Genomic DNA, 108,828 nt, shown 5'->3' with positions numbered 1-108,828 from the left:
CACCCACTCCGGTTCGACCGGCGACGTCATAGAACCGCTCCGGGTCGCCTTCGACCACGGCGCCACCACCGTCGCGATCACCGGCCGCCCGGACGGCCCCGTCACCCAGTACGCCGACCACGTCCTCACCACCTCCACCGCCCGCGAGAGCGAACTGCGCCCCGCGGCCATGTCGTCCCGCACCAGCCAACTCCTGGTCGTGGACTGCCTGTTCACCTGCGTCACCCAGCGGACGTACGAGACGGCCGCCCCGGCCCTCGCCGCCTCCTACGAGGCCCTGGCCCACCGGCACTCGCCCCGCACCCGCTGAAACGCGACCCGCACCGCCCGCACCCGTAAAGCCCCGGCGCCGACGACGCCGCCGTACCGAAAGAGCCGCACGTGTCCGCTTCCGCTTCCACGTACTCCGAACTCCGCGCCCAGCTCGCCACCCTCACCACCGAGGCCTTCCGCCCCGAGCTCGCCGAGATCGACCAGCTCCCGACCCTGGAGATCGCCCGCACCATGAACGGCGAGGACCAGACCGTCCCCGCCGCCGTGGCCCGGCAGCTCCCCGCCATCGCCGCCGCCATCGACGCCACCGCCGAGCGGATGGCCCGCGGCGGCCGTCTGATCTACCTGGGCGCGGGGACCGCCGGGCGCCTCGGCGTCCTCGACGCCAGCGAGTGCCCGCCCACCTTCAACACCGACCCCTCCGAGGTCGTCGGGTTCATCGCGGGCGGCCCCTCCGCCATGGTCAAGGCCGTCGAGGGCGCCGAGGACTCCGAGGAGCTGGCCGTCGAGGACCTCACCGCGCTCGGCCTCACCCCGGACGACACCGTCGTCGGCATCTCCGCCTCCGGCCGCACCCCGTACGCCGTCGGCGCCGTCGAGCACGCCCGCGCCCTCGGCGCGCTCACCGTCGGCCTGTCCTGCAACGCCGACAGCGCGCTCGCCGCCGCCGCCGAGCACGGCATCGAGGTCGTCACCGGCCCCGAACTGCTCACCGGCTCCACCCGGCTCAAGGCCGGCACCGCCCAGAAGCTCGTCCTCAACATGATCTCGACGATCACGATGATCCGGCTCGGCAAGACGTACGGGAACCTGATGGTCGACGTCCGCGCCTCCAACGAGAAGCTCCAGGCCCGCTCGCGGCGGATCGTCGCGCTGGCCACCGGCGCGCCCGACGAGCGGATCGAGTCCGCGCTCGCCGCCGCCGACGGCGAGGTGAAGAACGCGATCCTCATGATCCTCGCGGACGTCGACGCCCCCACCGCCGCCAAGCTCCTCACGGACTCCCGGGGCCACCTGCGCGGCGCGCTGCACGCCCGGTAGACCCCCGCACGGCCCCCTCCCCCACACAGCAAGGCACCACCGCACCATGAGCACAGACGACAAGAACCGCGCCGTCGCCGCCGCGATCCTCCCCCTCGTCGGCGGCGCCGGGAACGTCACCTCCGTCGCCCACTGCATGACCCGCCTCCGCCTCGGCCTGCGGGACCGCTCGCTCGTCCGGGACGAGGAGCTCAGGGCCCTGCCGGCCGTGATGGGCGTCGTCGAGGACGACACGTACCAGATCGTCCTCGGGCCGGGCACGGTCGCCCGCGTGACGCCGGAGTTCGAGACCCTGGTGGCCGAGGCGCCGACCGCCGGGTCCCCGGCGGACCCCGCGCCCTCCGCCGACGACCTCGCGGCGCAGGGCGCGGCGATCAGGGCGGCCCGGAAGGCGAGGAACCAGACCCCGTTCAAGCTGTTCCTCCGCCGGATCGCGAACGTCTTCGTCCCGCTGATCCCCGCCCTCATCGGCTGCGGCATCATCGCCGGCCTCAACGGCCTCCTGGTCAACCTCGGGTGGCTCCCCGCCGTCACCCCCGCCCTCGCCGCCATGGCCAGCGGCTTCATGGCCCTCATCGCGGTCTTCGTCGGCTTCAACACGGCGAAGGAGTTCGGCGGCACGCCGATCCTCGGCGGCGCGGTCGCGGCGATCATCGTCTTCCCCGGCGTCGCCAGGATCGACGCCTTCGGCCAGACCCTCTCCCCCGGCCAGGGCGGTGTGCTCGGCGCGCTGGGCGCCGCGGTCCTCGCGGTGTACGTGGAGAAGTGGTGCCGCCGGTGGGTGCCGGAGTCCCTGGACGTACTGGTCACCCCGACGCTCACGGTCCTGGTCTCCGGCCTGGTCACGATCTTCGGCCTGATGTTCGTCGCGGGCGAGGTCTCCACCGCGATCGGCGACTTCGCCGACTGGCTCCTCGCGCACGCCGGCGCGGGCGCGGGCCTCGTCCTGGGCGGCCTCTTCCTGCCGCTGGTGATGCTGGGCCTGCACCAGGCGCTCATCCCGATCCACACCACGCTCATCGAGCAGCAGGGCTACACGGTCCTGCTGCCCATCCTCGCGATGGCGGGCGCGGGCCAGGTCGGCGCGGCGATGGCGGTCTACCTCAAGCTCCCCCGCAACGGCTCCATCCGCCGCACCATCAAGTCCGCCCTCCCGGCCGGCTTCCTGGGCGTCGGCGAGCCCCTGATCTACGGCGTCTCGCTCCCCCTGGGCCGCCCCTTCGTCACCGCCTGCGTGGGCGGCGCGTTCGGCGGGGGCTTCGTCGGCCTCTTCAGCATGCTGGGCGACAAGGTCGGCTCGACCGCGATCGGCCCGTCGGGCTGGGCCCTCTTCCCGCTCCTCGACGGCAACCACGGCCTGGGCCGGACGATCGCGATCTACGCGGGCGGCCTCCTCGTCGGCTACCTGGCCGGCTTCACGGCGACGTACTTCTGGGGCTTCAGCGACCGGCTCCTGGAGGAGTTCGACGTGGAGACGGAGACGGTTGTGGCCGCTTCAACGGCCCCGTCGAAGCCGTCCGGCCCGGACCCGGAACCGGCCAAGGTCTGACACCCGGTAAGGAAACCCCCGTACGGAAGGACCGGGCCGCTCCCTAGACTCCGCGCCCATGACCACCACGCAGCGCATCGCCGCCGACCTCGCCCCCACCGGAGTCCTTCGCGCCTCCGTCAACCTCGGGAACCCGGTGCTCGCCCAGGGCACCCCCGAGAACCCCTCCGGGATCACCGTCGACCTCGCCCGGGAGATCGGGGCGCGGCTCGGGGTCGGGGTCGAGCCGCTCTGCTTCGACGCGGCGCGGAAGTCGTTCGGGGCGATGGCGGACGGACGGGCCGACCTCTGCTTCCTCGCCGTGGACCCGGCGCGCGAGGCGGAGGTCGCGTTCACCGCCCCGTACGTCGTCATCGAGGGCGTGTACGCCGTGCCGCGCGGCTCCGCGCTCACCACCGTGGAGGAGGTCGACGCCCCCGGCGTCCGCGTCGGGGTCAAGAAGGGGTCCGCCTACGACCTGTTCCTGTCCCGCACCCTCGCGCACGCGACCGTCGTGCGCGGGGACGAGGGCGTCGACGTCTTCCGCGCCGAGGGCCTGGAGGCGGGCGCGGGCATCCGGCAGCCCCTGACCGCGTACGTACGGGAGAACCCCGGCGTCCGGCTGATCGAGGGCCGCTTCATGGAGATCCGCCAGGCGGTCGGCACGACGCCCTCCCGCGCCCCGGAGACCCTCGCCTTCCTGCGCGACACGGTCGAGGAGCTGAAGGCGAACGGCTTCGTCACGGACGCGCTGCGCCGCGCGGGCCAGGACACCGGCCTGCTGGCCCCTCAGAGCGCGTGACGCCGGCGGCGGTGGAAAACACTCCCGGGCGGAGCCCGGAAAGGCCCCTTCCCGGGGCCCGGGGCAAGCCTCCGGCGCCGATGCCGTGGCCCGCGCCCCTGGGGGGCCGCGGCGTACGGGACGACCCGCGCAGCAGCCGTACGAGGCTCCCGCCCGAACCCCCAACACCCCTTCTCATCTGGGGGTTTGACGTCCCGTTCCCTAGAATGGAGGGACTTCGGAGGGGAGCCGCATGGACACCGCCAACCGCCACATCCGCACGATCGACGACGTCATGGCCCTGCTCGACGACCTGTTCCCGCCCGCCGCCGACCGCTGGTCGGACGGGGGCTCCGGGTGGTGGGACGGCTTCTACGCCGACCGGGACAGGCCCGTGCCGTTCTTCGTCGCGAAGCCGGACGAGAGCCTGGTGTCGTACGCCGGGCGGGGACTGCTCCCGGGCGGCGGGGGCCGGGTCCTCGACCTCGGCTGCGGACCCGGGCGGAACGCCCTGTACCTCGCCTCGCTCGGGTACGAGGTGGACGCCGTCGACCTGTCCCCCACCGCGATCCGGTGGGCGCGGGAACGGGCCCGGGAGGCGGGCGCGGACGGCGTCCGGTTCGTGTGCGGCGACGCCTTCGCACCGGGCGTCCTGGACGGGCCGTACGACCTGGTCCACGACTCCGGCTGCTTCCACCACCTGCCCCCGCACCGCCGTATCGGCCACCTCGCGCTCCTCGACCGGGTCCTCGCACCCGGCGGCCTCTTCTCCCTGACCGCGTTCGCCGCCGGGGAGGGCGGCATGGGATCCGAACTGCCGGACGCCGACTTCTACCGACGCGGTCGGCTCGACGGCGGCCTCGCCTACACCGACGACTCCCTGCGCGCGGTCTTCGCGGACCTGGCGGAGGTCGAGCTGCGGCGCATGCGCGACGAGCCCGCCGACTCGGCGTCCTTCGGCGAGTCCTTCCTGTGGGCGGGGCTCTTCCGGAAGGCGTGAGTGCTCTGCGGAGGGCGTGAACGGGCGCGCAACAACGCCCGAGGGCGGCACCCCCGGTGGGGGTGCCGCCCTCGTTCGCGTTCAGCGATGAACCGCCGATCCCGGGATCCGGAGATCCCCGAGGATCAGAAGTCCATGTCACCGCCCGGCATGCCGCCGCCGGCCGGCGCGGCGGCCTTCTCCGGCTTGTCGGCGATGACGGCCTCGGTGGTGAGGAACAGCGCGGCGATCGACGCGGCGTTCTGCAGCGCGGAGCGCGTCACCTTCGCCGGGTCGATGATGCCCTCGGCGATGAGGTCGACGTACTCGTTGGTCGCGGCGTTCAGGCCGTGGCCGACGGGCAGGTTGCGGACCTTCTCCGCCACGACGCCGCCCTCGAGGCCGGCGTTGACGGCGATCTGCTTCAGCGGGGCCTCCAGGGCCAGCTTCACGATCGCGGCACCGGTGGCCTCGTCGCCGGAGAGGTCGGCCTCCAACTTCTCGAAGACGGTCGACGCCTGGAGCAGGGCCACGCCACCGCCGGCGACGATGCCCTCCTCGACGGCCGCCTTCGCGTTGCGGACGGCGTCCTCGATGCGGTGCTTGCGCTCCTTGAGCTCGACCTCGGTCGCGGCACCGGCCTTGATGACGGCCACGCCGCCGGCCAGCTTCGCGAGGCGCTCCTGGAGCTTCTCGCGGTCGTAGTCCGAGTCGCTGTTCTCGATCTCGGCGCGGATCTGGTTCACGCGACCGGCGACCTGCTCGCTGTCACCGGCACCGTCGACGATGGTGGTCTCGTCCTTGGTGATGACGACCTTGCGGGCGCGGCCCAGCAGGTCGAGGCCCGCGTTCTCCAGCTTGAGGCCGACCTCCTCGGAGATGACCGTGCCGCCGGTGAGGATGGCGATGTCGTTCAGCATGGCCTTGCGGCGGTCGCCGAAGCCCGGGGCCTTGACCGCGACGGACTTGAAGGTGCCGCGGATCTTGTTGACGACCAGGGTCGACAGGGCCTCGCCCTCGACGTCCTCGGCGATGATCAGCAGCGGCTTGCCCGACTGCATGACCTTCTCCAGGAGCGGGAGGAGGTCCTTCACGGAGGAGATCTTGGAGTTGACGATCAGGAGGTAGGGGTCGTCGAGCGACGCCTCCATGCGCTCCATGTCGGTGGCGAAGTACGCCGAGATGTAGCCCTTGTCGAAGCGCATGCCCTCGGTGAGCTCCAGCTCCAGACCGAAGGTCTGGGACTCCTCGACGGTGATGACGCCTTCCTTGCCGACCTTGTCCATCGCCTCGGCGATGAGCTCGCCGATCTGGGTGTCGGCGGCGGAGATGGAGGCCGTGGAGGCGATCTGCTCCTTGGTCTCGACGTCCTTCGCCTGCTCGAGCAGGGCGCCGGAGACGGCCTCGACGGCCTTCTCGATGCCGCGCTTGAGGGCCATCGGGTTGGCACCGGCGGCGACGTTGCGGAGGCCCTCGCGGACGAGCGCCTGGGCGAGGACGGTGGCGGTGGTCGTGCCGTCGCCGGCGACGTCGTCCGTCTTCTTGGCGACTTCCTTGACCAGCTCGGCGCCGATCTTCTCGTACGGGTCCTCGAGCTCGATCTCCTTGGCGATGGAGACACCATCGTTGGTGATCGTGGGGGCGCCCCACTTCTTCTCGAGGACGACGTTGCGGCCCTTGGGGCCGAGGGTGACCTTGACGGCGTCAGCGAGCTGGTTCATGCCGCGCTCGAGACCGCGCCGGGCCTCCTCGTCGAACGCGATGATCTTGGCCATGTGAAGTGGTCCTCCCGGACATGGGGTGGATAACGCTCCAGGACCGCGCCGACGCCCGCGACGGACGGCCTCCGCAGCTCCGCGTGGTTCCTTGCCCCACCCGGCCGGCGGCCTCGTCTGCCCGATCCTCGTAGCACTCTCACCTTCAGAGTGCTAACGCCAATGATTAGCACTCGCCCTATGAGAGTGCAAGCCGTTCCGAAGGAACGTCGACGAGGGGTGGCGGTCGGGCGACGGGAGGGCGCAAGCGACTCTCGGGTTTCGGGAGGGGCCGGGGAGGGGTCGGGGAGGGGTCGGGGTGCCCCGGAGAACGCGCGAGGGGCCCGCTTCCCCTGGGGGATGCGGGCCCCTCGACGGCGTTGCGTCGGTGGCCGATCGCGCCGCGCTCAGACGGCGAGCTTGACCATGTCCGCCTGCGGACCCTTCTGGCCCTGCGAGATCTCGAACTCGACTCGCTGTCCCTCTTCGAGGCTGCGGTAGCCATCCATCTGGATCGCGCTGTAGTGGACGAAAACATCCGCACCACCGTCGACCGCGATGAAGCCGTAGCCCTTCTCCGCGTTGAACCACTTGACGGTGCCCTGAGCCATGCCTAACTCCCCTATTACTGGCCCTTGCGCGGGGCCGCACTTCACGAACCCCGGGTCAGACCCTGCGCCGGAACGCGTCGACCGCCGCTGAATGTATCTGTCCAACTGCCCTCTGCAACAGGCCAATCGGGCGAGAATTCTGGGCAGCGCGGAAAGGAGAACTGGGGAGATTCCCCTGAATCGCGGGGCAAGTCGGGCCCGGCAAAGCGCGCAGAAGGTGCACAACGCGCACACAGTTTGACTGCTTCTTGTCAGGTCGAGGCGCGTTTTCATATGCGCCCGGCATGAGCAGCGGAGGGGGCTTCCCCAACTCTACCGCGCTCAACCATGCAGAATTGCCCCTTCCGCTTATGGACGCGGAAGGGGCAATTCAAGAAAGACGGGACAACGGGTACCGCTCGGGAAACGCGGCTCAGCAGCCGCCGGCGACCGCCGGGATGATCGAGACGCCCGAGCCGGCCGGGGTGGCCGTCTCCAGGCCCTGCTCGAAGCGCACGTCGTCGTCGTTCACGTAGACGTTGACGAAGCGGCGCAGCTTGCCCTGGTCGTCCAGGACGCGGGCGGCGATGCCCGTGTGGTTCTTCTCCAGGTCCGCGATGACCTCGGCGAGGGTCGTGCCCTCGGCCCGGACCTCGGACTGCCCGCCGGTGTAGGTGCGGAGGATGGTGGGGATGCGGACGTTCACGGCCATGGCTTCTTAACCTTTCGGGGGACCGGAGGAGTTCAGTGGGCCAGGCCGGCGTTGCGGAACGCGTCCAGGCTCGGGCGGATGGTGACGGTCTCCCGAGAGGTGTCGGCCACCGCGTCCAGGGTCTTGAGCCCGTCGCCGGTGTTGATGACGACGGTGGTGAGCTCCGGGTCGATCAGGCCGTTCTCCACGAGCTTGCGCGCGACGCCGACGGTCACGCCGCCCGCGGTCTCGGCGAAGATGCCCTCGGTCCGCGCGAGCAGCTTGATCGCGTCGACGACCTGCTCGTCGTTCACGTCCTCCACGGCGCCGCCGGTGCGGCGGGCGATGTCGAGGACGTACGGGCCGTCGGCCGGGTTGCCGATCGCGAGCGACTTGGCGATCGTGTTCGGCTTCTGGGGCCGCACGACGTCGTGGCCCTCCTTGAAGGCCACCGACACCGGGGAGCAGCCCTCGGCCTGGGCGCCGAAGATCTTGTACGGCTTGTCCTCGACGAGGCCCAGCTTGATGAGCTCCTGGATGCCCTTGTCGATCTTGGTGAGCTGGGAGCCGGAGGCGATCGGGATGACGATCTGGTCGGGGACGACCCAGCCGAGCTGCTCGCAGATCTCGTACGCGAGCGTCTTGGAGCCCTCGCCGTAGTACGGGCGCAGGTTGACGTTCACGAAGCCCCAGCCCTCGCCGAGCGGGTCGCCGATGAGCTCGGAGCAGAAGCGGTTGACGTCGTCGTAGTTGCCCTCGATGGCGACGAGGTCACCGCCGTAGACGCCGGCCATGACGACCTTGCCCTCTTCCAGGTCGTGCGGGATGAACACGCAGGAGCGGAAGCCGGCGCGGGCGGCGGCGGCGCCGACGGCGCCGGCCAGGTTGCCCGTGGAGGAGCAGGAGAGGGTGGTGAAGCCGAAGGCGCGGGCGGCCTCGATGGCCTGGGCGACGACCCGGTCCTTGAAGGAGTGGGTCGGGTTCCCGGAGTCGTCCTTGACGAAGAGCCTGCCGGGGGCGACGCCGATCTCGCGGGCCAGGTTGTCGGCCTTGACGAGCGGGGTCCAGCCGGGGTTCAGGTTCGGCTTCTCGGCGACGTCGGCCGGGACGGGCAGGAGGGGGGCGTAGCGCCAGATGCTGGCGGGGCCGGCCTCGATGCGCTTCCGCAGCTCCTCGGGGTCGCCGACCGGCAGGTCGTACGCGACTTCGAGCGGTCCGAAACAGAGCTCGCAGGCGAAGATCGGGCCGAGGGCGAAGACTTCACCGCATTCGCGACAGGAGAGCCCGGACGCGGAACCGAGGTCGACGGTGGTGGCGGGTGCGACGGTCTGTACAGCCATGGAGGGGAGGCCCTTTCTCCTCATCTTTCTCGATGGCGAATTTTTCGCCATGAGACGGATTTGGCACCTTCCCTAGCCGGGGGCCTCGGTGGATCACGAGACGAACCGACTGGAGGGTTGCCGGGGCTTCAACGGGCCGTTTCCCTCTGCCCCTCTGGATGAGCGGTATTCGATTGTGGGAGCGCCGGGACTTTCGTTCCCGTGCTCCGACGCGGTCGCCACCCCGACGTGCGCGGGGTCGCTGCGTTGTTCAAGACTGTAACCGAAGGCCCGGGCGCTTGGACGGCCCGTCCGAACCGCGAGATGGAGATCACGTGCTGGAAGAGGTGGAGCGCTGGCTGTCCCGGCGGTCCTGGTCCGTGGCGGACCGGCCGCTGGAGCGGATCCTCGCCGCCAAGCGCTCGACGACGGTCAGCGTGGTGCTGCCGGCGCTGAACGAGGAGGCGACCGTCGGGGACATCGTGGGCGTGATCCGCCGCGAGCTGATGTCGGAGGCGGTGCCGCTCGTGGACGAGCTGGTGGTGCTCGACTCGGGTTCCACGGACCGCACGGCGGAGGTCGCGGCGGCGGCCGGGGCGCGGGTGGTCGCGCGGGACGACGTGCTCCCCCGGATACCGGCCGTGCCCGGCAAGGGCGAGGTCCTGTGGCGGTCACTGATGGTGACGGGCGGGGACGTCGTGTGCTTCGTGGACGCGGACCTGCGGGACTTCTCGGCGGACTTCGTGACGGGGATCGTGGGCCCGCTCCTGACCGACCCCGAGGTGCACCTCGTGAAGGCGATGTACGACCGCCCGCTGGGCGACGCCCCCGGTCAGGGCGGCCGGGTGACGGAGCTGATGGCGCGCCCGGTGCTCAACCTGCACTGGCCGCAGCTGGCCGGCTTCGTGCAGCCGCTCGGCGGCGAGTACGCGGCCCGCCGCTCGCTCCTGGAGCGGCTGCCCTTCCCGGTCGGTTACGGAGTGGAGCTGGGGCTCCTCGTGGACGCGCTGCACACGGTGGGCCTGGACGGGCTCGCGCAGGTGGACGTGGGGGTCCGCAAGCACCGGCACCAGGACGGGCACGCGCTCGGCCGGATGGCGGCGACGATCTACCGGACGGCGCAGGTCCGGCTGTCGCGGGGGCACCTGGTGCGGCCGTGGCTGACCCAGTTCGAGCGGGGGGAGGCGGGCTTCGAGCCGCGGACGTACCCGGTGGACACGGAGGAGCGGCCGCCGATGACGGAGATCGCGGAGTACGCGCGCCGCCGCGTGGCGTAACGCGCCCTTATGACCCGTTTTACTTACATTCATCTTCCATGGGTTCCATGGACTTCAGGCGGGGTGCGGGCAGGGTACTGACGGCGGCGGGCGTGGCGGCGGCCTCGCTCCTGGCGACGGCGCCGGGCGCGGCTCCCGCACCACCGACGTCCGTGTCCCCGGCGTCCGTCTCCGCGTCCCCGGCGTCCGTCTCCGTGTCCCCGGCGTCCGTCTCCGCGTCCCCGGCGCCGGGCGCGCACGGCGGCCGGCCCGTCACCCCGGCACGGGCGCGGGGCGGCGAGGAGCGGCTCTGGCTGCTCGGCGGCCTGGTGACAGCGCTGGCGGCGACGGGCCTGGTGGCGAGGGCGGCCCTGCGCGACCGCACCGACCCCTGAGGTCCCGCGAAGCCCCTCCCGGGCTCCCGCTGACGCTCCGTGGCCGAGATCCCCCCGTCTTGTATACGTACGTTTGAGCGTTTACGGGACGGGCTAGGTTCGCCACATGGCTACTGTGCTCGTCGCATCCAACCGCGGTCCCGTCTCGTACGTGCTCGGCGAGGACGGCTCGCTCGACACCCGCAGGGGCGGCGGCGGTCTGGTCTCCGGCCTGAGCGCCGTCTCCTCGCAGGACAGCGTGTGGGTGTGCGCGGCCCTCGGCGAGGGCGACCGGGAGGCGGTCCGGCGCGGGGTCGCGGAGCCCGGCGTGCGCATGCTGGACATCGATCCGGACGTGTACGCGGACGCGTACAACGGCATCGCGAACTCGGTGCTGTGGTTCCTCCACCACCACCTGTACGACGTCCCGCGCGAGCCCGTGTACGACGCGGAGTTCCGGCGCCGGTGGGAGTCCTACCGGGCCTACAACCGCGCCTTCGCGGAGGCGCTGGCCGGGGCGGCGGACGAGGGGGCGGCGGTCCTGGTGCAGGACTACCACCTGGCCCTGGTCCCCGGACAGCTCCGCGAGCTGCGCCCGGACCTGCGGATCGCGCACTTCACCCACACCCCGTGGGCGTCCCCGGAGTACCTGCGGATGCTGCCGGACGACATCCGCGAGGAGCTGCTGTGGGGCATGCTCGGCGCGGACGAGCTGGGCTTCCACACGACGGCCTGGGCCGAGGCCTTCTCGGCCGGCGCGGACGTGCAGGGCACCGGGACGCGCGTCGCGGTGCACCCGCTCGGCGTCGACGCCGAGGAGCTGCGGGCCCTCGCGTACCGGCCGGCGGTGGACGAGCGGCTCGCGGAGCTGCGGGCGGAGGTGGGCGACCGGAAGGCCATCGTCCGCGTGGACCGCACCGAGCTGTCGAAGAACATCCTGCGCGGCCTGCTGGCCTACCGCGAGCTCCTGACCGCCCACCCGGAGTGGCGCGGCCGGGTGGTCCACCTGGCGTCGGCGTACCCCTCGCGCCAGGACCTGGAGGTCTACCGCTCGTACACGGCGGCGGTCGCGGACCTGGCGGAGGAGATCAACGCCGAGTTCGGCACGGAGGACTGGACGCCGGTCCTGGTCTCGGTGAAGGACGACTTCACCCGCTCCCTGGCGGCCTACCGCCTCGCGGACGTGGCCCTGGTGAACCCGGTCCGCGACGGCATGAACCTCGTGGCCAAGGAGATACCGGTGGTCTCGGAGGAGGGCTGCGCCCTCGTCCTCTCCCGGGAGGCGGGCGCGTACGAGGAACTGGGCGAGGACGCCCTCACGGTGAACCCCTTCGACGTCTCGCAGACCGCCGAGGCCCTCCACGCGGCCCTCACGATGGCCCCCTCCGAACGCGCCGACCGCACCAAGCGCCTGGCGACCGCGTCCACGGCCCTGCCTCCGCAGCGCTGGTTCCTGAACCAGCTGGAGGCGCTGAGGGGACCCGCGTAGGGCTTCGTACGCAGGCCGGAGCATCGCCGTTCCGAAGAACACGCCCTCACACGAATGTAGTTGATAAACCAACCAATCCGACATTCGCATGCATTCCACAATGAGTCGATGTACGCTACCCGTCAGTAACTGACGGGTGCCCGTCAGGGGGAAACCGGGTCCGCACGCCCAGGGCGTCGCGGACCTCATCGACCGAGGAACAGATGCACCACAAATTCATATCCAGGCTCGTCGTGCTGGCGACGGCCCTCTGCGTCCTGCTGACCACAGGCGCGGGGAACGGCGGCAGCGCTCACGCCGCCGAGCAGAAGCAGCAGCTCAGCCTCATCGAGATCGCTGAACGCGCCTCGAAGTACGCGAAATGCGACCACCTCCGACTCCTGGAGAAGGCGGCGTGCCTGCGGGAGTTCGCGGGCAAGGCCGTCAAGGCCGGCGCCGGTACGGCCCTGTTCTTCTACGCCACGCAGAACGCGATGAAGGACCAGGGAGCGCGCTTCGGTTCCCTCAACAAAGAGCTGAAAGCGCTGAAGGACCTCAAGCTCGCCGAGCTGCGCGACCCGGCGAAGGGGGAGGACGCCAAGCACCAGGAAGAGGAACTGACCCATGCGGTCAGGGCCTTCCGGGCCGCCGAACCCCATCTGGAGCAGCTCGGTTCCGACATCGCCAGGGCCGACCGGCTGATGGGAGCACAGTCCGACTCCCTCCTCGTCCTGAGCATCCTGACCGTCGCCCTGAGCGACCGCTACCCCGAACCGGGGCCCATGCCCCCGGTCACCGAGCCCGTCAAACCGCTCTTCGACTGGGACAAGGACCTCAAGGAACTCGACGCGGCGTTCGATCGGATGAACGCGGGCTTCGCCCAGATGGACCGCGGCCTGAAAGAGATGAACGAGGGTGTCGACCTCCTCAACAAGGGCCTGAAGCAGGCGAACGCGGGCATCGCCAAGGCCAACCGCGGCATGGAGGAGATGAACAAGGGCATCGCCCAGGCCAACCGCGGTATGACCCAGACCAACAAGGCCGTCCCCGGCATCAAGAAGGGAGCGGAGAAGCTCCGCGAAGTTTCCTCCATCGACTTCGACTTCTCCCACGTCGGCGACACCTGGGGATCCGGTTCGAGCGGCCTGGACGACGCCGAGCAGCAGCGCCGCATGGGCCTGATCCTGGACCTCATCCCGGGCATCGGCGACGGCAAGGGCATCGTCGAGGCCCTGACCGGCAAGGACATGGCCACCGGCGAGGAACTCGGCGCCGCCGATCGCGCGCTCGGCGCACTGGTCGTCCTGCGCTGGCTCAAGGTGGGCGGCAAGGTCCTGAAGGCCGAGGACGTCCGCGACGCCCGCAAGGGCGAAGAGATCGTGGCCTGTCTGGTCGACAGCAGTTTCCTTCCCGGCACGCCGGTGCTCCTGGCCGACGGTACGCACGTGCCGATCGAAGAGGTCGAGGAGGGGGACCTCGTCCTCGCGAGCGATCCCGACTCCGGCCGGACCGGGCCGGCACCGGTCACCGATCTGATCAGCACCGAGGGCGAGAAGCACCTCGTCCGGATCACCGTGGACGCCGAGGACGCCGAGGACGCCGAGGACGACCGAAGCGTCACGGCGACGGAGAACCACCCGTTCCGAACCGAACACCCCGATCAGTGGACCGACGCGGCGGATCTCCGGCCGGGCATGTGGCTGCGGACCGACACCGGCGCCCCTGCCCGGATCACGGACGTCACGGCGTTCACCGCCCGGGATCAGAAGGTCCACAATCTCACCGTCGCCGACCTGCACACCTACCACGTACTCGTCGGCGGCAGCGCGGTCCTGGTCCACAACGCCAAGAAGACGAAGTGCGAGCTGGTCGTCGACCACGTCGGCCAGGTGGACCAGGACTGGGTGACCAAGGGGGCCCACGTCAACATGAAGGACGGCATGGAGGTGGCGCTTCGCCCGGACGGAAAGGGCGGCATCACGGGCGAGGCCATCCGCCTGAAGAAGGGCACCGCCACGCAGAAGCAAGTGGACGCGGTCGTTGCGGCCCTGAAGAGCGACCCGAAGCTGCGAGCGGACATGATCAGGGTGACGAAGGGGGCCAAGGAGGTGTTCGAGTCCAGCGCCAGGGCCATGAAGGAAGGCCGCAATCCGCAGTGGCGCTTCAGCAACGACCGGACGAAGGAACTACAGGCCCTGATCGACGCCATGGAGAAGATGTAGATGTCCGACCTCGATTTCTACGCCCACGTCGTCACCCGTGGCGACGTTCTGGGCGCCGGCATCTCCGCCCCGCCCGCCGCGTGGGAGGTGGCGTTGGGATCCGACTACCTCGACGACGTCTCGCAGGGACTCATGCGCCGGGACTACGGGCTGGTGGAGCTCTCGTTCGAGGAGCACGACGGTGTCTGGTCGTGCTTCGGCATCAGCGTGCAGGTACACCGCCTGAGGACGGGCGACGCCTCCATGGTGCCGCCGCCGCTCCTGAACGCGTACGGGCACTTCGCCTCCCGGGTGGACGCCGACGAGCTGAGCGCCGCCATCACCCGTCTGGGCCACTCGATCGAGCCCGACGACGACACGACGACGACCGATGTCCGCCGGTACCGGGTGAGGGAGACGGGAGCGAGGATCTTCGTCGTCGCCGACCCTGATCCCTATGGATACGGAGAGGACGATCCGGACATGCCCGGCCCTCGGGCCGGCGACGTCCGGGCCGTGGTCCTGTCCCCGTCCTGGTGGCCGAAGGAGAGCTGAACCGGACCGCACCCCGGCCCCCACCGAAGGCGCGGCGGGCACCCCCACGGGTGGCCGCCGCGTCCTCGCGCGAAGCACGAATTCCCAGGGCGTCGTCGAGGCGGACGTCCGCCTCGGTGAGGGTGTACTCGACGCGGGGCGGAACCTCGTCGTAGGAGAAGCGGTCCACGAGGAGGGCCAGGTCCTGCTCCCCACCGCCAGTAGGTCTCCACGAGGTCGGACCGGAACGGACCGAGGCCGCAGACCTCGTCCTCGATCCACAGGAGGGGGTCAGTGGTCACGGCGGTCTCCGATCACGAGGACGGGTGCGTAGGAGCGGGTCGAGCCGGGTTCGCCCACGAGGGCGCCGTCCACAGTCTGGACCCAGGCGTGCAGCCGGACGGGGTCCGGCGCCGCGTAGACGCGGCGGCTCGTACCGCGGTCGTCACCCGGCCCATCGCGGTCGCCCCGGGGCCTGCGCTTCTGATCGCGAAGACGGCTGCCAGGGCTGCGGCGGCCGACACGGTCCACGGACCTCCATCACGCCCTCCCTTCCCCGTGGACGTCCCGGACCCGAGTGGAGTCGCGGTGGTGCGCATGCAGAGCGGGTCTACGAGTCCTGGGGATACGAGGTGATCGGCACGAGCCGCCCGTCCCCGGAGTCTCCGGTGCTCACCGCGATGATCCGGTCGATCGTGTCCGCCGCCTGACGGGGCCGGAACCCACGCGTCGCCGTCCTCTCGCCTCCGCGCGGGCGGAGGCGCTTCCACCCCCGACCCGTCCGGTCGGCGGAAACCCCTGGTGGCCCCCGCGCGCGACCGGTACCGTCCGCCTGATCATCCGCATCGTTCAGGGACAGGTCCCATGCGCACAGGCCCTCCGCACGTTTCCGCCGTTCTCGGTCTGGTGGTCGCTCTCGCGCTGGGTGCCGCCGGCTGCGCGGCGGAGCCGTCCGCGCCGGCTTCCCCGGCGGGGACGGCCACGACGGCGTCCCCGGCTCCGGAGGAGACCGTACGGAGGCTGACCCCCGAGCAGTTGGTCGCGGCCGCGCTGCCCGACGGGGTGGTCCCCGGCTCGTACGCCAATCCCGTCTCCGTCCTGGAGCGCGGGGACGACGGCCCCGAGGTCGAGCCCCCGTCCGAGCCCGCCTGCGTCCCCTTCCTCGACGCCCTCGGCGCCCGGAGCGCCCCCAGCGCGGCCGGGCAGACGTTCAACTGGAAGGGCGACGTCTACGGCGGCGAGACCGTGCTCGCCTCGTACGAGGGGACCGGCGCGCAGGAGGCGTTCGCGGCCGTGCGCGAGGGCCTGAAGACCTGCCGGTACTACGAGCAGCGGGGCCGGGCCGGGCTCTACAAGGGCACGGTCGCCCTCGGCGCCGCCCCCGGGGTCGGGGAAGAGTCCGCGCGGTTCGAGATCACCGCCCCCTCCGAGGCGGGCCCGCACGTGACCGAGTACACCGTGGTCCGGGTGGGGAACACCGTGGCGACCTTCAGCAAGCTGTCGGTCGCCGGCCACACCGTACGGTCGTTCCCGGGCGGGCTGATCGCGAAGCAGGCCGAACGGCTCCGGCAGGCGCAGAACTGACCCCGGAGGGGCCGCCCGCTCAGTCCCCCCGCACCGCCTCCGCCAGCGCCGTCAGGAAGTCCACCACGCCCGTCGGGCCCGGGACCGCCAGGTCGCCGCGGTCGGAGAGTTCCGGGACCTCGACGGAGCCGCTGCAGACCAGGAGGCCGGGGGTGCCGTCGGAGCGGAGCTTCTCGACGGCGGCGAAGGCGGGCAGGTCGCCCAGGTCGTCGCCCGCGTAGAGCACGGCGCCGGCGCCCGTCTCCCGTACGTACGCGGTGAGCGCCACGCCCTTGTCCATGCCCGGGGGCCGCAGCTCCAGGACCATCCGGCCGGGCTCCAGGACGAGCCCGTGTTCGGCGGCCAGGTCGGCGAGGGGGCCCCTGAGCGCCTCGAAGGCGCCTTCCGGGTCGGTGGCCCTGCGGGTGTGGACCGCGACCGCGCGGCCCTTCTCCTCGATCCAGACGCCCGGCCAGGCCCCGGCCCGGTGCAGGAGGCCGGGCAGCTCGGCGCGGACGGCGGCCACGCCCGGGGGGACCGGGGCGGCCTGCACGGTGCCGGTGACGGCGTCCCAGCGCTCGGCGCCGTAGTGACCGAGGACGACCAGGTGCTCCAGGCCGGGGACGCCGGCGAAGCCGCCGTAACGGACGGCGACCCCGGCGGGCCGGCCGGTCACGACGGCGACGGAGGCGACCCGGGGGGCGAGGGCCGCGAGGGCGGCCACCGCGCCGGGGTGGGCGCGGGCCGATTCGGGGTCGGGCACGATGTCGGCGAGCGTGCCGTCGAAGTCGAGGGCGACGACGGTCTCCTCCGGCCGCGCGAGGATCGCGGCCAGACCGTCACGGCCGGCGGACGTGGTCGGGTGCGGAAGGCTGTTGACCATGCTTCCGACCCTACCCAGGCGGGGCCTCCCCTACCGCCTGCGCTGGCGCTCCTCGCGGACCCGGCGCAGCCGGTTGACGGTGACCGGGTCGTGGGCCAGGGCCCGCGGGTCGTCGAGGAGCGCGTTGAGGAGCTGGTAGTACCGGGTCGGCGAGAGGCCGAGCCGCTCGCGGACGGCCCGCTCCTTGGCCCCGGGACCGGGCCAGGACCGGCGCTCGACGGCGAGGAGGGCCCGCTCCTGCTCGGTGAGACCGGCAGGGCCTCCGCTGCCCCCCTCGTGCGTCGCTTCCCGGTCCTCGCTCATAGGACCAACCTATTACTCGGCGGCCTCCGCCGCCGTCGCCACTCGGCCGATCGAGCCCAGGACCTCGGCGGGGCGGCCGTCCGGGGTGACGGCCTTGCCGATGTTCTGCTTGATGTTCTCGCTGACCTTGGCCCACGAGGTCTTGCCGACCGGCGGGAGCTGCGCGTCGGGGAGGACCTTGAGGAAGACCTGCAGGTTGGCGTGCTCGGGGTCGGTCTCCATGCGGGTGGAGGCGCTGACGGTGACCGGCAGCAGGTCGTTGTCCCCGGCGAACTTCAGGACGTTCTCGTCGGAGAAGGCGAAGTTGAGGAAGTCGCCGATCTCCTTGCGGTGGCCGTTCTGCTTGAAGCCCATGATCCAGTCGGCGACGCCCATGGCGGCCCTGGACGGGCCGTCGACGCCGGGGAGGGGGACCTGCCCGACCTCGACGCCCTTCTTCTCGGCCTCCTTGAGGAGCGAGGGGTGGCCGTTGAGCATGCCGACCTCGCCGTTGGCGAAGGCGGCGAAGGCGGCCTTGCGGTTGAGCTTGCCGGGGGCGACGGGGCCGGTGAGGTCCTTGCCGACGAGGTTCTTGCGCAGCCAGTCGAAGGTGCGCACGTTGGCCTCGGAGTCGACCGCGTAGTGGTCGGTGGCGTCGGTCCAGCCGCCCTCGCCCGCGAGCAGCCACATCATGGCCTCGGCCTGGGCCTCCTCGGGGCCCAGCGGCAGCGCGAAGGGGGTGCGGACGCCCTGCTTCTTGAGCTTCCCGGCGGCCGCGGCCAGCTCGTCCCAGGTGGTGGGCGGCTCGGCGCCGGCCTTCTCGAACAGGTCCTTGTTGTAGAAGAGGGAGCGCGTGGAGGCGACGAAGGGCAGGCCGTACTGGGTCCGCTTGTGCTCGCCGGCGGTGGCGAGCGGGGCGAGGAAGTTGGCCTGCACGGGTATGGAGAGCAGCTCGTCGGCGGCGTAGAGCTGGTCGGCGGCGGCGTAGTCGGCGTAGGCGCCGATCTGCGCGATGTCGGGGGCCTCGCCGGCCTCGACCATCTCGGCGACCTTGCGGTCGACGTCGTCCCAGGACTCGACCTGGACCTGGACCTTGATCCCGGGGTGCTTCGCCTCGAAGGCGGCGGCGAGATCGGTCCAGTACTTCTTGGAGGAGTCACCGCCGGTCAGGTCGTACTCGGCGGCGACCAGCTTCAGGGTCACGTCGCCGGAGTCGCCGCCCAGGGAGCCGCAGCCGGAGACCGTGGCGGTCAGTCCGAGGGCCGCGGCGGCCGCGGCCAGTCCAAGAAATCGTCGCCGCTCCACGGCTTCATCCACCCTTTGCTCTTCGTTGAGCTGCACTGAGCTGCACGTTTGCTCTCTGCAGGGCCGCAAGTCTGCCTCGCGTCCGGGTATGAGGTCTACACCACTCGGGTATCACTTCCGCAACACCCTTTCCGAAATGCCGCGGATCGGACGCGGTGCGGACGTGACGCGGAGGCGGTGCGGACGCGCGGCGCGCCCGGGGACCGAGGGCGAGGGGCCGGGAATCGAATTTGTATCCGTACGCAACAATCCTCAGCAGTGGACTAGACCTTTTGCCCCGTGGCGGCCAGACTATGCCCCGTGAGACACGTCATCGCCCTGGATGTGGGCGGCACCGGCATGAAGGCCGCCCTCGTCGGGGCGGACGGCACCCTGCTGCACGAGGCCCGCCGCGCCACCGGGCGCGACCGGGGCCCCGAGGCCGTGGTCGAGACGATCCTCGGCTTCGCGGAGGACCTCCGCCTCCTCGGCCAGGAGCGGTACGGAGAGCCCGCCGCGGCCGCCGGAGTCGCCGTCCCCGGAATCGTCGACGCCGAGAACGGCATCGCCGTCTACGCCGCCAACCTCGGCTGGCGCGACGTTCCCATGCGCGAACTCCTCAGCCGCCGCCTCGACGGCATCCCCGTCGCCCTCGGCCACGACGTGCGCACCGGCGGCCTCGCCGAGGGCCGCATCGGCGCGGGCAACGGCGCCGACCGCTTCCTCTTCGTGCCCCTCGGCACCGGCATCGCCGGCGCCATCGGCATCGGCGACCGCATCGAGGCCGGCGCCCACGGCTACGCCGGCGAGATCGGCCACATCGTCGTCCGCCCCGGCGGCACCGCCTGCGGCTGCGGCCAGCGCGGCTGCCTGGAGCGGTACGCCTCCGCCTCCGCCGTCTCCCTCGCCTGGGCCGAGGCCGGCGGCGACCCGGAGGCCGACGCCGCCGACTGCGCCAAGGCCGTCGAGTCCGGCGACCCCACGGCCGTACGGATCTGGCAGGACGCCGTCGACGCCCTCGCGGACGGCCTGGTCACCGCGCTCACCCTCCTGGACCCCCGCACGCTCATCATCGGTGGCGGTCTCGCCGAGGCCGGGGAAACCTTGTTCACACCACTTCGGGCCGCGGTGGAGGAGCGAGTCACGTTCCAGAAGCTGCCCGCCATCGTCCCGGCGGCCCTCGGGGACACCGCCGGTTGCCTGGGCGCGGGCCTCCTCGCCTGGGACCTGCTCGCCGCCCAGCGCCCCACCGACTCGGAGGTTTCCGCCTGATGGCCGATCACAAGGTTCTCGCCGGCGCACACGTCGTGCTGCCCACCGGAATCGTCGAGAACGGACGCGTGATCGTCGACGGCGGCCGCATCGTGGGAGGGGGCACCTCCCTGCCCGAGCGCGGCCGAGGGCTCGGGGGAGCCCCGGAGGGCGCCGAGCACATCGACCTGACCGGCCACTGGCTCGTCCCCGGCTTCGTCGACACGCACAACCACGGCGGCGGCGGCGCGTCCTTCACCTCCGGCACCGCCGAGGAGGTCCTCAAGGGCGTCCACACCCACCGCCTGCACGGCACCACCACCACCGCCGCCTCGCTCGTCACCGGCGACATGGACTTCCTCACCGGGCGGGCCGGGCTCCTCTCCGAGCTGGCCGAGCAGGGCGAGATCGCCGGCATCCACTTCGAGGGCCCGTTCATCTCCCCCTGCCGCAAGGGCGCCCACGACGAGACGCTCCTGCGCTACCCGGACCCGGCCGAGGTCCGCAAGCTGGTCGACGCCGCGCGCGGCCGGGCCACGATGGTCACCCTCGCCACCGAGCTGCCCGGCGGCCTCGACTCCGTACGCCTCCTCGCCGACCACGGCGTGATCGCCGCCATCGGCCACACCGACGCCACGTACGAGCAGACCGTCGCCGCCATCGACGCGGGCGCCACCGTCGCCACCCACCTCTACAACGCGATGCCCGCCCTCGGCCACCGCGCGCCCGGCCCGATCGCGGCCCTCCTGGAGGACGAGCGGATCACCGTCGAGCTCATCAACGACGGCACCCACCTGCACCCCGCCGCCCTGGAGCTGGCCTTCCGCCACGCCGGGGCCGAGCGCGTCGCCCTCATCACCGACGCCATGGACGCCGCCGGCTTCGGCGACGGCCGCTACATGCTCGGCACCCTGGAGGTCGAGGTGAAGGACAGCGTCGCCCGGCTCGTCGAGGGCGGCTCCATCGCCGGCTCCACCCTCACCCTGGACCGCGCCTTCAAGCGCTCCGTCACCGTCGACGGCCTGCCCGTCGAATCGGTCGTCCAGGCCGTCTCCGCCAACCCGGCCCGCCTCCTGGGCGTGTACGACCGCGTCGGCTCCCTGGAGCCGGGCAAGGACGCCGACCTCGTCGTCCTCGACGCCGACTTCACCCTGCGGGGCGTCATGCGCAAGGGCGCCTGGGTCGTCGAACCGGCGGTCGCCGCGGCCGTCTGATCAGGGGTCATGCGCAAGGGCGGCGGGCCGGGGTCTGGGCCTGCCGCCTTTCCTTTGGCATGATCAGGGGCCGTCGGAACGTACGTTCCAGCGGTCTTCACAGGGAGTACGGGGGTGGGCAGGTGATCGTGACGGTCACCCTCAACACGGCGCTGGACCTGACGTACCGGGTCCCCGCCCTCACCCCGCACGCCTCCCACCGGGTCACGCAGGTGATCGAGCGGCCCGGCGGCAAGGGGCTCAACGTGGCCCGGGTCCTGGCCGCCCTCGGGTACGAGACGGTCGCCACCGGCTTCGCGGGCGGCGCCACCGGGGCCGTCCTGCGGGACCTGCTCGCGGCGACCCCGGTCCGGGACGAGCTGGTCGAGACGGCCGGGGCCACCCGGCGCACCGTCGCGGTCGTCGACGCCGCCAGCGGCGACACCACCCAGCTCAACGAGCCGGGCCCGACCGTCACGCCCGCCGAGTGGGAGGCCTTCCGCGCCCGCTTCACGGCGCTCCTCGACGGCGCCGGGGCCGTCGCCCTCTGCGGCAGCCTCCCGCCGGGCATCCACGTCGGCGCGTACGCGGAACTCGTCCGGCTGGCCCGCGCCGCCGCCGTGCCCGTCCTGCTCGACACCAGCGGCGAGCCGCTGCGGCGGGGCATCGCCGCCCGCCCCGACCTGGTCAAGCCCAACGCGGACGAGCTCGCCCAGCTCACCGGCGCCCGCGAACCCCGCCGGGCCACCCTCGACGCGCGCCGCCGGGGCGCCCACGCGGTGGTCTCCTCCCTCGGCCCCGAGGGCCTGCTCGCCGCCACCCCCGAGGGCCTCTGGCACGCGACCCCACCGGCCCCCGTCAAGGGCAACCCCACCGGCGCGGGCGACTCGGCCGTCGCCGGCCTGCTCTCCGGCCTGGTCGACGGGGCCCCCTGGCCGGACCGCCTCACCCGCGCGGTCGCCCTCTCGGCGGCGACGGTCCTCTCCCCGGTGGCGGGGGAGTTCGACGCGGGGGCGTACGAGGAGCTGCTGGGGCGGGTGAGGGTCACGGAGGACTCGGCCGCTCCGTGACCCGCCCGCGCCGGGGCCGCTTCTCCGGAACTACTTCTCCGGGGCTACTTCTCCGGGGTGACTTCCAGCCAGTCGAGCAGCACGTTGCACTGGTTGCCCTGCTCGCAGGAGATCTTGATCTCGTTCTCGCCCTTCTGGAGGGTGACCGGCGCCCAGGTGGTCTGCCAGTTCTTCTCCAGGTTCGGGTCCGAGGAGTGGACGAAGTTCTTCAGGCCGATCGGCAGGGAGTTCGGCTTGCCGTTGACCGTCAGGGTGGCGTTGGCGTCGACGGCCGGGATGGCGTAGCGCACGGTGAGGCGGTACGCGCCCGCCGTCGGCATGTTCGCCTTCCAGGTCACCGAGGCGCCGACCTGGTTGAAGCCCGCGACGTAGGTGCCGCCCACGCCCTCGGCGCCCTGGACGGTCTTCTCCGTGGTGGCCGAGCCGCCCAGCTTCAGCGTCGCCGCGTCCTGCTTCGGCAGTTCGACCGGGGTCTTGTCGCCGCTCGGCTCGCCGCTCGGGGTCTCCGACGGCTGGGAGGACGCCGTCGGCGTGGGCGTGGTGCCGCCGGCCTTGTCGTCCTTGGTGTCGTCGTTCATGTTGGTGATCACCGCCGCCGCGATGCCGAGCACCACGACCGCGACGACCGCGACCGCGCCGATCAGCAGGCCCTTGGTGTTGGGGCCCCGGCCGGAGCCGCCGCGCTGCGGGGCCGGCGGCGGGGTCTGGCGGGGCGGCTGGCCGCCGTAGGTCTCGGGCGCGGCGTACTGCGCGTGCGGCTGTCCGTACGGCGCCTGCTGCTGCGGCGGCACGTACGGCTGCGCGTGCTGCTGGCCGCCGTACTGGCGGCGGTCGCCGACCGTTCTGACCTGGTTGTACGAGGTCCGGGGCACGCCCGGCTGGGCGGGGCCGGGGCCCGGGTAGCCGTAGCCGCCGCCGTGCGGGGCCTGCGCGCCCGCCGCCTGTCCGTCCTCGTACAGGTAGCCGAACGGATCGTCGTCCTCGGGCTTGTTCGAGCCGTCGTTACCGGCAGCCATCCGGGTCATCCTCTCCATGCTCGCCAGCCGTCGCCGACCGGCCGAGCCTACCCCGAACGGGCCATTCCCCGACTCGGACCCTTGACCCGGTGAGAGGGGACCCACACGTCAGCCGGCCCGGCGCTGGACCTTGGCGCGGGAGCGTTTCTCCACGTACATGCGCTGGTCGGCGGAGTTCAGGACCTCCTCCACGGACATCCCGCACTCGGCCCAGCCGATGCCGAAACTGGCCCCGACGCGGACCGCCCGGCCGTCCACCCGGATGGGCGGGATGATCGCGTTGCGGAGGCGCACGGCCAGGTCGGCGGCGTCGGCCGCGCCGAGGCCGTCGGCGAGGACGACGAACTCGTCGCCGCCGAGCCGGGCGACGGTGTCCCCGTCCCGCACGCCGGTGGTGAGCCGCCGGGCCACCTCGATGAGGACGGCGTCGCCGGTGTGGTGCCCGAAGCGGTCGTTGATCGACTTGAAGCCGTCGAGGTCGCAGAAGAGGACCGCGAGCCCCTTGGTGCCGTCGTCGGTCTCGCCGCCCGGGGGCGCCACCATGTGGACGTGGTGGTCGTACGGCCCCGCGCCGTCCGCCGGCTCGAAGCCGAAGCCGTGCTCGTGTTCGTGCTCGTACGGCTCGTAGCCGGCGCCGGGCGGCCCGTACCCGTATCCGTCGCCGTACGCGCCCGGGGCGTCCGCCGGGCGCTCGCAGAGGCGCGCGGAGAGCCGGGAGCGCAGCTCGGCGCTGTTGGGCAGGCCGGTGAGGGCGTCGTGCGAGGCGCGGTGGGCGAGCTGGAGCTCGTGGCGCTTGCGCTCCTCGATGTCCTCGACGTGGGTGAGGAGGAAGCGGGGGCCGTCGGCGGTGTCGGCGACCACCGAGTTCCGCAGGGAGACCCAGACGTAGGTGCCGTCGCGGCGGGCGAGCCGCAGCTCGGCCCGGCCGCCCTCGGCGGAGGTCCGCAGCAGGGTGCCGATGTCCTCGGGGTGGACGAGGTCGGCGAAGGAGTAGCGGCGCATCACGGAGGCGGGGCGGCCGAGGAGCCGGCACAGGGCGTCGTTGGTGCGCAGGAGCCGGCCGTGCTGGTCGCCGCCCATCTCGGCGATGGCCATGCCGGAGGGGGCGTACTCGAAGGCCTGCCGGAAGGACTCCTCGCTGGCGCGCAGGGCCTGCTGCTCCCGTTCGAGCCGGACCAGGGCCCGCTGCATGTTGGAGCGGAGGCGGGCGTTGCTGATGGCGATGGCCGACTGCGAGGCGTACATCTGGAGCGCCTCCTGGCCCCAGGGGCCGGGGTGCCGGCCGTTGCGCGGGCGGTCGACGGATATGACGCCGAGGAGCTCGCGACCGGAGCCGGAGGCGTACATCGGGGCGTAGAGCCGGTCGTGCGGGTGCCACTCGTCCTCGAAGCGGGGCGCCGGGCCGTCGGTGTGCCACTGGGGGACGTCGTCCTCCATGAGCACCCAGCCCTCGGTGTGCGGTATGAACCGCAGGTCGCCCCAGGCCCGTCCCATGGAGAGGCGGCGCTCCCAGGAGGCGCGGGAGCCGACGCGGCCGGTGATCAGGGCCTCGGCGGCGGAGCTTCCGGCGAAGGCGGCGACGACGAGGTCACCGTCGGGGCGCACGAGGTTGACGCAGGCGAGCTCGTAGTTGAGACCGGCGACCACGCCGTCCGCGACGGTCTGCAGGGTGTCCGCCAGGCTGCGGGCGGTGTTGAGGTCCGTCACGACCTGATGCAGCTGCCGCAGGGTCGAGAGACGGACGTAGGGCTCCGACTCGGTCTCCATCGCTCGCTCTCCCCGAGACCTCGACAGCAACTCCAGGGTTCTGAATCGGCTTCCTGTTGCACGTTCGCGTGTGACTGTGGACTGTGCTTGCCACTGAATCACAGTGAGCTGCGCACCCGGTACACAGGGTCAGCAAATACTGGCCGCTGTGACTCAAGTCACAGCAGGTCATGGCGGGTCGGCCGGGCTTCCGGACGGGTCCTAGGACCGGCGGGGGTGGAGGGCTGGTCCCCGCGCCCGATGCGGCCGCCGGGGAGCCGTCCTAGCGTCGGGAGGGTGCTGCAGAAGACCGCCTCCCCGCCCCCCGTGACCGACCTGGCGATCCCCCATGCTGAGGGGGTGAGCAACGAAGAGTTCCGGGCGGCGATGTCCCGCCTCGCGTCGGGCGTGGTCCTGGTGACCGCGCACGACCCCGACGACGGCCCGCGCGGCGAGGACGTCGGCATGACGGCCACCGCCTTCATGTCGGTCTCCCTCGACCCGCCCCTGGTCCTGATCAGCCTCCGCAACGGCTCCCGCATGGACGACCTGCTCGCCGAGGTCCCCGTCTGGGCGGTCTCGGTCCTCTCCGAGAACCAGCGGCACGTCGCCGGTCGCTTCTCGATGAAGAACCGCGTCAGCGACCGGCTCCTCTTCGCCGACGTGCCGTACACGCGGGGCGGGGCGAGCGGCGCCCCGCTCATGGGCGGCGCGCTCTCGGTCCTGGAGTGCCGCACCGAGAACCGCGTCGTGGCCGGCGACCACACGCTCGTGGTGGGCCGGGTCCTGACGGCGGGCGTGTCCCCGGCGGACGGCAGCGGGCCCCTGACGTACTTCCAGGGGAAGTACCGGCAGCTGGGCTGACGGCCGGACACGGCCCGTCGGCGGCCGGTCAGCCCCAGTCGCGGGACTGACGGGTGCGCTTGGTCTCCGAGCGCTGCTTCTTCTCCCGCAGCCGCCGCTCGTTGATGCCGCGCGGGATCTTCGTCGGCCGGCGGGGCTTCGGCGGCGGGGCCGTCGCCTCGGCGAGGAGCGCGGCCAGGCGGACCGCCGCCGTCTCCCGGTTGCGCCACTGCGAGCGGTGCTCCGAGGCCCGTACGGTCACGACGCCGTCGACCAGGCGGGAGGCGAGGCGCTCCAGGGCGCGGGCCTTCCACACCTCGGGGAGCGCGTCGGTGGCCGCGAGGTCGAAGCGGAGCTCGACCCGCGAGTCGCTGGTGTTGACGTGCTGCCCGCCCGGGCCCGACGAACGCGAGAAACGCCACTGGAGCTCGGCCTCGGGGAGCGAGACGGAGCCGCGGATGGGATACGGACCGGACATGCCCCCCATGTTCCCCGCACCGGGCCGTCGGAGTCATCCTCATTTCCGTCCGGACCGGAACGGGAACCGCCGGGGGGCCGCGCGCGTTTCTCCAGGCGACGACACCACGATGAAAGGGACTTTCCATGGCTGTGAGCCTGTCCAAGGGCGGCAACGTCTCCCTGACCAAGGAGGCCCCGGGCCTCGCCGCCGTCACCGTGGGCCTCGGCTGGGACGTCCGCACCACCACCGGCACCGACTTCGACCTGGACGCCTCCGCGATCGGCGTGGACGCCGCCGGGAAGGTCGCCTCCGACGCCCACTTCGTCTTCTTCAACAACAAATCGACGCCGGACCAGACCATCGTCCACACCGGTGACAACCGCACCGGCGAGGGCGGCGGCGACGACGAGCAGATCAACGTCAACCTCGCGGCCCTCCCGCCGAACGTCGACAAGATCGTCTTCCCGGTCTCCATCTACGACGCGGTCTCCCGCTCGCAGAACTTCGGCCAGGTCCGCAACGCGTACATCCGCATCGTGAACCAGGCCGGCGGCGCCGAGCTCGCCCGCTACGACCTCTCCGAGGACGCCGCCACCGAGACCGCCATGGTCTTCGGCGAGCTGTACCGCAACGGCGCCGAGTGGAAGTTCCGCGCCGTCGGCCAGGGCTACGCCTCGGGCCTGGAGGGCATCGCCCGCGACTTCGGCGTCAACCTCTGACGCAGGGCGTCGGCCTCTGACGCAGGGCGTCGACCTCTGACGGACACGGCGGATCGCTGATCCCGAGAGCCCCGGCGGGACCCCCGCCGGGGCTCTGCCGTTGCCGCGTGATCGTCGAAGCCCCCGCCCCCGAGGTCCTGGAGGACGGCGTCGCCGGGACTGCGCGCGGGCGCCCGTGCGTGGTGCCGAGCAGGGAGCCGGCAGGAGGTCAGGGCGTGTCCGGCTTCTCGTCGCCGTACAGCCAGACGTCCCACAGGTCGTCGAGGTCCTCCTCCGCGACCTCCTCCGCGTAGGCGGTGAAGTCGGCGGTGGTGGCGTTGGCGTGCCGGCGTTCCTCGGGCCAGCCGCGCAGGATCTCGTCGAAGGTCCCGTCCCCGACCGTCTCGCGCAGCTTGTGCAGGACCATCGCGCCCCGCTGGTAGACGGGCGGGTCGAAGAGGTTCCCGGCGGCGGGCGGGGCGGCCGGCGGGAAGGCCCAGTTGGCCTTCTCCCGGAAGGCCCGCTCGAAGGCGGTGCGGGCGGGGACGTCCCCGTACTCCTCCTCGTACAGCCACTCCGCGTACGTCGCGAAGCCCTCGTTCAGCCACAGGTCCCGCCAGGTGGCGGGGGTCACCGAGTTGCCGAACCACTGGTGGGCCAGCTCGTGGACGAGGGTCGTCCGGTCGAAGGAGGAGGCCGGGAAGACGGGCCGGGTCTGGGTCTCCAGGGCGTAGCCGAGGGTCCCGTCCTCCGTGACGACGGCCCCGGCGGCCGAGAAGGGGTACGGGCCGAAGCGCCGCACCTGCCGGGCGAGGACCGCCGGGACCTCGGCCCGCAGCGCCGCGCTCTCCGCGGCGACCTCCGGCTCGGCGGCGGTCAGCACGGGCACGGTGCCGAGGGCGGTCGCCGTCCCCGTCTCGTACCGCCCGATCGCGACCGTCGCGAGGTAGCTCGCCATCGGTTCGGACGTGTGCCACACGGTGGTGACGCGTCCGTCCTCCTCCGTCCGGCGCTCGGTCCCGACGCCGTTGGCGAAGGCGTCGGTCCCGGCGGGGACGGTGAGGGCGATGTCGTACGCGGCCTTGTCGGAGGGGTGGTGGTTGCCCGGGAACCAGGTCGTGGAGCCGGCCGGTTCGCCGACCGCGACGACCCCGCCGCCGTCGTCGTCGCGCAGCCAGCCCTCCTCGGAGCCGTCCGCGTCCACGAGCGGCTCGGGCACGCCCGCGTACGTGACGGTGGCGCGGAACTCCGCGCCCTTCCGGATCTCCTCGCGCGGGCGGAGCGTCAGCTCGTCCCCGGCCCGGTTGTACGCGGCGGGGACGCCGTCCACGCTCGCGCCGCCGACCGTGAGCCCCGACAGGTCGAGGTTGAAGGCGCTGAGGTCCTGGGTGGCGCGGGCGGTGATCTCGGCGGTGCCGTCGAGCCGCCCGGTGTCCGGGTCGTACGCGAGGGTGAGGGCGTAGTGCCCCACGTCGTAGCCGCCGTTCCCGAGCTTCGGGAAGTACGGGTCGCGGAGCCCGGCGGCCCCCGGGGTGCCCCGGACCCCGCCGTCGGCGCCGGTGCAGCCGCCCGCGAGCACCACGAGGGCGACGAGGGCGGCGGCTCCGGTCCGGGTCCGGGTCCGGGTCCGGTGAAGGTGTGTCACGGATCGATCGTAAGCAGGTGGGAGGGGTGGTACGGAAAAGGTGGTGGCGCCCGGCGGGGTCCGGGCGCCACGGCCGATCGGGGGGCCGGTCCGGTCCTACCGGCCGAGGGAGGCGACGCCCGCCTGGGCGAACTTCTCGTCGAGGTCGCCGGAGGGGGCGCCGGCGACGCCGATGCCCGCGACGGGGGCGGCCTTGGCGGTGACGGGGGCGCCGCCGGCGAGGAAGAGGGTGTTCGGGATGTCCTTGAGGGTGGGGGCGCTGGTCAGGCGCTTGGCCAGCTCGGAGGTCGGGGCGTTCCAGGAGACGGCGGTGTACGCCTTCTTCACGGCCGACTCGTAGGACTGCGGGCCGGCGCCGTCGCCGCGCAGGGTGACGATCGTGGTGCCGTTGCGGTCGACGACGGCGACCGAGACGCGCTGGTTCTCCTTCTCGGCGGCCTTCAGGGCGGCCTGCGCGGCCTTCGTCGCGGCCTCGACCGTCAGGTGCGTCGACTGCTGGAGGTTGCCGTGGGAGGCGTCGGCGCGGACGGCGGCGGCGGGGGCGGCGGCCGGGGAGGAGGCGTTCGCGGAGACCACGCCGAAGGTGCCGGCGGCGATGACGGCGGCGGCGGTGGCACCGAAGAGGATCTTCTTCATGGGGAACTCCGTGGGATGAGTGGTCCGTGGGGTGAGGGGGCGAGGGGCGCGGTGCCGTGGGCCGGGCGGTCCGTCCGTCTCGCTCCGTCATCCATCCTGTAGCCGCTCCCGGGGCCTCCCGGTCCACGGTCCGGCTGTCCTCCGGGCGCGGACCGGTGGACGGCCGGGTCAGCCGATCGGCTGATGCCGGACCGGTCCCGCCGGGCCAGGATGAAGGGGTATGCGCAGGTCGGAACAGCGAGCGGACCAGAAGGACCACGACATGGAGCAGGACGTGGAGCACGACCCGGACGCCCGTTGGCTGGCGCGGACCATGCACACCGCGTTCTTCCTGCTGCTCGGCGCCTCGCTCGCCCGCTTCCTGCTGCGGCACGACTGGGAGGCCCGCAGTCCCTGGATCGTGGCCCTCACCGGCGCGCTCGCCTCCCTCTACCTCCTCGGCCCCGTCATCGGAACCCGCGCCACCCCGCGCCGGATCGCCTGGCTGGGCACGGTCGTCGCCGTCTGGGTGCTCCTCGTCGTCCTGGCGCCCAGCTTCGCCTGGTGCGCGGTGCCGCTCTTCTACACGGGCCTGCGCACCCTCCCGCCGCGCGCCGCGCTCGGCCTGGTCGCCCTGCTCACCGCCTTCGTGGTCTTCGCACAGGTCCGGCTCGCGCACGGCGGCTGGGACCCGAACCTGATCGTCGCCCCGCCGGCCGTCGCCGCCCTGGCCACCGGGGTGTTCGTGTACGCGGACCGGCAGGCGGCGCGCCAGCGGGCCCTGATCGACGACCTGATCCGCACCCGCCGCGAGCTGGCCGCGATCGAGCGCCGCGAGGGGACGCTCGCCGAGCGGCAGCGGCTCTCCATGGAGATCCACGACACCCTGGCGCAGGGCTTGTCCAGCCAGCGGATGCTGCTCCAGGCGGCGGACCGCACCTGGGACGGCGACCCGGAGACGGCCCGCCGGCACGTCCGTACCGCCGCGTCCATCGCCGAGCGCAACCTCGCGGAGGCCCGCCGCTTCGTCCACGACCTCGCGCCGGCCGACCTGGCGGAGGGCGGCGGCCTGGAGGAGGCCCTGCGGGGGCTCGCCGCCCGGGAGTCGGCGGCGTTCCGGGTCGACGGGGCGGCGGTGGCGCTGCCCGACCGGGCGCAGTCGGCGCTGCTGCGGATCGCGCAGGGCGCCCTGGCGAACATCCGCGAGCACGCGGGCGCGACCTCGGCGGCCGTGACGCTGACGTACCTCGACGACCAGGTGGTCCTGGACGTCGCCGACGACGGGCGCGGCTTCGACCCGGCGGACCGGCCGGGCGGGGTGCGCGGCCACGGGCTGCCCGCGATGCGGGTGCGGGCCGAGCAGCTCGGCGGCACCCTGACCGTCGAGTCCGTCCCGGGCGAGGGCACGGTGCTCTCCGCCGCGATCCCGCTGGACCCGGAGCCGTGACGCCCCTGCCGCTCTCCTCTGCCCGCCGCTCCCCCTGTCCACCGCTCTCCCCGGCCCGCCGCTCCCCTCTGCCCGCCGCTCCCCCTATCCACCGCTCTCCCCGGCCCGCCGCTCTCCCTGGAGTCGTGATGTCCTCCGTACGGATCCTGCTCTGCGACGACCACGCGGTGGTCCGCGCCGGGCTGCTCGCCCTCCTCGGCAGCACCCCCGACATCGACGTCGTGGGCGAGGCGGGCAGCGGCGAGGAGGCCGTCGCCATGGCGGCGAAGCTGAAGCCGGACGTCGTCCTCATGGACCTCCAGCTCGGGTCCGGCATCGACGGCGTGGAGGCGACCCGCCGGATCGCGCCCACCGGCGTCCACGTCCTCGTCCTCACCACGTACGACACGGACGCCGACATCACGCGGGCGATCGAGGCGGGCGCCACCGGCTACCTCCTGAAGGCCGAGCGGCCGGAGGAGCTGTTCGCGGCCATCCACGCGGCCGCGCAGGGCCGCACGGCCCTCTCGCCGCCGGTCGCCAGCCGGGTCATGGACCGGATGCGGGGCGCGGCGGCCCCGAGCCTCACCGACCGGGAGCGGGACATCCTCGGGCAGCTCGGGCGCGGCCTCGGCAACCGGGAGATCGCGCGGGCCCTGTTCATCAGCGAGGCGACGGTGAAGACCCACCTGGGCCGGATCTACGCCAAGCTCGGCGTGGACACGCGGGCGGGCGCGGTGGCGGTGGCGAAGGAGCGCAGGCTGCTGCCGTGACGGCTCCCCCGCCCGTACCCCTCCGGACGGCGTTCGCCTCCGCACCCCGCCCTCCACTGCTACCGTGCGTTACTTCCCGACCGCATGGTGTCATGAACCAGTCCCAGTGGAGCGCACGTGAAGCTCGCGATCGTCGGCGGCGGTCCCGCCGGCCTCTACCTCTCGGTCCTGCTGAAGCGGCGGGACCCGTCGCACGACGTCACGGTGTACGAGCGGAACCCGGAGGGCTCCACGTACGGCTGGGGCGTCACGTACTGGGCCGGGCTCCTCGGCAAGCTGCGCGCGGGCGACCCGGAGTCCGCGCGGGCCGTCGCCGACGCCTCCGTGACCTGGACCGACGGGGTCGCGATCGTCCGCGACGAGCGGACCGTCCACCGGGGCGACGCGGGCTTCGGCATCGGGCGCCGGCGGATGCTGGCGCTGCTCGCGGACCGCGCCCGCGACCTGGGCGTGCGGATCGAGTTCGAGCACGGCGTGAGCGGCCCGGACGCGCCCGAACTGGCCGACGCGGACCTGGTCGTCGCCGCCGACGGGGTGAACAGCGCGCTGCGCGAGGCGTACGCGGACCACTTCGGCAGCGAGGTCACCAGTGGCCGCAACCGGTACGTCTGGCTCGGCACGACCAAGGTCTTCGACTCGTTCAGCTTCGCCTTCAAGGAGACCGAGCACGGCTGGATCTGGTGCTACGCCTACGGCTTCAGCGGCGAGCGCTCCACCTGCGTCGTCGAGTGCTCCCCGGAGACCTGGACCGGCCTGGGCCTGGACGCGCTCGGCGAGGCCGACAGCCTGAACCTCCTGGAGAAGCTCTTCCACGACCTGCTCGACGGGCACGAGCTGATCGGCCGGGACCGGGCCGGGGAGCCCGCCCAGTGGCTCACCTTCCGCACCCTCACCAACCGCGTCTGGCACCGGGGCAACCTGGTCCTCCTCGGGGACGCCGCCCACACCACGCACTACTCGATCGGCGCGGGCACCACCCTGGCCCTGGAGGACGCGCTCGCCCTCGCGGACGCCCTGGACGCCCCCGGCCGGGACCTCGACACGGCCCTGACCCTGTACGGGAAGCGGCGCCGCGCCGAACTCGTCTCCGCCCAGAGCGCCGCCCGCTACAGCGCCCGCTGGTACGAGAACCTGCCCCGCTACATGAGCCTGGAGCCGGCCCGCATGTTCGCCCTGCTCGGCCAGCGCCACTCGCCCCTGCTGCCCCACGTCCCGCCCCAGCTGTACTACCGCCTCGACCGCGCCGCCGGCTCCCTGGAACCCCTCCGCCGCCTCAAGCGCTGGCTGGGGCCCCGGGTGGCGAGGGCGGTGCACGGACGGGGACGCTGAGCCCCTCGTACGGACCGGGCCCGGGGCCGCTGGGCCCCTCGTACGGGCCGGGCCCGGAGCCGCTGGGCCCCTCGTACGGGCCGGGCCCGGGGCCGCGAGGTCCGGGACCGTGACACCATCGACCCCGTGCTCGACATCGGCTACTCCCTCTCGCGTCGCTTCCCCGACCCCCCGCAGACCGACTACCGCCGCGCGGACGTCCACGCGCTGCGGCACGACCTGTTCTGCGGGGACGTGTACCTCGCGGACACCGAGTCCGACCGGGAGGTGTCCACGGCCTGGGGGTGGGTGCCGGTGCTCGACTTCGCGTGGGCGCTCTGCGACATCGTCGAGCGACTCGACCGGGACCCGCGCGGGAGCCGGGCCGCGCAGCCGCAGTACGCGGAGCTCGACTTCACCGAGTCCACGGACCGGATGCTGTTCGAGCGCCGCTTCGGCTGGGTGGACGTCGAGGCCGACTGGATGCCGGGCGACGAGCCGCCGGTGACCTTCAGCCACGCCGAACTGCGCCGCGAGGCCCGCGACTTCCTGCACGACCTGATCGCGGACCTCACCGACATGCACGAGGGCCTCGCCGACAACCCGGCCGTCTGGTCCCTCCAGGCCCGCTTCCCCCGCCTGCCGGACAGGTCCTAGCCCTCCACCCGCACCCCCAGCTGCGCCGCGAGCACCGGCGCCAGGTCGAAGAGCTGGGACGTCGAGATCACGGCCCCCGCCAGGGACTCCACCCCGCGCGCGATCTCCAGCCGCTGGACCCCCCTCAGGTCCACGTCCCGCAGCCGCGCCCCCGCGAAGTCCGCCCCGGTCAGGGCGCAGTCCACGAACTCGACCCGTTCGAGGACCGCGCCCCCGAAGTCCGGCTCGCTCAGCACGCACCCCTCGAAGACGACGTCCTTCAGCTTCGCGGACCGCAGGTTCAGGTAGTCGATCTTGCCGCCCCGGACCACGACCCGCTCCAGGACGGCGCCGTGCAGCTGCGTCCCGCCGAGCCGCGCCTCCACGACCTCCACGTCCCGCAGCTGCGCCCCCGCCAGGTCCGTCCCCACGCCCCGCACCCCGCTCAGGACCGAGTCCAGGAACCGCGCGTTCGTCAGCCGCGCCCCGTCGAGGCCGCACTCCCGCAGCGCGCAGTCCAGGAACCGGGCCCCCTCCCCCGACTGCCCGGCCAGGTCGAGCCCGGACAGCTCCAGGCCGTCGTAGTCCCCGTCCGCCTCCAGACCGCCCCCGTACGGCTCCAGGGGCGGCAGCCGCACCTCCGGCCGCCGGGCCCCCGGCACCTTCCTCTTCCGTGTCGTCGCCCTCGCACCGTGGTTCGCCATCCCCCCATGGTGAGGTACGACACTGACAACGCCCCCGTGTCCGTGTCACGAACGCGCCCGTCCGCCCCGTCCCCCCTACAGGACCCGGGAACGAGCCCGAGAACGAGCTTGAGAACGAGCTTGAGAACGAGGGAGAGCGCCATGCGGAAGCTCACGATCGTCGGCGGCGGCTTCGCCGGACTGACCGCGGCCGTCACCGCCGCCGAGGCCGGCACCGCCGTGACCCTGTACGAGGCCCACCGGGACCTCGGCGGCCGGGCGCGGACCGCCGAGGGCCCGTACCGCACGAACGACGGCCCGCACGCGCTCTACAGCGGCGGCCCGCACTGGACCTGGCTGAAGCAGCGCGGGCTCCTCGGGCCGCTCGCGCCGCTGCCGCCCGCCGAGGGCCTCCGCTTCCGCTTCCACCGCGGCGGCGCCCTCCGCCGCGTCCCGCCGCCCGGCCTGCTCCGCCAGTCCCTCCGTACCGCCCGGGACGCCCCCGTCGACGCCGACTTCCGCACCTGGGCCACCGGGCTCGCGGGTGCGCGGACCGCCCGCGTCGCCGCCGCGTACAGCGGGGTCGCGCTCTTCCACCACGACCCCGGCGCGCTCTCCGCCCGCTTCGTGCAGGAACGGCTGCACCGGGCCGCCGCCCTGCCGCCCGAGGCGCACTACGTCCGGGGCGGCTGGGGCGCGCTGATCGGGCGGATGGCGGACCGGGCCCGGGAGCTGGGCGTACGGATCGAGACCTCGTCCCGGGTCGACGCGCTGCCGGCCGGCGGGGGCCCGGTGATCGTCGCCACCGCCCTGCCCGCCGCCGCCCGGCTCCTCGACGACCCCTCGCTGACCTGGGAGAGCGGCCGCACGGTCCTGGTCGACCTGGCGCTGCGGACCCGGAAGGGGGACCCGTTCGTCGTCTCCGACCTGGACGCGCCCGGCTGGATCGAGCGGTTCACCGCGCAGGACCCCTCGCTCGCCCCCGCCGGGCAGCAGCTCCTCCAGGCCCAGCTCCCCGTCGGGCCCGACGGGACCAAGGCGGACGGGGTCGCCCACGCGGAACGGCTCCTCGACCTCGGCTTCCCCGGCTGGCGCGAGCGGACGGCGTGGCGGCGCGCGTCGCTCTCCCGGGGGCGTACGGGAGCGGTGGACCGCCCCGGCACCACCTGGCGCGACCGGCCGGCCGTCGACCGGGGCGACGGGGTGTACCTGGTGGGCGACCAGGTCGCGGCGCCGGGCGTCCTGTCGGAGGTGTCGTTCACGAGCGCGGTCGAGGCGGTGTCGCTGGCGCTGCGCGCGGAGCGGCTCGCGTACGGGACGCGCTGAAACCGTACGGGACGCACTGAACCCGTACGGGACGCACTGATCCCCTACGGAACGCGCTGATCCCCTACGGGACTTGACCTCAAGTTCGCTTGAGGTCGGAGGCTTTCCCCGTGGCCGCCCGGACCACGCTCCGTACGACGACAGGGGAACCGTCATGCACGCCGTCCGCCTCCACGCCTTCGGCCCCGCCGAGAACCTCACCTACGAGGAGGTGCCCGACCCCGTCCCGGGTCCCGGGCAGGTCCGCGTCCGGGTCGCGGCGGCCGGGGTGCACCTCCTCGACACCGCGCTCCGGGAGGGCGCCCCCGGCCCCTTCCCGGCCCCCACCGAGCTGCCCACGATCCCGGGCCGCGAGGTCGCCGGCACGGTCGACGCGCTCGGGGAGGGCACCGACCCGTCCTGGCTCGGCCGGCGGGTCGTCGCCCACCTCGGCATGGCCCCCGGGGGGTACGCGGAGCTCGCCGTCACCGACGCCGCCCGGCTCCACGCCCTGCCCGACCACCTCGGCGAGGCGGAGGCCGTCGCCATGATCGGCACCGGCCGCACGACCCTGGGCATCCTCCGGTTCACGGAGCTCGGCCCCGACTCGGTCGCGATCGTCCCCGCGGCGGCGGGCGGCATCGGCACCCTGCTCGTCCAGTACGCCAAGAACGCCGGCGCCACCGTCGTCGGCCTCGCGGGCGGGCCCGCGAAGACCGCCCTGGTCCGGGAGAACGGCGCCGACCTGGCCGTCGACTACCTGGAGCCGGACTGGCCGGAGGAGGTCCGCGCGTATCTGGACGGGCCCCTGGGCGGGCGTGCGGCCACGGTCGTCTTCGACTCGGTCGGCGGCGACACCGGCCGCGCCGCCGTGGACCTCCTCGGCAAGGGCGGGCAGCACGTGGTCTTCGGCTGGTCCGGGGCCGGCCTCCACGACGGCGAACCGCTCACCTTCAGCCCCGAGGAGCTGGCCGAGCGGGGCATCACCTCGGAGTCGGTCCTCGGCCCGGTGATGATCCGGAAGGCGGGCGGCGACGTCCGCCACCTCGAACTCGCCGCCCTCGCCGCCGCGTCCGCCGGCACCCTCCGCCCGGCGGTCCACCGCTTCCCCCTCGCGGAGGCGGCGGAGGCCCACCGCGCCCTGGAGAACCGGGGCACGACGGGCAAGGTGGTCCTGATCCCCTCCTGATCCCCTCCCGATCACCGTTCCGGATCCTGACGGCCGGTCACCATTCCGGATCCTGGCGACCGGTCACCGTTCCGGATCCTGACGGCCGGTCACGGTTCCGGATCCTGACGACCGTTCCGGAGCGGGGCAGGTGAACAGCCGGGCTCTTCCGACGGAATCACCGCGGCGCACAACCTTCCGACGTGATCAGGAGTCTGCGCGAGCGCGTAGACCACGGCGTGCGCCGGGTCAGCCCGAGAGGAACCCGTCTTGATACCTGTTCAGCCTGTCCGGCGCCGGCTCGTCGCGGCCGTCGCCACCGTTCTGGCCGTGACCGCCGGCGCGGGCCTCGCGGCGACCCCCGCGGTCGCCGCGCCCCCCGTCGCGCCCGTCACCGTCGCTCCCGCTGCCGCCGCCACTGCCGCCACCGCGAGGACGACCGCCGACGGCGTCGTCCCCATCCCGCGTGCCGACCGGGTCCTCAGCGCCGGACCGAGCGGCTTCCTGTCGGTGGAGCGCCGGTGGGACCACACCTACTACCGCTGGACCAGCACCGTCGACGGCCGCACCACCGGCCTTCCCGAGTGGTACAGCGGATACCGCGGCGGCGCCTCCGACGCCGTCGTCGCCAAGGAGGACGGCACCTCCCACTACCTGATCTACGACACGTCCTCGCCGGACAGCGAGCCCGTGGTCGTCGACCAGCCCGACTCCCGGCTCTTCTGGGCGGGCGTGGTCGGCAGGACGCTCGTCTTCTCCTCCTGGGACTTCGAGAACAAGCTGGGCGCGCTCCGCCTGATCGGCGAGGGCAGCGGGGCGGACCGCGACCGGCAGGTGACCGGCCTCCCGCGGAACGCCAGGATCCAGACCGTCGAAGCCCTGACGGCCGGATCCGCGCTCGTGCGCTACCTCACGGCCGACGCCGGCACCGGCGCCGAGCGCTCCCACCTCGCCGTCGTGGACGTCGCCACCGCCTCCGTCGTCGAGGAGCGGGAGGTCGGCGTCTCCGCCTACGACACCGACGCGGCCCTCTCCGGGGACCGCCTGGTCTGGGTCGACGCCCCCACGAGCACGCACGCCACGCTCATGTACGCCGCGCGCGACGCCTCGGGAAGCGCCCCGGCCGAGGAGGCGGCCGACCTGGGCGCCTCCGTCCGCCCGCACATCGGCGTGCTGGGCGACTGGGCCACGTACGCCGCTCCGGGCGGCGGCGCCGCGACCGAGGCGTCCGAGCGCTTCGCCCTCCGCGCCGTCAACCTCGTCGACAAGTCCGTGGTCACGCTGCTGGACCACGCCTCGTCCACCGTCCCCGCCGCCGACGGCGCGCTCCTGGTGCGCGGCGGCACGGTCGCCCACGGCGAGGGGATCTACCGCGTCGCCCTCGGGGCGGACGGCAGGCCGGCCGCCACGCTCGTCGCGAGCACCGGCGAACCGACCGCGCTCACCCTGTACACCGCGGCCACGCCCCCGGTCTTCGACCTCGACAAGAACAACGGTCAGACCCTGCTCCGCTGGGTGCTCTCCCGCACCAACGCGCAGGGCTCCGTGACGGTCCGCCACACCGGTACGGGCCGCAGCGTGCGGCACGACTTCACCCGGGCCGCCGACTACGAGAACAAGGGGGCCGTCGACTTCCGCTGGGACGGGCTGCTCGCCAACGCCGCGGGCGTGAAGGAGGCCGCGCCCAGCGGCGACTACACCTGGGAGTTCACCGCCTCGCCGCTCAACGGCATCGGACCGGACGTCGAGCGGACCGGCTCCTTCACGGTCACCCGTACGTCCGGCCCGCACGACTACACGGACAACGGCACGCCGGACCTGCTCTCCCGTGACGCTTCGGGCGTGCTGTGGCGCGACGACTCGGTCAAGGTGCCGTCCGCGCCGCAGCCGTACTCGACGGGCCGGGTCAAGGTCGGCGGCGGCTGGCAGATCTACGACCGGCTCGAAGCCGCCGGCGACCTCGCCGGGCGTCCGGGCGGCGACCTCGTCGCCCGTGACGCGTCCGGAGTGCTCTGGCTGTACCAGGGCAACGGGAACGGCACCTTTGCCGCCCGTACGAGGATCGGCGGCGGCTGGCAGGTCTACCAGCACCTCACCGGCGGCAGCGACCTCGACGGCGACGGCAGGTCCGACCTGCTCGCCGTGGACGCCTCGGGCGGCGCGTACTTCTACAAGGGCACGGGCGTCGCGAGCGCGCCGTTCGCGGCCCGCAAGAGCGTCGACCGGGGCTGGGAGGTCTACAACCAGGTCACCGCCACCGGCGACATCGCCGGCACCGCCGCCGGAGACCTCGTCGCCCGCGACACGGCCGGCGTTCTGTGGCTGTACGAGGGCAAGGGCGACGGCACCTTCGCCGCCCGCACGAGGATCGGCGGCGGCTGGGGTGCCTTCACCCACCTCGTCGGCCTCGGCGACGCCGACCGCGACGGCCGCCCCGACCTCTACGCGGTCGGCTCCGCGGGGGCGAAGTTCTACGCGGGCACCGGCGACGCGGCGGCCCCGTTCAAGCCCGCCGCCCCGGGCAACCTGCTCGGGGACGCGGCACCCGTCAACACGGTCTTCTGACGCGACGGAGCTCCCGCACCCCCGGTGCGGGAGCCGGGACCCGGAGGTCTCAGACCGCCCCGACCACGTCCCAGGAGTGCGCCTTGAACTCCTTCAGGAAGTCGGGGTGGTCCTCCCACATCCGGGCGACGGACCGCAGCACGTCCCAGTTGTGTTCGAGGGCCTGGTCCACGACCTGCCGCAGCTCGGGGGCCGTCGCGCGCTTCTCCACGAGGCCCGTGACGGCCGACGCGGCCTGCACGGTGTAGCGGGCGGCCCGCAGCGCGCGGGAGGTGTCGTCCATGCCGAAGCCGTGGTCGCTGCCGTTCGCGGGGTCGAAGAGCGGGGTCAGGCGGGCCTCGACGAAGTCGGTGATCCGCCGGAACCGCTGCTCGATGTCGTTGCCGTCGTTGCCGTCGTTGCCGTTGCCGCTGCCGCTGTCCATGGTGTTGTCCATGGCCCTTTCCTACACTCCCGCCGCACCGCCGAGTTCCGCCAGGGCCCCGTCCGTCAGCCGGTGGACCGTCCACTCGTCCTGCGGGCGGGCGCCCAGGGACGCGTAGAAGGCGATCGAGGGCTCGTTCCAGTTCAGGACGGACCACTCCAGGCGCTCGTAGCCGCGCTCGACGCAGATCCGGGCGAGCTCGCGCAGCAGGGCCTTGCCGTGGCCGCCGCCGCGCGCCTCCGGACGGACGTACAGGTCCTCCAGGTAGATGCCGTGGACCCCGCGCCAGGTCGAGAAGTTGAGGAACCAGAGCGCGAAGCCGACCGGCTCGCCGGCCGCGTCCTCCGCGATGTGCGCGAAGGCGGCGGGCCGCTCGCCGAAGAGGGCCTCGTGCAGCTGTTCGGGGGTGGCGCGGACCTCGTCGAGGGCCTTCTCGTACGCGGCGAGGTCGCGGATCATGGCGTGGACGACGGGGACGTCGGCGGGGGTGGCGGTACGGATCATGGGATCAGGGTGCCCCGTGCGGGGGCCCCGTGACCAGCGGGATCCACGTCCTGGAACGGGCCCTCAGCTCCGCCGCTCCCGCAGGATCCGCGCGACCGCGACCTGCTCGGCGTCGAGGGAGGGTTCGCCGTCCTCGACGTCCCACAGCCCGTTCTGCAGGACCCGGCCCAGCGTCCACGCCACCGCGCGCCGCCGGTCCCCGACGACCTCGGCGAGCAGGTCGAACCGCCACAGGACCTCGTCCGGATCCGGGTCGAAGCGGTCCACGAGCGCCGGCAGGAGGTCGAAGCCGGGGTCGCCCGCGAGCGGCTTGGGGTCGATCGCCAGCCAGGGCTCGCGCCCGGCGGCCAGGACGTTCCCGAAGTGCAGGTCCCAGTGGAGCAGCCGGTCGCCCGGCTCGCCCGCCACCTCCCGCACCGCCGCCGCGCAGTCCCGCAGGACCGCCGCGTCCTCCGGGCCCAGCCGGGCGGCGGCCCCGGGGACCTCCGCGAGCATCCCGGCCGCGATGCCGCCGAGCGTCCGCAGGCCGGGCGGCGCGGGGACGGCCGTGAGCCGGGCGAGGAGTCCTGCGGTGATCCGCACCGCCTCCCGCGCGTCCGCGAGGGAGGACAGCGGCCGGGCCTCGTCGAGCCGCTCCAAGAGCATGGTCCCGGTGGCGGGGTCGTGGTCGAGGAGCCGTACGGATCCCGCCCCGCCCCAGGCGCGAAGGCCGACCGGCTCGCCCGCGCTCTCCTCGTCGAGGAGCTGCATCTTCAGCGCGGCGGGCGCCCCGTCCGCGCGCCGCTCCACCGGCAGGACCAGCGAGGCCACCCCGTACATCGAGGGCCCGGTGACCCGCAGCCCCCATCGGCCGAGGAACTCCTCGGCCTTCCGGGGCAGTCCGGCGACGAACGCCCGCCCCGCCTCACCGTTGTACTTCGCCTGCGACCGCGCGAGTTCCTCCGGTACCCGAATCATGCCGACGAGCCTAGACACGGTGCCGGGCGCGGAACGGATTCCCCCACCACCACACCCGTATCCACAGGCCAGGGGTGCCGGGTAACGTCCCGCCCACGCATTCCGAATCCAGGGGTAGACATGAGCACGGTCAACGGCGGCATCTCGTTCTGGTACGCGCAGGAGGGCGCCCCCGCCCCCCGCGAACCGCTCCCCGGCGACACGAGCGCCGACGTCTGCGTCGTGGGCGGCGGCTACACCGGCCTGTGGACGGCCTACTACCTGAAGAAGGCCGTGCCCTTCCTCAACATCACCGTCCTGGAGGCGAAGTTCTGCGGGTACGGCGCCTCCGGGCGCAACGGCGGCTGGCTCTACAACGGCATCGCCGGCCGCGACCGCTACGCCGGGCTCCACGGCCACGAGGCGGCCGTCCGCCTCCAGCAGGCCATGAACGCCACCGTCGCCGAGGTCGTCGACGTCTGCGAGCGGGAGAAGATCGACGCCGACGTGCACCGCGGCGGCGTCCTCGAAGTCGCCCTCTCCCCCGCCCAGTTGACCCGCCTCAAGGAGTTCCACGCGGCGGAGCTCGCCTTCGGCGAGACCGACCGCGTGCTGTACGGCGCCCGCGAGACCGCCGCGCGCGTCCGCGTCACCGGCGCCGTCGGCTCCTCCTGGACCCCGCACGGCGCCCGCCTGCACCCGGTGAAGCTGGTGAAGGGCCTCGCGGCGGCGGTCGAGGCGCTGGGGGTCACGATCCACGAGTCGACCCCGGTGACGGAGATCAGGCCGAAGCACGCGGTGACCCCGTACGGCACGGTCCGCGCCCCGTACGTCCTGCGCTGCACCGAGGGCTTCACCGCCTCCCTGGCCGGTCAGCGCCGCTCCTGGCTGCCCATGAACTCCTCGATGATCGCCACCGAACCGCTCACCGACGCGCAGTGGGAGTCCGTCGGCTGGGAGGGCCGCGAGACCCTGGGCGACATGGCGCACGCGTACATGTACGCCCAGCGCACCGCCGACGGCCGGATCGCGCTCGGCGGCCGGGGCGTCCCGTACCGCTTCGGCTCGAAGACCGACAACGACGGGCGCACCCAGCCGCAGACGATCGAGGCCCTGCGCGAGATCCTGGTCCGCTTCTTCCCGCAGCTCGCGGGGGTACGGGTGGACCACGCCTGGTCCGGCGTCCTCGGCGTCCCGCGCGACTGGTGCGCGACGGTCACCCTCGACCGCTCCACGGGCCTGGGCTGGGCGGGCGGCTACGTCGGCTCGGGCGTCGCCACCGCCAACCTCGCCGCCCGCACCCTGCGCGACCTGATCCAACAGGACTCCGGCCAGTCCGGCCCGACCGACCTGACGGCCCTGCCCTGGGTCGACCACAAGGTCCGCAAGTGGGAACCGGAGCCGCTGCGCTGGCTGGGCGTGCAGACCATGTACGCGGCGTTCCGGGGCGCGGACCGCCGCGAGGCGCGGGGGCATTCGGCGCGGACGGACAGGGTGGCGGTCCTGGCGAACAGGTTGAGCGGGAGGTAGCCGGGCGGGGACGTGAAGGGCGCGTCCCCGAAAGGCGGGCCCTTCGAGGACGCGACCTCACCGCACCTGGATGCCGAAGTCCCCGACCAGCTCGCCGAGCCCGCCCGCGTACCCCTTCCCCCCGATCACGAAGTCCCAGTCGCCGCCGGCCCGCCGCCGGAACGACCCGAGGACGAGGGCGGTCTCGCCGGCCCGCCCGTCGGACACGTCGAGCCGGTCGAGCTCGCTGCCGGAGCCGTCCCGGAGCCGTATCCCGGCCTCCGTGAACCCGTGGAGGTCGGCGTCCGGGTTGACCTCGGGGTCGACGGCCGCGACGAGGACGAGCCGGTCGGCCCGGGCGGGAAGGGCGTCGAAGCCGACGCGGACGGCGGCGCGGTCGCCGGGGGCGGCGGCCACCATGGCGACGGAACCGTCGGGCGTGGCGGGGTTGTTGTAGAAGACGAACCACTCGTCCCCGAGCACCCGCCCGCCTTCGCAGACGAGCGCGCAGACGTCGAGGGCGACGGAGCCCCGCCACACCATCCCGAGCAGGTTGAAGTCGTCGGAGGGAGGGGCGTCGGAAGCGGGAGCGGGAGCCGCCTCGGGGGCGCCCAACCGCCCCCGCAACCCGTGTTGGTGGAGCAGTTCGACGAGCTCGGTGCCGGAGATCAGCGTCAGCGGCTTGCCGTTGGCGAAGGTGTAGGACCCGGGTCCGAACTTCGACGTGGTGACGAGGACGCCCTTGTTGGCGCCGGCGCCCTGCACGGTCCCGAAGAGGTCGCGGACGGCGGAGGGCGGGACGGTGTTCCGGTACCGCTTCACCTGGACGACGATCGAGCCGCCGCTGATGGGGTCGGGGTCGAGGGCCTCGACGTCGACCCCGCCGTCGTTGGAGCGGCGGGTGGTGACGGCCTGGAGCCCGCGGGCCCGGAAGAGCTCGGCGACGAGCCCCTCGAAGGCGATGGGGTCCATGGAGAGGAGATCGGGCTCTTCTCCGTCCCCCTGCACGACGACGTCGCCCCCGACCTGGTCGGGCGTCCGCAGGGGCGCGACGGCGACCCGCTCCTCGGGCTTCGCGGAGAGGCGTCCGCCGAGGGCGCCGGTCAGGCAGTCGACGGCGGCGACGAGTTCCAGGTTGAGCCGGTCGAAGTCCTGCCGCCCCACGACGACGGAGGCCACGCACACCCGGGAGGCGAGCCCGGTGGCCGGGTCGACGCCGCCCACGTACCCGTTGAGGGCGACGGACTCCAGGGCCCCGAAGCGGTCGGCGGCGAACAGCTCCCGCACCGCGAGCAGCACGCTCTGGGAGATCACGCTCCGGTACAGCGCCCGCCGCTGGGTGACGGGCCGCGCGACCTCCTTCTCCTGGTCGGTGCCGGGCAGGTACTTGACGCCCTTGGTCTCGGGAACGACCTCGTAACCGGGCAGGTCCCAGTCGAGGACGAACCCGCGCCCGCCCCGGTCGTACGCGGCGGAGACCTCGCGGGGGAACCCGTCGGGCCAGGCGCCGGAGGAGAAGAGGACGGCGGAGAAGTAGTCGACGACGGTCTCGGCGTCACCGCCGGCCAGGGCCTCGCCGGTCCCGGCGACCCCCCTGTTGTACTCCCGGATCTCGGCGATCCGGGCGGCGGCCCAGGCGTCGTACTCCCTCCGGTACGCGGCGAGCGACTCCAGGCGCCGCGCCTCGGCGGCCTGCGCGGCGTACCAGTCCCGCTCGAACCGGGCCCGGCCGTCGCGCCCGGAGTAGTGCCGCTGGTCGGGCATGGGCACGGGCTGCGCGAGGGTCCCGGGGGCGAACGGCTCGACCTCCTCGGCCCGCCGCAGCGACTCCACCCGGAAGGCGGGCGCCCGGCACCCGGCGGCGAGCAGCCCTTCGAGCGCGGCGACGCGCTCGTCGATCTCGCGGGTCCTCCTCAGGGCGTCGGCGTCCCGGTGCCTCCGATAGGCGGCCCGCTGCTCCCGCTGCATGCGGGACACGTCCCGCTCGTACGCCCGCTGCTGCCGCTCGGCCTCCCGCTGCTGCCGCAGCACGGCCTGCTGCTGCCCCTCCCGCTGCCGCTGCGCCACCCTCTGCTGCTCGGCCCAGATCCCGATCAGCCCCCCGGAACGCCGCCCCATGCGCGCACCCCTCCCCGAAAACACCCCGTGCCACGTGAACACCCCGTGACACCGGATTGTCCCGGACGACAGAGCGCTTGCACACAGAAACCACACACTCGTTCAGGGATGCCGGCCGGGTCCGTCCCCGCGGAGATCGACCGGGCAGGGGAACGATGCTCGACGCCCGGTAGTCGCAACCGTCCTGCCCGAAGCCCGGGGCCTCCCACACGAGCTCGACCCGCCGCCCGGCCGACAGCGTGCGGAAGCCCCGCCCCTGGATGTGGGAGTAGTGACCCCGGCACCCCCCGGGGGTCCCGGAGCGGTCGAGGACGCCCCACCCCTCCGGCGAGCCGACCACTCCTCACCGTCCGTGAAGGGCCGAAACCCCCCCGCGGCCGGGCGAGTTCGGCGCGGGCCTCCACCCGCGTACAACCCTTCGACTCGAGCAGAAGTCTCCTGGGGCGGCGTCAGCACGTTCGGGCGCCGATCCGCTTTCCCCAGGAGGAACCTTGATCTCCGCAAGCGCGACCCGCCGAGGCGTCTCCGCCGCGATCACCACCGTCCTGGCCGTCACTCTGGGTGCGGGCGCCCTCTCCGTCCCGGCCACCGCCGCGTCCCTGCCCGCCGCCGCGGCGGCCGAGGCGGGAACACGGACGGCACCCGTCACGTACCCGGCGAACGCGTTCTCGTTCAGCGCGGCCGGAAAGACCGGATTCCTGACCGAAGGGTGGGAGGGGGGCGCACAGCCGGTGTTCAAGTGGACCCGGTACGCGGACGGTTCGACCACGACGATCGACGCCCCGGTGGCCGACTCCACCGCCTCCGACGTGATCATGACCGGCCGGGGACAGACCCCGCGCCGCTCCCTGATCGTCGAGCTCCACGACATGGCCGCCGGCGGCAAGACCGTCACGATCGACCTCCGCCCGCTGAACGGCGTGTACGTGAAGGCCGTCTCCCGGGACACGGTCCTGGCGGAGGTGACGAAGACGGACGGTTCCGTGGAGCTGCACCTCGTCACCCGCACCGGCGGCACCGTCACGCAGCGGAAGGTCACGGGCCTCCCGTCCGGAATGACGAGCATCGCCTCCAGTTCACCCCACGACGGCTCGGTCCTGATCTCCTACGCCCTGCCGACCGGCACGTCGTGGCGGCGCGAGGCCGCCGTGGTGGACCTCGCCGCCGCCGAGGTGGTCTCCCTCCACCGGACCGACGCCTACTTCACCGGCGGGGACTCGCTCTCCGCCACACACCTGGCCTGGGCGGAGGAACAGGGGAAGGTCTACACCGTCGACCGTGCCACCGGCATCGAGACCGTGACCGACTTCGGCCTCCACGAGGGCGAGCGCATGGCCATCGGCCTGCTGGGCCCGTGGCTGACGTACGGCACCCCGGGACTCCTCGGAGGAGACGGCACGGGCGAAGGGCGACCGCTGGTCCCCTTCACGGCGAAGTCCCTGACCTCGGGCGAGTCGTTCAAGCTGCTCGACTACGTCAACACGGTCCTGCCCGGCCCCGACGGCACGCTGTTCGTGCGCGGCGGCACCGTCGAGCACGGCGAGGGCCTCTACCGGATAGCCCTCGGCGCGAACGGCAGGCCGGCCGCCGAGCTGGTCGCCTCCACCGGGCAGCCGACGCAACTCGTGTACCTCGGCGCGCAGATCTCGCGCACGTTCGACCTCGCCGCCCCGATCCCCCTCCGGTGGAAGCTGTCCCGGGAGAACGCCGACATCGACCTGAAGATCACCCACCGCGCGACCGGCAAGTCCTTCGCCAAGAAGCTGCACCTCTACAGCGAGTCCGCCGGCAGCCCGTACTACTACGGCGACGGGGTCTTCGGCATCACCTGGCGGGAGATCGCGGACGAGTCCCAGATGGGCAAGGACGCCGAAGTCGGGGAGTACGACTGGTCGTTCAAGGCCACCCCGCAGAACGGCGTCGGCCCGGCCGTGGAGGCCTCCGGCAGCTTCACTGCCGCCAAGGGCCTCTCCACCCAGCACGACCTCGACTGGGACGGCGCCCCCGACCTGCTGGCCCGTGACGCCCAGGGCGTGCTGTGGCAGCTCGACACGGAGTACGACACCGCCAAGAAGACCCTCGCGGCGCCGCCCTACGGGCCCCGCCGGGTCGGTGGCGGCTGGCAGGCCTACGACCGGATCGAGACCATCGGCGGCATCGGTTCCGGCGCCGCCGACTTCGTCGCCCGGGACAAGAACGGCGTCCTCTGGCTGTACGACGTGACCGGCAGCGGGTACAGCGCGTCCTTCGCCGCCCGCAAGCAGATCGGCGGCGGCTGGAACACGTACGACCGGATCGCGGGCGGCAGCGACCTGGACGGCGACGGCCGGGCCGACCTGGTCGCCACCGACAAGGACGGCGCCCTGTGGTTCTACAAGAACACCGGTGACACCGGCGCCCTCTTCGCCAAGCGGAAGAGGATCGGCAACGGCGGCTGGGGCGCCTACAACCAGATCACCGCCACCGGCAACATCGGCGGCGCCGCCGCCGGTGACCTCGTCGCCCGCGACAAGGCCGGGGTGCTCTGGCTCTACCTCGGCAACGGCGACGGCACCTTCGCCGCCCGCAAGCGGATCGGCGGCGGCTGGAACGCGTACACCGACACCATCGGCATCGGCGACGCCGACGGCGACGGCCGTCCCGACCTGTACGCGTACGGCCCGAACAAGACCGCCTACTTCTACGCCGGAACCGGCGACCACAGGGCCCCCTTCGCCCCCCGGGTCGCCAGCCCGGCCCTGACCGGCTCCGCCACGTACGACCACGTGTCCTGACCCACCGACAACGCCGGTGCCGTCGCCTCCCCGGGGATCGGGCGACGGCACCGGCGTTGTCGGACCCCGGTGCTAACTTCGCGACCATGGCAAACCGTTCCTACCTCTACTCCGCGGACTCGATGCCGGACGAGTCGGAGATCCCCCGGCGGATCCGGTGCATATCCGAGCACAACGGGGACGTCCCGCTCGCGCACAAGCTCATGGCGGGGCGCGGGACGACGATCGTCCCGTCCATGATCTGGAACCCCCCGATCGGCATCGCCGCGGACTACGCCGCCGGGGCGGCCCTGCTCCTGGACCTCCTGCGCGCGGTCGGCGAGGGCCTGGAGGACGACGCCGAGTTCGCCGCGTGCGTCGCCGGGACCACGGCCCACCTGGAGAAGCAGCGGGCGAAGTACTTCGTCCTCGAAACCGGGGAGATCGTCTCGATGACGGACGACGACCCGATCGCGGGCGTGCGGCACCTGGCGACCGACGACATCCCCGACGCCGTCGCCCAGGCCGAGGCGGCGATCGCCGGCCGGAACGACACCTGGCTGACCTCACTCCGAGCCGACTGGCAGAAGCACTTCGCGTCCTTCTACGGCGAGGCGCTCTACTTCTCCTTCCCCGGCTGACGGAACCCGCGACGCGACGACGGACGTTCCCTCCGCGCCACCGAGAAAACCGAATGTCGGTGCGGCGTGGGAGAGTCCCGGTCATGACGACACCGGAGAGGTTCGAGCGAGCACTGCCGGAGATCGTCGGACGCGACACGTTCGACGCTCTGGTCATCAGGACCGACTTCGGCGACGACGAGACGTGGAACGCGGTGGTCGACGAACTGCGCCGGCCGTGGGGGCCGTCCGGTGAGTTTCCTGCAGGGGTACAGATGGCCGATGCACCCGCTTGGTCGGGAGCAACGGCCACCGAGGTCCTCGCCGCGGTGGACGAAGACGAATACCTGAGCGTCGTCTTCCTCGCCGACCGCGACACGATGCGGTCTCCGGTGCGGTCGCTACTGGCCCTGACGACGGTCTGGGAGGACGTGAGCGGTCTCGATCCCGTCTTCTACCAAGAGCTCATCGATTCACCGGAACCGAGGGAGTTCCGCACCGTGCCCGCCGCGGTGCACGAGATCCATACGAACCTGACGCTCGGCACCATGGACTTCGCCGAGTTCGCCACGGCCGCGTCCGCAGAGCCCGATCAGGTCCTGCGCCCCGCCTGACCGGCCCGGCGGCCGGCCGTCACCGCCCGTCGCCCCGTGACGGGAGGCCGGGAACGAGGTCGAGCCCTGCCTCCCACCGGCCAACCTGCCCGGAACGCCCCGGCCGAGGCACACTCCGAAAACACGCCCCGTCAGGGCGTTACGGACTTACCGGCTTACGGACTTACGGACCAGAAGGCAGGCACGCGGCCTGTTCACGCGCCCGCCCGCCTCCTGTTCCAGCCTCGCGGTGACGACGAGTCCGGCCTGCTCCAGCAGGCCTACGACGCGGTCCAGAGGCAGGAGGTACGAATCGTGACACCGGACGGCCATAGCCGGGTGTCGGATCCGTTCTGAGCGACATCCACCGCTGCCGACACCCGGCCGCCGCACCATCCCCATGATCGTCTGCCGTCACGGCACCAGCCCTGCAACGACAGAAAGCGGCCACCCCGATTCCGCTCAGACCTGCCACGGCAGCATCACGCCCCTCAGCCCCACGCCACCGGAATCCTTCACACACGCCTGCTCAAAAGCCGTTGCTCCGGGTCCGGGCGGTCCGGTAATCAGTCTCTCGATGACGATCTTCCACTGTGCTTCGTGCGGCACTCGACTGACAACAGAGCTGCGGCTGCTGAACGAGGTCCCCCGGCGCCCTGCCTACGACGGCCTGCCGGCCGAGGGGGCTCGGCGGGCACCGGCGACCGTGCCGCGCGGCTTCTACGCGGTCGACCCCGACCCGACCGGTGCGCCGTTCGTACCCGGTGAGGACCAGGACGACTGCGTCCCGGCGTACCCGGGTGGACCGTCGATCAACGCCGAGGGCATCGAACTGGTCTCCGGAGGGCCCCGCGACACCCTGCTGCTCCACCCCGAGGACATGCAGGATCTGATCCTGTTGAGCACAGGGGAAGCGGGCTGCTGCGGTTCTCCCGGCGACAAGGGACCGAATCGGGGTTGCCGGTGCGGCGCCCCGATCGGCACCGAGATGTCCGAGTGCTACACCCCGTACGAACTCCACCTCGTACCGGGCGCGGTGGTCGAGGAGCAGGCCGCTGAAGCGGCTCCGGGGGGATGATCACTCACGCCCCCGCAAGCTTCTACGTCTCGGGCAGTCCGCAGACCTGCCCGGTGAAGCGCGACCCCGGGGCGCCACCCGCAGCCACCGCGCAGGGCAGCCACCGGCGAGAACGGTGACGGCGGCACGTTCCCGCCCCATGAGCCCCGCACGATCCGACACGGATGCGGCACGAGGACCTGCTCACCCCGAAACGCCCCGGACGGCCGTACATCCTCGGGCCGGCGGCCGGCGGGCCGTGCGCCTCCCCGTCAGAAGGGAGGTTCGAGATCGCCGCGGCCATCGCTGTGTGGCCCGCAGTCCCAGGGCTCCTCCCGGAGGGGTTCGATGCCGGTGACGTCGTGACCCCACGCTTCGAGGGCCTTCCAGGCAACGCGCCGGTCGGGACCGTCGTTGCTGGTGTCCAGGATGCGGCGCGCGTGCACGGCGAGGTGGTCGCGGTGTTCGGCGAGCGCGGGGTGCTCTGCGAGGACGAGTGCGGCGAGGCCGGCGGCTTCGCGCACGTCCTCGTGGCCGTCCTGCAGGAAGGGCGCGACGGCTCGGTAAAGCATCGGGCGCAGGTCCCGGAAGACCGCCGACGGGCTGTCGTGGGTGAGGAAGCCGGGGAAGTACCGCTCGTTGCGGTCGACCACCTCGTCGGAGGCGTCGCAGGCCGTGGAAACCAACCAGTTCAACAGCGTCGCGCGGACGGGGACGTTGCGATACGGCCGGAGGGTCGTGGCCGCCGGATGGGCGAGGATGCCGACGACGTACACGGCGACGGGAACGGTCGCTTCGTAGATGCTGTTCTGGTGGCCGACCAGCTCACCCAACTCCGACAGAGCGGTCACCTGGACCTTGGGATCGGGCTCCAACAGCCGCGCCAGGACCCCGGGAAGATCCTCGCCGTTCCCGAAAGCCGTCTGGAGCGAACCCCAATCAGTCTCCGCCAGGACTACCTGGTAGGACGGCAAGCCGGGCTCGCGGGGCGCCCCGGACTCGGAGCTGCTGTGATTCACAGACCAAACCTAGGCCGGGCCGCGGAGAGTCCCAGGGCCGGAGGGTCGTCGGTCCGGGGCCGGTGGCGTGATGGCGATGCGCCAAGTCCCGCGACAACTCGCTACGCCTCACTACGAACAGCGACCCAGAGCCCAGGGCGTGTCTCCGCCTTGTTTCCCACCTGGAGGACTACGGGCCAGGAACCCCGACCGGCATCGGTCGAGGACTTCGCCTCGTCCCCGGCGCCTCTCCCCAATTCAGGGCATTGCACATCCGGCGGCAACGCGCGAAGGGGAGACCGGCCGGTTTCACCACCAGGACGGCTCTCTGTCGTAGGTGCCTGACAGGATCCCGAACGTGACAGCCATCGAAGATCTCGTTCCTCGCGTGGCGGCGAAGGCCAGGGCGACCTCCACGGCCTTGCCTCCCGCCGTCAGTGCCGAGGAGGTCGCCGAGGCGGAGGCCGTTCTCGGCTTCGCCCTCCCGCCCCTGCTGGCAAGCCTGTACCGGGAGGTGGCCAACGGTGGCTACGGCCCCGATTACCAGCTCCTTCCGCTGGCCGGAGCAGGACGTACGGTGCTGAGCGAGTACCAGTCCGAACGATCCGCCTCGGCCGGGGGAGAGACACCGTACTGGCCGGCGGGCGTCCTGCCGATCCTCGACTGGGGCTGCGCCATGTACGCCGCGGTGGACTGCCTCGGCGAGACCGCCACGGTCCTCCTCTTCGAACCGAACGCCATGACGGACGACGGAGCCGCCGCCTGGTTCGTCGACGCCGGAAGCCTGGCCGAATGGCTCGAAACCTGGCTCGCCGGAACAGGCTGGTACCGGGAAGACGCCGACGAGCACGAGGACGTGGCGGAGCCGACCCCGTGGGATATGGCCGCTTCCCGGATCGCGGAGTGAACGCCCCACGGACGACCACCGAACCCACTCGACGGAGCGACCCCTCACACGACGGCATCCAGCGCCCGACCGCCTCCGACCACCGCCGCTGATGTCAACTATGGATGTCAGACCGCCCTGACATTCTGCGCCCGTGAGAATGACATGGACCGACTTCTGGGCACTGATAGCCACCCTGAACGGCGAAGCAACCCACGGGAGCTGCCACCGCCTCGCCGAGGAACTGAGCCGCCGTCCCGTCTCCGACATCGTCGGTTTCGCTGAGCGGCACGCCGAGGCGCTCTACCGCTTGGACCAGGAGAAGTTCGGCACCCTGCCCGTGGTCGACCTGACGGCCCGGTTCGGCAGTCCGTTCCCGCAGTCGTCCGACGTGTTCCTGTACGCGCGCTGCGCTGTGGTGGCCGCGGGTCAGGCCGTATGGGAGAGCGTCTTCTTCGACGTCGACAAGTTCGCGCCGTACACCTCGAGCGAGCGTGACGGCGAATGGCTGCTGTACGTACCGGACAAGGCGTACGAGCTGGCCACCGGTGAGGAGTGGGACCGTTCGACCCGGTACTGCGTCGAGAGCTACTCCAACAGAGACGGATGGCCGGACCTGCGGAGCTGAGGCGAGCTACCGCTTGATCGGGGCAACCGCGTCTTCGGGCTCGTCGGAGGCACGCCGTGCGGTCACCAGGTAGCCCGCGAAGCTCACGTCCGGCCTGGCCTTCGCCCACCCGTCCGCCGCCTTGACCGGGACCAGGACGGTCGTGCCCGGAACGGGATGGTTCACCTTGTCCGTGGTGCCCGGGGGTACCCCGTAGCGGCAGTGCACCTCGACGATCGACACCACCTCCACCGAGGTGGGCGCGTGCCCCTCCCCCTGGCCGTGGTGTTCCTCGCGGAAGTCGATCTCACCCGCACGTTCGCCACCGACAACGTCGGCATAGTCCTCCGGATCGGCCTCCAGCAGCGTCCACGAAACGACATCCCCTGGCGCGAAGCTCCCTCCGCAGCACTGCGTCTGCCAGTCATCGACCCAGATCGTCAACATCATGTCGCCATCGTCCCCCGACCCGAAGCCTGTTGTTGTCGACGGTGGGCGTCAGCGAACCAGGTCAGGGACAGGGCAGCGCTCCAGTGGTTCGTTCTCTCGGTCGGCCCAGTGCCACCAGAGAACTCGGTCCGGACAACGCCACAGAGAACGACAGACCCGCTTCTCGTCCTCCTCGCGCAGACAGAGGACGTACCCCTTCCACTCCATGGATCGGTCGCACTCGGGTCAGTGGAGGGGCCAGTCGGCCATTGCGTGCCACCTGTCTCGGTCATTGCCAGTGGTCGGTCGTGGCGTCCGTCAGCCGATGGGGACCTCGTAGACGATCCCGCACAGTGCTGCGGGCACGACGATGTCCGCAGTTTCCACGGGTTGTCCTTGGTCGTTGTAGTGGGTCCGCCGGATGTGGGTGACGAGCGCGGCCTTCTGGATCCCGAGAAACGAGGCTTCCTCGGCGACATAGGTCCCGGACCCTGCCCGTCCCTCCAGCACACCTTGGGAGATCAGCAACTCCTGGGCCCGGCGAACGACGTTCTCGCACGCACGACAAGTACGAGGCACCCACGCGGCTCTGCCTCTCCCCCATGCTCGGCACGAAGCGGCTGGAGTCCCTGAACGTCCCCGATGTCCGGCGCTTCCTGCTCCAGTTGAAGAAGAAGGCCACCGCGGCCACCGCCAAGGAGTCCCACCGCGTGCTGCATACGGCCCTCGCCGCCGCCCGCCGGGACCCGCTGTACGCCGCCTTCGTGCTCGCCATCGCGATGGGGCTGCGCCGGGGCGAGATCGTCGGACTGCGCTGGAACGACATCGACCTGGAGAACCGCGTCCTCCTGGTCCGCCAGCAGGTCCAGCGCCGCCGCGGGGTCCTCTACAACGACGAGACCAAGGGACGCCGCTCCCGGACGATCCCGCTTCCCGCCATGTGCCTGGCTCCGCTGCGTTGGCACCGGATGCGTCAGAAGGCTACGTACGAAACGGCCGGCACCGAGTGGACGGGCACGGGCTACGTCTTCGCCACCCGCACCGGCCGCCCCGTCGAGCCCCGAAACGTCCACCGCTCCTTCGTCCGCGTCAGCGAGGCGGCCGGCCTTCGACTGATCCGCCTCCACGACGCCCGGCACGGCTGCGCCACGCTCCTCACCGCGGCCGGGGTCGCGCCCCGCGTCGTGAGGGAGATCCTGGGCCACAGCCAGATCAGCCTGACCATGGACGTGTACACCCACGTTGTCCAGGACACCCAGCGCGAGGCCATCAGCCACATGGACCGGCTCCTCACGCGGAAACGGCCCGACCGCCCCCGTTGATGTCACCCGTGGATGTCAAAGACCCCCAACCAAGATCGGTTGGGGGTCTTCGCGTTTCCTACCTGGAGCCCCCTGTCGGGTTCGAACCGACGACCCCCGCTTTACAAGTCCGTGCAAGGCGCCCACGCGACCTGCCCGGACATGCCTTCACCGCTCTGACCTGCCCGTTTGCCTTCTTCGCCCTTCCTGATCTATCCGTGACTTTCCCGGGGTGATGTGTACGTCTCGCGTACCGCTTGCGCGGAATCCCTTCCAACGACTGAGTTGATTTACGACTCATCCGGAGCTAGAGTCGATTCAAGTGCTTCGGAAAAACGAAGCGGCCCCGCCTGGTGCGCGAACACCGAGGGCGGGGCCTACGGATCGACCCTTTCTCGAAGGGACCGAACCATGTCCACCACCGTACCGTCCTGCTTCAAGCCCTCCGGCGGCCTAGTCCAGCCGAGCATTGAGCAGCCGGGCTCCGTGCCGCCGGTCGACCTGACCCGTACCGGCAGGCTGCCCGCCCTGCTAAACGGCATCCCCGCCCAGCCGAAGCCCCTCCCGGTCGCCGAGGCCCCCAGCGAGCGCTGCGCGTACTGCAAGCAGCCGGCGCCCCACCAGTACACCGGCGCCACCGGCATCACGTACTGGCTGTGCGACGGCTGCAACGAGGCCACGGCCCTCTACCGGACCGTGCACACCGCCCGCTTCGAGCGGGCCACCTTCGACCTCGGCGTCAAGATGGTCTACAAGAAGGTCGACGCCACTACCCTCCGCGTCGGGTACGACCCGGCCGAGATGACCGCGCTCGACGCCCGCCTCGCCCTCGGCATCTTCGCCGCCTTCACCGAGGGCGAGAAGGTCGACAAGCTCGTCGAGCTGGCCCGCGACGCCGAGACCGACGCGATCCGCGAGATCTTCACCATCCTCCTCGACCAGATCGACGAGCACGGCGACCCGGACGGCACCCTGCGTGCCGCCGAGAAGCTGTTCACCCGGGTCGTCAGCGAGGGCCGCGGCGACACAAAGCCCCGGTGCCCGCTGCACACCTGGTGCGTCGAGACCGACGAGGAGCACGTCGAGCACACCGGCGACAGCATCGAGCCCGAGTTCCTGGGCGACGACGGCCGGGCGATCTTGGCCGCCGGTCTGACGCACTGGAGCAAGGGCGTCCGGGTCGGGTTCCTGGAGCAGGACTTCACCCCGGCCGAGGCCCGTACCAAGGTCGCGGAGCTGCGGGCCCACCTCGACGCCGTCGAGCAGCTCATCGCCACCGCCGAGGAGGGCCAGTGAAGCGCCTCATCACCCTGCCGACGGTCGACCACGGTGACGTCAGCCTGCCCGAGCCGGGATGGTGCACCGGTCACGCCGGGCACGTCCCCGGGTACCGCGTCGACCTGACCCACTTCGGGACGCAGCACGACCTCACCTTCGAGGGCGACACCCTGCTCGTCGCCATGCTGTCCCAGGACCCCTTCGCCACCGTCGCCGAGCGGCGCCGCACCGGCTTGTACGTCGAGCTGGCGGACTTCTCCGGCACCCTCGACCCCGCCGAGGTCCGGCAGTTCGCGGCCACCCTCACCGTGCACGCCGCGCACCTGCGGCGCCTCGCGGACGAACTGGCCGTCATCCAGGCCGAGGAGGGCGGACGGTGAAGCTCCCCTCCCCCTCGAAGGCCCTCGCGATCGGCGCGGGCGTCGTCATCGTCGCCCTGACCGGTGCCGCGTTCTGGCTGTCGTACGCGCACCTGGCCGAGGTCGCCCTCGGGCACGGCCTGCGGCAGGTTCCGGCCCGCGCGTGGGCATGGCCGGCCACCCTGGACCTGTTCATCGTCGCGGGCGAGCTGCTGATGCTCCGGGCCGCGCTGGCGAAGCGGGTCGACCCGTGGGCGATCGGCTTGACCACGGTCGGCTCGCTGGGCTCCATCGTCCTGAACGTGGCCGGGGTGACCGGCACCCGCGACCCGGGCATGGTGCCGGTCCTGGACTACGTCGTCGCGGCGGTTCCGCCCACGGCCGCGCTCCTCGCGTTCGGCGCCCTGATGCGGCAGATTCACCAGGCCCTCGCCGAGCGGGACGAGGTGTGGTCCAAGACCACACCTGCCGCGCCCGAGGTTCCGGCGGAACCGGCTGCCGTCGAGGCGGAACCAGTGTCCCTGGACAAGGTTCCGGCGCCCGTCGCCGAACCTCTGCCGACCGTGCCCGCGCTGCCTGTCCTCGGCCCGTGGACGCCCGTGGCGGAACTCCTCGCGGTACCGGCCGGAACCAGCCGCGACCTGCAAGGTTCGGGGCGCCCAGAACCTCTCCAGGCGGACGGCGAGGAGGCCGAGGAGCACCCGGAACCGCCCCCGGTTCCGCCGGTTCCGCCCACGGCCGACGACGAGCCGGACGAGGTCGAGCTGACCGCGTTCGACCGGCAGGTGGCCGACGCCCGGAACTGGCTCGCCACCGAGCCGGAACTGACCGGAACCGCCATCGGCCAGCGCCTCGGAACCTCCGACGCCTACGGCCGCCGTATCCGCCGCGCCGCCCTCGAACTCCCCGCCGCGACCGCCGGAGGCCCTCGTGTCCGCTGACCGCCTGATCCGCATGGCGCTGCCCAACGGCGGCACCCTCTCCGTGAAGTGCCCGCCCTGGTGCACCCAGCCCCACAAGGAGAACGACTACGCCCACTGGGCGTGGCACGAGGCGCCGGCCATCGCGTTCACCGGCCCGGGGGACTACTACGGCCACTTCGACGACGGCGAGCCGTACGAGGTGATGTGGGCCTGCCTCGCCGCCCAGCCGGACGACACCACCGGCGACTACGGCCAGCCGTACATCTACTTCGACACCCTCAGCGCCGGGGCCGGAGGACGGCTCGACGTCGCGCAGGCGGACGCCTACCTCACCGAGCTGCGGACGTACGTGGACCGGCTCCAGCAGATGCGCGACCGCCTTGCCGAGATCACCCAGCAGGGGGAGAAGTGACCGCCATGAACACCGAGACCACCGTGTACGGCCACGTGGACGACAGCATGGACATGGCCGTCGACTACCTCCGCGACCGCCTCGACTGCACCGAGCCGACCACCGAGCAGTGGGCGCGGGTCCTGGACTGCGGCACGGTCCGCGTCCGTATCCGGGTCGACATCGAGCCGACCGGCCGGACCGCCGAGCAGTACCTCGCCGACGTCATCGCGAGCGACCCGGCCGAGGCCCCGGAGCTGCGCGCCGCGGCGGCCGTGGTCGCGGCCGGCGGGCCCGGCCTGGAGACAGCCCTCACGGTCCTGCGCGCGGCCCTCGCCTGACGGCCCCTCTCCCCCCTCTCTCCGCCCCCTCCCCCGGGGCCTGTAGCCCCTGTAGTCGTCGCAGGTCAGCAGACGCCTACAGGGGCTGCTACAGCTACAGCTACAGGCCCGGCTACACCCGTCGCGAGGCCCCTCCCCCGCCCACTTCCCGGGGAGGGCCCAAGCGGTCCGTTAGACCGGCCTATCGCCGCTGTGACCTGCGGTTCTATCGGCCGCCCTAACAGCCCCTATCAGGCCCCCTGACGGCTCGTCTCCCGGCGGCCCTCCCCCGCGAGCTGAGCCCCTTTCGGGACCCCTGTTGGCGCAGGTCAGGGGCGCCAACACCAACGCCAACAACATCCCGGGGGAGGGGTCCAGAAGGGGGTAGGTGCACGGGCCACCGACAGGATTGTGCAACGAGTTGCAAAAGGCCCCCGAGAGTGGACGCGTGAACGCTCTCGGGGGCCTGCCTTTATGGGACTTTACTTGCGGCGACGAGTTGCTGCCGCAGCCAGCGACATGCGCGTCATATGTGCCTTTCTTAGATTCTCTGCTACCCGAGCGATCTGCTCGTCCGTCGCTCCGGGGTGCATCTCGCGGGCCTTCTTCTCAAAGCGGGCGGCGGCCGCGGCTCGCGCCTTCGCCGTCCGGCTCTGCGGGTCGAGCGTGTTCGCCCAACTCACCTGTGCCGCCAGGCGGGCCCTGAGGGAACGTTCAGCAGGGCTCATTGAAGGCCCGCCCTCTTCTGGATCTGGCCGTGTATCCAGCCGCGCACCTGATCCAGGTCGAACCGCCGGCCGCGGAACACGGTCGGCTCCATCGGGCAGCCCTGCCTCACCCACTGGTTGACCGTCCAGTTGGATACGCCATAGAGGGTCATGAGTTGGGCTGTGGTCAGGAGCGGTGCGAGCCCATTCGGCAGTTTGCCTCGTGTCTCGCTCTTCATCGTCATGCCCCCAGACGTGCCCAGGCCGATAGCCCGCAGCACCACCCGATGGAGCGGATTAAGGGGTGGGGCGGATGGGCGGTCACGTAATGAACCCTGCGGATACCTGCTCGACCGTGGCCTGCCATGACCGCGGGCGAGCAGGAGATCATCGTTTCCAGTCCAGGCGCGGCCGTGGATACCGAGCACGACTGGTCTCGTCCATCCCCGTAGGCCGCTGCGCCCGCGGCCCACACTCGTCCGGCTCGCTGTGCTGGTACGCCGGGGCGTGAGCACCCGTAGCCGCATCGTCAGGGACGGGTTCGCCGCCGCTGAGGATCGGCAGGTCGCAGTAGGTGCACCACTTCACTGGGCGCCCTCCTTCCTGTGGCAGTCGCAGTCGCAGCGGTCCAGCGGGAAGACCTCCGTGGCGCCAGGGGTGCCGGGGGCGACGCGGCCGGTGCGGTCGACGCAGACAGGGTCGAGCTTGCACCACGTGTGCTCGCCGAACTCGCAGTCCGGCCGGACGACCCGGCCGCCCGTCGTCACGGCGGTCACCGAGCTGGCCCCGGGAGGATCCGGTACAGCCACCCGACACCCCGGACCGCTGCGCAGATCCGGTGGGCATAGATGTGCAGGCCGCCCTCGGGGGAGGGGTGGACGCGGATGCAGCAGTCGGCCCCTGGGTTGGGGCACCAGTTGCAGGCGCGTGAGCTGGGGGTGGACGTCGCCATGAGCCGACCGTAGGAGGGCCGGAGAATCACGGCGCCGCGCGATTCTCCGCGATTCTCGGGGTCCCCTCGGGGATTCCCCGTGATGCTCAGGCAGTGGCGAGCGCGGCTCGGGCGCGGGCGCGGGCGATGAGCCGGTGTGCCGACGCCCCGTAGACGGCCGCCTGTTGCAGCCGTTCCCAGATCCGGCCGTACAGGCCGATGCTGTCGGCGTCGTCGAGCCACAGCTCGGCGTGCCAGTCCTCGACGATCACGAGGCGCTCGTCGTACGCCCAGAAACCGCCCGCTGGCGGCAGGGCCAGGGGCGCGCCGAGGGGGACGATGCCGAGGCGGACGGTGTCCAGGCCGATCACGCCGATAAGGCGGTCGAGCTGGGCGGCGAGAACCGGCGGCGGGCAGACGGCGGCGTGGAGAGCGGCCTCCCACAGGACGATGTCGAAGGTCCGGCCGGGCTCGTACAGGAGGGCCTGGCGGTGCAGGCGGGCGCGGACGGCGTCGTCGGTGTCCCGTACGGACTGGTGGAGGTCGCTGTAGCGGGTGAAGACGGCGCGGGCGTAGTCGGCGGTCTGGAGTATCCCGACGACCATGGCCCCTTCCCACGCGCGCAGGTGGGTGGAGCGCTCGTACTCCACGGTGAGGGCGTCCTGCACGGGCCGGTGTCCGGCCGTGAGCTGGCGGCGCCACGAGCGGACCCGAGACTCCAAGCCCTGCACGCGGGCCGCCAGTTCGCCGGCGGCCTCGGGGTGGCCGGCGGCCTCGGCCCAGGCGCGGACGTCGGTGACGGTGGCGGTCTGGCGTCCGGTCTCCAACTTGGACACCTTCGACTGGGTCCAGCCGAGGCGGGCGGCGAACTCGCGGCCCGAGACCAGGCCGCGGAGCTCGCGGAGCCGCGCGCCGAGGGCGACGCGGGACTGCTGGAAGTCGGTCGTCACCCTCCGGACGGTACCGCGTGGTGCCAGGCGGCCTCGCGGATCTGGCAGTACCGCAGCACGTCCACAGGGTTCGTGATGAGCTCGACGCCGGTCATCTCGTCGGCCTGGTCGAAGTGGAGCAGGGCGACGACGCGGGAGTCAAAGAGCCAGAAGTCCTCGGCGGGCAGGCGCAGCTCGTCCGCGCGGGCCCGGGTGAGGGTGCGGATGTCCTCGCCGACGGCACGGTTCCGGCGCGCGTTGTCGGCGAGGTACGCCTGCCCGAGGGTCGGCGGCTCGTCGAGCACGCGGACGCGCTCGAAGCGCTTGCCGAGCGCGGTCTGCTCGCGGCGCTCGCGGCACCACGGGTCGTCGAGGTCCCACTCGACGGGCTCGCCGGCCGTGAAGGCGCGGTAGGTGTCCTGGCGTTCGTCCCAGGCGTACCGGCGGCGGGTCTCCAGCCGCCACGCGGAGTACCTCAGGCTGGTGAACATGCCGTCGAACTCGTCGAACCCGATCCACTGGGGCACGTGCACGGGCTCCTTCGGTCCGAAGTTGGCGAGCAGCTCGCGCGGGACGACGACGGCGTCTTCGTCGGCGGTGAGGTTGTCGAGCTGGGCGAGCTCGGCCGGGTCGGTGACGCGGTCGCCCTGGACGACGTAGGCGCCGGCCTCGGTCTCGTACAGGGTGGGGCAGCCGTTGTTGCCGCTGTTCGTGCCGACCTTGCGCAGGTGCCGTGCCATGGGTTCCCCCTCGGGTCGTAGGTGTGCCGGGACGGTAACCGTAGGAGTCGGCGGCATGCCAGAGGGCCGGAACACGAAGCCGCCCCCTCCGCCGAAGCAGAGGGGACGGCACGAGTTCGACGCTACTCAGGGAGGGCCGTTTTGCCGGAGGCTACGACGTGCGCGCGGTGGGGGACATGAAGGCGAACATGATCTCGTGTCTGGGGCGCACCGTGGTGATGACGCCTCGCTTCTGCTTCATGAGGAGCCCCTCCTTCTCCAGTGCGTTGATGTCGCGTGAGACTGTCTTCTCGTCCTTGTTGGCGTACAGCTGGCCAAGCTCCCCGTTCAGGGTTCGGACGTTGGCCTTGGGTACTCCCTTCGGAGGCAAGGCCAGGAGGAGCTTGCGTTGGCGGGAAACGGCAGGCGTGTCCTTGTTGAGGACCTCGTACACGAAGTTGTGCCAGGCGGTTCCCAGCTGCTGACGCTGAACCTCGATGATCTGTTGGCGGAGGCCGTCGACGAATCCCCTGAGCGCGTACTTGATCAACCCGGTCAGGGAGTACGGTTCGCGGCTGGTCTTGTTGAGCTCCCGGTAGTACGCGGAGCGGGTCCGGTTGTAGTGGTCAGCCAGGACGTGTCCGGCAACGACCGGCGCGCCGGCTTCGCTGAGGAGCTGATATTCGACGAGCCGAGAGGTTCGGCCGTTGCCGTCTTCGAAGGGGTGAATCCACGCGATGTAGAGGTGAGCGAGGATCGCCGAGAGGATGGCTACGGGGCGTTCGTAGTCGCTGCCCTTGGCCTCGCTGCGAAGTTCGGCGAGCCAGTCGCACAGACGATCTATCAGGTAGGTGCAGTCTTCGGCCGGGGCACCTCGGTAGCTGCCCACCACGACGCTGGTGTAGCGGAAATGGCCCGGCGGGACAGCATGGTCGTCCGCAGGCTCAAGGCCCTGTAGTACGAGTTCGTTAAAGCGCCGGATGCGGTCGGCAGTCAGTGGCTCGATCTTCTGGGATACGACGTCGTTCACGATCAGGTTGTATCCGGAGACCACGTTGTCGATCTCCTGCCCCAGGTACTCCTGGGAGGCAGGCAAGTCCAGGTCGTGGTCGACGCGGCGACGGACCTGTTCTTCGGTGAGGGTGTTGCCTTCGATCTGGGTTGTGGCATGGGCACCCTTGGACAGGTAGATGCGACTCAGCTCGTCGGCAAGGTCGGGCTGCAAGGGAACACCGGCGATGTGGTCGATCTTGGAGATGGCTTCACCCAGGAGGAGCCAGCATTCGGCGTCCAACTCCCGATCCAGCCTGAACCTGAAGGTGATCCATGGATGTGTCTCTTCGTATGCCCTTGGCATAGTCTCCCCGCCGATCCGAGAAGAAGCACGTCAGAGTACCTCTACTCGATTATGACCCCGATTTTTGTCCAGTCTACTGGGTCACCTTTTTAACACCAGTGCGGGGGCGCTGGCGATCGGGTGAAGAGTTCGTTAAAGAACGAAGCCGTCCCTCCCGCGCCGCAGCGCAAGAAGGGCGTTCGGTTGTTACACGCCGATCCGGTTGCGCTCCTCGACGAGCGGGTGCGTCGGCTCCGGCTCGATCCCATCCCGGTACATCCGCCCTGCCCACCGTCCACGCGAACGCACAGAGCAGCGACCGGCACGGCGGTCTCGTCGCCGACTGAGGTTAAGGGCACGGCTCTTTCTGTCTGGGACGGCAGCGGCCCGCCCGACGTGACGACGGGCGGGCCGCTGTGGCGGTGGCTGTCTGCCCTTACGCGGTCAGGTCGACTTCGACGATCGCGGACGGCCGCAGGATCTCCAGACCGAACCGGCCCTCGAACCGGAAGCGGACCATGTTCCGCTCGAAGTCCGAGGCGCCCTGACCGCTGCCCAGCGCGTTCGGGTCGTAGATGTTCTCCGACCAGTCCAGGACACCGTCCTGACGGACCTGCAGACGCATCTGGGAGAAGTCCGCCAGGAACGCCGTGCCCGTCGTCGCCGCGTCCGACACCACCACCGGCGCACCCCACAGGCGCCGCGTCGCCGCGTTCACCGCCGGCCCGGCCGGGCCCTGGTAGTAGAACCGGCCCTCGTTGTCCTGGATCAGCTCGAACGTCTCCCAGTCCTCCGGGGTCATCACCCACCCGGCGCCCGCGAGGTAGCCGTGCCGCTCCAGCTTCGTCACGGCCTTCCGCGCGGTCGTCAGCACGTCCGTGTCGAACGGCTGCGACTGGGAGCCGGACACGTTGCCCATGCCGGTCAGGTGCTCGCCGCTGCCCGACCCGTCGATGATCTCGTCTTCGAGGGCGAGGTCGAGGCCGAGGCGCATCTCCTGGTCGATGAACGTGCGCAGCATCCCGATGTCGTCGAGGTCCTGCTTCGCGATCGGCTCCGACAGGTGCGCGATCGTCCGCACCCGGTCGTCGACCCGGGCCAGGGTGTAGATGGACGTCGGCTTCTTCGCGCCCGGCGCGACGACGGTCGCGTTGTTCGTGCGGGTCGTCTGCCGCAGGTAGGCGAACCGGCCGGTCGTGTTCTGCACGTTCGGGATGAGCTGGCGCAGCGACAGGACGGGGATGTCGGAGCGCACCGGCTCCGGGTCGAGCGGCACGTCGACCGCGACCGTGCCGTTCGCGAGGATGCCCTTGTACCCGTCCGGGGCGATCGTCCGCAGCACCGTGTCGCCCCACGTGGTGCCGCCGGACGCCTTCACCCGCGGGTGCACCGCGCCGGCCTTCCGTCCTCCGTGCCGCCCGCCAGTCTGGTAGCCCTCGCCGGCGATGTCGTCGCCCAGGGCCTTGAGCATGTCTCGCTCGTTCGAGGCGCCGGCCTCGGCCGCGGCGATCTGGTCCCGCAGGCTCTTCGCCTCGTTGATCCCCTGGCGCATCGTCGCCAGCTCCGCGGTGGTGTAGTCCCGCTTCTCCGCCGCGACCCGGCGGTCGAGCGTGCCGAGCTCCTCGACGATCGACTTCATCCGCGTGCGCATCTGCTGAACGTTCATGGTGTGTGTCCCTCGGAAGTAGTGATCTCTTCCCGGACGCTCACAGCCGTTGGCCGCGCGAGGCGCTGGCGGAAGGCGAGACGGCCCGGGGGCACCGAACTGAGCGGACACCAGAGATGGCGAAAACCCCGCTCCGAGGGGTCTGCGAGAGGCGGGCGACTTGGCGGCCGGACTGGTTACCGGTGGCCGTCGCCCTGCCCTTTCGCATCCTGCTCACGGAGCGAGGCTGAACTGCGGTCTCTGTGCTGGCCGTCGATCAACCTGCGGCCATTCTACCTGATCGGGCCCACAATCCGGGAGGTTTCCGACCCATCCTGATAGGTGGTCACCTCCACACACGAGCACGTGCACAGCAGGAACACGGTGCGCTGAACCACCGTGCCGTCAGCCTCGACCGACCACACCGCGCTCTCCTTGTCCATCAGCCTGCGGCCGGCCGCATCCGACAGCCACACACCCTCGGGCAGAGCCGCACCGTGCTCCAGCACCGACAGCAGCAGCCGCGTGCCCGCCGGCACGGACCCGTTCAGCGGCCGCAGCCGCATCCCGCTCACCGCTGCCCCCAACGGCGCGCGTCCCAGTCCTGCAGGGCGACCGGGTCACCCTCCACGAACTCCGGCCACCCATCCTGGCCCGTGAGCCCCGTAGGCACCCGTCCAGCCGCCGGCCGGTGCCAGTCGTCCCGCACCTGCTGCTCGTCTTCCTGGTCGCTCATCTCGTCCTCTCCTTCGGTTTCGCCGTACAAGGGGTAGGGGTGTCCGGATCACGGAGCCGGAGGCCCGGGGACCCGGCGCGGTCAACTGGGAAGGCGCGCGCTCAACTGGGAGGCCCCCCCCTCAACGATGTGAGCGTGCAGGCGCCGAGTTGACCGCGGCGGGCCCCTCGGCGTTCGGTCTGGTGATCGCGACACCCCTACCCCCGGCAGCGTCAGCAGTTGGGGTGGGTGGTCTCGCCGGTGAGGGCGTGGACGGAGTCGAGGGGGAACCGGCAGACGGTGCAGCGGCCCGATTCGGGAGTCACGTTCGGTGACGGCGCTGGGGTGTCAGTCCCAGTCGCGCCATCATTGGCGCCATTCGCGCCAGGGCTTGAGGCTTGGCGCGAATGGCGCGACTGTGGCGCGGATGCCGGAGCGTCTTCACTCTCCGTGTCGACGGTCAGGGACTCGATCCGCCAGACGGCACCCTTGCCGAACCCTGCTCGGGCAGAGACGACGCCGGCCTTACGCATAGCGCGCTGCAGGGTCCGCTCGGAGATGTCGTCGGCGGCGGCAGCCTTCTTCACGTCCTTCGCAGGTGCCTCGCCGCCCTTGTCCATGAGGTAGCCGCGCAGCCACTCGGCGGCCTCGTCGCGCTCGCCGCGGTCGGGGTCGCTGCCCTGCGCGAGGATGTCCTGCACGCTGCGGGTGGCCTCACCCAGGAACACGAACCGGCCGACGTGCGCCGGGCCCTTTTTCGTGGGCACTTCGGCCGACTCGATGTTGTAGGCGAGCGACGGGAGGTCGGACCGGCCGAGGCTGTTCTTCGCCTGGGTCATGACGCGGCAGTCGTTGTCGTCGTCGCGGGCGAACCCGAAGACGGCCCGGGGCACGTTCTTGAATGCCCCGGAGCCGGTGATGAGGGAGGCGGGGTCGGTGCCCGCGCCCTTGCCGAAGTGGGCGATGCCGAGGAGGACGGCGCCGGTGCGGTCGGCCATGCGGGCGAGGGGGTCGAGGGCGGTGCGGACGTCGCGTTCGCGGTGGGTGTCGATGCCCTTGCCGATGCACGACATGAGCGGGTCGAGGACCACCAGGGCGACGCCGTGTTCCTTGATGGCCGCCTCCATCAGGGAGTTGTCCTGCGGGAGGCTGAGGGTGGTCTCGCCGTACTCGGCCTCGACCGCCTCGACGCGGTATACGAGGTCGAGGTCGGCGCCGGCGCCGATGAGGCGGGGGACGATGGTTTGCTTCCACGAGTCCTCGACGGCGACGTAGAACACGGCCCGGGGCTTCCCATGGAAGTTGCCGGGAAGGGTGCCGCGGGTGACGTGCGCAGCCATCCACATCCCGAAGGACGACTTGCCGGTGCCCTCGCGGCCGGCGGCCACCGACAGGGCGCCCGCCGGTACGCGGCCCTCGCCGTCGTCGAGCCACGCCCACACGACCGGCTCGGGCTCGATGTCCGAGGCGCGGGTGAGGCGGAGCGCCCGGCGGGGCGCCACCGGGGTGTCGAGGTCGGACCAGTCGACGCCGTTGGCCGACAGGCCGGGGGCGCCGTCGAGGCCGGCCGCCAGGATCTCGCCCGGCGGTAGGCTCATGGAGTCGTACGAGGTGGTCACGTGATGTTCTCCTGGCCGTGGACGAGGTAGCGGCCGGGCTGTCCGGGGATGGCGATCGGGGGCCATCCGGGGGTTGCTCGGAGCTGGTGCGGGGGGCGGTTGTGCGCGCGGTCAGCGGCCGCGCGGCGTTCTTCGGCGGTGCGCCGGGCGGCGAGGGTGCGGCCGAGGGTGGCGGCGTACGCGTTGGCGTCGGCGGTGATGTCCCGCCACCACGCCTCGGGGTCGTTGTCCATGAGCCAGTCGAGGCGCTGACGTTCGGCCTCGGCCCGGCGGTGCAGCTCGGCGGCCTCCAGGGTGGCCGCGTAGCAGCGCGGGTCCTTCGGGTTGAGCTGGAGCCACGCGGGGGTGCCGTACGCGGGCCAGGTGTCAACGCCGAGGGCAGCGACCTGGGTCTCGGCCCGGAGAGCGGTGATGTCACCGGGGCTGACGCCATCCGGTACGGCGCGCAGGGAGCGCCCCCGCCCGGCGTCGGCAAGTGCATTCACCCGACGCTGCTCGTGTGGCACGATGTTGGGAGACCCGCCGCTCTGCTGGTCCTTCGGAAACGCCCCGGCTTCCCTCCGGGGCGTTCCTGCGTTCTGGGTCACGCTGCCGTCCCCCCGCTCACCGTGCGCGCGTTCAGCCACGCTTCGACGGCGCTGCGGCGATACTTGATGCGCCCGCCCTTGCCGGGGGTCTGCTTGATGTAGGCGGGGCCCTGTCCGGTCCACCGCCAGTTCGCCAGCGTCTGCGGGCTGAATCCGTATGCCGCGTGTACCTGCCTCGGCGTCAGGAGCTGATCAGTCATTTCACACCTCGCGTGAGTTGTTTTGGGACTCACATGAAGCTAGATTCGTCCCATGACAAGGACAGTAACAGACAGTCCGGGGCTCTTGAAGCTCCGTCCGGCTCCTAAAATCGCTCTCATGACTGAGCAGCCCAGGACGAAGACGCAGATCACCGACCCCACCGGCCGGGCCGTTGCCGTCAATATTCGGCGGCTCCGCGACCTGCGCGGGCTCTCGACCTATGACCTGTCCGCCAAGCTCAAGGCGGCTGGTCGGCCGATCGCGCCCTCGGCCATTGCAAAGGTGGAGCGGGCCGAACGACGCGTTGATGTCGGAGACATGGCGGCCTTCGCCGTCGCCCTCGGCGTGTCCCCCGCAGCCCTCCTCGTACCGCTCACCTCCTCCGGAGAGGACGAGGTGGAGGTAACGGGCGCCGGGGCCGTCGCAGCAGCGGACGCATGGGCATGGGCCAGTTCTCGGCGCCCGCTGCGCCTCTCGGAGCAGGGAGCCTCTACCGAACTCCTGGAATACCAGCTCTACGGTCTCCCGGCCTGGACCCGCGAGCTGTGGACGCACCTCCGGCAGATCGACGAGCTGACAGGGCTGCCTCCGCGACGGGTGGGCGCGGTTCTCGACGGCCTGCTCGAAGAGCTGGAACGAGATCGGGAGGCTGGCCAGGATGGCTAGGGTCTGGATCGAGGACCGGGAGAACCACGAGGACTACCGAGAGTCCATGGCCAAGTGGCAGGAGGCGAAGCGCGCCGGCAGCAAGCGACAGCCGCCCGGCCGGTGGCGGGTCCGCTGGTACGGCCCGGACGGTAAGGGCAAGGCGAAGACGTTCGGGAAGCTGCCCCAGGCCGAGGCCGAGGTGCACGCGATCACGGCCCGGCTCGACAAGGGCTCGTACCGTGACCCCCGTTCGGGGAAGGCCGCTACGTCCCTCGTGGCCGAGGAGTGGTTCAAGACCCTCCGCAAGCAGTCCCGGCGGACGAAGAACGACTACCGCGAGCTGCTCGACCTGTACGTGATCCCGAAGTGGGGCGACTGGCAGGTCGCGGCGATCCAGTGGGACGACGTGTCCGCATGGGTCGACGACCTGATCAACAAGCCCGGCGCATCCGGCAAGCCCCTGAGCCCGGGGCGGATCGCCAAGACGTTCTACGTCTTCGGCGGCGTGATGAAGCACGCCATCAGGACGCACCGGATCGCCGTGAACCCGGCCAGCGAGCACACGCTGCCCCGGCCGTCCGAGGAGGACGAGCACGTCTACCTGACGCACGACCAGGTCGAGGCTCTGGCCGAGGCGTCCGGCCCGTACCGGCTCCTCGTCCTGGTCCTCGCGTACAGCGGCATCCGCTGGGGCGAGGCCATCGCCATCAAGGCCGCCCGGCTCAACGTGGACACGCGCCGCATCCGGATCGTGCAGGCGTACTCCGACGTGAAGGGCAAGCTCGAAGCGGGGCCGGTGAAGAACCACGAGAAACGGTCCGTCCCGGTGCCGCGGTCGTTCGCCGAGGAGCTGCGCCCGCTCTTGGACGGACGGAAGCGCGAGGACCTCGTGTTCACCGCGCCCGAGGGCGGGCCGCTGCGGTACCGGAACTTCCGCCAGCGGGCGTTCGACAAGGCCGTCGTCGAGGCCGGCCTCGGGGACCTCGGCATCACGCCGCACAAGCTCCGGCACACGGCCGCCTCGCTCGCCATCGCGGCCGGCGCCGACGTGAAGGTGGTGCAGACGATGCTGGGCCACAAGTCCGCGGCGATGACGCTGGACGTGTACGGGCACCTGTGGCCGGACCGGCTCGACGAGGTCGCGGACGCGCTCGACAAGGGCCGTCTCGCCGCACTGGAGCGGCGGGGAGCGGTGCTCGCCGCGTAGGGCCAGAAGATCCAGCGTGTACGGAATGCGTACTGCCCGCCAGGATGACCCCGGCGGGCAGTCGCATGTATACCCACTCTGAGCAGGCACTTTTCCTACAGAGCCCCCTGTCGGGTTCGAACCGACGACCCCCGCTTTACAAGAGCGGTGCTCTGGCCAGCTGAGCTAAGGAGGCAGCCCGTGCAGTGTATCCAACGACGCTCCCGTGGTGGTCGGGAATCTCACGGGGCGGGGAGTGCTGACAGATCCCCCTGCGGCAGGTAGCGTCACCCGTGGTTCACCCAGGTGGACTAGACCTCAATCCTTCCTTTACTCGGATCGTCCGGCACGTTCCTGCCGGTGAAGGGACACATCACCATGGCCTCCGTCACGTTCGACAAGGCGACCCGGGTGTACCCCGGTGCCACCAAGCCCTCCGTCGACCAGCTCGACATCGAGATCGCCGACGGCGAGTTCCTCGTCCTCGTCGGGCCCTCCGGCTGCGGCAAGTCGACCTCCCTGCGCATGCTCGCCGGTCTGGAGGACGTCAACGGCGGCTCCATCCGCATCGGTGACCGCGACGTCACGCACCTGCCGCCCAAGGACCGGGACATCGCCATGGTGTTCCAGAACTACGCGCTCTACCCGCACATGACCGTCGCCGACAACATGGGCTTCGCGCTCAAGATCGCCGGCGTCAACAAGGCCGACATCCGCGCCAAGGTCGAAGAGGCCGCGAAGATCCTCGACCTCACCGAGTACCTCGACCGCAAGCCGAAGGCGCTCTCCGGCGGTCAGCGCCAGCGCGTCGCCATGGGCCGCGCCATCGTCCGCGAGCCGCAGGTCTTCCTCATGGACGAGCCGCTGTCGAACCTCGACGCCAAGCTCCGCGTCTCGACCCGCACCCAGATCGCCAGCCTCCAGCGCCGCCTGGGCATCACCACGGTCTACGTCACCCACGACCAGACCGAGGCCCTCACCATGGGCGACCGCGTCGCCGTCCTCAAGGACGGTCTGCTCCAGCAGGTCGACACCCCGCGCAACATGTACGACAGGCCCGCGAACCTCTTCGTCGCCGGCTTCATCGGCTCCCCCGCCATGAACCTCGTCGAGGTCCCGATCACCGACGGCGGCGTGAAGTTCGGCAACAGCGTCGTCCCGGTCTCCCGCGACGCCATCGCCGCCGCCTCCGCCAACGGCGACACCACCGTCACCGTCGGCGTCCGCCCCGAGCACTTCGACGTCTCGGGCCCGACGAGCAAGGACGGCCTCGCCGTCACCGTCAACGTCGTCGAGGAGCTCGGCTCCGACGGCTTCGTCTACGGCTCCACCCGCGTCGGCGGCGAGGACAAGGACCTGGTCGTCCGCGTCGGCGGCCGCGACGTCCCCGCCAAGGGCTCCACGCTCCACGTCGTGCCCCGCGCCGGCGAGCTGCACGTCTTCTCCACCTCCACGGGCGCCCGCCTCAGCGACTGACCCGTAGACGATCAGAAGATCAGACGATCCAGCGGCCCCGCGTCCACCCGGACGCGGGGCCGTTCGGCCATTCGGCCCCCATAGAGGGGTTTACAGCGGGAAACCCCGGCATTCCGGGGCCGTACCCGGCCAAAAGCACTCCCCGCGTCAACACGGAATTCGAAAAGCCGCCTCGAACCATCCCCCGCGAGAGTGACTAAATGTCGCCATATCATTACCGCCCGCTACGCTCGCCTGCGTGACCCACTCTGCCCGCCGAATCGGCCGCTCCCTCGCCCTCGTCCTGCCCGTCGTCCTGGTGCTCTCGGGAACGCTCGCGGTGTCCGCCGTTCCGTGGGCCGGCCAGGACTCCGCGACCCAGCTCACGGCCTCCTCCAAGGACGTCTCCGCGCCCGCCAAGTCCCGTGCCCCGCAGGACGTCCTGCGCGACCAGCTCCTCGCCGAGCTCCGGGCGAAGGACCCCGGCACCGCCCTCACCCACCTCCAGCGCGAGGTGGAGAACCGGCCCTCCCTCGCCCGGCACTGCATGTCGATCGCCCGCGACCTCGGCCGCGCCGCCGTCCAGCGCTACGGCCCCGCCCGCGCCCAGTCCTTCTCCCGCCCCGTCTGCGACACCTCGTTCGCGACCGGCGTCATGCGCGCGAGCTGAGCCCCGTCACCGTACGCACCGGGCCCCCGGCACGTACGCCGCGCACACCGGGACCCGCACCCCGCGAACCGGTCCCCGTGGCGCGGTGCCCGAGCGCCGGGCGCCTATCGTGCCCGTATGCACTCCACTCCGACGCAGGCCGTGGTCCTGGCGGGCGGCCAGGGCTCGCGGCTGCGCCCCTACACCGACGACCGTCCCAAGCCGATGGTCGAGATCCCGGGCACCGGGACCCCGATCATCGGCCATCAGCTTTCCTGGCTGGCCGCCGAGGGCGTCACCCACGCCGTCGTCTCCTGCGGCCACCTCGCCGAGGTGCTCCAGGAGTGGCTCGAAGACGCCGACCTGCCCCTGAAGGTGACGACGGTCGTCGAGACCGAGCCCCTGGGCCGCGGCGGCGGCCTCAAGTACGCCGCCGCGCGCCTCCCCTCGCCCGACGAGCCCTGGTACGCCACCAACGGCGACATCTGGACCCGCTTCTCGCTGCGCGAGATGGCCGCCTTCCACGCCGAGCGCGACGCCCTCGCCACCCTCGCCCTGGCCCGCCCCCGCATCCCGTGGGGCGCCGTCGAGACCGACACCTTCGGGCACATCACCGACTTCATCGAGGCGCCGCCGTCGCCGTTCCTCATCAACGCCGGCGTGTACGTCTTCTCCGCCGACTTCACCGGGCTCCTGCCCGACCTCGGCGACCACGAGCGGACCACCTTCCCCCGCCTCGCCCGCGAGCAGCGCCTCGCCGGCTTCCCGCTACCCCAGGGGGCGTACTGGCGGGCCATCGACACCGCCAAGGACCTCACCGAGGCCGCCAAGGAACTGGCCGCCCAGAGGGCCTGACACGCCCACGACCCGGGACGCACCGACCCGGGACGCACCGGCCAGGGACGCACCGGCCCAGGACGCACCGGCCCCGGGACGCACCGGCCCCGGGCGTACGAGAAGGGCGGCACCGCGCAGAAGCGGTGCCGCCCTTTCTCCTTGCTCCGTGCGGGACTCAGCCCAGCAGGCCGCCGATCGGGTTCCGGGCGCCGCCGTCCCCGCCGCCGCTCGTCGTCGAGCCGCCCTCCGACGGGGTGCCGGTCGAGCCGGTCGAGCCCGTGGAGCCGCCGCTCGACGTGCCGCCCGTGCTGCTCGGGGTGTCGCTGGTGGACGGCGGGGGCTCCGGATTCGACCGCGTGGGCGTACGGCCGCCGGAGCCGCCGGTCCCGGTGCCGACGCCCTGCGTGGCGGTCGGGCGCTGCTCCTGGGTCCGGGTGGACCCGCGGGTCGGCTCGGCCGGGGTGTCGTCCGTCGCCTCCTGGGTCCGCTCGGTCTCCACCGGGGCCTCGGCCGTCTTCTCGGCGGTCGCGGCCGGCTTGGGCGTGGTGGACGCCGGCCTGGAGGAGGCGTCGCCGCGCGGCTCCTGGAGCGGGCGGCCGGGGAGGTGGTTGATCGGGTCGTCGTTGGGGCCCGGGACGGTGACCATCTCGGTGGAGCGGACCGCGCCGCCGAGGACGGAGCCGACGAGGAGGGTGAGGCCGACGACGACGGCGGCGAGGAGGGAGCCGCGGCGCAGCACCCGGCGGCGCAGGTCCAGGAGGTCGGCGCGGGGGCCGAGGGTGCGCCAGGCCTCCCCGGCGAGGCGGCCGTCGAGGGAGTAGACGGGGGCGCCCGCCATGATCAGCGGCGTCCAGGCGGCCAGGTAGATGATGTCGGCGGAGTCGTAGACCGGGACGCTCTTCCAGCTGACGGTGAGCAGCAGCGCGGCGGAGAGCAGCGCGCCGACGACGGCGGCGACGCGCTGCCAGAGTCCGAGGACCGTGAGGACGCCGACGACGACCTGGAGGAAGGCGACGGTGAGTCCGGCGCCGACGGGGTGCTGGAGGGCGAAGTCGCGGAGCGGTTCGGCGAGGGCCCAGGGGTGGAGGGAGTTGAGCCACTTCACCATGGAGCCGCGCTCGCCGCCGTCGAAGTAGACGGGGTCGCAGAGCTTGCCCATGCCCGCGTAGACGGAGATGAGGCCGAGGAAGACGCGGAGCGGGAGGAGGACGACGCCGAGGTTCATCCGGCGGCCGGGGTAGTAGGCGTGCCGGACGGAGTCCTGTCCGTGCCGCCGCTCGGCCCGGCCCTGCCGCTCCCCCTCGTCCCCGTACGACTCGTCCCCGTACGACTCGTCCCCGTACGACTCGTCCCCGTACGACTCGTCCCCGTACGGCGCCTCCGGCTCGGGCCGCGGCTCGTACAGGTCGTCGTAGGCGCCCTCGGCCCGCCGCATCGGGGGCAGCAGCGGCGCGGCCCCGGCGGGCACCACGGGGGTGGGCATGGTGTCGCCGATGCCGGGGATCGCCTGGGTGGCGCCCGCGTCCGGGCCGCCGTGCCCCCCGTGCCCGCCGACCGGTTCGAGCGTGGCGACGGAGGACTCGCGCACGGCCTGGAGGAGGCCGGTCGCGCCCGGCGTGGACTTCCCGGTCCACACGACGGGTCGCCGGCGCGGGCCGCCGCCCGCCCGGGCCCCCGCTCCGGACAGGGCCGCGGTACGGGCGCCGGCGGCGAACTTCGGCTGCGGGGCCGGCGCGAGCCGCACACGGAAGCTGGCGTGGTTCACGATCACCTGGGCGGGATCGGAATCCACCTTGACCATGCTCAGCGGGGGCTGATCGTCGAACCCCGGCCGGGGCGTTCTGGTGTCCACACTCATCTAACCGAGTGATCCGGGTTTAGGACACTGCCTTGACGGCCCGCAAATGTCCGAGACCCGTCAAGATCAACGCCACGGCCGGGGCCGGGGGCACTACGGAGGGTTCAGGGACCCGTCAGCCCCTGCGGCGGCGGGCCGCCTCGTACAGCACGACACCGGCGGCGACACCGGCGTTGAGCGACTCGGCGCCGCCCGGCATCGGGATGCGGACGAGGAAGTCGCAGGTCTCGCCGACGAGCCGGGACAGGCCCTTGCCCTCGGAGCCGACGACGATGACGACCGGGCCGGACAGCGCCTCCAGCTCGTGGACCTCGGTGTCGCCGTCCGCGGACAGGCCGACGACCGTGAGACCGGCCTTCTGGTACTGCTCCAGACAGCGGGTCAGGTTGGTGGCGCGGGCGACCGGGGTGCGGGCGGCGGTGCCGGCCGAGGTCTTCCAGGCTCCGGCGGTCATGCCGGCCGCGCGCCGCTCGGGGACGACGACGCCGTGGCCGCCGAAGGCGGAGACGGAGCGGACGACGGCGCCGAGGTTGCGCGGGTCGGTGACGCCGTCGAGGGCGACGATCAGCGGGTCGTCGTGGTCGTCGAACGCGGCGGCGGCCAGGTCCTCGGGGTGCGCGTACTCGTACGGCGGGACCTGGAGGACGAGGCCCTGGTGGTTCAGGCCGTTCGTCATCCGGTCCAGCTCGGGGCGCGGCGCCTCCATGATGTGGATGTTGCCGCGGCCGGTGGCGAGGTTCAGGGCCTCGCGCACGCGCTCGTCGTTGTCGATGAACTGCTGGACGTACAGGGTCGTGGCGGGCACGCCGTCGCGCAGGGCCTCGAAGACCGGGTTGCGGCCGACGACCATCTCGGACTGGCCCTTGCCGCCGCGGCGGACGACGGGCTTGCGCTTGGCCGCCTGCCGGGCCATCGCGTTGGAGACGCGGTACGCCTTGTGGCCCTTGCGGTCCTCGGCCCTGGGCGTCGGGCCCTTGCCTTCGAGGCCCTTGCGCCGCTGGCCACCGCTGCCGACCGTCGCACCCTTCTTGTTCGACGTGCGGCGGTTCCTGCGCTGGCTGTTCCCGGCCATGACTACCTGATTTCCTCTGCTGACGTACGAAGTCTGTAACTGAAGTGTGCCGCCCGGAGGTCCGAGCGGCACGTCTTCTAACGGTTGCCCAGCGTCCAGCGGGGGCCGTCGGGGCTGTCCTCGATGGCGAGGCCGGACTGGCCCAGCTGGTCGCGGATCGCGTCCGCGGTCGCCCAGTCCTTCCGCTCGCGCGCCGACTCGCGCTGCTGGAGCACGAGCCGTACGAGGGTGTCGACGACGCCGTGGAGCTCCTCGCCGCCGCCGGACTCCTCGGCCCACCGCGGGTCGAGGGGGTCCAGGCCGAGGACGCCGAGCATGGCCCGGACCTCGGCGAGACGGGCGATGGCCTCGTCCTTGTCGTCCGCGGCGAGGGCGCTGTTGCCCTGGCGGACGGTGGTGTGGATGATCGCGAGCGCGTGCGGCACGCCCAGGTCGTCGTCCATGGCCTCGGCGAAGGCCGGCGGCACCTCGGCGGCGGGGGCGACGGGCGCCCCGGCCTTCTCGGTGGCGCGCTGGACGAAGCCCTCGATGCGGGCGAACGCCGACTCGGCCTCGCGCAGGGACTCCTCGCTGTACTCGATCATCGAGCGGTAGTGCGGGGTGCCCAGGTAGTAGCGCAGGACGATGGGGCGCCAGTTCTTCACCATCTCGGACACGAGCACGCTGTTGCCGAGCGACTTCGACATCTTCTCGCCGCTCATGGTGACCCAGGCGTTGTGCACCCAGTACTGCGCGAACGCGTCGCCGAAGGCCTTGGCCTGGGCGATCTCGTTCTCGTGGTGCGGGAAGATCAGGTCGAGGCCGCCGCCGTGGACGTCGAAGGCGGAGCCCAGGTACTTGTGGGCCATGGCCGAGCACTCCAGGTGCCAGCCGGGACGGCCGCGGCCCCACGGCGTCTCCCAGTCGGGCTCGCCCGGCTTGGTCGCCTTCCACATGGCGAAGTCGCGCGGGTCGCGCTTGCCGGAGACGCCCTCGTCGGGCTGGCGCAGGTCGTCGATGTCCTGGTTGGACAGCTCCAGGTAGCCCGGGAAGGAGCGCACGTCGAAGTAGACGCTGCCGTCCGCCTCGTAGGCGTGGCCGCGCTCGATGAGGCCGCGCATCATCTCGATCATCTCGGGGACGTGCCCGGTGGCGCGCGGCTCGTAGGTCGCCGGCAGGCAACCGAGGGCGTCGTAACCGGAGTTGAACGCGCGCTCGTTCTCGTACCCGATGGACCACCAGGGGCGGCCCTGCTCGGCCGCCTTCGCGATGATCTTGTCGTCGATGTCGGTGACGTTGCGAACGAAGGTGACGTCGTAGCCGCGGTACTCGAACCAGCGGCGCATGATGTCGAAGTTCAGCCCCGACCGGATGTGGCCGATGTGCGGGGCCGCCTGGACGGTGGCGCCACAGAGGTAGATCGAGACACAGCCCGGTGTGAGCGGGGTGAAGTCACGGATCTGCCGGGCGCTGGTGTCGTACAGGCGAATAGTCACCCCTCCAGGGTAGTGGGCGTGTGGTGGTGCCCCGCGACCTGTTCCCGGCCACGGGGCACGTTTTTCGTCGCCCCTACTTCCGTACGGGGTCCTGCGCGGGCTTCCGTACGGGGTAGACGAGCGCGGTCGCCAGGGCGGCGAGGCCCTCGGCGCGGCCGGTGAGGCCGAGGCCGTCGGTGGTGGTGCCGGAGACGGAGACCGGCGCGCCGGCCGCCTCGCTCAGCGCCTTCTGCGCCTCGTCGCGCCGCTTGCCGACCTTGGGGCGGACGCCGACGACCTGCACGGCGACGTTCCCGATCTCGTACCCCTCGGCGCGGACGATCCGGGCGGCCTCGGCGAGCAGGGTGGTGCCGGAGGCGCCGGACCACTCGGGGCGCGAGGTGCCGAAGTGGGCGCCGAGGTCGCCGATGCCGGCGGCGGAGAAGAGGGCGTCGCAGGCGGCGTGGGCGGCGACATCGCCGTCGGAGTGCCCGGCGAGTCCGTACCCGTCGCTCTCGGATTCGTCCCAGAGGAGGCCCGCGCACCACAGTTCCCGGCCCTTCTCGAAGGCGTGGACGTCGGTGCCGATGCCGGTGCGGGGGAGGTTCATCGGCTCAGAAGCCATCGTTGGCCCTCCTGCGGGCGAGTACGGCCTCGGCGAGGACGAGGTCGAGGGGGCGGGTCACCTTGAAGGCCTCTTCGTGGCCGGGCACGACGACGACGGGCGCGCCGAGCTTCTCGACCATGCCGGCGTCGTCGGTGGCGCCCTCTCCGGCGAGGGCGACGGTGGCGTGGGCGTTCACGAGGGTGTCGCGGTCGAAGCCCTGCGGGGTCTGGACCGCGCGGAGGCGGGCGCGGACCGGGGTGGCGACGACCTGCTCGGGGTCGCCGGGCCTCTCCGCCGGCTCGACCTCCTTGACGGTGTCGGCCACGCGCAGTGCGGGGACGACGGCGACGGCCCCGTCCCGTACGGCCTCGATGACGGCGTCCACGGTGTCGACGGGGACGAGCGGGCGGGCCGCGTCGTGGACGAGGACGGTGGTGAGGCCCTCGGGGAGCGCTTCGAGGCCGAGGCGGACGGACTCCTGGCGGGTGTCGCCGCCGGGGACGACCAGGTAGTCGGTCCTCTCGGGGAGGGCGTGGGCGTCGAGGAGGTTCTTGACCTCGGCGGCGCCGTCGGGGGGCGCGACCACGACGACGAGCGAGACCGCGCGGGAGGCGGCCATCGCGCGGACGGCGTGGACGAGCATGGGGGTGCCGTTCAGCGCGCGCAGCGCCTTGGGGGCGCCCGGGCCGAGGCGTACGCCCCGTCCGGCCGCCGGGATCACGACGGCGGTACGACTGGGACGCGCTTCGTCTGACATCGGTTGCACTCCGGCAGGTTTGTTTCCGCGGCCGACATGGGTATGGCACTCACCGTGCCGGACGCTCCGCCTTGACCGGGCCCTTTCCGTGACGACGGTCGAGGCGTTGCCGCCCAGCACAGGGGGTTCGGACGTACGCATCGGGGAACCGGTACGTGGTACGCATCAGGTTTCTGTACGTATCAGGCTTTCGTACGTGTCCGGGTTCTGTCAGGGTTCGGCGTACAGGACCCGGACGCGTCCGGGGACTTCGTACGCGAACCGTACGCGAACATGCCGCAGCGCCCGGCGACAGCGCTGTGTGGATCACAGCACGCCAGCGGGCACCGCGGCATCGCTTCACTTGAGGAACGCGCTCCGGTGTGGCCGGACCACGCTCAGGACGCGAGGACCTCGTCGAGGAGAGCCTCGGCCTTGTCCTCGTTCGTGTTCTCCGCGAGGGCCAGCTCGCTGACCAGGATCTGCCGGGCCTTGGCGAGCATGCGCTTCTCACCTGCGGAGAGACCCCGCTCGCGCTCGCGCCGCCACAGGTCGCGCACCACTTCGGCGACCTTGATGACGTCGCCGGAGGCGAGCTTCTCGAGATTTGCCTTGTAGCGACGGGACCAGTTCGTCGGCTCCTCGGCGTACGGCGCGCGCAGCACCTCGAAGACCCGGTCCAGCCCGTCCTGACCGACCACGTCGCGGACCCCGACGAACTCCGCGTTGTCCGCCGGCACGCGGACCGTCAGGTCACCCTGCGCGACCTTGAGCACCAAGTAGGTCTTGTCCACGCCTTTGATCTGGCGAGTTTCGATGGCCTCGATCAGCGCGGCCCCGTGATGGGGATAGACCACGGTGTCGCCAACCTTGAACGTCATGTGACAGGTACCCCTTCCGTGGCTATCCAGAGTAACACGGATACGGCTTCTTCTGAATGGCGTTTTCGCAGGTCAGGGCATATCTCAGGGCTTGACAACAGCGACGCGGACGTGCTGCGGAGAGCTTCCGGAAGGGGGTATTCGCAGGTCGGAGCGGCTGTGCGGACGGAGAGAAACGCGCACGTTACACCTACCCGGGCTTCCGGGAAGAGGGAGTGATGTCCTGGTTTGTCTGGTTCGGAGTGGCCTTCTTCACGTACTCCGTTCGAGGATCGGTCACCCGTACGGATGCATCGTGGGGCGATTCCCGAAATTGATCAGCCGAGATCGGCCGACATCGGTCCGGGATTTCCCGGAGGGACGGCTCCGGGGAATGCGGGGCGGGCCCCGAATTGATCAAGGCGGTTATGTGAACAACGGGTCAATGGGTCGTGATCCGGCCACGCGGAGCGACGGGGGGCGGGAGCGGTCGGGGCGGTCGGAGGCGGGTGCGGCCGGTTAGGGCCTGTCCGGCGGATCATGGCCGGGGCCGCGACGCCTGGCACGGCACCTCGCCGCGTTGCCGAAACGTCCCGATAGCTCCGCTATCGAGCCGCTCCGGCGCCTTGCGAGGCACCGCACCAGACGCCGCGACCTGTCCGACCCTGATCCGCCGGACAGGCCCTAGGGGCGGGTCGGGTGCGGGACGGAGAGTGCGGCTCGGTAACCTGAAGCGCGCTGACACGCCTTCAGTCGGCGCCTGGTCCTCACACCCGTCCGTACGTCCTAGGAGATGCCGCCGCCGTGAGCCGCAGCCTTCGACGCGGCGCCCTCGCCGCCACCGCCATCGTGTTCTCCGTCGCCGCCCTGTCCGCCTGCGGTGCGGGCAACGACGCGCAGACCCTCCAGATCCGTCCGGACAACGCCGCCGTCACCGTGGACGACGTCAAGATCCAGAACGCCCTGGTCATCACGCAGCCCGAGACCGGCGTCAAGGGCCCGGCCGCCGTCTCGGCCACGGTCTTCAACGGCGGCTCCCAGCCGCAGACCCTCGACGCGATCACCCTGCCGGGTTCGAGCGCGACCGTGAAGCTGACGCCGGCCGGTGGCACCGGCGCGGTCACCGTCCCGGCCGGCGGCTCCGTCGTCATCGGCGGCGCGGGCAACGCCACCGCCGTGATCGAGAACGGCACCGAGTCCGCCCGCCTCGGCGACGCGCAGAAGGTCGTCTTCAAGCTGAGCAGGACCGGCGAGGTGGGCCTGGAGGCCTTCGTCGTCCCCGCGAAGGGCTACTTCACGGAGTTCGGCCCGGAGGTCGTCCCCGCTCCCCCGGCCGCCACGCCGACCGCCTCGGCGACGCCGTCGGGCGAGGCCGGGCACGGTGCTGAGCCCGGCGCCGAGCACGGCACGGAGGGCTCCGCGACGCCGACGGGCGAGGCGAGCCACGCGGCCGGCCACTGAGCGCCGTACCCGCCCGTACGTGAAAGGGGCACCCCCTCGGAGGGGGTGCCCCTTTCACGTACGAACTCGGATACCGGCGAACTCGGATGCCGGGGCTGTCTACGGCTCGAACTTGTAGCCCAGGCCCCGGACCGTCACCAGGTAGCGCGGGGCGCCCGGGTCCGGTTCGATCTTGGCGCGCAGGCGCTTGACGTGGACGTCGAGGGTCTTGGTGTCGCCGACGTAGTCCGCGCCCCAGACCCGGTCGATGAGCTGCATGCGGGTGAGCACGCGGCCCGCGTTGCGCAGCAGCATCTCCAGGAGGTCGAACTCCTTCAGGGGCAGGTCGACCTTGCCGCCGGAGACGGTGACCACGTGCCGGTCGACGTCCATGCGGACCGGGCCGGCCTCCAGGGCCGCCGGGGTGACCTCCTCCGGCTCGCCGCGGCGGCGGAGCACCGCGCGGATGCGGGCGACCAGCTCCCGCGAGGAGAAGGGCTTGGTCACGTAGTCGTCGGCCCCTATCTCCAGGCCGACGACCTTGTCGATCTCGCTGTCCTTGGCGGTCACCATGATCACCGGGACGTTCGAGCGGCCGCGCAGCTGGCGGCACACCTCGGTACCGGGAAGGCCCGGAAGCATCAGGTCGAGGAGGACGAGGTCGGCTCCGTTGCGCTCGAACTCGTCGAGGCCGTCGGGCCCGGTCGCCGCGACGGCGACCTCGAAGCCCTCTTTGCGGAGCATGTACGACAGGGCGTCGCTGAAGGATTCCTCATCCTCGACGACGAGCACTCGGGTCACGGAAGGACCTCCGGGGCGGGAAGCGGTTCGGTCATGAGATCGGGGGCGGGGGAGGCGGGCCGGCGGTCCCGTGCGGAGCCCGCCTCGGGCAGCCGCAGGGTGAAGGTGGAGCCCTGACCCTCGGTGCTCCAGACGGTGACCTCCCCGCCGTGCGAGGCGGCCACGTGCTTCACGATGGCGAGGCCCAGGCCCGTGCCGCCGGTGGCACGGGAGCGGGCGGGGTCGACGCGGTAGAAGCGCTCGAAGACGCGCTCCTTGTCCTTGTCGGGGATGCCGATGCCCTGGTCGGTGACGGCTATCTCGATGAGGTCGCCGCCGGGCGCGGCGACCTTGCGGGCCGCGACGCCGACGCGGGTGTGGGCCGGTGAGTAGTTGACGGCGTTCTCGACGAGGTTGCCGAGGGCGGCGGCGAGCTGGCCGCGGCTCCCCCAGACCCGCAGGCCGGCCGCGCCGCCCTCCCGTCGCCCACCACCCTGCTCGGGCCCTTCGGGCGCCCATACATTCGAGACCATAGTGATCTGCTTGGTGGTGGCGGTGTGCCGCGAGCGGTCGATCGCCTCGGCGACCAGCTCGTCCACGGACACCGGCTCGGAGTCCTCCAGCGGGTCGTCGTTCTGCACGCGGGAGAGGTCGATGAGCTCCTGTACGAGATTGGTCAGACGGGTCGCCTCGATCTGCATCCGGCCGGCGAAGCGGGTGACCGCCTCGGGGTCGTCCGAGGCGTCCATGACGGCCTCGGAGAGCAGCGAGAGCGCGCCCGTGGGGGTCTTCAGCTCGTGGCTGACATTGGCGACGAAGTCGCGCCGCACCGCCTCGATGCGCCGGGCCTCGGTGAGGTCCTCCACCAGGAGCAGCACGAGCCGGGAGCCCAGCGGGGCGACGCGGGCGGAGACGGCGAGGGCCTCGCCGCGTCCGGTGCCGCGCCGGGGCAGGTCCAGTTCGACCTGCCGTATCTCCCCGTCCCGGCGGGTGTCCCGGGCCATGTTGAGCATGGGGTCGACGGCCAGCTTGCCGCCGCGGACCAGACCGAGCGCGTACGCCGCCGAGCTGGCCTTCACCACGGAGTCGCTCTCGTCGAGGACGACCGCGGAGGAGCGCAGTACGGACAGCACGGTGTCGACGCCGGGCGGGAGCACGGCGTCGGTGTGCAGCGAGGTGCGGGTGGGGCGCGTCTGGTCGCGTTCGCTCCAGCGGAACGCCAGCATGGCGATCACGCCGGTGCACACGCCGGCGATCGCTGCCAATGCGGCGACCGCCGCGTTCACGTCCATGCCTCAAGGTTATGCGGGGTCGCGGGTGCTCTCCCAGCCGTCCGAGTGGCTCCTCGAACAGTCGTCGCCCAGAGTTCACCGTGGGGACCCGGCCGGTTCACTTGTCCCGGTGGGCGCGGTGGCGTGCGTCGCCCAGAGTTCACCTGGGGGACGGTGGCGGTTCACACGAGGGGGTGGAACCGGACGCGTAGGGGGCCGAACGTGGGAGCGTGGGGTTCGGACCCCATCCGTACCCCGGAGCCTCAGGAGCCCTCAGGAGCCCCCGGAGCCCCCGGAGCCTTGCGGCTTCACAGCCTTGCAGCCTTGCAGCCCTGCAGCTTTGCAGTTTTGCGTAGAGAGGGACATCCATGCGCGACGCGTACCACGAGGAACTGGACTCGATCGGGGAGAGCCTGGTCGAGATGGCCCGGCTCGTCGGGTCGGCGATCGGGCGCGCCACGACGGCGATGCTCGACGCGGACCTGAAGCTCGCGGAGAGCGTGATCGCCGCGGACCAGAAGGTCGACGACCTCCAGCACGACCTGGAGGCGCGGGCGATAGCGCTGCTCGCGCGCCAGCAGCCGGTGGCGACGGACCTGCGGATCGTGGTGACCTCGCTGCGGATGAGCGCCGACCTGGAGCGCTCGGGCGACCTGGCGCAGCACGTGGCGAAGCTGGCGCGGCTGCGGTTCCCGGAGTCGGCGGTGCCGCGCGACCTGCACGCGACCATCCTGGAGATGGGACAGCTGGCGCAGCGCCTGATGGCGAAGGCGGCGGAGGTCATCATCACGAAGGACGTCGACCTGGCGCTCCAGCTGGAGCAGGACGACGACGAGATGGACCTGCTGCACCGGACGCTGTTCCGGCACCTGATGGACGACCGGTGGAAGCACGGCATCGAGACGGCGGTGGACGTGACGCTGCTCGGCCGGTACTACGAGCGGTTCGCGGACCACGCGGTGTCGGTGGCGAAGCGGGTGGTCTACCTGGTGACGGGCGAGCACGCGGACGAGCTCCAGGCGGCGGACGCGCCGGTGGAGGGCGCGTAGCGCCTTGTCGGGGCGGTGCGGGGTCGTGCTCGGGGTTGTTCGGGGGGCGCACGGTTGTGCGGGCTCCAATGCGCCGTTGATGCGCCCGCCCGGGTGGGCATGCAATGGGGGGAGGCGATCCGCGCCTCGAAAGGGAGGGACCCCCATGGCCGATTCCCCGATGACGACCGACTCCGGGCCGGAGCCGCCGCGTGAGGCGGTCCTGTTGCCCGTCCTCGGCGCCTGCGGCTGCGGCTCGGGCTGCGGCTGCGGCTGCCAGTCGGGCGCGCCGTGCCAGTGCGGGGGCTGCTCGGGCTGACGCGCGTGCAGGGGGCAGGGGTGCGACAAGCCGCACCCCTGCCCCTTTTTATTGGAGATCGAGCACGCCGACGACCTGCTGTCCGCTCGTCTCCCCGGTGGTGCGGAACCCGAGCCGGCGGTAGAACGCGCCGGGCCCGTCGTCGCCGGGTTCCCAGGTCACGTACATCTGCGACGCACCGCGCCGCCGCAGCTCGTCGGCGACGGAGAGGACGGCGAAGCGCCCGTACCCCTTGCCCTGCGCGTCGGCGGAGATGTTGAGCCGCCAGAGCCCACTGCGCCGATCGCCGGGGTCCTCCTCGCTCCACGGGAGGTCGAGGAAGGCCATGAGGAACCCGACGAGCCGCTCCCCGTCGAAGACGAGCCGCGGCCAGGCGGCCTCCCCGAAGGCGTAGGCCTCGGCGAGGGACCGCACGACGGGCGCGACGTTCCGCTCCTGGTGGGGGTGGACGCGGAGGTCGAGGGCGGCGTCGACGGTGGCGGGGGTGACGTGCTCCAGACGGAGGGACGTACGTGGGGTGGCGGGGGTGCTGCTCATGATCCGAAAGCTATCGGGGGCGTACGGATCAGTCGTGCGATTTACGTGTCCACGCGTACGTCGGAACGCGTCCCTGCCGATACAACCTGCTCGGCGAGACCTCCGCCGTGCCGGTTGCTTGACTTCGGTCGGCTTCGGGCCCGAGCAGAGGGGAGTGCGGACGTGCCGCTGGAATTCGGACTGTGGCGGGTGGACGACAAGCCCGTGTGGGTGGTTACGCGGCCGATGCCGCTGGAGGACCGCCTCGAAGGCCTGATCGAGGCGGACCCGGGAATCCTGGGAACACCCCTGCTACTGATTGGGCGTCAGGTGTCCACGCAGTACAACAAGTTCGTGGACCTCCTCGGCATGGACGCCGAGGGCAACCTGCACGTGCTCGAACTCAAGCGGGACCGCACGCTGCGTGACGTGGTCGCGCAGGTCCTCGACTACGGCTCCTGGGTCCAGGAGCTGTCCAACGAGCAGGTACGCGACATCTACGGCGCGTATGCCCGCGAGCGGAACTTGCCGAAGGAACTGGACGAGGCCTTCGCGCTGAGGTTCGGCGGCAGCCCGCCGGAGGTCCTGAAATCCACCCACTCCCTGACGATCGTCGCGAGCGAGGTGGAGGTAGCGACGGAACGGATCGTCGGTTATCTGGCGTCCGGCTTCCGGGTGCCGGTCAACGTGCTCTTCTTCCGGTACTTCGAGGACGAGGGCCGCTCCTACCTGGCGCGCACCTGGCTGATCGACGACGTCGAGACGGCGGTCCCGGCGGCGGGGACGAAGGCGCGCGGAAAGCAGGAACCCTGGAACGGAACGGACTGGTACGTCTCGTTCGGCGACGAGTGCGAGGGCCGGAACTGGGACGACGCGTGCCGCTACGGCTTCGTGTCGGCCGGCGGCGGGGAGTGGTTCTCCCGCACGATCCGCTCCCTGCCGGTCGGGGCGCGCGTGTTCACCCACATCCCCAAGGCGGGGTACGTGGGGGTCGGCACGGTGTCGGGCGAGGCCCGGCCCTTCGAGGGCGCCCTCCTGGCCGTGGACGGCGAGCCCCGGCCCATGGCCGACCTGCCCCTGGCGGGCACCTACCGCCGGGACGGGGCGGAGGCCGCGCAGGACGGACCGGACGCCCCGCAGAACGGCGAGGACCGTCGCGAGTGGATCGTCCCGGTCACCTGGGAACGCGCCGCCCCCCGCGAACAGGCCCTGTGGCGCCCGGGCTTCTTCGCCAACCAGAACTCCGCCTGCAAACTCCGCGCCCGCTTCACGCTCGACGAGGTCTCCCGGCACTTCGGAGTCGCGGAGGATCCTGCGGGCGCCTGAGGAACGGGCCCCCGCCCTGGGCCCGAGAGGCTCGGGACGGTGGCCCTGGAACACAGGAGCGTCGAAGCCACCCGCGTGACAGGTTGACCCCATGAGCGAGATACCGACCCCCGGAAATCCGAACGGCATCCAGGTGGGCGACATCTATGAGGACTGCTCCTTCCACCCGGTGCTGTGCACCGCGGTCGACGAGGTGGCGGGCACGGTGCTCAGCGGCGTCTCCCTCATCGACGGCAGTTCTCCCCGCTCCTGCGACGCCCTGCACTGCGGGCCCGTCCGCATCCGCGTCGAGGACGTCATGGCCATCAAGCAGGAACTGGAGGGCTACGCCCGCCGACGGATGGAGGAGCTGCGGGGCGGTGGCGAACCCTGAGCCATGGCCCCGCCCCGAGGAACGGGGTCACTCCCTCGCGCTCCGGGACCGGCAGTCCCGGCAGACCCCACGGTGATGCCGGGCCCCGTGCAGGTGCACCCCCACCCTCCCCTATTCTGAACGCGTTCAATCAACGAGGAGGGTGGGGGACGAATGGCCTTCTCCGGAAGACGTTGGGTGGCGATGGTCGCCGTGTTCGCGTGGGCCTGCGCGGGCTGCGCACAGGCCGGAGGCGAAGACGCGCGCGTCGGTGAAGCCGTCCTCGCGGGTGCGTGGAGCAACGCGGCCGGCGCCCGCCTTCGGCTGGAAGCCGACCGGGACATGGCGGGGGAGCACATCGAGCGTGCCCTGCTGGGGGGCACGAGCTGCCCCGATGCGATCACCGGGCGGTGGAGTTTCTTCAGCGCACCGGACGAGAAGGGTGCGTCGTTCGCCGACGACCGGTTCACCAGCGGTGATCACATCGCGCTGACGTTCGGCGACCAGGAGTCCTCGTGCCTTCTGTCCGCCCTGATCCGCCGCGACGCCCAAGGGCTCAGCCTCTGCCTGGTGGAAGACCCCGATTCGGACTGTTCCGCCGAGGAACTGCTCCGTCCCAGCCTGGCTACTTGAGCAGCCGGAAGGCGGGGTGCCCGGCCCAGGCCCGCAGGAACTCCGCCGTTCCCAGCACCGTCCAGTCGTCGTCCGCGATCCCCAGGACCCCCGGGAGACCGGCGACGACCGGCACCTGTCCGTCTGCTGGCCGTCACCGGCAGCGGCGCCCGGGGCAAGTACCAGCACGGTTGGAGTGACCTCGACGTCCTGGTCGTGGCCGACACATCCGCCCTCGACGAGATGCGTCAGATCCTCGCGGAACTGGAGGCCGAACTCGGCGGGGTCAAACTCGGCATGACCGTACTCACCCGAGCCGAGTGCCGGGCCAGCGCCGTCACCTCCCGGCTCCTCCATGTCCTCGCGCTCATCGGCAGCGGGGCTCTAATCCCCCTCTGGTCCACCCCCGGTCTGACCCTGCCCGCTCCGGACGCGGCCGCCGACGTCACGGCCAGCCTGCGCGACGGCATCCAGGCCGCCGTCGAGATCCGCCGCCAGTTCCTCAAGGGAACTCCAGACCTCCGCGGCCTCTACAAAGTCACTGCACTGCTCGCGAAGATCCAGCTCCGCTTCAGCGGGATCGAGCGCCCCTCCGACAGCGACGCCCTCACCGTCCTCCTCGATGCCACCCGGCAGGACACGAGCCTGGTCACCACCGCCCGTACCGACCGGCCCGCCGCCGAAGTGCTCGCCCGTCTCGTTCTCCAGGGTTGGCTGGACACCTTTCCTGAGGAGACACGGTGAGGCGGACCGCAGCCACGGCGGGCGTCTTCCACAAGACGGTGGCGACTCGCGTGCAGGCCGAATCCGAGGCGAAGGGATGGGCACGGCTCGCCTCCCGCATCGCGGTTCCGCCCTTTCACGGGCAGCTCGCGTTACCGGACGGGCGACGGCTCCTCGCCTACGAGGACGTCTTCGCCACCGGCCGGTGCGAGCTGCTCCTGGGGGACGTGATCGCCCTCGCCGACCGCGACCCGGCCGTGCGGCCCCGCCTGGACCGCCTCGTGGACGGCGTCTGCGCCGACCTGCGGGCAGCAGTCGGGGAGACCGGAAAGAGCGTGCTGCTGGCCGAGTGCGTCCCGGACCTCTACCTCGACCGCATCCGCCCCGGTGGCCGCCTTGACCGCTGGTATCTGCGCCACGAACTGCCGATCGCCCTGCCCCACACCGATACGACCCTCACCCTCCGGGAACTGGCCGACTTCACTCTCACCGTCAACGGCAGACCGCTGACGATGAACGTCGCCGACACGATCGACAGCCTCCGCCACGCCCTGGCTCCCGACCGCCGTCTGTTCGCCGGCCTGACGCAGGGCGACCCCACGGAACCCAACATCGCCGACCCGCTGTGCTGGCTCGACTTCGAGTTCGCCGGCCGCAACACCGTCGCGGGCGAGGCCGCCAACCTGCTCTGGTACCTGATGGCCCTGGGCGGCTGGCTCGTCCCCCGCTACCAGCCCGACGTGTACGCCCGCACCCTCCGCCTCGCCCTGCCGCCGCTGTCCCGCCCGCGCGTCAAACACCTGGAACTGCACCGGAGCAGTCGGCACATCGACGTCCGGTACGTCTGGGCCACCGGCCCCGGTCGTATGGCGGCCGTCTCCCGTGCCCTGCAAGGTCTCTGCGGGGAGAAGGGCAGCAGCCTGGAGGAGCTCCGCGCCTTCCTCGCCCTGCGCATCCTCGGCGTCGTCCCGCCCTCCCGGCTGACCGGTCACGACCTCCTGCTCGCCCTGATCAAACTCGCCGAGAGTCAGGACCCGCACACGACGCTCGACACCTTCTTCACCACCACACCGACCCCTCGCCCCCACCTCGGTGAACGGAGCAGCCGTGTCCCTTCCTCTGCTTGAGCCCTCTCTCCAGACCCGGCCCCTCCAAGGCCGCACCGCCCTCGTCACCGGTGGGGCCACCGGCATCGGCGCCGAGATCGGGCGGGCGCTGGCCGCCGCCGGAGCGACCGTCGCGGTCAACCACCTCGGCCAGGACACCGACGCCCACGCCCTCCTCGCCGCCTTCGAACGCGTCGGCAGTCCCGGGATCGCGGTGAACGCCGACCTGACCGACCCGGGCTCCGTCCGGACCATGGCCGACCTCGTCCGTGCCGAGATCGGACCCGTCGATATCTTGGTGAACAACGCCGGTTCCTACCCCCGCGTCGCCTGGCAGGACACCGACGAAGCCGCCTGGAACCACTCCCTCGACGTGAACCTCACCGCCCATTACCGCACCTGTCACACACTCACCCCCGGCATGATCGAACGCCGCTGGGGCCGGATCGTGAACATCGGCAGCGTCAACGCCCGCGCCGGCCGAACCAACCTCGTCGCGTACGGCACCGCGAAGGCCGGCCTCCTTGGCCTGACCCGTTCCCTGGCCCGCGAACTGGGCCCGTACGGAATCTGCGTCAACACCGTCATGCCCGGGGCCATCCAGGTCGAGGCCGAGAACGCCCTCCCCGCCCGGCACCGTGCACGGCCGGAGGACCAGATCAAGCGCCAGTGCGTGCCGCGCCGTGGCCGGCCCGAAGACGTCGCGGCCCTGGTGGCGTTCCTCGTGGGCCCCTCCGCCTCGTTCATCACGGGGCAGTCCGTCCACGTCGACGGCGGCTGGCTGCTGCACTGAGACCGCCGACAGGCAAACCGTCAACAAGCAAGGAGACAGACCGACATGATCGAACGAGTCCGCGCCGTCCTCGTCACCGCCGACGACACGATGCTGGTCATCCGCCGTACCAGGCCCGGCATCCCCGAGTACTGGGTCCTGCCCGGCGGCGGCGTCGAACCGGGCGACGCGTCCCGCGAGGCCGCCCTCCACCGCGAGATCCACGAGGAGATCGCGGGGAAGGCCGACATCGTCCGCCTCCTCCACACGATGGAGTCCGCCGACGAGCGTCAGCTCTTCTACCTCGCCCGCATCACGACATGGTCCTTCGACGACCGCACCGGCCCCGAGTTCAGCGCCGAGGGCCGCGGCGCGTACGCGCTGGAGGAGATCCCGCTGACCCTGAAGGGGCTCGACGGCATCGACCTCAAGCCCGAGGAGATCGCCCACGTCCTGCGGGGAGCCATCCGTGCCGGAGGCCTCGGAGCCGGGGCAGCGCTCTGATCCGTCCCCGAACCGGAAGGCCGTCGCCGTCGCGTACGGCGCGGCCCGGTAGCCGGTCCGACGGCCCACACACGGCCCCCGTGCACGAAGAAACCCCCTCCCGGCGGAAGGAACCGCAGGCAGGGGGCCCGTTCGTGCGTCAGGGCAGGGCTACTTCTTCTTGCCCTGGTTCTTCACGGCCTCGATCGCCGCCGCCGCCGCCTCCGGGTCGAGGTAGGTGCCGCCCGGGTTGAGGGGCTTGAAGTTCTCGTCGAGTTCGTAGGCGAGGGGGATGCCGGTCGGGATGTTGAGGCCCGCGATGTCCGCGTCCGAGATGCCGTCCAGGTGCTTGACCAGGGCGCGGAGGCTGTTGCCGTGGGCGGCGACCAGGACCGTGCGGCCGGTGAGGAGGTCCGGGACGATGCTGTCGTACCAGTACGGGAGCATCCGCTCGACGACGTCCTTGAGGCACTCCGTGCGCGGGCGCAGCTCCGGCGGGATCGTCTGGTAGCGGGCGTCGTGGGCCTGCGAGTACTCGCTGTCGTCCGACAGCGCCGGCGGCGGGGTGTCGTACGAGCGGCGCCACAGCATGAACTGCTCCTCGCCGAACTCGGCGAGCGTCTGCGCCTTGTCCTTGCCCTGGAGGGCGCCGTAGTGGCGCTCGTTCAGGCGCCAGGAGCGGTTCACCGGGATCCAGTGGCGGTCCGCCGACTCCAGGGCGAGCTGCGCCGTGCGGATGGCGCGCTTCTGGAGGGAGGTGTGCAGCACGTCGGGCAGCAGGCCGGCGTCCTTGAGCAGCTCGCCGCCGCGCGTCGCCTCCTTCTCGCCCTTCGCGGTGAGGTTCACGTCCACCCATCCGGTGAACAGATTCTTCTCGTTCCACTCGCTCTCGCCGTGGCGGAGGAGGATCAGCTTGTACGGTGCGTCGGCCATGCGCACGAGCCTAATCGACCCCCGACGCTTGACGCGCGTCGTCAATTGAGTGGTGTCCGGCATGAGAGATGCGTAAGTTACGCAGAGCCATATAGGGGCTTACGTATGCCAGGGGGCGCCACACATGTCCATCAGTACGCTCAGACGATCGGCCCGCGAGACGGTCTCCGGTCTTCCGCCCGGCTTCTGGTGGCTCTGGCTCTCCACCCTCGTCAACCGGACCGGCGCCTTCGTCCTCACCTTCCTCTCCCTCTACCTGACCGTGGAACTCGGGCACTCCGCCTGGTTCGCCGGGCTCGTCGTCGCCCTCCACGGCCTCGGCGGCGTCGTCGGATCCCCGCTCGGCGGCGTGCTCACCGACCGCTGGGGCCGCCGCCCCACCATGGTCACCACGCACCTCGCGGGCGCCGCCTGCGCCGCCGCCCTCGCCGTCGTCACCAGCGCCTGGGGCATCGCCGCCGTCGTCCTGCTGATGGGCGTCGCCATGCAGGCCGTCCGCCCCTCCATCAACGCCACCATCGCCGACATGGTCCCCGCCCACGACGTGCGCCGCGCCTACGCCCTCAACTACTGGGCCCTCAACCTCGGCTTCGCCATCGCCTCCCTCGGCGGCGGCGCCGCGGCCTTCCTCGGCTACCGCACCCTCTTCGTCGTCGACGCCCTCGCCACCGTCCTGTGCGCCGTCATCGTCTTCCTCCGGCTCCCCGAGACCCGGCCCGAACGGCGGACCCCGACGGAGGAGAAGTCCGTCGCCGAGCCGAAGGTCAGCACGCTCACCGTGCTGCGCGACGCGCCCTTCCGCACGCTCGTCCTGCTCAATCTGCTCGTCTGTCTCGTCTTCACCGCGCCCTGGATCGGGCTCCCCCTCACCATGGCCGACCAGGGGCTCTCCGCCTCCTCCTACGGTGCCGTCATCTCCGTCAACGGCGTCGTCATCGTCGGTTTCCAGCTCCTCGTCAACAAGCTCACCGACAAGCGCTCCCCCGTCCTCCTCCTCGTCCTCTCCTCCCTCCTCTTCGCCCTCGGCACCGGCGCCACCGCCCTCGCCGGGTCCTCCGTCGCCTTCGCCGCGACCGTGGTCGTCTGGACCGTCGGCGAGATGATCCACGTCCCGACCAACGCCGCCGCCACCGCCCTCCTCGCCCCCGAGCACGCCCGCGGCCGCTACCAGGGCGTCATGGGCATGTCCTGGGCCGTCGCCGGTTTCGTCGCCCCGATCCTCGCCGGCGCGATCGTCGACGGTCCCGGGCCCGACGTGCTGTGGGCGGCCACGGCCGCGATCGGCGTCCTCGCCGCCGCCGGGTACGCCACCCGACTGCGCAGGGCCCTCGCGGAGGACGAGGAGACCGGGGCCGTCATCTCCCCGTCTGTTCCCGTTCCCGCGCCCGTGCCCGGTCCCGTGTCCTCTCCCGCGCCCGCCCCCGTCGTCGTGAAGGGCGAGGACGCCCCCCAGGGCCCTCCCGTCAGCACCTGAACCGTCGCCGCCCGGGGCTCACCCGTCCGTCCACGCCGCCCAGTTCTTCAGGGCGAACCCCCCGCCCTCCCGGCGCACTTCGGCCGCCCCCGCCCCGCCGAAGTGCGCGGGTACGACCAGTTCCCGCCGGTCCGCGGCCCGTTCGAGGATCCGGCGGCGGCCGGCCCCCGCCCCCGCCGGGTCCATGCAGAAGCAGCTGTTGTGCGAGGGCTCCAGGAGCTGTACGGGGCTGTGGACGAGGTCCCCGACGAAGACCGCCCGGTCTCCCCCGGACTCCAGGCGCAGCACCGACGACCCGGGGGTGTGGCCGGGCAGGGACTCCAGCGTCAGGTTCCCGTCGATGCGGTGGTGCCCGTCCCACAGCACCGCCAGGCCCTCGCGGTGCACGGGCGCGACGCTGTCCTCGTACACGAGCCGGTCCTGCGCGCGCAGACCGCCGCCGTACGCGTTCCCCGGGCCGAAGTGGGCGTCGTCGGCCGCCGGGAGGAGGTACCGGGCGTTCGGAAAGGCCGGCACCCACTCGCCCGGCGCGTCACCGGGCCGGGTGTTCCAGCCGACGTGGTCCGCGTGCAGGTGCGTGTTCACGACCACGTCCACGTCCTCGGGTCGTACGCCCGCCCGCTCCAGGGCCCCGAGGAGGTCGTCCCGGCGCCGGTGGAAGAGCGGCGCTGCCGGGCGCTCGCGCCCGTCGCCCACCCCCGTGTCGACCAGGACGGTCCGGCCCCCGCTGCGCAGCACCCAGCTCTGCAGCGCCATCCGCGCGCTGCCGTCCTCCGGGTTCCAGTGGTCCGGCGCCAGCCACTCCTCGTTGTCCTCCCACAGACCGGGCCCGGCCCCCGGCACGAGGTCGCGGGCCGGCCCGAACGGGCCCCGCCACTCCACGACCCGGACGACCTCGACGTCCCCCAGGACCATGCGCTGTGCGTTCTCGTCGCTCATGCCGTCGAGCCTAGGGAGGCGTTGACGGGCCGCTCAATGCCGTACGGCATTCCCGTACGACATGCCCGTACGACATGCCCGTACGGCTCCGGGAAGGCGGACGGCCGCCGTCAGTCCGTCGGCTTCGGCGGCGGCGTCTTCCCCAGCAGGTTCTTGAACGCGTCCAGGTTCCGGGTCGACTCGCCCCGCGAGACCCGCCACTCGTACTCGCGCCGGATCGACGTCGCGAAGCCCAGCTCCAGGAGCGTGTTGAAGTCGCCGTCCGCCGCCTCCAGGACCGAGCCGAGCAGCCGGTCCAGTTCCGCGGGCGTGACGGCGGCGAGCGGGAGCTTGCCGGTGAGGTAGACGTCGCCGAGGCCGTCGACGGCGTAACCCACCCCGTACAGCTTGAGGTTGCGCTCCAGGAGCCAGCGGTGGACGCCCGCCTCGTTCTCGTCCGGGTGGCGGACGACGAAGGCGTTGAGGGAGAGGGAGTGGCGGCCCGCGCGGAGGGAGAGCGTCGTGAAGAGCTTGCGCGTGCCCGGGAGCTTGACGACGTAGGAGCCCGGTTCCGGGGACTCCCACTCCAGCTCCGCGTCGTCGAGCGTGGACTCGATCGTCTGCCGGACGTCTTCGGCGGTCTTGTCCTCAGCCATGGTGGGAGCGTACGCGACGCCGGCTTTCGCGCAGCCGGTGGTCGTGCACGGCGGCCGTGTAGACGTCCGCCGTGCCCGAGGCCGCCGTGTCCCAGCCGAAGGAGCCCGCGTGCGCCGCCGCCGCCTCGCCCATCCGGTCCGTCAGGGCCGGGTCGTCGACGAAGCGGCCGAGCGCCCGCGCGTAGTCCGCCGGGTCGTGGCCCTGCACGAGGAAGCCGGTCACGTCGTCCCGTACGGCCACGGGCAGGCCGCCCACCGCCGCCGCGACGACCGGGGTGCCGGCCGCCTGCGCCTCCAGGGCGACCAGGCCGAAGGACTCGCTGTACGAGGGCATGACGAGGACGCTGGCCGCGCGGAACCAGTCGGCCAGCTGCGCCTGCCCCACCGGCGGGTGGAAGCGCACGATGTCCGCGATCCCGAGCCGGGCGGCGAGCTTCTGGAGCCCCTCCGGCTTGGCCAGGCCGCTGCCGCTCGGGCCGCCGACCACCGGGACGACCATGCGGGAGCGCAGCGACGGGTCCCGGTCCAGGAGCCGGGCGGCCGCCCTGAGTAGGACGTCCGGGGCCTTCAGCGGCTGTATCCGGCCGGCGAAGACCGGGACGAAGGCGTCCTGCGGCAGCCCGAGCCGGGCGCGGGCGGCGGCGCGCCCGTCGGCGGGACGGAAGTGGTCGAGGTTGACGCCCGGGTGGACGACCGCGATCTTGCCGGGGTCCGCGTCGTAGAAGCGGGCCAGCTCGTCGGCCTCCTCGGCCGTGTTGGCGATCAGCCGGTCGGCGGCGGAGACGACCTGGGTCTCGCCGATCACGCGGGCCGCGGGCTCGGGGGCGTCGCCCTCGGCGAGCGAGGCGTTCTTGACCTTCGCCATGGTGTGCATGGCGTGGACGAGCGGGACGCCCCAGCGCTGGGCGGCGAGCCAGCCGACGTGGCCGGAGAGCCAGTAGTGGGAGTGGACGAGGTCGTAGTACCCCGGGCGGTGGCCCGCCCACGCCTGCATCACGCCGTGGGTGAAGGCGCAGAGCTGGGCCGGCAGCTCCTCCTTGGCCAGGCCCTCGTACGGGCCGGCGTCCACGTGCCGCACGAGCACGCCCGGGGTCAGCTCGACCACCGGGGGCAGGCCGCCGGTGGTGGACCGGGTGAAGATCTCCACCTCGATGTCGATGGCCGCGAGGCGCTTCGCCAGCTCGACGATGTAGACGTTCATTCCGCCCGCGTCGCCGGTGCCCGGCTGGTGCAGCGGCGAGGTGTGGACGCTGAGCATGGCCACGCGCCGGGGGGTGCGGGGCCGGCCGGGGAGCCGGAGCCGGGCCGGCGCCGGGTGCCGGTGCCGGGTGCCGGCGAACCGGGACACGTACTGGCTCACGTCGGCGGTCCTTCCGCTCGGGTGCCGGGACCGGAGCCGGAACCGGGGCCGGGGTGTCGCACCGGGGCCTTCGGTCTTCGGCTTTCGGTCTTCGGCTTTCGGGCTGAGCTGGGGCGGGCAGTCGGGCATCACGACCGGAGGGCGCGGTGCGTCCTCCAGCCGCCACAACAGCGGAATGACCCCTTTCCATTCCGGCGACGAGGGCGTTTTGCCAATTCATTGCCGGGGCGGCCCGCCGTCCCCCGTACCCCTTACGCTCTTCGCATGGCCCCGCGCACCACCCGCCCCGTCGGCACGCCCACCCGCGGGACCACCAACCCCAACCGGCTGCGCCGCATGGACCGCTGGATCGCCGCCGTCCACGGGGCCGCCCTGCGCGGCTCCCCCGAGCCGCCGCTCGCCGTCGACCTCGGGTACGGGGCCGCCCCCTGGACCGCCGTCGAGCTGCTCGCCCGGCTGCGCACCGCCGACCCCCGCACCCGGCTGTACGGCATCGAGATCGAGCCCGCCCGGGTCGAGGCCGCCCGGCCGTACGAGCACGAGGGGCTCTCCTTCCTGCACGGCGGCTTCGAGGTGCCGGTCCCCGGCCGGGTCTCCCTGATCCGGGCGGCGAACGTGCTGCGCCAGTACGACGAGGAGCAGGTCGCGGCCGTCTGGGAGCGCCTGTGCGGGCGGCTCGCCCCGGACGGGCTGCTCGTGGAGGGCACATGCGACGAGATCGGGCGCCGGCACGTGTGGGTGGCGCTCGGCCCGGACGGACCCCGCACGGTGACCTTCGCGACCCGGCTCGGTTCGCTCGACCGCCCCTCCGACCTGGCGGAACGGCTGCCGAAGGCGCTGATCCACCGGAACGTGCCGGGCGAGCCGGTGCACGCCTTCCTGCGGGACTTCGACCGGGCGTGGGCGGCGGCCGCCCCGTACGCCTCGCTCGGCGCGCGCCAGCGCTGGATCCGCTCCGTGCGCGACCTGGCGGCGGACTGGCCGCTGACGGACGGCCCTCGGCGGTGGCGGCAGGGGGAAGTGTCGGTGCGGTGGGGGGCGTTGGCGCCCCGCGGGTGACGTGGACGGGCGGGGAGGACGGGCGGCCTCCGACCGGGCGGCCGGTCCTTCCCTTTCCCCGACTCCCCCTGCGCCCCTCCTCCCCCTACCTCTCTGCTCCCCCTACTCCTCTGCTCCCCCTGAATTCTTTCCGCGCCTGGAACGCCCCTCCCGCCACACACGTCACCCTTGTGGGGAACGCGTCCGACAGGCCCGGCTTTCCCTTGTTACTTTCCGGTTTCACATGGCACTATCGCCAAGGCCACCGCCGGGTTACTGACGGTAAATCAGTTGTGGGTCATCAGAGGGGGAGTTCGTGAACCGACGCCGCCGTGCCGCCGCGATCACCGTGATCTGTGCCTTGGCCGTGCTGGCCTCCCCCGCGCTGACCCTCCAGGCGTCCGCCGCGCCCCTCCCCCCTCCGCCGCCGAAGAAGAGCCTGGAGGAGGTGCGCAAGGAGATCGACGGCCTGTACCGGCAGGCCGCCGTCGCCACCGACGCGTACAACCTCGCCGAGGAGAAGGCCAAGGAGCAGTCCGCCGAGATCGTCCGGGTCAACCGGCTGCTCACGGAGGGGCGCGAGAAGATCGACGACCTCAAGGCCAAGGCCGGCGCCGCCGCCCGCTCCCAGTACCGCAACGGCGGGCTCCCCGAGGGCGCGCAGCTCATCCTCACCAACGATCCGCAGCTCTTCCTCGACGCGGCGGGACGCATCAAGGACGGCGCGAAGGCCACCAAGGACCTCCTCGCCGAGATGACCCGCACCCAGGCCTCCCTGGACGTCTACGCCAAGGAGGCGAGCGACCACTGGACCAAGCTGGAGGCCAACCGCGTCCGCCAGGCCAAGGCGAGGAAAGAGATCAACGCCAAGATCGACGCGGCCGAGAAGCTGGAGTCCGAGCTCGCCGCCGAGGAGCGGGAGCGGCTGCGCCGCCTGGAGGAGCTGGCGCAGAAGGAGGCCCAGAAGAACTGGCTCCGCGCCGGCGCCCTCACCGGGCCGAAGGCGGAGGCGACCGCGGAGGGCCGGAAGGCGGTCGAGTTCGCGACGGCCCAGATCGGCAAGCCGTACGGGTGGGGCGACGAGGGCCCCCACGCGTTCGACTGCTCCGGCCTGACCCAGAGCGCCTGGGCCGCGGCGGGCCGCGGGATCCCGCGCACCTCGCAGGAGCAGTGGCGGCTGCTGCCCCGCGTGGACGTCAAGGACATGCGGCCGGGCGACCTGATCGTCTACTTCAAGGACGCGAGCCACATCGGGATGTACGTCGGGAACGGGATGATCGTCCACGCGCCGCGCCCGGGGCGGACCATCACCCTCGCGGGCGCGGGCTCGATGGAGATCCTGGGCGTCGTCCGCCCGGCGGGCCCGGTGGGACCGACCGAGCGGTGAGACCGGGTGGGCCGGTCGCCCGGTAAGGCCGGTGCGGCCGGTCGCTCGGCGGGACCGGTGGAACCGACGGGACCGACCGGACCAACGGGACCGACCGGACCGACCGGACCGACCGGACCGACCGGACGGTGACGCCGACGGAATCGGCCGCCCGGTGCGACCGGAGCGGTCGGTGTGACCGACGCGGGCGGTACGGACGCCGTACCCGGGGCGGATGCCGCGCCCCCGCACCCCGCACCTCCCCCGGGCCCCGCCCCGCCCCCGCACCCCCGACGTGACGGAGAAAAGCCCGGTCGACCAGGGCCCCGCCCCCTCCCGCGTGACCTTTCTCATTGCCCCCGGACCCCGCCCGCGGGCCGCGCGGGGGCGAGTACCTCCCCTTCCGCGGCATATGCCAACCGCGACGCGCGCACTCACAGCCGATCTCCATTCCGCTGCGCACCGCCCTAGCGCTATGGTCCGGGACGGGCGGAGTGCCACCCGGCGCCCCGCCCGCCTCCGGGGGGAGGGAAGGAAGACCGGACCGATGCCCGTATCCGTACCGCGTCAGAGAAACGTCTCTGCCGCCTCGGGCCCCGGTGACGCCCTCGACACGGACGCCACCGACACGGACGCCAGCGCCATGGACGCCACCGCTATGACAGGCACAGTCACAGGCACCGACCGCACCGATCTGACCCTCCTGGTCGTCGAGGACGACCCGGCGGGCGCCCTCGCCGTACCCGAACTCCTCGACGCGGCGGACGCCGCCGGCACCCGGGTCCGCATCCGTACCGCCCGCAACCTCACCGAGGCCGAGCGGCTCCTCACCGACGACGTCCACTGCGTCCTCGTCGACCTCTCGCTGCCCGGCCCCCGCGCCGCCGCGGGCGACGACCCGCTCGCCCCGCTCCGGCACATCCTGCGCCTCGCCCCGCGCCACGCCGTCCTCGCGCTCGCGACCTCCGCCGACGCGGAGCTGGCGGCCGAGGCGGTACGGGTCGGGGCCCAGGACCACCTCTTCCGCGAGGAGCTCGACGGGCGGCTGCTCAGCCGGGCCATCCGGTACGCGGTCGAGCGCAAGCGGGCCGACGCCGTACAGGTGAAGCTGGCCGAGTCCCGGCTGCGGGCCCAGGAGAACGCCCGCCTGGAGCGCGGGCTGCTCCCGACGCCCCTCCTGGAGGGCTCCGACCTGCGGTTCGCGGCCCACTACCGGCCCGGCCGGTCGCGCGCGCTGCTCGGCGGCGACTTCTACGACGTGGTCCGCACCCCGGACGGCACGGTCCATGCCATGATCGGCGACGTCTGCGGGCACGGCCCGGACGAGGCGGCGCTCGGGGTCGAGCTGCGGATCGCCTGGCGGGCCCTGACCTTCGCGGGCCTGTGCGGGGACGAGCTGCTCTCGACGATGCAGCAGGTCCTGGAGCACGAGCGGGAGAGCGAGGAGATCTTCGCGACCCTCTGCACGGTCGACATCGCGCCCGACGGGCGCCGGGCGGGCCTGTGCCTGGCCGGGCACCCGTCGCCCCTGATCGCCCGGCAGGGGCGGGCGGCCCGGCTCCTCCCGTACGAGGACGGCGGCCCGGCCCTGGGACTGCTGCCGCGCGCCCGCTGGCCGCGCCGCCAGGTGGAGCTGGGCGGGGCGTGGAGCCTGCTCATGTACACGGACGGGCTGATCGAGGGCCGCTCGGCCGGGCCCGGTTCGCCGCGCCTCGGCCAGGAGGGGATGGTCGCGATGATGAACCGGCAGCTGGCCGAGGGCCTGCGGGGCGAGGAGCTCCTGGAGGCGGCCGTGACGGAGGTCCGGGCCCTGAACGGCGGCGAGCTCACGGACGACGTGGCCGTCCTGGCCCTGGAAAGGGACAGGACCCGGGGATAGAAGTCCCCGGGCCCTGTCGCCCACTCGTACGCGTTCTCCGCTGCCGCTACCGGCCGCCGTTGTAGGGGCCGTACGGTCCGTCGCTGCTGGAACCGCCGCCGCGGCGGCCGCCGCCCGAGACCTGTGCGAGCGCGGGGCGCACGTCCACCATGAAGACGATGGCGGCGATCACGCCGGCGATCTGCAGGAACAGCATCGGCAGGAGCAGGTTCAGGACCAGGTTGACGCCCAGGAGGATCAGCCAGAACTTCTTCGTCTGCTTGTCCGCGGCGCGGTAGGCGTCCTCGCGCGCCATGGCGGCGAAGACGAGCGCGGTGACGGCGAAGCCGGTGAAGACCAGGAACATCACCAGGTTAAGGAGGGAATCGAATCCCGCGCGCAACATGCTGAGCACCGCCTAGTAGGGGATGGGGGAGAGCGCCTCACGGTCAAGGTACCCGGTACGGCGCTCCGTGTACCCGTACGGGGCCCGCCCCTACTCCTTCTCGGCGGCGACCGACACCTTCTTGGCGGGCGCCTTGCGGGTGGAGGCCTTCTTGGCGGGCGCCTTCCCGGCCTCGGCCTCGGCCTCGGCCTCGGCCCGGATCGTCCCGACCGTCTTCGCCTCGGCGGGCTTCGGCTCCGCGTCGGGCTCGACGGCGATGGCGATCTCGGTGATCTCCTCGGCGGCCTCGCCGCGCCAGGCGCGGACGGCCTCCTCGCCGTGGGCGGCGACCTCCTCGTACTTCTCGCGCGCCTTGACCGCGTACTCGGCGGCGACGCCGACCCCGCGCAGGGCGAGGTCCTGGGCGGTCTCGCCGAGCTTCTTGAAGTCTGTGTCGAGGACCTCGACGACCTCGGCGAACTTCGTCCGGGCGGTGACCTGGGCCTCCTTGGCCCGGTCGGTCACCTTCTCCTGCACGACCTTCGGGTCGGTCTTCCGCACGGCCTCGATGCGTGCGGGCGCCTCGGCGGCGATCTGCTCGATCAGGCCGGGAACCTTCCGGGCCTGCCGCACGGCGAGGTCGGCGGTGCCGGCGGCGAAGTAGAGGGGGGTACGCAGTTCGTCGATGATGGCCATGCTGGTGGTCCTCCCGGATGGGGCGTACGGACTAGCTCGAAGGCGGTTCGTCGGCATCGGGTGCGGGCGCGGAGGCGGCCTCGGCGGCGTTCTCCTTGCGGAACGAGTCGTAGATCTGGAGCAGCACCTGCTTCTGCCGCTCGTTGATCGAGGGATCGGCCAGGATGACGGCCCGCGTCTCCAGCTCCTCCCGCTCCTTCTCGTCGAGGATCCCGGCCCGCACGTAGAGCGTCTCGGCGGAGATCCGCAGCGCCTTCGCGACCTGTTGCAGCACCTCGGCGCTGGGCTTGCGCAGCCCCCGCTCGATCTGGCTCAGGTACGGATTCGACACCCCGGCGGCCTCGGCGAGCTGCCGCAGCGACAGCTGCGCGCTCCTCCGCTGCTCGCGGAGGTAGTCACCGAGATTGCCGACGTTGAGCGATGCCATGCTCCGACCATGCCAGCCCGTGCTAACTATTGCAAGCGACTGCTTGCAAAAGTCGCTCTCGTGTCAAGTGCCGGGCGTCACGCGCGGTCGTGGGCCCGAAATGCGGTCGCGTGCGGGGCGGTGCACGTTCCTGTACTTCGGTCCGGATCGTCAAAAGGGGGAGGTGGCGGGGGTGAAGCTCGCCGAGGCACTGGCCGAGCGCGCGGAGGCGACGCGGCGGGTGGAGCAGTTGCGGGCGCGGATCGTCGACAACGCGCGGTACCAGGAGGGCGAGACGCCCGCCGAGGACGCGGCCGGGCTGCTCGCCGAGGCGGGCGAGGTGCTGGAGGACCTGGAGTCGCTGATCCGGCGGATCAACCGGACCAACGCCACCGTGCGGACCGGCCCGGAGGGCACGCTCACCGACGCCCTCGCGCGCCGGGACGTCCTGCGGCTGCGCCACTCCGTGGTCACCGCGGCGGCGGACGCGGCGGCGGGCAAGGGCGAGCGGGGGTACGGCCGGCAGCTCCGGTCCGAGCTGCTGATGCTCTCCGCGCTCCCGGTCGCGGAGCTGCGCGGCCAGGCGGACGTGCTCGCGCGGGCGATCCGCGAGGTCGACGTGCTGATCCAGCGGACGAACTGGGAGGTCGACCTGCTGGACTGAGCGGACCGGCGGTTCTGAAGGACGAGGATGTGGAGCAGGTAGCTGCTCCGGAGGCGTGCACACACCGAGGGCCGGCGGTTTTCCGGCCCACTCGTGGCGCGTGGAGGGCAACGCGGGGTTCGACTCCCCATCGACAGCGCAGCCCAGCACCGCGTACAGGTAAAGGTGCACAGCACACGGCACATCACCACGTGCAGATCCGGAGCGGCGAGGGCGGGTTCGGGGTTTCCACATCCTTCATCACGTCGGTCAGGTCGTCTTCGGGGGCGGGAGCAGAATGCGGTGGGAGGGCGCGGTCCGGCGACGGCGGGGGCGGGTGATCGCCGGGTTCGCCGTGGTGACGGCGGGTCTCCTGCTGTTCCACCGGGCCGTGCCCGGCTCCGCGGGGAGTCTGCTGGAGTCGTTCCTGCCCTGGCTCGGCCCGGTGGTCGTGGTGCTGCTCGGGCTCGCGCTGCTGCGCCGTTCCGGTGTCGCGCTGGTGGCGCTCGTCCTGCCGGCGGCGGCCTGGGCGTACGCGTGCGGCGGGCTGCTCCTGCCCGGGGAGGGGACGGGGCCGGAGAACGGGGCGTACGGCTTGGTCGTCGTGCAGCACAACGTGAGCGACGAGAACCCCGACCCGGCGGGCACCGCCCGCGCGCTGGCCGGGACCGGGGCCGATCTCCTCGCCCTGGAGGAGCTGGTGCCGCCGGCGCTGTCCGTCTATGAGAAGTCCCTCGCGTCCGCGTATCCGCACCACGCGGTCCACGGCACGGTCGGGCTCTGGTCGAGGCATCCGCTCACGGGGGTGCGGCCGGTGGACCTCAAGCCCCGGGGGATCACCGGGCCCTGGGACCGCGGGCTGCGGGCCGTGGCCCGGACGCCGCGCGGCGACGTCGCGGTGTACGTCGCCCACCTGCCCTCCGTACGCGTCCGGGCGAGCGGCCTCGCGTCCTCCCGGCGCGACGAGAGCGCCGGGCGGCTCGGGGACGCCGTCGCCGCCGAGGAGGTGGGGGCGGTGATCCTGCTCGGCGACCTCAACGGCACCGTCGACGACCGCGGCCTCGACCCGCTGACCTCGCGGATGGACGTGGCCGGGCGCGGCCTCGCCCTCAGCTTCCCCGCCGCCTTCCCGGTGGCCCGCATCGACCAGGTCATGGCCCGTTCGGCGACCGTCGGCCGGATCCGTACCCTGCCCGCCACCGGCAGCGACCACCTGCCGGTCCTCGCCCGGGTCACGCTGGGTCGAGACCTAGGGGGTGAGACCTAGGGGGTGAGACCTCCCAGCCACTCCGCCAGGGCCTCGAAGTCCGTGTCCGTGAGGCCGTCGCGGGGGTCGACGCGGTGGAGGAGGGCCGGGCCGGGGTGGTGGGCGGCCACCCAGGCCCGGTCGGCCCCGGTGATCTCGTCGTCCACCCAGACGAAGGGCCGGCCCGCGGCCCGGGCCACGAGGGGGCGGGTCTTCCAGTGGAGGCCCGTGCGCGTGCGCTCGGCCATGTCCTCGTCGGTCTCGTCCGGCCAGAACACCACCGGCAGTTCCGGCAGGCCGAGCCAGGGCGCGACGTACGCGTTCGCGTCGTCCATCCACGTCGTCGCCCACACCAGCTCGCACCCCGTCGCCGCCAGGCGCGGCCCGAGCCCGGGGTCGACCCGCGCGAGCAGCGGGTTCATGCCCTCGTCCGGGCGGCCGGCGGGCGGGAGGTACGTCGGGTAGCCCTCCGGGTGCCGCGCCGACGGCCCTCCGAAGGGGATGAGAGGGCCGTCGACGTCCAGGAAGAGGAGGGGGAGGGGCGGAGGGTTCCGCCGTCGGCTCCGTTGTTCCGCGGTCACGTGCGCACCGTACGCGGAAGGGCCGTCCACCGGATCCCCGGAGACCCCGACCGGGCGTCCGCGCCGTGCCATCCTGGGGAGGTGAGCGGGAAGGTGAACCTGGAGGACCTCGTACGGCTGCGGCGCGCACGCGACACGATGGACCGCGACTACGCGTCGCCCCTCGACGTCCCCGCCCTGGCCCGGGTCGCCCTGATGTCGACCGGGCACTTCGCGCGGAGCTTCCGCGCCGCCTTCGGCGAGACGCCGTACAGCTATCTGATGACCCGTCGCGTCGAGCGGGCCAAGGCCCTGCTGCGGCGGGGCGACCTGAGCGTCACCGAGGTCTGCTTCGCGGTGGGGTGCACCTCGCTCGGGTCGTTCAGCTCGCGCTTCACCGAGCTGGTCGGGGAGACGCCGAGCGCCTACCGGGCCCGCGACCACGAGGAGGGGGCCGAGATCCCCGCGTGCGTCGCGAAGGTGTTCACCCGGCCCGTCAGGAACAGGTAGCCGACGGTTCCCGAACGGTCAGGATCGGAGAAGCGGGGCCCCCGCCCGCCGCCGTAGCGTCGACGGCATGGACCTCACCCTCTCCCAGTGCTTCATCGCCGTCGACGACCACGACGAGGCGCTCGTCTTCTACCGCGACGCCCTCGGCCTCGACGTCCGCAACGACGTCGGCTTCGAGGGGATGCGCTGGGTGACCCTCGGGTCGCCCGCGCAGCCCGGCGTGGAGATCGTCCTCGAACCGCCGCTCGCCGACCCGGGCGCCTCCCCCGCCGACCGGCAGGCCGTCGCGGAGCTGCTCGCCAAGGGGCTGCTGCGCGGCGTGATCTTCTCCACCGACGACGTCGACGCCACCTTCGAGCGGATCCGGGAGTCCGGCGCCGAGGTGCTCCAGGAGCCGTTCGACCAGCCGTACGGCGTCCGCGACTGCGCCTTCCGCGACCCGGCCGGGAACGTGATCCGCTTCGCCCGGCGCCGTACCGCCGGCTGATCCCCGGTGCCGTACCGTCGGCCGGCCTCCCTGCGCCGTACCACCGGCCGCCTCCCGGCGCCGTACCACCGGGAGGCCTCCCTGCGCCGTCTCCCGCCGTGGCAGCATGGGCCGGGGCCGACGAGGAGGGCGGGGCATGGCGGTCGAACGCGTCTGGCTGGACGTTCCGTACGCCGAGAAGGACGAGGCGAAGCGCGGCGGCGCCCGCTGGGACCCGGCGGCCAGGCGGTGGTACGCGCCCCGGCCGGGGATGGCGGAGCTCGCGCGCTGGACCGCCGCCGCCGACGTGCCCGAGCTGCTGCCCGGGGAGGACCGGGGCCTCGGCAGCGGCCTGTTCGTCGACCTCGTGCCCCGGACCTGCTGGTTCACCAACGTGCGGTCCTGCGTCGCCCCGGCCGACTGGGAGCGGCTGCGCCGGATGATCACCCGCCGGGCCGGGCAGCGCTGCGAGGCCTGCGGGGCGGGCGAGGACCGCGCGGCCCGGCGGTGGCTGGAGGCCCACGAGCGCTGGACCTTCGACGAGGCCGCCCGCGTCCAGACCCTCAAGCGGCTCATCTGCCTGTGCACCGACTGCCACACCGTCACGCACTTCGGCCTCGCGCAGGTGCGCGGTCTCCAGGACCGGGCCCTCGCCCATCTGCGGAAGGTCACCGGGATGAGCGGGGCGCAGGCGCGCGAGCACGTGGAGATCGCCTTCGAGGTCTGGGACCACCGCTCCCGGTACGACTGGGAGCTCGACCTCGGCATCCTCACCGGCGCGGGCGTCACCCTCGCCGCGCCCCCGAACGCCGACGCGCGCGCCCGGGTCGCGGTGGAGACGCTGAACCGGCTGGGCGGCGGGAAGCCGTAGTCCGGGTACGGGAACCCACTTCCTCCGCTTCTCGACGATCCGCCACGGATCGTTCCTCGTTACCCTGGCCGCATGACCTCCATGGCCCCCGCCCGCACCGAGCCCGACCTCTCCTACCTCCTCGACCACACCAGCCACGTCCTGCGGACGCGGATGTCGGCCGCCCTCGGGGAGATCGGGCTCACCGCCCGCATGCACTGCGTCCTGGTCCACGCCCTGGAGGAGGAGCGCACGCAGGCGCAGCTCGCCGAGATCGGGGACATGGACAAGACGACCATGGTGGTGACCGTCGACGCCCTGGAGAAGGCCGGGCTCGCCGAGCGGCGGCCGTCCGGCACGGACCGGCGGGCGCGGATCATCGTCGTGACCGAGGAGGGGGCGAAGGTCGCCGCGAAGAGCCAGGAGATCGTCGACGGGGTGCACGAGGAGGCCCTCGCCTCGCTCCCCGACGACGAGCGCACGGTGCTGCTCCGCGCCCTGGACCGCCTGGCCACCGGCCATCTGGAGACCCCCGTCGAGAGCCCGAGGCCCGCCCGCCGGGCCCGTCAGCGCGGGTGAGCGGCCCCGTGATCCGGTTCCGTGATCCGGTTCCGTGATCCGGTTCTGTGATCCAGTTCCATGATCCGGTTCCGTGATCTAGTTCCGTGATCCGGTTCCGTGATCCGGTTCCGTGATCCCGGCGTCGCCGTCCTCTCCACGCCGGCCGCCGCCCGCACCGAGTCCCTCGCCGGGGCCGGGCGGTCCGCCGCCGAGGCCCTGACCGGCGGCCACCACCTGGCCTTCGGCGTCGGCACCGGCCTCCTGCTCGCCGCCCTGGCCGTCGCCGCCCTCGTGCTCCGCACCCCGGCGAGGGGAAGGCCGGAGGCCCGTACGAAGAGCCTCGGAGCACCGGAAGCCTCCCCCGCCGCCTGATGACGGCCGGTCGATGACGGCCGCCCGGTGACAATGGCCGCATGAGAGCCGACCGACTCGTCGCCGCCCTGCTCTTCCTCCAGACCCGGCCCGCCGGGGCGCGGGTCACCGCCGCCGGACTCGCCGCCGAACTGGGGGTGTCGGAGCGGACGGCCCGCCGGGACCTCGAAGCGCTCGCGAGCGCCGGGGTCCCGGTCTACTCGCAGCCCGGCCAGGGCGGCGGCTGGGCGCTCGTCGGCGGCGCCCGCACCGACCTCACCGGTCTGACGGCCCCCGAGATCCGCGCCCTGTTCCTCCTGACCGGGCCGGACTCCGCCGCCGCGAACCCCCGCGTCCGGACCGCCCTGCGCAAGCTCGTACGGGCCCTCCCCGCGCCCCTCCGGGAGGGCGCCGAGGCCGCCGCCCGCGCCGGGGTCGCCGACGGCACGGACTGGACGGGCGCGGAGACGGAGGAAGAACGGCTCGCCCCGCTCCAGCGGGCGGTGGTGGAGGGGCGGGAGCTGCTCATCGGGTACGCCCGTCCCGGCCGGGAGCCGCGCGAACGGACCGTGCAGCCGCTCGGAATCGCCACGAAGTCCGGCGTCCGCTACCTCGTCGCGGACACCGGCGACGGGCTGCGCACCTTCCGCGTCGGCCGCGTCACCTCGGTGGCCGAGACCGGCGCCCCCGCCGTGCGTCCCGAGGGCTTCGACCTCCCCGCCGCCTGGCGCGCGCTCGCCGCCCGCATGGAGGACCGGATGGTCGCCGCGACGGTACGGGGCAGGGCCGCCCCCGGCGCCGAACCCGTCCTGGAGGGCCTGCTCGGCGGGCGCGTGCGGTACGGGGAGCGCGGCCCGGACGGCTGGACGCCCTTCGAGGCCGACGGCCCCTCCCCCGAGGTGGTCGCCGCCCGGCTCGCCGGACTCGGCGCCCGCGTCGAACTCCTCGACCCGCCGGAGGCCCGCACCGCCCTCGCCCGCATCGGCGCCGAACTCACCTCCCTGTACGGGGAGCCGGCACCCGCAGGCACTCCGGGAGCTCCTGCGCGTGCACGAGCGTCAGGCGCGACACGGCCCGGGTGAGCGCCACGTACAGCCGGTTCGCGCCGCGCTCCCCGGCCGCCGCGATCGCGGCCGGTTCGACCACCACGACGTGGTCGAACTCCAGGCCCTTGGCGAGGGCGGCGGGCAGGACGCTCACCCGCTCCGGCGCGCCGTGCGCATCCGCCACCGCCTCCGCGACCGGGCCCGCGAGGGCGTCGGGCGCGATCACGCCCACCGAGCCCTCCGCCGCGAGCGCCGCCCGCACCGCCTCCCGGGCGCCGGCGAGGAGGTCCGCCGTCCGGTGGACGGTCACCTCGCCGTCCGTGCGCGCCGACCGGCCCGGCGGGACGTCCGCGCCCAGGTGCGGCAGGAGCCGGTTGGCGAGGTCCACGATCGCCGCCGGGACCCGGTGGCCGAGCGTCAGGGGCACCACCCGCGCCTCCGGCTTCCCGAGGTGGGCCAGTTGCCCGCGCCAGTCGCGGGCGGCCCACGGGGTGGTGCCCTGGGCCAGGTCCCCGAGGACGGTGAGCGAGCCGAAGGCGGTGCGGCGGGCGACGGCCCGGCACTGCATGGGCGAGAGGTCCTGGGCCTCGTCCACGACGACGTGGCCGTAACCCCCGGGACGTTCGATCAGGCCCGCGAGCTCGTCGAGGAGAACGAGGTCGGCGGCGGACCAGCGGGCCGTGCGGTACGAGCGCGGGGGCCGCGCCCAGCGGATCGCGTCCCGCTCGGCGGCGGTCAGACCCGTGACGCCGCCCGGGTCCGTGTCGCCGTCGCCCGCATCCGTACCGCCGTCGCCCGCATCCGTACCGCCCGGGTCCGTACCGCCGCCCGCGAACGTCCCTCCCGGGCCCGCCCCGTCCGGGTCCGTGAGCAGCTCCGTCAGGACCTCCTCCGGGGTCGCCTTCGGCCAGCACGCGTCCAGGAACGCCGTCACCGGGCGCGACCGTTCGATCCGGCGCGTCCAGGCCGTGCCCCGGGGCCCCGACCGGCGTTCGGCGCGGACCCGGAGGGCTCGGACGACCCGGGCGCGGACCCGCTCGCGGCCCGTGGCGTAGGGCGGCGCCTCCTCCCGCACCGCCGTGACGATCGCGGCGAGTTCGGCGGCCGGGAGCCGCCAGTGGTAGGCGCCGTCGGAGACGGTCAGGTCGTCCGCCGGGGCCGGGTCGACGCGGGCGTACAGCGCGCGGCGCAGCACCTCCGCCATCCGGGGGCCGTGTTTGACCCGGGCCGCCGCGTCGCCGTCCTCGGCGCGTACCGGGTGGCGGGCGATCTCCTCGTCCAGGGTGGTCTGGCGGATCCCGCTCTCGCCGAGCGCGGGCAGCACCTCCGCGATGTACGCGAGGAAGGTCCGGTGCGGGCCGAGGACGAGGAGGCCGGAGCGGCGGATCCGCTGCGGGTGGGTGTAGAGCAGGTACGCGGCCCGGTGCAGGCCCACGGCGGTCTTGCCGGTGCCGGGTGCGCCCTGCACGCACAGGGAGGCGGCCGGGTCGGAGCGCACGAGGTCGTCCTGGTCGGGCTGGATGGTGGCGGCGATGTCCCGCATGGGGCCGGTCCGGGGGCGCTCGATCTCCCGGGCGAGCAGGACCCCGGCCGCCCCTTCCCCGCCGTCCGCGAGGTACTCGTCCTCCAGGGCCGTCAGGTCCTCCGGGGCGCCGGAGCCGTTCGGGGCCCAGCCGAAGCGGCGGCGGCGCAGGACGCCCTGGGGGTCGTGGGCGCCGGCCTGGTAGTAGGCGCGGGAGACGGGGGCGCGCCAGTCGACGACGAGCGGCGGGGCGGCCGGGTCCTCCGCGATCCGGCGACGGCCGATGTGGTGGGTCTGGCCGTCCTCGCGGTCGAGACGGCCGAAGAACAACGGCCCCGGCGGCTGCTCCCCCATCTCCTTGGCCCGGCCGCGCAGGTGGCGGCCGAGGGCCTCGGCGTCGGCGCCGGAGGCGGCCGTGTCCTCGCCGGTGACGACCTGCCCGGCCGCGTCCTCGGTCATGCGGGCCAGGGCGGCGCGGCAGGCGTCGTGGTGGGAGCGCTCGCGGGCGAGCTCGGAATCCGGGTGGGCGGCGGGGTCCAGTGACGTCATTCCGACGAGCCTAACGGAAAACGTTACCGGGTTACATTTTTTACTCAGTCAGGCGGCCGCCCTGTACGGAAGTCCCTCCCGCAGCGTCCCGAACGCCTTCCCCGCCGCCGCCACCGCGTCCGCCGCGACCGCGTCCGCCGTCTCGCCGCCCGCGATCCGGGCCGCGTTCCCGTCCGCGAGGATCCGGAGCACGGCCACGATCTGCCCGGCGGCGAGCCGCGCCACCAGGGGGTCGCCGCCGAGCGCGCCCGCGAGGGCCGCCTCCGTACCGGCCTGGTACGCGTGGAGGCGGGCGAGCAGCGCCGGAGTGCCGTAGAGGAGGCGGTGGTACGCCAGGACCTCGGGCGCGTCGCAGAGCCCGGTGACCGGATCGCGCCGCCCCAGGCCGTCGAGCAGGTGCGCGTACAGGGCGTCGAGCGGGGCCGTGCCGGTGGCGCGCCCCGCCTCCACCACGCGGGCGGGCTCGTCCTGGTGGTCCGCGAACCGGTGCAGGGCCAGGTCCTCCTTGGCCGGGAAGTACCGGAAGAGGGTCGGCTTGGAGACCTCGGCGGCGGCGGCCACCTCCGCGACGGAGACGCCGTCGAACCCGCGCTCCAGGAAGAGCGCGATCGCGGCGTCCGACAGGGCCTGCCGGGTGCGGGCCTTCTTGCGCTCGCGCAGGCCGGGCTCGCGGGCGCCGGGCTCGCGGGGGCCGGACTTTCGGGCGCCGGGCTCGCGCAGGCCGGGCTCGCGGGGGCCGTCCCCGGA

General features: G+C 72.4%; 112 protein-coding genes, 1 tRNA gene, 3 pseudogenes and 1 riboswitch (1 of these 117 only partly in view). Of the genes and pseudogenes, 63 read left to right on the top strand and 53 right to left on the bottom strand.

Annotated features, from left to right (window positions below):
• The 5 genes from ACIP5O_RS15215 to ACIP5O_RS15195 all read left to right on the top strand — a co-directional run.
• A protein-coding gene (locus ACIP5O_RS15215; RefSeq protein WP_125658047.1) for a MurR/RpiR family transcriptional regulator crosses the window boundary here: on the top strand, window positions 1-310 show its 3' end. The gene continues 608 nt to the left of window position 1, outside the view; the window shows 310 of its 918 coding nt (coding positions 609-918); its start codon lies beyond the left edge, outside the window; it ends in the stop codon at window positions 308-310.
• A 71-nt stretch (window positions 311-381) separates the two neighbouring features.
• On the top strand, window positions 382-1,314 hold the full coding sequence (gene murQ / locus ACIP5O_RS15210) for an N-acetylmuramic acid 6-phosphate etherase (RefSeq protein WP_401293104.1): 933 nt from the start codon (window positions 382-384) through the stop codon (window positions 1,312-1,314).
• A 46-nt stretch (window positions 1,315-1,360) separates the two neighbouring features.
• Window positions 1,361-2,863 carry a PTS transporter subunit EIIC gene (locus tag ACIP5O_RS15205; protein ID WP_401293101.1) on the top strand — a complete coding sequence of 501 codons (1,503 nt, stop codon included), beginning with the start codon at window positions 1,361-1,363 and terminating at the stop codon, window positions 2,861-2,863.
• 58 nt (window positions 2,864-2,921) lie between these two features.
• Complete coding sequence (locus ACIP5O_RS15200) at window positions 2,922-3,644, top strand: transporter substrate-binding domain-containing protein (protein ID WP_401293098.1); 723 nt, start codon at window positions 2,922-2,924, stop codon at window positions 3,642-3,644.
• Between the two features lie 232 nt (window positions 3,645-3,876).
• Window positions 3,877-4,623, top strand: a complete 747-nt coding sequence (locus tag ACIP5O_RS15195) for a class I SAM-dependent methyltransferase (protein WP_401293096.1) — start codon at window positions 3,877-3,879, stop codon at window positions 4,621-4,623.
• Between the two features lie 125 nt (window positions 4,624-4,748).
• On the opposite strand, the gene groL is transcribed toward ACIP5O_RS15195, so the two are convergent.
• The 4 genes from groL to thrC all read right to left on the bottom strand — a co-directional run bounded on the left by groL (window position 4,749) and on the right by thrC (window position 8,977).
• Window positions 4,749-6,377, bottom strand: a complete 1,629-nt coding sequence (groL, locus tag ACIP5O_RS15190) for a chaperonin GroEL (protein ID WP_062753193.1) — start codon at window positions 6,375-6,377, stop codon at window positions 4,749-4,751.
• A gap of 386 nt (window positions 6,378-6,763) precedes the next feature.
• Window positions 6,764-6,967, bottom strand: coding sequence for a cold-shock protein (locus ACIP5O_RS15185; protein WP_015035246.1), 204 nt, complete (start codon window positions 6,965-6,967; stop codon window positions 6,764-6,766).
• Between the two features lie 412 nt (window positions 6,968-7,379).
• Window positions 7,380-7,658 (bottom strand): MoaD/ThiS family protein, encoded by a 279-nt coding sequence (locus ACIP5O_RS15180; RefSeq protein ID WP_401293092.1) that lies wholly within the window; start codon window positions 7,656-7,658, stop codon window positions 7,380-7,382.
• 32 nt (window positions 7,659-7,690) lie between these two features.
• Window positions 7,691-8,977: a threonine synthase gene (gene thrC, locus ACIP5O_RS15175; RefSeq protein WP_401293089.1), complete on the bottom strand. Its 1,287-nt coding sequence runs from the start codon at window positions 8,975-8,977 to the stop codon at window positions 7,691-7,693.
• A 17-nt stretch (window positions 8,978-8,994) separates the two neighbouring features.
• Window positions 8,995-9,142, bottom strand: a riboswitch (SAM riboswitch).
• A 149-nt stretch (window positions 9,143-9,291) separates the two neighbouring features.
• Between thrC and ACIP5O_RS15170 the strand changes: the two genes are divergently transcribed.
• The 6 genes from ACIP5O_RS15170 to ACIP5O_RS15145 all read left to right on the top strand — a co-directional run bounded on the left by ACIP5O_RS15170 (window position 9,292) and on the right by ACIP5O_RS15145 (window position 16,373).
• Window positions 9,292-10,233 carry a glucosyl-3-phosphoglycerate synthase gene (locus ACIP5O_RS15170; RefSeq protein WP_401293086.1) on the top strand — a complete coding sequence of 314 codons (942 nt, stop codon included), beginning with the start codon at window positions 9,292-9,294 and terminating at the stop codon, window positions 10,231-10,233.
• Window positions 10,234-10,271: 38 nt separating this feature from the next.
• Window positions 10,272-10,607, top strand: coding sequence for a hypothetical protein (locus ACIP5O_RS15165; RefSeq protein ID WP_401293083.1), 336 nt, complete (start codon window positions 10,272-10,274; stop codon window positions 10,605-10,607).
• Window positions 10,608-10,713: 106 nt separating this feature from the next.
• The gene (locus ACIP5O_RS15160) at window positions 10,714-12,075 is read left to right on the top strand and encodes a trehalose-6-phosphate synthase (RefSeq protein ID WP_401293080.1); all 1,362 of its coding nucleotides are present in this window, start codon (window positions 10,714-10,716) and stop codon (window positions 12,073-12,075) included.
• Between the two features lie 203 nt (window positions 12,076-12,278).
• Window positions 12,279-14,276: a pre-toxin TG domain-containing protein gene (locus tag ACIP5O_RS15155; protein WP_401293077.1), complete on the top strand. Its 1,998-nt coding sequence runs from the start codon at window positions 12,279-12,281 to the stop codon at window positions 14,274-14,276.
• Complete coding sequence (locus tag ACIP5O_RS15150) at window positions 14,277-14,810, top strand: hypothetical protein (RefSeq protein WP_401293075.1); 534 nt, start codon at window positions 14,277-14,279, stop codon at window positions 14,808-14,810. It abuts the gene before it with no gap.
• Between the two features lie 843 nt (window positions 14,811-15,653).
• The gene (locus ACIP5O_RS15145) at window positions 15,654-16,373 is read left to right on the top strand and encodes a hypothetical protein (RefSeq protein ID WP_401293072.1); all 720 of its coding nucleotides are present in this window, start codon (window positions 15,654-15,656) and stop codon (window positions 16,371-16,373) included.
• A gap of 19 nt (window positions 16,374-16,392) precedes the next feature.
• Here ACIP5O_RS15145 and otsB read toward each other — a convergent pair whose 3' ends face one another.
• The 3 genes from otsB to ACIP5O_RS15130 are packed head-to-tail and all read right to left on the bottom strand — an operon-like array spanning window position 16,393 to window position 18,834.
• Window positions 16,393-17,235: a trehalose-phosphatase gene (gene otsB, locus ACIP5O_RS15140; protein ID WP_401293069.1), complete on the bottom strand. Its 843-nt coding sequence runs from the start codon at window positions 17,233-17,235 to the stop codon at window positions 16,393-16,395.
• A 30-nt stretch (window positions 17,236-17,265) separates the two neighbouring features.
• The gene (locus ACIP5O_RS15135; RefSeq protein WP_401293066.1) at window positions 17,266-17,538 is read right to left on the bottom strand and encodes a DUF3263 domain-containing protein; all 273 of its coding nucleotides are present in this window, start codon (window positions 17,536-17,538) and stop codon (window positions 17,266-17,268) included.
• A gap of 12 nt (window positions 17,539-17,550) precedes the next feature.
• On the bottom strand, window positions 17,551-18,834 hold the full coding sequence (locus ACIP5O_RS15130) for an ABC transporter substrate-binding protein (protein ID WP_401293062.1): 1,284 nt from the start codon (window positions 18,832-18,834) through the stop codon (window positions 17,551-17,553).
• A 288-nt stretch (window positions 18,835-19,122) separates the two neighbouring features.
• Between ACIP5O_RS15130 and ACIP5O_RS15125 the strand changes: the two genes are divergently transcribed.
• From ACIP5O_RS15125 to ACIP5O_RS15115, 3 genes are all read left to right on the top strand, one after another.
• Window positions 19,123-20,073, top strand: coding sequence for an ROK family protein (locus ACIP5O_RS15125; RefSeq protein WP_125658088.1), 951 nt, complete (start codon window positions 19,123-19,125; stop codon window positions 20,071-20,073).
• Window positions 20,073-21,266 carry an N-acetylglucosamine-6-phosphate deacetylase gene (gene nagA / locus ACIP5O_RS15120; protein WP_401293058.1) on the top strand — a complete coding sequence of 398 codons (1,194 nt, stop codon included), beginning with the start codon at window positions 20,073-20,075 and terminating at the stop codon, window positions 21,264-21,266. The genes ACIP5O_RS15125 and nagA overlap by 1 nt, the downstream gene beginning before the upstream one ends.
• A gap of 122 nt (window positions 21,267-21,388) precedes the next feature.
• The gene (locus ACIP5O_RS15115) at window positions 21,389-22,315 is read left to right on the top strand and encodes a 1-phosphofructokinase family hexose kinase (protein WP_401293055.1); all 927 of its coding nucleotides are present in this window, start codon (window positions 21,389-21,391) and stop codon (window positions 22,313-22,315) included.
• A 44-nt stretch (window positions 22,316-22,359) separates the two neighbouring features.
• Here the strand turns inward: ACIP5O_RS15115 and ACIP5O_RS15110 are convergent, their stop codons facing one another.
• A complete protein-coding gene (locus tag ACIP5O_RS15110) occupies window positions 22,360-23,331 on the bottom strand; it encodes a CBM35 domain-containing protein (protein WP_401293053.1) in 972 nt (323 codons plus the stop codon).
• 108 nt (window positions 23,332-23,439) lie between these two features.
• Entirely contained in the window at window positions 23,440-25,098 is a 1,659-nt protein-coding gene (cdgB, locus tag ACIP5O_RS15105; protein ID WP_401293050.1) for a diguanylate cyclase CdgB, read from the bottom strand.
• Between the two features lie 276 nt (window positions 25,099-25,374).
• On the opposite strand from cdgB, the gene ACIP5O_RS15100 reads away from it, so the two are divergent.
• Entirely contained in the window at window positions 25,375-25,941 is a 567-nt protein-coding gene (locus ACIP5O_RS15100; protein ID WP_401293048.1) for a flavin reductase family protein, read from the top strand.
• Window positions 25,942-25,969: 28 nt separating this feature from the next.
• On the opposite strand, the gene arfB is transcribed toward ACIP5O_RS15100, so the two are convergent.
• Window positions 25,970-26,407 (bottom strand): alternative ribosome rescue aminoacyl-tRNA hydrolase ArfB, encoded by a 438-nt coding sequence (arfB, locus tag ACIP5O_RS15095; RefSeq protein WP_053643594.1) that lies wholly within the window; start codon window positions 26,405-26,407, stop codon window positions 25,970-25,972.
• A 116-nt stretch (window positions 26,408-26,523) separates the two neighbouring features.
• Here arfB and ACIP5O_RS15090 point away from each other — a divergent pair, with 116 nt between their 5' ends.
• Window positions 26,524-27,099, top strand: a complete 576-nt coding sequence (locus tag ACIP5O_RS15090) for a TerD family protein (RefSeq protein ID WP_030221799.1) — start codon at window positions 26,524-26,526, stop codon at window positions 27,097-27,099.
• A 208-nt stretch (window positions 27,100-27,307) separates the two neighbouring features.
• On the opposite strand, the gene ACIP5O_RS15085 is transcribed toward ACIP5O_RS15090, so the two are convergent.
• Together ACIP5O_RS15085 and ACIP5O_RS15080 are read right to left on the bottom strand one after the other, a co-directional pair.
• Window positions 27,308-28,723 (bottom strand): M1 family metallopeptidase, encoded by a 1,416-nt coding sequence (locus tag ACIP5O_RS15085; RefSeq protein WP_401293044.1) that lies wholly within the window; start codon window positions 28,721-28,723, stop codon window positions 27,308-27,310.
• A gap of 96 nt (window positions 28,724-28,819) precedes the next feature.
• Window positions 28,820-29,359 (bottom strand): heme-binding protein, encoded by a 540-nt coding sequence (locus tag ACIP5O_RS15080; protein ID WP_401293041.1) that lies wholly within the window; start codon window positions 29,357-29,359, stop codon window positions 28,820-28,822.
• Window positions 29,360-29,579: 220 nt separating this feature from the next.
• Here ACIP5O_RS15080 and ACIP5O_RS15075 point away from each other — a divergent pair, with 220 nt between their 5' ends.
• The 4 genes from ACIP5O_RS15075 (at window position 29,580) to ACIP5O_RS15060 (ending at window position 33,502) form a co-directional block, all read left to right on the top strand.
• Entirely contained in the window at window positions 29,580-30,785 is a 1,206-nt protein-coding gene (locus ACIP5O_RS15075; protein ID WP_401293038.1) for a sensor histidine kinase, read from the top strand.
• 128 nt (window positions 30,786-30,913) lie between these two features.
• Window positions 30,914-31,537, top strand: a complete 624-nt coding sequence (locus ACIP5O_RS15070; RefSeq protein WP_401293035.1) for a response regulator — start codon at window positions 30,914-30,916, stop codon at window positions 31,535-31,537.
• Window positions 31,538-31,654: 117 nt separating this feature from the next.
• A complete protein-coding gene (locus tag ACIP5O_RS15065) occupies window positions 31,655-32,866 on the top strand; it encodes an FAD-dependent monooxygenase (RefSeq protein WP_401293032.1) in 1,212 nt (403 codons plus the stop codon).
• A gap of 126 nt (window positions 32,867-32,992) precedes the next feature.
• A complete protein-coding gene (locus tag ACIP5O_RS15060) occupies window positions 32,993-33,502 on the top strand; it encodes a hypothetical protein (protein WP_401293029.1) in 510 nt (169 codons plus the stop codon).
• Here the strand turns inward: ACIP5O_RS15060 and ACIP5O_RS15055 are convergent.
• A complete protein-coding gene (locus ACIP5O_RS15055; RefSeq protein WP_401293026.1) occupies window positions 33,499-34,185 on the bottom strand; it encodes a pentapeptide repeat-containing protein in 687 nt (228 codons plus the stop codon). The genes ACIP5O_RS15060 and ACIP5O_RS15055 overlap by 4 nt on opposite strands.
• Window positions 34,186-34,326: 141 nt before the next feature.
• Between ACIP5O_RS15055 and ACIP5O_RS15050 the strand changes: the two genes are divergently transcribed.
• From ACIP5O_RS15050 to ACIP5O_RS15040, 3 genes are all read left to right on the top strand, one after another.
• On the top strand, window positions 34,327-35,490 hold the full coding sequence (locus tag ACIP5O_RS15050; RefSeq protein ID WP_401293024.1) for an NAD(P)-binding protein: 1,164 nt from the start codon (window positions 34,327-34,329) through the stop codon (window positions 35,488-35,490).
• Window positions 35,491-35,644: 154 nt separating this feature from the next.
• Window positions 35,645-36,658, top strand: a complete 1,014-nt coding sequence (locus ACIP5O_RS15045; RefSeq protein WP_401293021.1) for a zinc-binding dehydrogenase — start codon at window positions 35,645-35,647, stop codon at window positions 36,656-36,658.
• Window positions 36,659-36,907: 249 nt separating this feature from the next.
• Window positions 36,908-39,202, top strand: a complete 2,295-nt coding sequence (locus ACIP5O_RS15040; protein ID WP_401293018.1) for an FG-GAP repeat domain-containing protein — start codon at window positions 36,908-36,910, stop codon at window positions 39,200-39,202.
• A gap of 49 nt (window positions 39,203-39,251) precedes the next feature.
• Here ACIP5O_RS15040 and ACIP5O_RS15035 read toward each other — a convergent pair whose 3' ends face one another.
• The 3 genes from ACIP5O_RS15035 to ACIP5O_RS15025 form a co-directional block, all read right to left on the bottom strand.
• Complete coding sequence (locus ACIP5O_RS15035; RefSeq protein ID WP_401293015.1) at window positions 39,252-39,638, bottom strand: hypothetical protein; 387 nt, start codon at window positions 39,636-39,638, stop codon at window positions 39,252-39,254.
• Window positions 39,639-39,647: 9 nt separating this feature from the next.
• A complete protein-coding gene (locus ACIP5O_RS15030; RefSeq protein WP_356543076.1) occupies window positions 39,648-40,130 on the bottom strand; it encodes a GNAT family N-acetyltransferase in 483 nt (160 codons plus the stop codon).
• A gap of 63 nt (window positions 40,131-40,193) precedes the next feature.
• Complete coding sequence (locus tag ACIP5O_RS15025) at window positions 40,194-41,087, bottom strand: aminoglycoside phosphotransferase family protein (protein ID WP_401293011.1); 894 nt, start codon at window positions 41,085-41,087, stop codon at window positions 40,194-40,196.
• A 120-nt stretch (window positions 41,088-41,207) separates the two neighbouring features.
• Here ACIP5O_RS15025 and ACIP5O_RS15020 point away from each other — a divergent pair, with 120 nt between their 5' ends.
• Window positions 41,208-42,596 (top strand): NAD(P)/FAD-dependent oxidoreductase, encoded by a 1,389-nt coding sequence (locus ACIP5O_RS15020; protein WP_401293008.1) that lies wholly within the window; start codon window positions 41,208-41,210, stop codon window positions 42,594-42,596.
• Window positions 42,597-42,653: 57 nt separating this feature from the next.
• Here ACIP5O_RS15020 and ACIP5O_RS15015 read toward each other — a convergent pair whose 3' ends face one another.
• Together ACIP5O_RS15015 and ACIP5O_RS15010 are read right to left on the bottom strand one after the other, a co-directional pair.
• Window positions 42,654-44,693, bottom strand: coding sequence for a restriction endonuclease (locus ACIP5O_RS15015; RefSeq protein WP_401293005.1), 2,040 nt, complete (start codon window positions 44,691-44,693; stop codon window positions 42,654-42,656).
• A 145-nt stretch (window positions 44,694-44,838) separates the two neighbouring features.
• Window positions 44,839-45,033, bottom strand: a pseudogene (locus ACIP5O_RS15010) (cold shock domain-containing protein); the annotation flags it as partial.
• 151 nt (window positions 45,034-45,184) lie between these two features.
• On the opposite strand from ACIP5O_RS15010, the gene ACIP5O_RS15005 reads away from it, so the two are divergent.
• From ACIP5O_RS15005 to ACIP5O_RS14990, 4 genes are all read left to right on the top strand, one after another.
• Window positions 45,185-47,467, top strand: a complete 2,283-nt coding sequence (locus tag ACIP5O_RS15005; RefSeq protein ID WP_401293003.1) for an FG-GAP repeat domain-containing protein — start codon at window positions 45,185-45,187, stop codon at window positions 47,465-47,467.
• Between the two features lie 86 nt (window positions 47,468-47,553).
• On the top strand, window positions 47,554-48,087 hold the full coding sequence (locus ACIP5O_RS15000; protein ID WP_401293000.1) for a hypothetical protein: 534 nt from the start codon (window positions 47,554-47,556) through the stop codon (window positions 48,085-48,087).
• 83 nt (window positions 48,088-48,170) lie between these two features.
• On the top strand, window positions 48,171-48,680 hold the full coding sequence (locus tag ACIP5O_RS14995) for a DUF6924 domain-containing protein (protein ID WP_401292997.1): 510 nt from the start codon (window positions 48,171-48,173) through the stop codon (window positions 48,678-48,680).
• Window positions 48,681-49,236: 556 nt separating this feature from the next.
• Window positions 49,237-49,737: a hypothetical protein gene (locus tag ACIP5O_RS14990; RefSeq protein ID WP_401292994.1), complete on the top strand. Its 501-nt coding sequence runs from the start codon at window positions 49,237-49,239 to the stop codon at window positions 49,735-49,737.
• A gap of 251 nt (window positions 49,738-49,988) precedes the next feature.
• On the opposite strand, the gene ACIP5O_RS14985 is transcribed toward ACIP5O_RS14990, so the two are convergent.
• Window positions 49,989-50,735: a hypothetical protein gene (locus ACIP5O_RS14985; protein ID WP_401292991.1), complete on the bottom strand. Its 747-nt coding sequence runs from the start codon at window positions 50,733-50,735 to the stop codon at window positions 49,989-49,991.
• A 337-nt stretch (window positions 50,736-51,072) separates the two neighbouring features.
• On the opposite strand from ACIP5O_RS14985, the gene ACIP5O_RS14980 reads away from it, so the two are divergent.
• Both ACIP5O_RS14980 and ACIP5O_RS14975 read left to right on the top strand, forming a co-directional pair.
• Window positions 51,073-51,621, top strand: a complete 549-nt coding sequence (locus ACIP5O_RS14980; RefSeq protein ID WP_401292988.1) for an SMI1/KNR4 family protein — start codon at window positions 51,073-51,075, stop codon at window positions 51,619-51,621.
• 139 nt (window positions 51,622-51,760) lie between these two features.
• Complete coding sequence (locus tag ACIP5O_RS14975; protein ID WP_401293518.1) at window positions 51,761-52,228, top strand: DUF4240 domain-containing protein; 468 nt, start codon at window positions 51,761-51,763, stop codon at window positions 52,226-52,228.
• A 6-nt stretch (window positions 52,229-52,234) separates the two neighbouring features.
• Here ACIP5O_RS14975 and ACIP5O_RS14970 read toward each other — a convergent pair whose 3' ends face one another.
• Complete coding sequence (locus ACIP5O_RS14970; RefSeq protein ID WP_401292985.1) at window positions 52,235-52,657, bottom strand: DUF6578 domain-containing protein; 423 nt, start codon at window positions 52,655-52,657, stop codon at window positions 52,235-52,237.
• Window positions 52,658-52,954: 297 nt separating this feature from the next.
• Window positions 52,955-53,110, bottom strand: a pseudogene (locus ACIP5O_RS14965) (UTRA domain-containing protein); the annotation flags it as partial.
• Between the two features lie 71 nt (window positions 53,111-53,181).
• Here ACIP5O_RS14965 and ACIP5O_RS14960 point away from each other — a divergent pair.
• The 6 genes and pseudogenes from ACIP5O_RS14960 to ACIP5O_RS14935 all read left to right on the top strand — a co-directional run.
• Window positions 53,182-53,958 (top strand): annotated as a pseudogene (locus tag ACIP5O_RS14960) (site-specific integrase); the annotation flags it as partial.
• 390 nt (window positions 53,959-54,348) lie between these two features.
• Window positions 54,349-55,233: a hypothetical protein gene (locus ACIP5O_RS14955; protein ID WP_401292982.1), complete on the top strand. Its 885-nt coding sequence runs from the start codon at window positions 54,349-54,351 to the stop codon at window positions 55,231-55,233.
• On the top strand, window positions 55,230-55,595 hold the full coding sequence (locus tag ACIP5O_RS14950) for a DUF6907 domain-containing protein (protein ID WP_401292979.1): 366 nt from the start codon (window positions 55,230-55,232) through the stop codon (window positions 55,593-55,595). Before ACIP5O_RS14955 ends, ACIP5O_RS14950 begins: the two co-directional genes overlap by 4 nt.
• On the top strand, window positions 55,592-56,515 hold the full coding sequence (locus ACIP5O_RS14945) for a DUF2637 domain-containing protein (RefSeq protein WP_401292976.1): 924 nt from the start codon (window positions 55,592-55,594) through the stop codon (window positions 56,513-56,515). Before ACIP5O_RS14950 ends, ACIP5O_RS14945 begins: the two co-directional genes overlap by 4 nt.
• Window positions 56,505-56,909 carry a DUF6907 domain-containing protein gene (locus ACIP5O_RS14940; RefSeq protein ID WP_401292973.1) on the top strand — a complete coding sequence of 135 codons (405 nt, stop codon included), beginning with the start codon at window positions 56,505-56,507 and terminating at the stop codon, window positions 56,907-56,909. The genes ACIP5O_RS14945 and ACIP5O_RS14940 overlap by 11 nt, the downstream gene beginning before the upstream one ends.
• 5 nt (window positions 56,910-56,914) lie before the next feature.
• Window positions 56,915-57,229, top strand: coding sequence for a hypothetical protein (locus ACIP5O_RS14935; RefSeq protein WP_401292970.1), 315 nt, complete (start codon window positions 56,915-56,917; stop codon window positions 57,227-57,229).
• Between the two features lie 703 nt (window positions 57,230-57,932).
• On the opposite strand, the gene ACIP5O_RS14930 is transcribed toward ACIP5O_RS14935, so the two are convergent.
• The 11 genes from ACIP5O_RS14930 to ACIP5O_RS14880 all read right to left on the bottom strand — a co-directional run bounded on the left by ACIP5O_RS14930 (window position 57,933) and on the right by ACIP5O_RS14880 (window position 66,596).
• On the bottom strand, window positions 57,933-58,160 hold the full coding sequence (locus tag ACIP5O_RS14930) for a hypothetical protein (RefSeq protein WP_401292967.1): 228 nt from the start codon (window positions 58,158-58,160) through the stop codon (window positions 57,933-57,935).
• A gap of 339 nt (window positions 58,161-58,499) precedes the next feature.
• Window positions 58,500-58,691 carry a hypothetical protein gene (locus ACIP5O_RS14925; RefSeq protein ID WP_401292964.1) on the bottom strand — a complete coding sequence of 64 codons (192 nt, stop codon included), beginning with the start codon at window positions 58,689-58,691 and terminating at the stop codon, window positions 58,500-58,502.
• A gap of 262 nt (window positions 58,692-58,953) precedes the next feature.
• Window positions 58,954-59,796 carry a helix-turn-helix domain-containing protein gene (locus ACIP5O_RS14920; RefSeq protein ID WP_401292961.1) on the bottom strand — a complete coding sequence of 281 codons (843 nt, stop codon included), beginning with the start codon at window positions 59,794-59,796 and terminating at the stop codon, window positions 58,954-58,956.
• Window positions 59,793-60,515: a DUF6879 family protein gene (locus ACIP5O_RS14915; protein ID WP_401292958.1), complete on the bottom strand. Its 723-nt coding sequence runs from the start codon at window positions 60,513-60,515 to the stop codon at window positions 59,793-59,795. The genes ACIP5O_RS14920 and ACIP5O_RS14915 overlap by 4 nt, the downstream gene beginning before the upstream one ends.
• A 151-nt stretch (window positions 60,516-60,666) precedes the next feature.
• Window positions 60,667-61,788: a Fic family protein gene (locus ACIP5O_RS14910; RefSeq protein WP_401292955.1), complete on the bottom strand. Its 1,122-nt coding sequence runs from the start codon at window positions 61,786-61,788 to the stop codon at window positions 60,667-60,669.
• A 478-nt stretch (window positions 61,789-62,266) separates the two neighbouring features.
• Window positions 62,267-63,496 (bottom strand): phage major capsid protein, encoded by a 1,230-nt coding sequence (locus tag ACIP5O_RS14905; protein WP_401292952.1) that lies wholly within the window; start codon window positions 63,494-63,496, stop codon window positions 62,267-62,269.
• Between the two features lie 272 nt (window positions 63,497-63,768).
• The gene (locus ACIP5O_RS14900; RefSeq protein WP_401292949.1) at window positions 63,769-64,050 is read right to left on the bottom strand and encodes a hypothetical protein; all 282 of its coding nucleotides are present in this window, start codon (window positions 64,048-64,050) and stop codon (window positions 63,769-63,771) included.
• A complete protein-coding gene (locus tag ACIP5O_RS14895; protein WP_401292946.1) occupies window positions 64,047-64,211 on the bottom strand; it encodes a hypothetical protein in 165 nt (54 codons plus the stop codon). The genes ACIP5O_RS14900 and ACIP5O_RS14895 overlap by 4 nt, the downstream gene beginning before the upstream one ends.
• 212 nt (window positions 64,212-64,423) lie before the next feature.
• The gene (locus ACIP5O_RS14890) at window positions 64,424-65,809 is read right to left on the bottom strand and encodes an AAA family ATPase (protein ID WP_401292943.1); all 1,386 of its coding nucleotides are present in this window, start codon (window positions 65,807-65,809) and stop codon (window positions 64,424-64,426) included.
• A complete protein-coding gene (locus tag ACIP5O_RS14885; protein WP_401292940.1) occupies window positions 65,806-66,294 on the bottom strand; it encodes a hypothetical protein in 489 nt (162 codons plus the stop codon). Before ACIP5O_RS14885 ends, ACIP5O_RS14890 begins: the two co-directional genes overlap by 4 nt.
• 98 nt (window positions 66,295-66,392) lie before the next feature.
• Window positions 66,393-66,596, bottom strand: coding sequence for a helix-turn-helix transcriptional regulator (locus ACIP5O_RS14880; RefSeq protein WP_401292937.1), 204 nt, complete (start codon window positions 66,594-66,596; stop codon window positions 66,393-66,395).
• A gap of 118 nt (window positions 66,597-66,714) precedes the next feature.
• Here ACIP5O_RS14880 and ACIP5O_RS14875 point away from each other — a divergent pair, with 118 nt between their 5' ends.
• Together ACIP5O_RS14875 and ACIP5O_RS14870 are read left to right on the top strand one after the other, a co-directional pair.
• The gene (locus tag ACIP5O_RS14875) at window positions 66,715-67,263 is read left to right on the top strand and encodes a helix-turn-helix domain-containing protein (protein ID WP_401292934.1); all 549 of its coding nucleotides are present in this window, start codon (window positions 66,715-66,717) and stop codon (window positions 67,261-67,263) included.
• Window positions 67,256-68,452 (top strand): tyrosine-type recombinase/integrase, encoded by a 1,197-nt coding sequence (locus ACIP5O_RS14870; RefSeq protein WP_401292931.1) that lies wholly within the window; start codon window positions 67,256-67,258, stop codon window positions 68,450-68,452. The genes ACIP5O_RS14875 and ACIP5O_RS14870 overlap by 8 nt, the downstream gene beginning before the upstream one ends.
• Before the next feature lie 101 nt (window positions 68,453-68,553).
• On the opposite strand, the gene ACIP5O_RS14865 is transcribed toward ACIP5O_RS14870, so the two are convergent.
• Window positions 68,554-68,627: transfer RNA gene (locus ACIP5O_RS14865), tRNA-Thr, on the bottom strand.
• 182 nt (window positions 68,628-68,809) lie between these two features.
• Between ACIP5O_RS14865 and ACIP5O_RS14860 the strand changes: the two genes are divergently transcribed.
• From ACIP5O_RS14860 to ACIP5O_RS14850, 3 genes are all read left to right on the top strand, one after another.
• A complete protein-coding gene (locus ACIP5O_RS14860) occupies window positions 68,810-69,907 on the top strand; it encodes an ABC transporter ATP-binding protein (protein WP_401293516.1) in 1,098 nt (365 codons plus the stop codon).
• Window positions 69,908-70,145: 238 nt separating this feature from the next.
• Window positions 70,146-70,556, top strand: coding sequence for a hypothetical protein (locus tag ACIP5O_RS14855; protein ID WP_401292928.1), 411 nt, complete (start codon window positions 70,146-70,148; stop codon window positions 70,554-70,556).
• 117 nt (window positions 70,557-70,673) lie between these two features.
• Window positions 70,674-71,390 carry an NDP-sugar synthase gene (locus tag ACIP5O_RS14850; protein ID WP_401292926.1) on the top strand — a complete coding sequence of 239 codons (717 nt, stop codon included), beginning with the start codon at window positions 70,674-70,676 and terminating at the stop codon, window positions 71,388-71,390.
• A gap of 157 nt (window positions 71,391-71,547) precedes the next feature.
• On the opposite strand, the gene ACIP5O_RS14845 is transcribed toward ACIP5O_RS14850, so the two are convergent.
• The 6 genes from ACIP5O_RS14845 to ACIP5O_RS14820 all read right to left on the bottom strand — a co-directional run bounded on the left by ACIP5O_RS14845 (window position 71,548) and on the right by ACIP5O_RS14820 (window position 77,980).
• Window positions 71,548-73,230, bottom strand: coding sequence for a DoxX family membrane protein (locus ACIP5O_RS14845; protein WP_401292923.1), 1,683 nt, complete (start codon window positions 73,228-73,230; stop codon window positions 71,548-71,550).
• A 115-nt stretch (window positions 73,231-73,345) separates the two neighbouring features.
• Window positions 73,346-74,302 carry a 23S rRNA (guanosine(2251)-2'-O)-methyltransferase RlmB gene (gene rlmB, locus ACIP5O_RS14840; protein ID WP_356543013.1) on the bottom strand — a complete coding sequence of 319 codons (957 nt, stop codon included), beginning with the start codon at window positions 74,300-74,302 and terminating at the stop codon, window positions 73,346-73,348.
• Between the two features lie 77 nt (window positions 74,303-74,379).
• Window positions 74,380-75,777 carry a cysteine--tRNA ligase gene (gene cysS, locus ACIP5O_RS14835; RefSeq protein ID WP_401292919.1) on the bottom strand — a complete coding sequence of 466 codons (1,398 nt, stop codon included), beginning with the start codon at window positions 75,775-75,777 and terminating at the stop codon, window positions 74,380-74,382.
• Window positions 75,778-75,850: 73 nt separating this feature from the next.
• A complete protein-coding gene (gene ispF, locus ACIP5O_RS14830; protein ID WP_401292917.1) occupies window positions 75,851-76,381 on the bottom strand; it encodes a 2-C-methyl-D-erythritol 2,4-cyclodiphosphate synthase in 531 nt (176 codons plus the stop codon).
• Window positions 76,371-77,120 carry a 2-C-methyl-D-erythritol 4-phosphate cytidylyltransferase gene (ispD, locus tag ACIP5O_RS14825; RefSeq protein WP_401292914.1) on the bottom strand — a complete coding sequence of 250 codons (750 nt, stop codon included), beginning with the start codon at window positions 77,118-77,120 and terminating at the stop codon, window positions 76,371-76,373. The genes ispF and ispD overlap by 11 nt, the downstream gene beginning before the upstream one ends.
• Window positions 77,121-77,497: 377 nt before the next feature.
• Entirely contained in the window at window positions 77,498-77,980 is a 483-nt protein-coding gene (locus ACIP5O_RS14820; protein ID WP_003953493.1) for a CarD family transcriptional regulator, read from the bottom strand.
• A gap of 783 nt (window positions 77,981-78,763) precedes the next feature.
• On the opposite strand from ACIP5O_RS14820, the gene ACIP5O_RS14815 reads away from it, so the two are divergent.
• Complete coding sequence (locus ACIP5O_RS14815; protein WP_401292911.1) at window positions 78,764-79,420, top strand: DUF461 domain-containing protein; 657 nt, start codon at window positions 78,764-78,766, stop codon at window positions 79,418-79,420.
• Between the two features lie 99 nt (window positions 79,421-79,519).
• On the opposite strand, the gene ACIP5O_RS14810 is transcribed toward ACIP5O_RS14815, so the two are convergent.
• Window positions 79,520-80,200: a response regulator transcription factor gene (locus ACIP5O_RS14810; protein ID WP_017242433.1), complete on the bottom strand. Its 681-nt coding sequence runs from the start codon at window positions 80,198-80,200 to the stop codon at window positions 79,520-79,522.
• On the bottom strand, window positions 80,197-81,471 hold the full coding sequence (locus tag ACIP5O_RS14805; protein ID WP_401292908.1) for a sensor histidine kinase: 1,275 nt from the start codon (window positions 81,469-81,471) through the stop codon (window positions 80,197-80,199). Before ACIP5O_RS14805 ends, ACIP5O_RS14810 begins: the two co-directional genes overlap by 4 nt.
• 347 nt (window positions 81,472-81,818) lie before the next feature.
• Between ACIP5O_RS14805 and phoU the strand changes: the two genes are divergently transcribed.
• Complete coding sequence (phoU, locus tag ACIP5O_RS14800) at window positions 81,819-82,499, top strand: phosphate signaling complex protein PhoU (RefSeq protein WP_030221245.1); 681 nt, start codon at window positions 81,819-81,821, stop codon at window positions 82,497-82,499.
• Window positions 82,500-82,644: 145 nt separating this feature from the next.
• Window positions 82,645-82,797, top strand: a complete 153-nt coding sequence (locus ACIP5O_RS14795) for a hypothetical protein (protein WP_202527725.1) — start codon at window positions 82,645-82,647, stop codon at window positions 82,795-82,797.
• A 48-nt stretch (window positions 82,798-82,845) separates the two neighbouring features.
• Here the strand turns inward: ACIP5O_RS14795 and ACIP5O_RS14790 are convergent, their stop codons facing one another.
• Entirely contained in the window at window positions 82,846-83,334 is a 489-nt protein-coding gene (locus ACIP5O_RS14790; RefSeq protein ID WP_401292903.1) for a GNAT family N-acetyltransferase, read from the bottom strand.
• Between the two features lie 162 nt (window positions 83,335-83,496).
• On the opposite strand from ACIP5O_RS14790, the gene ACIP5O_RS14785 reads away from it, so the two are divergent.
• The 3 genes from ACIP5O_RS14785 (at window position 83,497) to ACIP5O_RS14775 (ending at window position 85,624) form a co-directional block, all read left to right on the top strand.
• Complete coding sequence (locus tag ACIP5O_RS14785; RefSeq protein ID WP_401292901.1) at window positions 83,497-84,639, top strand: hypothetical protein; 1,143 nt, start codon at window positions 83,497-83,499, stop codon at window positions 84,637-84,639.
• A 91-nt stretch (window positions 84,640-84,730) separates the two neighbouring features.
• Window positions 84,731-85,012 carry a hypothetical protein gene (locus tag ACIP5O_RS14780; protein WP_401292898.1) on the top strand — a complete coding sequence of 94 codons (282 nt, stop codon included), beginning with the start codon at window positions 84,731-84,733 and terminating at the stop codon, window positions 85,010-85,012.
• A 177-nt stretch (window positions 85,013-85,189) separates the two neighbouring features.
• Window positions 85,190-85,624 (top strand): hypothetical protein, encoded by a 435-nt coding sequence (locus ACIP5O_RS14775; protein WP_401292895.1) that lies wholly within the window; start codon window positions 85,190-85,192, stop codon window positions 85,622-85,624.
• On the opposite strand, the gene ACIP5O_RS14770 is transcribed toward ACIP5O_RS14775, so the two are convergent.
• Window positions 85,617-85,739, bottom strand: coding sequence for a DUF6368 family protein (locus ACIP5O_RS14770; protein ID WP_401292892.1), 123 nt, complete (start codon window positions 85,737-85,739; stop codon window positions 85,617-85,619). The two genes, ACIP5O_RS14775 and ACIP5O_RS14770, sit on opposite strands and share 8 nt — an antisense overlap.
• An 8-nt stretch (window positions 85,740-85,747) precedes the next feature.
• Here ACIP5O_RS14770 and ACIP5O_RS14765 point away from each other — a divergent pair, with 8 nt between their 5' ends.
• From ACIP5O_RS14765 to ACIP5O_RS14750, 4 genes are read left to right on the top strand one after another with little or no spacing between them, the layout of a single operon-like run.
• Window positions 85,748-86,347 (top strand): nucleotidyltransferase domain-containing protein, encoded by a 600-nt coding sequence (locus ACIP5O_RS14765; protein WP_401293513.1) that lies wholly within the window; start codon window positions 85,748-85,750, stop codon window positions 86,345-86,347.
• Window positions 86,344-87,453, top strand: a complete 1,110-nt coding sequence (locus ACIP5O_RS14760) for a hypothetical protein (RefSeq protein ID WP_401292889.1) — start codon at window positions 86,344-86,346, stop codon at window positions 87,451-87,453. Before ACIP5O_RS14765 ends, ACIP5O_RS14760 begins: the two co-directional genes overlap by 4 nt.
• A complete protein-coding gene (locus tag ACIP5O_RS14755) occupies window positions 87,434-88,225 on the top strand; it encodes an SDR family NAD(P)-dependent oxidoreductase (protein WP_401292886.1) in 792 nt (263 codons plus the stop codon). The genes ACIP5O_RS14760 and ACIP5O_RS14755 overlap by 20 nt, the downstream gene beginning before the upstream one ends.
• 45 nt (window positions 88,226-88,270) lie before the next feature.
• The gene (locus ACIP5O_RS14750; protein ID WP_401292883.1) at window positions 88,271-88,708 is read left to right on the top strand and encodes an NUDIX domain-containing protein; all 438 of its coding nucleotides are present in this window, start codon (window positions 88,271-88,273) and stop codon (window positions 88,706-88,708) included.
• 150 nt (window positions 88,709-88,858) lie between these two features.
• Here ACIP5O_RS14750 and ACIP5O_RS14745 read toward each other — a convergent pair whose 3' ends face one another.
• Complete coding sequence (locus ACIP5O_RS14745; RefSeq protein WP_388661662.1) at window positions 88,859-89,620, bottom strand: phosphoglyceromutase; 762 nt, start codon at window positions 89,618-89,620, stop codon at window positions 88,859-88,861.
• 124 nt (window positions 89,621-89,744) lie between these two features.
• Between ACIP5O_RS14745 and ACIP5O_RS14740 the strand changes: the two genes are divergently transcribed.
• A complete protein-coding gene (locus ACIP5O_RS14740; RefSeq protein WP_401292879.1) occupies window positions 89,745-91,094 on the top strand; it encodes an MDR family MFS transporter in 1,350 nt (449 codons plus the stop codon).
• 18 nt (window positions 91,095-91,112) lie between these two features.
• Here the strand turns inward: ACIP5O_RS14740 and ACIP5O_RS14735 are convergent, their stop codons facing one another.
• From ACIP5O_RS14735 to mshA, 3 genes are all read right to left on the bottom strand, one after another.
• Entirely contained in the window at window positions 91,113-92,033 is a 921-nt protein-coding gene (locus ACIP5O_RS14735) for an MBL fold metallo-hydrolase (RefSeq protein WP_401292877.1), read from the bottom strand.
• 110 nt (window positions 92,034-92,143) lie between these two features.
• On the bottom strand, window positions 92,144-92,668 hold the full coding sequence (locus ACIP5O_RS14730) for a YbjN domain-containing protein (protein ID WP_356542989.1): 525 nt from the start codon (window positions 92,666-92,668) through the stop codon (window positions 92,144-92,146).
• The gene (gene mshA / locus ACIP5O_RS14725) at window positions 92,661-94,028 is read right to left on the bottom strand and encodes a D-inositol-3-phosphate glycosyltransferase (RefSeq protein WP_401292874.1); all 1,368 of its coding nucleotides are present in this window, start codon (window positions 94,026-94,028) and stop codon (window positions 92,661-92,663) included. The genes ACIP5O_RS14730 and mshA overlap by 8 nt, the downstream gene beginning before the upstream one ends.
• A 264-nt stretch (window positions 94,029-94,292) precedes the next feature.
• Between mshA and ACIP5O_RS14720 the strand changes: the two genes are divergently transcribed.
• The 3 genes from ACIP5O_RS14720 (at window position 94,293) to ACIP5O_RS14710 (ending at window position 98,311) form a co-directional block, all read left to right on the top strand.
• Entirely contained in the window at window positions 94,293-95,087 is a 795-nt protein-coding gene (locus tag ACIP5O_RS14720; protein ID WP_401292871.1) for a class I SAM-dependent methyltransferase, read from the top strand.
• 295 nt (window positions 95,088-95,382) lie between these two features.
• Window positions 95,383-96,453 carry a C40 family peptidase gene (locus ACIP5O_RS14715; RefSeq protein WP_401292869.1) on the top strand — a complete coding sequence of 357 codons (1,071 nt, stop codon included), beginning with the start codon at window positions 95,383-95,385 and terminating at the stop codon, window positions 96,451-96,453.
• 622 nt (window positions 96,454-97,075) lie between these two features.
• Complete coding sequence (locus ACIP5O_RS14710) at window positions 97,076-98,311, top strand: fused response regulator/phosphatase (RefSeq protein ID WP_365548786.1); 1,236 nt, start codon at window positions 97,076-97,078, stop codon at window positions 98,309-98,311.
• A 46-nt stretch (window positions 98,312-98,357) separates the two neighbouring features.
• Here the strand turns inward: ACIP5O_RS14710 and ACIP5O_RS14705 are convergent, their stop codons facing one another.
• The 3 genes from ACIP5O_RS14705 to ACIP5O_RS14695 form a co-directional block, all read right to left on the bottom strand.
• Window positions 98,358-98,696: a DUF2516 family protein gene (locus ACIP5O_RS14705; RefSeq protein ID WP_401292866.1), complete on the bottom strand. Its 339-nt coding sequence runs from the start codon at window positions 98,694-98,696 to the stop codon at window positions 98,358-98,360.
• A 90-nt stretch (window positions 98,697-98,786) separates the two neighbouring features.
• Window positions 98,787-99,371, bottom strand: a complete 585-nt coding sequence (locus tag ACIP5O_RS14700) for a hypothetical protein (protein ID WP_401292863.1) — start codon at window positions 99,369-99,371, stop codon at window positions 98,787-98,789.
• 31 nt (window positions 99,372-99,402) lie between these two features.
• A complete protein-coding gene (locus tag ACIP5O_RS14695; protein WP_356542979.1) occupies window positions 99,403-99,798 on the bottom strand; it encodes a helix-turn-helix transcriptional regulator in 396 nt (131 codons plus the stop codon).
• Window positions 99,799-99,970: 172 nt separating this feature from the next.
• Here ACIP5O_RS14695 and ACIP5O_RS14690 point away from each other — a divergent pair, with 172 nt between their 5' ends.
• Window positions 99,971-100,441: a DIP1984 family protein gene (locus ACIP5O_RS14690; RefSeq protein WP_401292861.1), complete on the top strand. Its 471-nt coding sequence runs from the start codon at window positions 99,971-99,973 to the stop codon at window positions 100,439-100,441.
• Window positions 100,442-100,718: 277 nt separating this feature from the next.
• Window positions 100,719-101,687, top strand: coding sequence for an endonuclease/exonuclease/phosphatase family protein (locus tag ACIP5O_RS14685; RefSeq protein ID WP_401292858.1), 969 nt, complete (start codon window positions 100,719-100,721; stop codon window positions 101,685-101,687).
• Here ACIP5O_RS14685 and ACIP5O_RS14680 read toward each other — a convergent pair.
• Window positions 101,684-102,247, bottom strand: coding sequence for an HAD domain-containing protein (locus tag ACIP5O_RS14680; protein WP_401292856.1), 564 nt, complete (start codon window positions 102,245-102,247; stop codon window positions 101,684-101,686). The two genes, ACIP5O_RS14685 and ACIP5O_RS14680, sit on opposite strands and share 4 nt — an antisense overlap.
• Window positions 102,248-102,340: 93 nt before the next feature.
• Here ACIP5O_RS14680 and ACIP5O_RS14675 point away from each other — a divergent pair, with 93 nt between their 5' ends.
• From ACIP5O_RS14675 to ACIP5O_RS14650, 6 genes are all read left to right on the top strand, one after another.
• Window positions 102,341-102,736: a helix-turn-helix domain-containing protein gene (locus ACIP5O_RS14675; protein WP_401293510.1), complete on the top strand. Its 396-nt coding sequence runs from the start codon at window positions 102,341-102,343 to the stop codon at window positions 102,734-102,736.
• 67 nt (window positions 102,737-102,803) lie between these two features.
• Entirely contained in the window at window positions 102,804-103,223 is a 420-nt protein-coding gene (locus ACIP5O_RS14670; protein WP_401292853.1) for a VOC family protein, read from the top strand.
• A gap of 136 nt (window positions 103,224-103,359) precedes the next feature.
• A complete protein-coding gene (locus tag ACIP5O_RS14665) occupies window positions 103,360-104,073 on the top strand; it encodes a DUF5710 domain-containing protein (protein ID WP_401292851.1) in 714 nt (237 codons plus the stop codon).
• A 72-nt stretch (window positions 104,074-104,145) separates the two neighbouring features.
• Entirely contained in the window at window positions 104,146-104,631 is a 486-nt protein-coding gene (locus ACIP5O_RS14660; RefSeq protein WP_401292848.1) for a MarR family winged helix-turn-helix transcriptional regulator, read from the top strand.
• A 99-nt stretch (window positions 104,632-104,730) separates the two neighbouring features.
• Entirely contained in the window at window positions 104,731-104,985 is a 255-nt protein-coding gene (locus ACIP5O_RS14655; RefSeq protein WP_401292845.1) for a hypothetical protein, read from the top strand.
• A 41-nt stretch (window positions 104,986-105,026) separates the two neighbouring features.
• Entirely contained in the window at window positions 105,027-106,046 is a 1,020-nt protein-coding gene (locus ACIP5O_RS14650) for a helix-turn-helix transcriptional regulator (RefSeq protein WP_401292843.1), read from the top strand.
• On the opposite strand, the gene ACIP5O_RS14645 is transcribed toward ACIP5O_RS14650, so the two are convergent.
• Complete coding sequence (locus ACIP5O_RS14645) at window positions 105,958-108,081, bottom strand: HelD family protein (RefSeq protein WP_401292840.1); 2,124 nt, start codon at window positions 108,079-108,081, stop codon at window positions 105,958-105,960. The two genes, ACIP5O_RS14650 and ACIP5O_RS14645, sit on opposite strands and share 89 nt — an antisense overlap.
• A gap of 48 nt (window positions 108,082-108,129) precedes the next feature.
• Window positions 108,130-108,801 (bottom strand): TetR/AcrR family transcriptional regulator, encoded by a 672-nt coding sequence (locus tag ACIP5O_RS14640; protein WP_401293508.1) that lies wholly within the window; start codon window positions 108,799-108,801, stop codon window positions 108,130-108,132.
• Between the last annotated feature and the right edge of the window lie 27 nt (window positions 108,802-108,828).

This window comes from Streptomyces sp. NPDC088915 (assembly GCF_044749825.1).
In the GTDB taxonomy this organism is placed as follows: Bacteria; Actinomycetota; Actinomycetes; order Streptomycetales; family Streptomycetaceae; genus Streptomyces.
The sequence above is the reverse complement of the archived record's forward strand: the minus strand, read 5'-3'. Positions and strand labels throughout refer to the sequence as shown.

What these genes read in the sequence shown, in the direction of transcription:
- ACIP5O_RS15205 (WP_401293101.1), top strand. Translation starts at nt 1,361, where the DNA reads ATGAGCACAGACGACAAGAACCGCGCCGTCGCCGCCGCGATCCTCCCC.
- ACIP5O_RS15200 (WP_401293098.1), top strand. Translation starts at nt 2,922, where the DNA reads ATGACCACCACGCAGCGCATCGCCGCCGACCTCGCCCCCACCGGAGTC.
- ACIP5O_RS15195 (WP_401293096.1), top strand. Translation starts at nt 3,877, where the DNA reads ATGGACACCGCCAACCGCCACATCCGCACGATCGACGACGTCATGGCC.
- groL (WP_062753193.1), bottom strand. Translation starts at nt 6,377, where the DNA reads ATGGCCAAGATCATCGCGTTCGACGAGGAGGCCCGGCGCGGTCTCGAG.
- ACIP5O_RS15185 (WP_015035246.1), bottom strand. Translation starts at nt 6,967, where the DNA reads ATGGCTCAGGGCACCGTCAAGTGGTTCAACGCGGAGAAGGGCTACGGC.
- ACIP5O_RS15180 (WP_401293092.1), bottom strand. Translation starts at nt 7,658, where the DNA reads ATGGCCGTGAACGTCCGCATCCCCACCATCCTCCGCACCTACACCGGC.
- thrC (WP_401293089.1), bottom strand. Translation starts at nt 8,977, where the DNA reads ATGGCTGTACAGACCGTCGCACCCGCCACCACCGTCGACCTCGGTTCC.
- ACIP5O_RS15165 (WP_401293083.1), top strand. Translation starts at nt 10,272, where the DNA reads ATGGGTTCCATGGACTTCAGGCGGGGTGCGGGCAGGGTACTGACGGCG.
- ACIP5O_RS15160 (WP_401293080.1), top strand. Translation starts at nt 10,714, where the DNA reads ATGGCTACTGTGCTCGTCGCATCCAACCGCGGTCCCGTCTCGTACGTG.
- ACIP5O_RS15155 (WP_401293077.1), top strand. Translation starts at nt 12,279, where the DNA reads ATGCACCACAAATTCATATCCAGGCTCGTCGTGCTGGCGACGGCCCTC.
- ACIP5O_RS15150 (WP_401293075.1), top strand. Translation starts at nt 14,277, where the DNA reads ATGTCCGACCTCGATTTCTACGCCCACGTCGTCACCCGTGGCGACGTT.
- ACIP5O_RS15145 (WP_401293072.1), top strand. Translation starts at nt 15,654, where the DNA reads ATGCGCACAGGCCCTCCGCACGTTTCCGCCGTTCTCGGTCTGGTGGTC.
- otsB (WP_401293069.1), bottom strand. Translation starts at nt 17,235, where the DNA reads ATGGTCAACAGCCTTCCGCACCCGACCACGTCCGCCGGCCGTGACGGT.
- ACIP5O_RS15135 (WP_401293066.1), bottom strand. Translation starts at nt 17,538, where the DNA reads ATGAGCGAGGACCGGGAAGCGACGCACGAGGGGGGCAGCGGAGGCCCT.
- nagA (WP_401293058.1), top strand. Translation starts at nt 20,073, where the DNA reads ATGGCCGATCACAAGGTTCTCGCCGGCGCACACGTCGTGCTGCCCACC.
- ACIP5O_RS15110 (WP_401293053.1), bottom strand. Translation starts at nt 23,331, where the DNA reads ATGGCTGCCGGTAACGACGGCTCGAACAAGCCCGAGGACGACGATCCG.
- cdgB (WP_401293050.1), bottom strand. Translation starts at nt 25,098, where the DNA reads ATGGAGACCGAGTCGGAGCCCTACGTCCGTCTCTCGACCCTGCGGCAG.
- arfB (WP_053643594.1), bottom strand. Translation starts at nt 26,407, where the DNA reads ATGGGGGGCATGTCCGGTCCGTATCCCATCCGCGGCTCCGTCTCGCTC.
- ACIP5O_RS15090 (WP_030221799.1), top strand. Translation starts at nt 26,524, where the DNA reads ATGGCTGTGAGCCTGTCCAAGGGCGGCAACGTCTCCCTGACCAAGGAG.
- ACIP5O_RS15080 (WP_401293041.1), bottom strand. Translation starts at nt 29,359, where the DNA reads ATGAAGAAGATCCTCTTCGGTGCCACCGCCGCCGCCGTCATCGCCGCC.
- ACIP5O_RS15075 (WP_401293038.1), top strand. Translation starts at nt 29,580, where the DNA reads ATGCGCAGGTCGGAACAGCGAGCGGACCAGAAGGACCACGACATGGAG.
- ACIP5O_RS15070 (WP_401293035.1), top strand. Translation starts at nt 30,914, where the DNA reads ATGTCCTCCGTACGGATCCTGCTCTGCGACGACCACGCGGTGGTCCGC.
- ACIP5O_RS15055 (WP_401293026.1), bottom strand. Translation starts at nt 34,185, where the DNA reads ATGGCGAACCACGGTGCGAGGGCGACGACACGGAAGAGGAAGGTGCCG.
- ACIP5O_RS15050 (WP_401293024.1), top strand. Translation starts at nt 34,327, where the DNA reads ATGCGGAAGCTCACGATCGTCGGCGGCGGCTTCGCCGGACTGACCGCG.
- ACIP5O_RS15045 (WP_401293021.1), top strand. Translation starts at nt 35,645, where the DNA reads ATGCACGCCGTCCGCCTCCACGCCTTCGGCCCCGCCGAGAACCTCACC.
- ACIP5O_RS15035 (WP_401293015.1), bottom strand. Translation starts at nt 39,638, where the DNA reads ATGGACAACACCATGGACAGCGGCAGCGGCAACGGCAACGACGGCAAC.
- ACIP5O_RS15030 (WP_356543076.1), bottom strand. Translation starts at nt 40,130, where the DNA reads ATGATCCGTACCGCCACCCCCGCCGACGTCCCCGTCGTCCACGCCATG.
- ACIP5O_RS15025 (WP_401293011.1), bottom strand. Translation starts at nt 41,087, where the DNA reads ATGATTCGGGTACCGGAGGAACTCGCGCGGTCGCAGGCGAAGTACAAC.
- ACIP5O_RS15020 (WP_401293008.1), top strand. Translation starts at nt 41,208, where the DNA reads ATGAGCACGGTCAACGGCGGCATCTCGTTCTGGTACGCGCAGGAGGGC.
- ACIP5O_RS15015 (WP_401293005.1), bottom strand. Translation starts at nt 44,693, where the DNA reads ATGGGGCGGCGTTCCGGGGGGCTGATCGGGATCTGGGCCGAGCAGCAG.
- ACIP5O_RS15000 (WP_401293000.1), top strand. Translation starts at nt 47,554, where the DNA reads ATGGCAAACCGTTCCTACCTCTACTCCGCGGACTCGATGCCGGACGAG.
- ACIP5O_RS14995 (WP_401292997.1), top strand. Translation starts at nt 48,171, where the DNA reads ATGACGACACCGGAGAGGTTCGAGCGAGCACTGCCGGAGATCGTCGGA.
- ACIP5O_RS14990 (WP_401292994.1), top strand. Translation starts at nt 49,237, where the DNA reads ATGACGATCTTCCACTGTGCTTCGTGCGGCACTCGACTGACAACAGAG.
- ACIP5O_RS14975 (WP_401293518.1), top strand. Translation starts at nt 51,761, where the DNA reads ATGACATGGACCGACTTCTGGGCACTGATAGCCACCCTGAACGGCGAA.
- ACIP5O_RS14970 (WP_401292985.1), bottom strand. Translation starts at nt 52,657, where the DNA reads ATGATGTTGACGATCTGGGTCGATGACTGGCAGACGCAGTGCTGCGGA.
- ACIP5O_RS14955 (WP_401292982.1), top strand. Translation starts at nt 54,349, where the DNA reads ATGTCCACCACCGTACCGTCCTGCTTCAAGCCCTCCGGCGGCCTAGTC.
- ACIP5O_RS14935 (WP_401292970.1), top strand. Translation starts at nt 56,915, where the DNA reads ATGAACACCGAGACCACCGTGTACGGCCACGTGGACGACAGCATGGAC.
- ACIP5O_RS14930 (WP_401292967.1), bottom strand. Translation starts at nt 58,160, where the DNA reads ATGACGATGAAGAGCGAGACACGAGGCAAACTGCCGAATGGGCTCGCA.
- ACIP5O_RS14915 (WP_401292958.1), bottom strand. Translation starts at nt 60,515, where the DNA reads ATGGCACGGCACCTGCGCAAGGTCGGCACGAACAGCGGCAACAACGGC.
- ACIP5O_RS14905 (WP_401292952.1), bottom strand. Translation starts at nt 63,496, where the DNA reads ATGAACGTTCAGCAGATGCGCACGCGGATGAAGTCGATCGTCGAGGAG.
- ACIP5O_RS14895 (WP_401292946.1), bottom strand. Translation starts at nt 64,211, where the DNA reads ATGAGCGACCAGGAAGACGAGCAGCAGGTGCGGGACGACTGGCACCGG.
- ACIP5O_RS14880 (WP_401292937.1), bottom strand. Translation starts at nt 66,596, where the DNA reads ATGACTGATCAGCTCCTGACGCCGAGGCAGGTACACGCGGCATACGGA.
- ACIP5O_RS14875 (WP_401292934.1), top strand. Translation starts at nt 66,715, where the DNA reads ATGACTGAGCAGCCCAGGACGAAGACGCAGATCACCGACCCCACCGGC.
- ACIP5O_RS14870 (WP_401292931.1), top strand. Translation starts at nt 67,256, where the DNA reads ATGGCTAGGGTCTGGATCGAGGACCGGGAGAACCACGAGGACTACCGA.
- ACIP5O_RS14860 (WP_401293516.1), top strand. Translation starts at nt 68,810, where the DNA reads ATGGCCTCCGTCACGTTCGACAAGGCGACCCGGGTGTACCCCGGTGCC.
- ACIP5O_RS14850 (WP_401292926.1), top strand. Translation starts at nt 70,674, where the DNA reads ATGCACTCCACTCCGACGCAGGCCGTGGTCCTGGCGGGCGGCCAGGGC.
- ACIP5O_RS14845 (WP_401292923.1), bottom strand. Translation starts at nt 73,230, where the DNA reads ATGAGTGTGGACACCAGAACGCCCCGGCCGGGGTTCGACGATCAGCCC.
- rlmB (WP_356543013.1), bottom strand. Translation starts at nt 74,302, where the DNA reads ATGGCCGGGAACAGCCAGCGCAGGAACCGCCGCACGTCGAACAAGAAG.
- ispF (WP_401292917.1), bottom strand. Translation starts at nt 76,381, where the DNA reads ATGGCTTCTGAGCCGATGAACCTCCCCCGCACCGGCATCGGCACCGAC.
- ispD (WP_401292914.1), bottom strand. Translation starts at nt 77,120, where the DNA reads ATGTCAGACGAAGCGCGTCCCAGTCGTACCGCCGTCGTGATCCCGGCG.
- ACIP5O_RS14820 (WP_003953493.1), bottom strand. Translation starts at nt 77,980, where the DNA reads ATGACGTTCAAGGTTGGCGACACCGTGGTCTATCCCCATCACGGGGCC.
- ACIP5O_RS14805 (WP_401292908.1), bottom strand. Translation starts at nt 81,471, where the DNA reads ATGGACGTGAACGCGGCGGTCGCCGCATTGGCAGCGATCGCCGGCGTG.
- phoU (WP_030221245.1), top strand. Translation starts at nt 81,819, where the DNA reads ATGCGCGACGCGTACCACGAGGAACTGGACTCGATCGGGGAGAGCCTG.
- ACIP5O_RS14795 (WP_202527725.1), top strand. Translation starts at nt 82,645, where the DNA reads ATGGCCGATTCCCCGATGACGACCGACTCCGGGCCGGAGCCGCCGCGT.
- ACIP5O_RS14790 (WP_401292903.1), bottom strand. Translation starts at nt 83,334, where the DNA reads ATGAGCAGCACCCCCGCCACCCCACGTACGTCCCTCCGTCTGGAGCAC.
- ACIP5O_RS14780 (WP_401292898.1), top strand. Translation starts at nt 84,731, where the DNA reads ATGAGCGAGATACCGACCCCCGGAAATCCGAACGGCATCCAGGTGGGC.
- ACIP5O_RS14750 (WP_401292883.1), top strand. Translation starts at nt 88,271, where the DNA reads ATGATCGAACGAGTCCGCGCCGTCCTCGTCACCGCCGACGACACGATG.
- ACIP5O_RS14745 (WP_388661662.1), bottom strand. Translation starts at nt 89,620, where the DNA reads ATGGCCGACGCACCGTACAAGCTGATCCTCCTCCGCCACGGCGAGAGC.
- ACIP5O_RS14740 (WP_401292879.1), top strand. Translation starts at nt 89,745, where the DNA reads ATGTCCATCAGTACGCTCAGACGATCGGCCCGCGAGACGGTCTCCGGT.
- ACIP5O_RS14735 (WP_401292877.1), bottom strand. Translation starts at nt 92,033, where the DNA reads ATGAGCGACGAGAACGCACAGCGCATGGTCCTGGGGGACGTCGAGGTC.
- ACIP5O_RS14730 (WP_356542989.1), bottom strand. Translation starts at nt 92,668, where the DNA reads ATGGCTGAGGACAAGACCGCCGAAGACGTCCGGCAGACGATCGAGTCC.
- ACIP5O_RS14720 (WP_401292871.1), top strand. Translation starts at nt 94,293, where the DNA reads ATGGCCCCGCGCACCACCCGCCCCGTCGGCACGCCCACCCGCGGGACC.
- ACIP5O_RS14710 (WP_365548786.1), top strand. Translation starts at nt 97,076, where the DNA reads ATGGACGCCACCGCTATGACAGGCACAGTCACAGGCACCGACCGCACC.
- ACIP5O_RS14705 (WP_401292866.1), bottom strand. Translation starts at nt 98,696, where the DNA reads ATGTTGCGCGCGGGATTCGATTCCCTCCTTAACCTGGTGATGTTCCTG.
- ACIP5O_RS14700 (WP_401292863.1), bottom strand. Translation starts at nt 99,371, where the DNA reads ATGGCCATCATCGACGAACTGCGTACCCCCCTCTACTTCGCCGCCGGC.
- ACIP5O_RS14695 (WP_356542979.1), bottom strand. Translation starts at nt 99,798, where the DNA reads ATGGCATCGCTCAACGTCGGCAATCTCGGTGACTACCTCCGCGAGCAG.
- ACIP5O_RS14685 (WP_401292858.1), top strand. Translation starts at nt 100,719, where the DNA reads ATGCGGTGGGAGGGCGCGGTCCGGCGACGGCGGGGGCGGGTGATCGCC.
- ACIP5O_RS14670 (WP_401292853.1), top strand. Translation starts at nt 102,804, where the DNA reads ATGGACCTCACCCTCTCCCAGTGCTTCATCGCCGTCGACGACCACGAC.
- ACIP5O_RS14665 (WP_401292851.1), top strand. Translation starts at nt 103,360, where the DNA reads ATGGCGGTCGAACGCGTCTGGCTGGACGTTCCGTACGCCGAGAAGGAC.
- ACIP5O_RS14660 (WP_401292848.1), top strand. Translation starts at nt 104,146, where the DNA reads ATGACCTCCATGGCCCCCGCCCGCACCGAGCCCGACCTCTCCTACCTC.
- ACIP5O_RS14650 (WP_401292843.1), top strand. Translation starts at nt 105,027, where the DNA reads ATGAGAGCCGACCGACTCGTCGCCGCCCTGCTCTTCCTCCAGACCCGG.
- ACIP5O_RS14645 (WP_401292840.1), bottom strand. Translation starts at nt 108,081, where the DNA reads ATGACGTCACTGGACCCCGCCGCCCACCCGGATTCCGAGCTCGCCCGC.